At 62.3% G+C, this 112895-nt stretch carries 109 protein-coding genes (2 of these 109 cut by a window edge); 68 read left to right on the forward strand and 41 right to left on the reverse strand.

Annotated features, from left to right (window positions below; translation table 11 throughout):
• On the forward strand, window positions 1–1096 hold the 3' portion of the coding sequence (locus YU3_RS0100270) for an exopolysaccharide biosynthesis polyprenyl glycosylphosphotransferase (RefSeq protein ID WP_245273403.1). Its footprint begins 332 nt before the window's first position; only the last 1096 of its 1428 coding nucleotides appear in the window; the start codon falls outside the window, past its left edge; its stop codon occupies window positions 1094–1096.
• A gap of 28 nt (window positions 1097–1124) precedes the next feature.
• Here the strand turns inward: YU3_RS0100270 and YU3_RS0100275 are convergent, their stop codons facing one another.
• The gene (locus tag YU3_RS0100275; protein ID WP_027164345.1) at window positions 1125–1802 is read right to left on the reverse strand and encodes a polysaccharide deacetylase family protein; all 678 of its coding nucleotides are present in this window, start codon (window positions 1800–1802) and stop codon (window positions 1125–1127) included.
• 391 nt (window positions 1803–2193) lie between these two features.
• Between YU3_RS0100275 and YU3_RS35750 the strand changes: the two genes are divergently transcribed.
• Window positions 2194–3558, forward strand: coding sequence for a nucleotide sugar dehydrogenase (locus tag YU3_RS35750; protein WP_084507875.1), 1365 nt, complete (start codon window positions 2194–2196; stop codon window positions 3556–3558).
• 9 nt (window positions 3559–3567) lie between these two features.
• The gene (locus tag YU3_RS0100285) at window positions 3568–4815 is read left to right on the forward strand and encodes a glycosyltransferase family 4 protein (protein WP_051333793.1); all 1248 of its coding nucleotides are present in this window, start codon (window positions 3568–3570) and stop codon (window positions 4813–4815) included.
• Window positions 4816–4836: 21 nt separating this feature from the next.
• Here YU3_RS0100285 and YU3_RS0100290 read toward each other — a convergent pair whose 3' ends face one another.
• Window positions 4837–5739, reverse strand: a complete 903-nt coding sequence (locus YU3_RS0100290; RefSeq protein WP_027164347.1) for a glycosyltransferase family 2 protein — start codon at window positions 5737–5739, stop codon at window positions 4837–4839.
• Window positions 5740–6127: 388 nt separating this feature from the next.
• Between YU3_RS0100290 and YU3_RS0100295 the strand changes: the two genes are divergently transcribed.
• From YU3_RS0100295 to YU3_RS35765, 6 genes are all read left to right on the forward strand, one after another.
• Complete coding sequence (locus tag YU3_RS0100295) at window positions 6128–7315, forward strand: GNAT family N-acetyltransferase (RefSeq protein WP_027164348.1); 1188 nt, start codon at window positions 6128–6130, stop codon at window positions 7313–7315.
• Between the two features lie 397 nt (window positions 7316–7712).
• Entirely contained in the window at window positions 7713–8648 is a 936-nt protein-coding gene (locus tag YU3_RS0100300; protein WP_198021620.1) for a right-handed parallel beta-helix repeat-containing protein, read from the forward strand.
• A 420-nt stretch (window positions 8649–9068) separates the two neighbouring features.
• On the forward strand, window positions 9069–10091 hold the full coding sequence (locus tag YU3_RS35755) for a hypothetical protein (RefSeq protein WP_051333794.1): 1023 nt from the start codon (window positions 9069–9071) through the stop codon (window positions 10089–10091).
• A gap of 71 nt (window positions 10092–10162) precedes the next feature.
• On the forward strand, window positions 10163–11527 hold the full coding sequence (locus tag YU3_RS0100310) for an acyltransferase (RefSeq protein ID WP_084507876.1): 1365 nt from the start codon (window positions 10163–10165) through the stop codon (window positions 11525–11527).
• Window positions 11524–13020, forward strand: coding sequence for an O-antigen ligase family protein (locus tag YU3_RS35760; RefSeq protein WP_051333795.1), 1497 nt, complete (start codon window positions 11524–11526; stop codon window positions 13018–13020). Before YU3_RS0100310 ends, YU3_RS35760 begins: the two co-directional genes overlap by 4 nt.
• The gene (locus YU3_RS35765; RefSeq protein ID WP_348631160.1) at window positions 13017–13958 is read left to right on the forward strand and encodes a glycosyltransferase family 2 protein; all 942 of its coding nucleotides are present in this window, start codon (window positions 13017–13019) and stop codon (window positions 13956–13958) included. Before YU3_RS35760 ends, YU3_RS35765 begins: the two co-directional genes overlap by 4 nt.
• Before the next feature lie 32 nt (window positions 13959–13990).
• Here the strand turns inward: YU3_RS35765 and YU3_RS35770 are convergent, their stop codons facing one another.
• Entirely contained in the window at window positions 13991–15304 is a 1314-nt protein-coding gene (locus tag YU3_RS35770) for a polysaccharide biosynthesis/export family protein (RefSeq protein WP_198021621.1), read from the reverse strand.
• Between the two features lie 277 nt (window positions 15305–15581).
• On the opposite strand from YU3_RS35770, the gene YU3_RS0100330 reads away from it, so the two are divergent.
• From YU3_RS0100330 to YU3_RS0100350, 5 genes are all read left to right on the forward strand, one after another.
• Window positions 15582–17102, forward strand: a complete 1521-nt coding sequence (locus YU3_RS0100330; protein ID WP_027164351.1) for a hypothetical protein — start codon at window positions 15582–15584, stop codon at window positions 17100–17102.
• Window positions 17103–17150: 48 nt separating this feature from the next.
• Window positions 17151–17933, forward strand: coding sequence for a CpsD/CapB family tyrosine-protein kinase (locus YU3_RS0100335; protein WP_027164352.1), 783 nt, complete (start codon window positions 17151–17153; stop codon window positions 17931–17933).
• Between the two features lie 195 nt (window positions 17934–18128).
• Window positions 18129–18341, forward strand: a complete 213-nt coding sequence (locus YU3_RS40330) for a hypothetical protein (RefSeq protein ID WP_156913270.1) — start codon at window positions 18129–18131, stop codon at window positions 18339–18341.
• A 45-nt stretch (window positions 18342–18386) separates the two neighbouring features.
• Window positions 18387–19190: a hypothetical protein gene (locus tag YU3_RS0100345; protein WP_027164354.1), complete on the forward strand. Its 804-nt coding sequence runs from the start codon at window positions 18387–18389 to the stop codon at window positions 19188–19190.
• On the forward strand, window positions 19171–19650 hold the full coding sequence (locus YU3_RS0100350; RefSeq protein ID WP_027164355.1) for a hypothetical protein: 480 nt from the start codon (window positions 19171–19173) through the stop codon (window positions 19648–19650). Before YU3_RS0100345 ends, YU3_RS0100350 begins: the two co-directional genes overlap by 20 nt.
• A gap of 594 nt (window positions 19651–20244) precedes the next feature.
• On the opposite strand, the gene YU3_RS35775 is transcribed toward YU3_RS0100350, so the two are convergent.
• The 4 genes from YU3_RS35775 to YU3_RS0100375 all read right to left on the reverse strand — a co-directional run bounded on the left by YU3_RS35775 (window position 20245) and on the right by YU3_RS0100375 (window position 26152).
• Window positions 20245–20994 (reverse strand): response regulator transcription factor, encoded by a 750-nt coding sequence (locus YU3_RS35775; RefSeq protein ID WP_084507878.1) that lies wholly within the window; start codon window positions 20992–20994, stop codon window positions 20245–20247.
• Window positions 20995–21633: 639 nt separating this feature from the next.
• Window positions 21634–22566, reverse strand: a complete 933-nt coding sequence (locus tag YU3_RS0100365) for a division plane positioning ATPase MipZ (protein ID WP_027164357.1) — start codon at window positions 22564–22566, stop codon at window positions 21634–21636.
• 127 nt (window positions 22567–22693) lie between these two features.
• Complete coding sequence (locus YU3_RS35780; RefSeq protein WP_084507879.1) at window positions 22694–24994, reverse strand: mannose-1-phosphate guanylyltransferase/mannose-6-phosphate isomerase; 2301 nt, start codon at window positions 24992–24994, stop codon at window positions 22694–22696.
• 255 nt (window positions 24995–25249) lie between these two features.
• Window positions 25250–26152, reverse strand: coding sequence for a right-handed parallel beta-helix repeat-containing protein (locus tag YU3_RS0100375; protein WP_084507880.1), 903 nt, complete (start codon window positions 26150–26152; stop codon window positions 25250–25252).
• Between the two features lie 873 nt (window positions 26153–27025).
• On the opposite strand from YU3_RS0100375, the gene YU3_RS0100380 reads away from it, so the two are divergent.
• The 6 genes from YU3_RS0100380 to YU3_RS0100405 all read left to right on the forward strand — a co-directional run bounded on the left by YU3_RS0100380 (window position 27026) and on the right by YU3_RS0100405 (window position 33983).
• Complete coding sequence (locus YU3_RS0100380; RefSeq protein WP_027164359.1) at window positions 27026–27952, forward strand: helix-turn-helix domain-containing protein; 927 nt, start codon at window positions 27026–27028, stop codon at window positions 27950–27952.
• Between the two features lie 182 nt (window positions 27953–28134).
• Window positions 28135–29646 (forward strand): alpha-N-arabinofuranosidase, encoded by a 1512-nt coding sequence (locus YU3_RS0100385; protein WP_027164360.1) that lies wholly within the window; start codon window positions 28135–28137, stop codon window positions 29644–29646.
• Window positions 29647–29696: 50 nt separating this feature from the next.
• Complete coding sequence (gene ugpC / locus YU3_RS0100390) at window positions 29697–30797, forward strand: sn-glycerol-3-phosphate ABC transporter ATP-binding protein UgpC (RefSeq protein ID WP_027164361.1); 1101 nt, start codon at window positions 29697–29699, stop codon at window positions 30795–30797.
• A 10-nt stretch (window positions 30798–30807) separates the two neighbouring features.
• Window positions 30808–31725 (forward strand): sugar ABC transporter permease, encoded by a 918-nt coding sequence (locus tag YU3_RS0100395; protein WP_051333799.1) that lies wholly within the window; start codon window positions 30808–30810, stop codon window positions 31723–31725.
• Window positions 31722–32570: a carbohydrate ABC transporter permease gene (locus YU3_RS0100400; protein WP_027164363.1), complete on the forward strand. Its 849-nt coding sequence runs from the start codon at window positions 31722–31724 to the stop codon at window positions 32568–32570. Before YU3_RS0100395 ends, YU3_RS0100400 begins: the two co-directional genes overlap by 4 nt.
• Window positions 32571–32669: 99 nt before the next feature.
• Window positions 32670–33983 carry an extracellular solute-binding protein gene (locus YU3_RS0100405; protein WP_027164364.1) on the forward strand — a complete coding sequence of 438 codons (1314 nt, stop codon included), beginning with the start codon at window positions 32670–32672 and terminating at the stop codon, window positions 33981–33983.
• Between the two features lie 220 nt (window positions 33984–34203).
• Here the strand turns inward: YU3_RS0100405 and YU3_RS0100410 are convergent, their stop codons facing one another.
• From YU3_RS0100410 to YU3_RS0100445, 8 genes are read right to left on the reverse strand one after another with little or no spacing between them, the layout of a single operon-like run.
• Window positions 34204–34950 (reverse strand): SDR family NAD(P)-dependent oxidoreductase, encoded by a 747-nt coding sequence (locus YU3_RS0100410; RefSeq protein ID WP_027164365.1) that lies wholly within the window; start codon window positions 34948–34950, stop codon window positions 34204–34206.
• 5 nt (window positions 34951–34955) lie between these two features.
• Window positions 34956–35750, reverse strand: coding sequence for an SDR family oxidoreductase (locus YU3_RS35785; protein ID WP_051333800.1), 795 nt, complete (start codon window positions 35748–35750; stop codon window positions 34956–34958).
• A complete protein-coding gene (locus YU3_RS35790; protein WP_051333801.1) occupies window positions 35747–36559 on the reverse strand; it encodes an SDR family oxidoreductase in 813 nt (270 codons plus the stop codon). Before YU3_RS35790 ends, YU3_RS35785 begins: the two co-directional genes overlap by 4 nt.
• Window positions 36556–37374 carry a sugar phosphate isomerase/epimerase family protein gene (locus tag YU3_RS0100425; protein WP_027164366.1) on the reverse strand — a complete coding sequence of 273 codons (819 nt, stop codon included), beginning with the start codon at window positions 37372–37374 and terminating at the stop codon, window positions 36556–36558. Before YU3_RS0100425 ends, YU3_RS35790 begins: the two co-directional genes overlap by 4 nt.
• Window positions 37371–38420 carry a Gfo/Idh/MocA family oxidoreductase gene (locus YU3_RS0100430; RefSeq protein WP_027164367.1) on the reverse strand — a complete coding sequence of 350 codons (1050 nt, stop codon included), beginning with the start codon at window positions 38418–38420 and terminating at the stop codon, window positions 37371–37373. Before YU3_RS0100430 ends, YU3_RS0100425 begins: the two co-directional genes overlap by 4 nt.
• Window positions 38417–39397: a C-terminal binding protein gene (locus YU3_RS35795; protein ID WP_036257585.1), complete on the reverse strand. Its 981-nt coding sequence runs from the start codon at window positions 39395–39397 to the stop codon at window positions 38417–38419. Before YU3_RS35795 ends, YU3_RS0100430 begins: the two co-directional genes overlap by 4 nt.
• Entirely contained in the window at window positions 39397–40179 is a 783-nt protein-coding gene (locus YU3_RS0100440; protein ID WP_027164368.1) for an acetoacetate decarboxylase, read from the reverse strand. The genes YU3_RS35795 and YU3_RS0100440 overlap by 1 nt, the downstream gene beginning before the upstream one ends.
• Entirely contained in the window at window positions 40176–40898 is a 723-nt protein-coding gene (locus tag YU3_RS0100445) for a FadR/GntR family transcriptional regulator (RefSeq protein ID WP_027164369.1), read from the reverse strand. The genes YU3_RS0100440 and YU3_RS0100445 overlap by 4 nt, the downstream gene beginning before the upstream one ends.
• A 141-nt stretch (window positions 40899–41039) precedes the next feature.
• Here YU3_RS0100445 and YU3_RS0100450 point away from each other — a divergent pair, with 141 nt between their 5' ends.
• The 8 genes from YU3_RS0100450 to rhmD all read left to right on the forward strand — a co-directional run bounded on the left by YU3_RS0100450 (window position 41040) and on the right by rhmD (window position 49390).
• Window positions 41040–42167, forward strand: a complete 1128-nt coding sequence (locus YU3_RS0100450; RefSeq protein WP_245273381.1) for a mandelate racemase/muconate lactonizing enzyme family protein — start codon at window positions 41040–41042, stop codon at window positions 42165–42167.
• A gap of 352 nt (window positions 42168–42519) precedes the next feature.
• The gene (locus YU3_RS0100460) at window positions 42520–43701 is read left to right on the forward strand and encodes a sugar ABC transporter substrate-binding protein (RefSeq protein WP_027164371.1); all 1182 of its coding nucleotides are present in this window, start codon (window positions 42520–42522) and stop codon (window positions 43699–43701) included.
• Window positions 43702–43769: 68 nt separating this feature from the next.
• The gene (locus tag YU3_RS0100465) at window positions 43770–45278 is read left to right on the forward strand and encodes a sugar ABC transporter ATP-binding protein (protein WP_027164372.1); all 1509 of its coding nucleotides are present in this window, start codon (window positions 43770–43772) and stop codon (window positions 45276–45278) included.
• A 17-nt stretch (window positions 45279–45295) separates the two neighbouring features.
• The gene (locus YU3_RS0100470) at window positions 45296–46300 is read left to right on the forward strand and encodes an ABC transporter permease (RefSeq protein WP_027164373.1); all 1005 of its coding nucleotides are present in this window, start codon (window positions 45296–45298) and stop codon (window positions 46298–46300) included.
• A gap of 7 nt (window positions 46301–46307) precedes the next feature.
• Complete coding sequence (locus YU3_RS35800; protein WP_051333802.1) at window positions 46308–47048, forward strand: FadR/GntR family transcriptional regulator; 741 nt, start codon at window positions 46308–46310, stop codon at window positions 47046–47048.
• A gap of 11 nt (window positions 47049–47059) precedes the next feature.
• A complete protein-coding gene (locus tag YU3_RS0100480) occupies window positions 47060–47842 on the forward strand; it encodes a glucose 1-dehydrogenase (protein WP_027164374.1) in 783 nt (260 codons plus the stop codon).
• A gap of 12 nt (window positions 47843–47854) precedes the next feature.
• Window positions 47855–48172 (forward strand): L-rhamnose mutarotase, encoded by a 318-nt coding sequence (rhaM, locus tag YU3_RS0100485; protein ID WP_027164375.1) that lies wholly within the window; start codon window positions 47855–47857, stop codon window positions 48170–48172.
• A gap of 21 nt (window positions 48173–48193) precedes the next feature.
• Window positions 48194–49390: an L-rhamnonate dehydratase gene (rhmD, locus tag YU3_RS0100490; RefSeq protein WP_027164376.1), complete on the forward strand. Its 1197-nt coding sequence runs from the start codon at window positions 48194–48196 to the stop codon at window positions 49388–49390.
• Window positions 49391–49638: 248 nt separating this feature from the next.
• Here rhmD and YU3_RS0100495 read toward each other — a convergent pair whose 3' ends face one another.
• From YU3_RS0100495 to YU3_RS0100510, 4 genes are read right to left on the reverse strand one after another with little or no spacing between them, the layout of a single operon-like run.
• Window positions 49639–50340 carry an RraA family protein gene (locus YU3_RS0100495; RefSeq protein WP_036257591.1) on the reverse strand — a complete coding sequence of 234 codons (702 nt, stop codon included), beginning with the start codon at window positions 50338–50340 and terminating at the stop codon, window positions 49639–49641.
• A complete protein-coding gene (locus YU3_RS0100500; RefSeq protein ID WP_027164378.1) occupies window positions 50340–51455 on the reverse strand; it encodes a mannonate dehydratase in 1116 nt (371 codons plus the stop codon). The genes YU3_RS0100495 and YU3_RS0100500 overlap by 1 nt, the downstream gene beginning before the upstream one ends.
• Window positions 51456–51459: 4 nt before the next feature.
• Complete coding sequence (locus YU3_RS0100505; protein ID WP_027164379.1) at window positions 51460–52245, reverse strand: SDR family oxidoreductase; 786 nt, start codon at window positions 52243–52245, stop codon at window positions 51460–51462.
• 16 nt (window positions 52246–52261) lie between these two features.
• Entirely contained in the window at window positions 52262–52996 is a 735-nt protein-coding gene (locus tag YU3_RS0100510) for an FCD domain-containing protein (protein WP_051333803.1), read from the reverse strand.
• Between the two features lie 187 nt (window positions 52997–53183).
• Between YU3_RS0100510 and uxuA the strand changes: the two genes are divergently transcribed.
• The 13 genes from uxuA to YU3_RS0100575 all read left to right on the forward strand — a co-directional run bounded on the left by uxuA (window position 53184) and on the right by YU3_RS0100575 (window position 67639).
• Window positions 53184–54368 carry a mannonate dehydratase gene (gene uxuA, locus YU3_RS0100515; protein WP_027164381.1) on the forward strand — a complete coding sequence of 395 codons (1185 nt, stop codon included), beginning with the start codon at window positions 53184–53186 and terminating at the stop codon, window positions 54366–54368.
• A gap of 110 nt (window positions 54369–54478) precedes the next feature.
• Window positions 54479–55621, forward strand: coding sequence for an extracellular solute-binding protein (locus YU3_RS0100520; protein WP_027164382.1), 1143 nt, complete (start codon window positions 54479–54481; stop codon window positions 55619–55621).
• Window positions 55621–56472, forward strand: a complete 852-nt coding sequence (locus tag YU3_RS0100525; protein ID WP_027164383.1) for an IclR family transcriptional regulator — start codon at window positions 55621–55623, stop codon at window positions 56470–56472. The genes YU3_RS0100520 and YU3_RS0100525 overlap by 1 nt, the downstream gene beginning before the upstream one ends.
• Before the next feature lie 27 nt (window positions 56473–56499).
• A complete protein-coding gene (locus YU3_RS0100530) occupies window positions 56500–57531 on the forward strand; it encodes a sugar ABC transporter substrate-binding protein (protein WP_027164384.1) in 1032 nt (343 codons plus the stop codon).
• Window positions 57532–57642: 111 nt separating this feature from the next.
• The gene (locus YU3_RS0100535) at window positions 57643–58626 is read left to right on the forward strand and encodes an ABC transporter permease (RefSeq protein WP_027164385.1); all 984 of its coding nucleotides are present in this window, start codon (window positions 57643–57645) and stop codon (window positions 58624–58626) included.
• A complete protein-coding gene (locus tag YU3_RS0100540; RefSeq protein ID WP_027164386.1) occupies window positions 58616–60148 on the forward strand; it encodes a sugar ABC transporter ATP-binding protein in 1533 nt (510 codons plus the stop codon). The genes YU3_RS0100535 and YU3_RS0100540 overlap by 11 nt, the downstream gene beginning before the upstream one ends.
• A gap of 48 nt (window positions 60149–60196) precedes the next feature.
• Complete coding sequence (locus YU3_RS0100545; RefSeq protein ID WP_027164387.1) at window positions 60197–61192, forward strand: ABC transporter permease; 996 nt, start codon at window positions 60197–60199, stop codon at window positions 61190–61192.
• Window position 61193: 1 nt separating this feature from the next.
• Entirely contained in the window at window positions 61194–61979 is a 786-nt protein-coding gene (locus YU3_RS0100550; RefSeq protein ID WP_027164388.1) for an SDR family oxidoreductase, read from the forward strand.
• Window positions 61980–61998: 19 nt separating this feature from the next.
• A complete protein-coding gene (locus YU3_RS0100555) occupies window positions 61999–63204 on the forward strand; it encodes a CaiB/BaiF CoA-transferase family protein (protein ID WP_027164389.1) in 1206 nt (401 codons plus the stop codon).
• Between the two features lie 2 nt (window positions 63205–63206).
• Window positions 63207–63989 (forward strand): enoyl-CoA hydratase/isomerase family protein, encoded by a 783-nt coding sequence (locus tag YU3_RS0100560; RefSeq protein ID WP_036257593.1) that lies wholly within the window; start codon window positions 63207–63209, stop codon window positions 63987–63989.
• Window positions 63986–64996 carry a hypothetical protein gene (locus tag YU3_RS0100565; protein ID WP_027164390.1) on the forward strand — a complete coding sequence of 337 codons (1011 nt, stop codon included), beginning with the start codon at window positions 63986–63988 and terminating at the stop codon, window positions 64994–64996. Before YU3_RS0100560 ends, YU3_RS0100565 begins: the two co-directional genes overlap by 4 nt.
• 14 nt (window positions 64997–65010) lie before the next feature.
• Window positions 65011–66780 carry a CoA-transferase gene (locus YU3_RS0100570; RefSeq protein WP_036257597.1) on the forward strand — a complete coding sequence of 590 codons (1770 nt, stop codon included), beginning with the start codon at window positions 65011–65013 and terminating at the stop codon, window positions 66778–66780.
• 10 nt (window positions 66781–66790) lie between these two features.
• The gene (locus tag YU3_RS0100575; protein ID WP_027164392.1) at window positions 66791–67639 is read left to right on the forward strand and encodes an SMP-30/gluconolactonase/LRE family protein; all 849 of its coding nucleotides are present in this window, start codon (window positions 66791–66793) and stop codon (window positions 67637–67639) included.
• Between the two features lie 29 nt (window positions 67640–67668).
• Here YU3_RS0100575 and YU3_RS0100580 read toward each other — a convergent pair whose 3' ends face one another.
• The 7 genes from YU3_RS0100580 to YU3_RS0100610 form a co-directional block, all read right to left on the reverse strand.
• Window positions 67669–68481, reverse strand: a complete 813-nt coding sequence (locus tag YU3_RS0100580) for an SDR family oxidoreductase (RefSeq protein ID WP_027164393.1) — start codon at window positions 68479–68481, stop codon at window positions 67669–67671.
• A gap of 18 nt (window positions 68482–68499) precedes the next feature.
• A complete protein-coding gene (locus YU3_RS0100585) occupies window positions 68500–69477 on the reverse strand; it encodes a sugar phosphate isomerase/epimerase (protein WP_027164394.1) in 978 nt (325 codons plus the stop codon).
• Window positions 69478–69506: 29 nt separating this feature from the next.
• The gene (locus YU3_RS0100590; protein WP_027164395.1) at window positions 69507–70274 is read right to left on the reverse strand and encodes an SDR family oxidoreductase; all 768 of its coding nucleotides are present in this window, start codon (window positions 70272–70274) and stop codon (window positions 69507–69509) included.
• A gap of 14 nt (window positions 70275–70288) precedes the next feature.
• A complete protein-coding gene (ugpC, locus tag YU3_RS0100595; protein WP_027164396.1) occupies window positions 70289–71395 on the reverse strand; it encodes a sn-glycerol-3-phosphate ABC transporter ATP-binding protein UgpC in 1107 nt (368 codons plus the stop codon).
• A 67-nt stretch (window positions 71396–71462) separates the two neighbouring features.
• The gene (locus YU3_RS0100600; protein WP_027164397.1) at window positions 71463–72368 is read right to left on the reverse strand and encodes a carbohydrate ABC transporter permease; all 906 of its coding nucleotides are present in this window, start codon (window positions 72366–72368) and stop codon (window positions 71463–71465) included.
• The gene (locus YU3_RS0100605) at window positions 72361–73296 is read right to left on the reverse strand and encodes a sugar ABC transporter permease (protein WP_051333804.1); all 936 of its coding nucleotides are present in this window, start codon (window positions 73294–73296) and stop codon (window positions 72361–72363) included. The genes YU3_RS0100600 and YU3_RS0100605 overlap by 8 nt, the downstream gene beginning before the upstream one ends.
• Window positions 73297–73372: 76 nt before the next feature.
• Window positions 73373–74626, reverse strand: a complete 1254-nt coding sequence (locus tag YU3_RS0100610; RefSeq protein ID WP_245273382.1) for an ABC transporter substrate-binding protein — start codon at window positions 74624–74626, stop codon at window positions 73373–73375.
• 216 nt (window positions 74627–74842) lie between these two features.
• Here YU3_RS0100610 and YU3_RS0100620 point away from each other — a divergent pair, with 216 nt between their 5' ends.
• The gene (locus YU3_RS0100620) at window positions 74843–75988 is read left to right on the forward strand and encodes an ROK family transcriptional regulator (RefSeq protein ID WP_198021622.1); all 1146 of its coding nucleotides are present in this window, start codon (window positions 74843–74845) and stop codon (window positions 75986–75988) included.
• Window positions 75989–76233: 245 nt separating this feature from the next.
• Here YU3_RS0100620 and YU3_RS0100625 read toward each other — a convergent pair whose 3' ends face one another.
• The 4 genes from YU3_RS0100625 to YU3_RS0100640 all read right to left on the reverse strand — a co-directional run bounded on the left by YU3_RS0100625 (window position 76234) and on the right by YU3_RS0100640 (window position 79166).
• Window positions 76234–77046: an SDR family oxidoreductase gene (locus YU3_RS0100625; RefSeq protein WP_027164402.1), complete on the reverse strand. Its 813-nt coding sequence runs from the start codon at window positions 77044–77046 to the stop codon at window positions 76234–76236.
• Between the two features lie 162 nt (window positions 77047–77208).
• Complete coding sequence (locus tag YU3_RS0100630) at window positions 77209–77712, reverse strand: SRPBCC domain-containing protein (RefSeq protein ID WP_027164403.1); 504 nt, start codon at window positions 77710–77712, stop codon at window positions 77209–77211.
• Between the two features lie 3 nt (window positions 77713–77715).
• Window positions 77716–78315, reverse strand: coding sequence for an NADPH-dependent F420 reductase (locus tag YU3_RS0100635; RefSeq protein ID WP_027164404.1), 600 nt, complete (start codon window positions 78313–78315; stop codon window positions 77716–77718).
• Between the two features lie 116 nt (window positions 78316–78431).
• On the reverse strand, window positions 78432–79166 hold the full coding sequence (locus tag YU3_RS0100640) for an SDR family oxidoreductase (RefSeq protein WP_027164405.1): 735 nt from the start codon (window positions 79164–79166) through the stop codon (window positions 78432–78434).
• 257 nt (window positions 79167–79423) lie between these two features.
• Between YU3_RS0100640 and YU3_RS0100645 the strand changes: the two genes are divergently transcribed.
• Entirely contained in the window at window positions 79424–80320 is an 897-nt protein-coding gene (locus YU3_RS0100645) for a LysR family transcriptional regulator (protein ID WP_027164406.1), read from the forward strand.
• 145 nt (window positions 80321–80465) lie between these two features.
• Here YU3_RS0100645 and hutH read toward each other — a convergent pair whose 3' ends face one another.
• Window positions 80466–81962, reverse strand: a complete 1497-nt coding sequence (hutH, locus tag YU3_RS0100650; RefSeq protein ID WP_051333805.1) for a histidine ammonia-lyase — start codon at window positions 81960–81962, stop codon at window positions 80466–80468.
• A gap of 211 nt (window positions 81963–82173) precedes the next feature.
• Here hutH and YU3_RS35805 point away from each other — a divergent pair, with 211 nt between their 5' ends.
• From YU3_RS35805 to YU3_RS0100700, 10 genes are all read left to right on the forward strand, one after another.
• Window positions 82174–82689: a carboxymuconolactone decarboxylase family protein gene (locus YU3_RS35805; protein WP_051333806.1), complete on the forward strand. Its 516-nt coding sequence runs from the start codon at window positions 82174–82176 to the stop codon at window positions 82687–82689.
• Complete coding sequence (locus YU3_RS0100660; RefSeq protein ID WP_027164408.1) at window positions 82686–83546, forward strand: sigma-70 family RNA polymerase sigma factor; 861 nt, start codon at window positions 82686–82688, stop codon at window positions 83544–83546. Before YU3_RS35805 ends, YU3_RS0100660 begins: the two co-directional genes overlap by 4 nt.
• 73 nt (window positions 83547–83619) lie before the next feature.
• On the forward strand, window positions 83620–83889 hold the full coding sequence (locus tag YU3_RS0100665; protein ID WP_036257602.1) for a hypothetical protein: 270 nt from the start codon (window positions 83620–83622) through the stop codon (window positions 83887–83889).
• A 287-nt stretch (window positions 83890–84176) separates the two neighbouring features.
• Window positions 84177–85379: an ABC transporter substrate-binding protein gene (locus YU3_RS0100670; protein WP_027164410.1), complete on the forward strand. Its 1203-nt coding sequence runs from the start codon at window positions 84177–84179 to the stop codon at window positions 85377–85379.
• 82 nt (window positions 85380–85461) lie between these two features.
• On the forward strand, window positions 85462–86328 hold the full coding sequence (locus YU3_RS0100675; protein ID WP_027164411.1) for a branched-chain amino acid ABC transporter permease: 867 nt from the start codon (window positions 85462–85464) through the stop codon (window positions 86326–86328).
• Between the two features lie 7 nt (window positions 86329–86335).
• On the forward strand, window positions 86336–87316 hold the full coding sequence (locus YU3_RS0100680; RefSeq protein WP_051333807.1) for a branched-chain amino acid ABC transporter permease: 981 nt from the start codon (window positions 86336–86338) through the stop codon (window positions 87314–87316).
• A gap of 3 nt (window positions 87317–87319) precedes the next feature.
• Entirely contained in the window at window positions 87320–88099 is a 780-nt protein-coding gene (locus YU3_RS0100685; RefSeq protein ID WP_027164413.1) for an ABC transporter ATP-binding protein, read from the forward strand.
• Window positions 88096–88818, forward strand: a complete 723-nt coding sequence (locus YU3_RS0100690; protein ID WP_027164414.1) for an ABC transporter ATP-binding protein — start codon at window positions 88096–88098, stop codon at window positions 88816–88818. The genes YU3_RS0100685 and YU3_RS0100690 overlap by 4 nt, the downstream gene beginning before the upstream one ends.
• An 11-nt stretch (window positions 88819–88829) precedes the next feature.
• A complete protein-coding gene (locus YU3_RS0100695) occupies window positions 88830–89570 on the forward strand; it encodes an aspartate/glutamate racemase family protein (protein WP_027164415.1) in 741 nt (246 codons plus the stop codon).
• A 135-nt stretch (window positions 89571–89705) separates the two neighbouring features.
• Window positions 89706–90413 (forward strand): GntR family transcriptional regulator, encoded by a 708-nt coding sequence (locus tag YU3_RS0100700; RefSeq protein ID WP_027164416.1) that lies wholly within the window; start codon window positions 89706–89708, stop codon window positions 90411–90413.
• A 15-nt stretch (window positions 90414–90428) separates the two neighbouring features.
• On the opposite strand, the gene YU3_RS0100705 is transcribed toward YU3_RS0100700, so the two are convergent.
• Window positions 90429–91334, reverse strand: a complete 906-nt coding sequence (locus YU3_RS0100705; protein ID WP_027164417.1) for an SDR family oxidoreductase — start codon at window positions 91332–91334, stop codon at window positions 90429–90431.
• 99 nt (window positions 91335–91433) lie between these two features.
• Here YU3_RS0100705 and YU3_RS0100710 point away from each other — a divergent pair, with 99 nt between their 5' ends.
• Together YU3_RS0100710 and YU3_RS0100715 are read left to right on the forward strand one after the other, a co-directional pair.
• Window positions 91434–92270 carry a helix-turn-helix transcriptional regulator gene (locus YU3_RS0100710; protein ID WP_027164418.1) on the forward strand — a complete coding sequence of 279 codons (837 nt, stop codon included), beginning with the start codon at window positions 91434–91436 and terminating at the stop codon, window positions 92268–92270.
• Window positions 92271–92381: 111 nt separating this feature from the next.
• The gene (locus YU3_RS0100715; protein ID WP_027164419.1) at window positions 92382–92705 is read left to right on the forward strand and encodes a hypothetical protein; all 324 of its coding nucleotides are present in this window, start codon (window positions 92382–92384) and stop codon (window positions 92703–92705) included.
• 14 nt (window positions 92706–92719) lie between these two features.
• Here the strand turns inward: YU3_RS0100715 and YU3_RS0100720 are convergent, their stop codons facing one another.
• Entirely contained in the window at window positions 92720–93658 is a 939-nt protein-coding gene (locus YU3_RS0100720; protein WP_036257605.1) for a GlxA family transcriptional regulator, read from the reverse strand.
• 89 nt (window positions 93659–93747) lie between these two features.
• Between YU3_RS0100720 and YU3_RS0100725 the strand changes: the two genes are divergently transcribed.
• On the forward strand, window positions 93748–94896 hold the full coding sequence (locus YU3_RS0100725) for a DJ-1/PfpI family protein (RefSeq protein ID WP_027164421.1): 1149 nt from the start codon (window positions 93748–93750) through the stop codon (window positions 94894–94896).
• A gap of 4 nt (window positions 94897–94900) precedes the next feature.
• On the opposite strand, the gene YU3_RS35810 is transcribed toward YU3_RS0100725, so the two are convergent.
• Window positions 94901–95854 carry a LysR family transcriptional regulator gene (locus tag YU3_RS35810; protein ID WP_051333808.1) on the reverse strand — a complete coding sequence of 318 codons (954 nt, stop codon included), beginning with the start codon at window positions 95852–95854 and terminating at the stop codon, window positions 94901–94903.
• An 84-nt stretch (window positions 95855–95938) separates the two neighbouring features.
• Between YU3_RS35810 and YU3_RS0100735 the strand changes: the two genes are divergently transcribed.
• Both YU3_RS0100735 and YU3_RS0100740 read left to right on the forward strand, forming a co-directional pair.
• On the forward strand, window positions 95939–96766 hold the full coding sequence (locus tag YU3_RS0100735; protein WP_027164422.1) for a class I SAM-dependent methyltransferase: 828 nt from the start codon (window positions 95939–95941) through the stop codon (window positions 96764–96766).
• An 11-nt stretch (window positions 96767–96777) separates the two neighbouring features.
• The gene (locus YU3_RS0100740; RefSeq protein ID WP_027164423.1) at window positions 96778–97281 is read left to right on the forward strand and encodes a hypothetical protein; all 504 of its coding nucleotides are present in this window, start codon (window positions 96778–96780) and stop codon (window positions 97279–97281) included.
• On the opposite strand, the gene YU3_RS0100745 is transcribed toward YU3_RS0100740, so the two are convergent.
• Complete coding sequence (locus tag YU3_RS0100745; RefSeq protein WP_027164424.1) at window positions 97278–97817, reverse strand: Lrp/AsnC family transcriptional regulator; 540 nt, start codon at window positions 97815–97817, stop codon at window positions 97278–97280. The genes YU3_RS0100740 and YU3_RS0100745 overlap by 4 nt on opposite strands.
• A gap of 48 nt (window positions 97818–97865) precedes the next feature.
• On the opposite strand from YU3_RS0100745, the gene YU3_RS0100750 reads away from it, so the two are divergent.
• Complete coding sequence (locus tag YU3_RS0100750) at window positions 97866–99044, forward strand: MFS transporter (protein WP_027164425.1); 1179 nt, start codon at window positions 97866–97868, stop codon at window positions 99042–99044.
• Between the two features lie 12 nt (window positions 99045–99056).
• Here the strand turns inward: YU3_RS0100750 and YU3_RS0100755 are convergent, their stop codons facing one another.
• From YU3_RS0100755 to YU3_RS0100765, 3 genes are all read right to left on the reverse strand, one after another.
• Window positions 99057–100022 carry a sigma-70 family RNA polymerase sigma factor gene (locus YU3_RS0100755; RefSeq protein ID WP_245273383.1) on the reverse strand — a complete coding sequence of 322 codons (966 nt, stop codon included), beginning with the start codon at window positions 100020–100022 and terminating at the stop codon, window positions 99057–99059.
• Window position 100023: 1 nt separating this feature from the next.
• Window positions 100024–100443 carry a GFA family protein gene (locus tag YU3_RS0100760; RefSeq protein ID WP_027164427.1) on the reverse strand — a complete coding sequence of 140 codons (420 nt, stop codon included), beginning with the start codon at window positions 100441–100443 and terminating at the stop codon, window positions 100024–100026.
• Between the two features lie 109 nt (window positions 100444–100552).
• On the reverse strand, window positions 100553–101092 hold the full coding sequence (locus YU3_RS0100765) for a dihydrofolate reductase family protein (protein WP_027164428.1): 540 nt from the start codon (window positions 101090–101092) through the stop codon (window positions 100553–100555).
• Between the two features lie 158 nt (window positions 101093–101250).
• Between YU3_RS0100765 and YU3_RS0100770 the strand changes: the two genes are divergently transcribed.
• A complete protein-coding gene (locus YU3_RS0100770) occupies window positions 101251–101673 on the forward strand; it encodes a GNAT family N-acetyltransferase (RefSeq protein ID WP_027164429.1) in 423 nt (140 codons plus the stop codon).
• Here the strand turns inward: YU3_RS0100770 and YU3_RS0100775 are convergent.
• Window positions 101670–102785 carry an anhydro-N-acetylmuramic acid kinase gene (locus YU3_RS0100775; protein ID WP_027164430.1) on the reverse strand — a complete coding sequence of 372 codons (1116 nt, stop codon included), beginning with the start codon at window positions 102783–102785 and terminating at the stop codon, window positions 101670–101672. The two genes, YU3_RS0100770 and YU3_RS0100775, sit on opposite strands and share 4 nt — an antisense overlap.
• Before the next feature lie 227 nt (window positions 102786–103012).
• Here YU3_RS0100775 and YU3_RS0100780 point away from each other — a divergent pair, with 227 nt between their 5' ends.
• The 8 genes from YU3_RS0100780 (at window position 103013) to YU3_RS0100820 (ending at window position 111026) form a co-directional block, all read left to right on the forward strand.
• The gene (locus YU3_RS0100780; protein WP_027164431.1) at window positions 103013–103702 is read left to right on the forward strand and encodes an SDR family NAD(P)-dependent oxidoreductase; all 690 of its coding nucleotides are present in this window, start codon (window positions 103013–103015) and stop codon (window positions 103700–103702) included.
• 205 nt (window positions 103703–103907) lie between these two features.
• Window positions 103908–104744, forward strand: coding sequence for a transporter substrate-binding domain-containing protein (locus YU3_RS0100785; RefSeq protein ID WP_245273384.1), 837 nt, complete (start codon window positions 103908–103910; stop codon window positions 104742–104744).
• 29 nt (window positions 104745–104773) lie between these two features.
• Window positions 104774–106111: a cation:dicarboxylase symporter family transporter gene (locus YU3_RS0100790; protein ID WP_245273385.1), complete on the forward strand. Its 1338-nt coding sequence runs from the start codon at window positions 104774–104776 to the stop codon at window positions 106109–106111.
• Window positions 106108–106905, forward strand: coding sequence for an amino acid racemase (locus YU3_RS0100795; RefSeq protein WP_027164434.1), 798 nt, complete (start codon window positions 106108–106110; stop codon window positions 106903–106905). The genes YU3_RS0100790 and YU3_RS0100795 overlap by 4 nt, the downstream gene beginning before the upstream one ends.
• Window positions 106906–107116: 211 nt before the next feature.
• The gene (locus YU3_RS0100805) at window positions 107117–107968 is read left to right on the forward strand and encodes a MetQ/NlpA family lipoprotein (RefSeq protein ID WP_027164435.1); all 852 of its coding nucleotides are present in this window, start codon (window positions 107117–107119) and stop codon (window positions 107966–107968) included.
• 83 nt (window positions 107969–108051) lie between these two features.
• Window positions 108052–109143, forward strand: coding sequence for a methionine ABC transporter ATP-binding protein (locus tag YU3_RS0100810; protein ID WP_027164436.1), 1092 nt, complete (start codon window positions 108052–108054; stop codon window positions 109141–109143).
• Window positions 109124–109780, forward strand: coding sequence for a methionine ABC transporter permease (locus YU3_RS0100815; RefSeq protein ID WP_027164437.1), 657 nt, complete (start codon window positions 109124–109126; stop codon window positions 109778–109780). The genes YU3_RS0100810 and YU3_RS0100815 overlap by 20 nt, the downstream gene beginning before the upstream one ends.
• A gap of 226 nt (window positions 109781–110006) precedes the next feature.
• Window positions 110007–111026 (forward strand): isopenicillin N synthase family oxygenase, encoded by a 1020-nt coding sequence (locus YU3_RS0100820; protein WP_027164438.1) that lies wholly within the window; start codon window positions 110007–110009, stop codon window positions 111024–111026.
• 217 nt (window positions 111027–111243) lie between these two features.
• On the opposite strand, the gene hpaH is transcribed toward YU3_RS0100820, so the two are convergent.
• Both hpaH and YU3_RS0100830 read right to left on the reverse strand, forming a co-directional pair.
• Window positions 111244–112047, reverse strand: coding sequence for a 2-oxo-hept-4-ene-1,7-dioate hydratase (hpaH, locus tag YU3_RS0100825; protein WP_027164439.1), 804 nt, complete (start codon window positions 112045–112047; stop codon window positions 111244–111246).
• A protein-coding gene (locus YU3_RS0100830) for a fumarylacetoacetate hydrolase family protein (protein ID WP_027164440.1) crosses the window boundary here: on the reverse strand, window positions 112044–112895 show its 3' portion. It continues 24 nt past the right edge of the window; only the last 852 of its 876 coding nucleotides appear in the window; its start codon lies off the right edge, out of view; the stop codon is at window positions 112044–112046. The genes hpaH and YU3_RS0100830 overlap by 4 nt, the downstream gene beginning before the upstream one ends.

Below are 112895 nucleotides of genomic sequence, written 5' to 3' on the forward strand. Positions count from 1 at the left end.
GAGCACCTTTGCCCTGGGCAAGGAGGTTGCTCCGGAAACTGGCGTCACCTTGGCGCTCGAAGGACTGATCTGGCTTTTGGCTCATCGGGTGTGCTGGCGGCTGTTTGTCCGCAGAGATTCTGCGAAAGGAACCACGGCAGGCCGCAAAGCGCTGTTGATCCACCAAGGGGCCTCTCCCGATGCCAACGCGGCCTCTGAACTGCAGCGGCATGGAATCCACATCGAATATCGATTGAACCTCGGGGCACCGGATGACGAAGCGCTGATAAGGCAGCGGATCGAACTGGCAGTCGCGATCGCGCAGAACTCGGATGTCGATGAGATACTCATAGCGGCCGATGTTCGAGATTGGCAGCGGCTCAAACTCCATCTAACGCTTCTGCGCCAGCTTCCCTTGCCCGTCTCGCTTATTGCGCCGGACTGGTTGGCAGATTTTGTAAAGCAGCCCGCTCAGATAGTCGGCTCGTCGGCTCTCGTGGAACTGCAGCATCCACCGCTCACTATAGTCCAGCGAGCAGCGAAGAGGCTTATGGACATCGCCATCTCAATGGTCGCTTTGGCGCTGCTTTGGCCGCTCATGACACTTATTGCCGTGATGATCCAGCTCGACTCGCGCGGTCCGGTGCTGTTCAGGCAGACCCGCATAGGCTTCAACGGAAAGGCCTTCAAGATATACAAGTTCAGGACCATGAATGTCCTGGAGGACGGCCCTGGAATTCGGCAAGCGACTTCCGAGGACAAACGCACCACAACCTTTGGCCGTTGGCTTCGCCGAACCAGCATAGACGAGCTGCCGCAGTTGCTGAACGTCCTCATGGGCGACATGTCGGTCGTTGGACCGAGACCGCATGCGGCTTCGCACGATAGCGAATTCGGTCGGGCGATCGCCAACTACGCCTTTCGCCGTCAGATGAAGCCGGGCATTACAGGCTGGGCGCAGGTAAGCGGATTCCGCGGCGCAACGCCGGAAGTCGACCTGATGACGAACCGGATCCAGATGGACATGCTCTATATAGAGAGATGGAGCATCTGGCTGGACATTCGCATAATCCTGCAAACACCGTCTGCTGTTTTACGCGGGCTAAATGCTTACTAGACGCAACGATAATAGGGCGCAGCCGGAGCTACCAAACAGACTTGCGAACATGCGAGAGACTGGAGCGCAACCGCCTGAGATAAGAGTCCTGGAGCGCTAGGTCCTTTGGGATGTCCTTCCATTGCCATGAGCGGTCCAGCGTGTTGCGCGGCTTCAACCAGGCTTCCCGGGTAGCGATGCCGCGCCCCGACGTGTAGACGCGGCCGTACCCTTCAGCTTTCAGTTTTTTCAGAACGCGGCGATCATAGCGGCCGAAAGGAATACTGACCTCACCGATCTCGCAACCGCAGATGTCTTCCAGCTTGCGCTTGGCATCCACTGTTTCGATGTGCAACCGAGTATCATCGAGCTTGCTCCAGTCGAGATGGTGCATACCGTGGCTCCCGATCCGCATACCCTCCTGAAGAAGTCGCCTGATTGCCGATGCATTTAGGTACCCGCGGGTTCCCACTCGCCCTGCGCAAACAAAAAACGACGCAGTGAGGTTCCTTTCGAGAAGTGCGGGCAACGCAATGTCGAGGTCACTTTCATTGCCGTCGTCAAAGGTGATGAGGACGGGGTAGTCGCTCGAAGCTGTAGAAACTCTGTCCAAGGCGGCGAAAAATGGATCCGCGTCCCACCAGTAATCCAGTTCGGCTTTTTCGATGCCGGGCGGGGCTATGCCTATGCCGTGGAAGTTGATGAAGCGCTCTCTCGGTTCAGCCACGCCTAGTTTCCTATAACCGCCTTTTTCTTTTCGATCTCCAGCCGATAGCCTGAAATGGTGATCTCGCTGGCTCCCGGCGCATAGAATACAAATTCTATATCTTCCAGAACCCTCTCATCATGAACTCGTTGTCTCCATTCCTCAACCGACTTGGCGGCTCCCCGGCATCACACGATCGGGCAGGCTCGTTTATGCGACGGACTTTTCCGGGGTGGTCGCGATCTCAATACCGGGAACACCCCCCATTCGATCGTGCTCAAAGGGTATCTTACCCATAAAGGAGCGGTCGCTTCGCTCAACGGATAGCTCCTCAAATCGCCCGGAGTTGAAACACTTGGATTGCGAAAGGCGATCTCCGCCCAACCCAAAAATGTTGCGGGGCTAAAGCGTCATGAAAGTAGCTGTCTTCGGACTCGGCTATGTTGGATTTACCACCCTGTGTTGTTTGGCACACCAGGGCCATGAAGTACTCGGGTTCGATGTCAACGCCCGCAAGGTCGCCGGCGTCAACTCCGGTATTGCGCCGATCATCGAGCCAGGACTTGGCGAAATGCTGCTGCGCGGGCTGGCAGACCATCGCATCTCCGCTTTCGTCGACGTTGAAGACAAGCTTGAAGACTGTGACGTCGCAATTGTGTGTGTCGGCACGCCGAGCGGGCCGGACGGCGCCCACGACCTCGGGTTTGTTACCGAAGTCTCGAAGGAAATAGCGCTTCACCTAGGAAATGGTCGAACCAAGCCGCTCAGCGTGGTCTACCGCTCCACGGTAAGGCCCGGGACGATGGAAGGCCTGATTGCTCCGATCTTCGCGGGATTTCTCGCCGACAAGCCGGGCCGCGTGGAACTCTTGTACTGTCCGGAATTTCTGAGGGAATCTTCGGCCGTCAATGACTATTTCCGGCCCCCGAAAGTCGTAATCGGAACATCGGACGGTGAGCCAAATCCCGTCATCGAAGAGCTTTTTGCCGGCCTCGAAGCACCGCGCTTCGTTACACGGTTCGCGGAAGCCGAGATGACAAAGTTTGTCGACAACAGCTGGCATGCGATGAAGGTCGCGTTCGCCAACGAGATCGGCCGGATCAGCCTTCAACTCGACGTCGACCCGTCGAAGGTGCACGAGATCTTTGTTTCCGACACCAAGCTGAACATTTCCCCGTACTACCTGAGGCCTGGCGGAGCATTCGGCGGCTCGTGTCTGCCAAAGGACGTCCGTGCATTGCAGAACATCGTGGCGGACTGCGGCGTCAATGCGCCTTTGATCGACTCGCTCATACGCTCCAACGATGCCCATAAATACTGCTTGTTCCAACTCGCCACGAAAGGTCTGAAGCCGGGAGCATCGGTGCTGCTTGCAGGGCTGGCTTTCAAGGCCGGAACGGATGACCTGAGAGAAAGCCCCAATATCGACCTTGCGCGTAGCCTGCTGAGGGAACGCTACAGACTGTCGATTTTCGATCCGGCCATCGACGCCGGCAAGTTGGTCGGCGCCAATCTGGGCTACGCCTGGTCGTGGCTCCCGCAGTTTGGAACCTTGCTGGTGAGCAAAAAGCAGGCTGAAGCGCGCCGCTATGATCGGGTAATTTTCGCAAACCGCACAGCCGGCATGCTTTCCTTCTCGAAGGCGCAGAGCGTGATCGACCTCAACGCGCTGTCGGATCGCGCAAACAGGCTACTAGCCCCTTCCGCGTCCCGGGAAGAGCCTGCTCAGCCGGGTGATGCTGACCTGCCGTTCGACGTCATGCGTGCCGTGGCTTAGGGGAGAGAGATGTCCGCCATCTCGATTGGGGCCGAACAAACTCGGCCCGGCAGCCTTTCGGCCCGCAAGGTCTTGATGATTGTCGAAAACCTACCGGTGCCGTTCGACCGGCGCGTTTGGCAGGAAGCGCGTGCATTGCGTGACGCGGGCGCCGAGGTTTCCATCATTTGCCCTATCGGCAAGGGGGCGGAAGAGCGTGAAGAGACGCTGGAGGGCATCCACATCTACAGGCATGACTTGCCAGTCGAAGCGAAAGGCGCATCGGAGTTCCTCTTCGAATACGGCGCGGCGCTCTGGCACGAGACCCGCCTGGCATGGAAAATCCTGTTCAGGCATGGGTTCGAGACCATTCATGCTTGCAACCCACCGGATCTCATATTTCTCGTCGCGCTGCCGTTCAAGTTGCTTGGCAAACGCTTCATTTTCGACCATCACGACATCAACCCGGAGCTCTACGAGGCGAAATTCGGCAAGCGCGGGCGGCTCTGGCGGCTTCTGTGCATGTTCGAATGGATTACATTCAAATGCGCCGACGTGGTCATTTCGACCAATGAGAGCTACAGAAGGATTGCGCTTACCCGAGGCAGGAAGCGCGAAAGCGACGTGTTCGTGGTGCGGTCCGGTCCGGACCTGACACGCTTGAAGACCGACTGCCCCGACCCAGGCCTCAAGAAGGGGCGCAAGTTTCTTGTGGGTTATGTCGGTGTGATGGGGGAGCAAGAAGGCATCGACCTTCTTCTGCGGAGCGTCAACCATCTCGTTCACGAGCGAGGCCGGCAGGACGTCCAGTTCGTTCTTGTCGGCGGTGGCCCGCAACTAGGCAACCTCAAGGAATACTGCCAAAGCTTGGGGCTGAATGACTATGTCACTTTCACCGGCCGGGTCCCCGACGACATGCTCTTCACCGTGCTTTCGACGGCCGATGTGTGCGTCAATCCGGATCGCGTCAATCCGATGAACGACCAGTCCACCATGAACAAGATCCTGGAGTACATGGCTTTCAGCAAACCGATCGTGCAATTCGACGTCACCGAGGGCCGCTTCTCGGCGCGCACGGCCTCTCTCTACGCCCGTCCGGATGATCCGGTCGACTTTGCCGACAAGATTGAATGGCTGCTTGGCAGCCCCGAACAGCGCAAGGTTATGGGTAACTACGGCCGCGATCGTTTGCAGCGGGAACTTGCGTGGAGCTATCAAGTGCCGAACCTGATCGCCGCGTATCAACGAGCCAGGCCAACTGCTCCAAGGAAGCCGTGATTCGGTTTTCCGCCCGCGCGCTCAGGCGCGATTCCATTTGTCGACGATGCGCGAGGCGTCTGCTCCGAATGCAAGAGCCAGCATCACCTTGCATCGGTAAAGGCGAACCAGGATCACACCATACATCGCAAGCATGCGCGCCCTTGGGCCTTCGATGCGATCGGAAAAGCCGATCCGCAGCAACTCTGCCGCGGGCGAAAGCGCGACTGCGAAACTCCGCAGGATCCAGCGCGGCCGCCAGCCTCGTGTGGAGCGTACCCGATTAAAATCGTGGGCGACGTGCCGATCCCATTTTGCGGCGATCTCAGCGAGATTCCGGCGCGCGGGATGGAACACGATCATCTGCTTGCGGTAGTGCGTGCGGAAGCCTTTGCTGAGCGCGCGCTGCCCCCAGTCCCGATCCTCCGCGATCTCGATGCCTCCGAACGGTCCAACTGAAGACAGAATTCCAGCACGCATCGCCAGATTGCCCGTCCCCGTATACCCCTGCTTGGCGATGTATTCGCGCATGCGGTAGGCAAAGACGCTTTCATAGGCTTCGAGCAGCGTAAGTTTGCTTGAGTCCTGGCGCGCAATCCTGACGTCGCCGCCTATGATTCCAATATCGGCTCGTTCGGCAAAGCAGCGTTCTATTTCGTAAAGCCAGTCGGGATGGGCGATGCAGTCCGCGTCAATGAAAGCCAGCGTTTCGCCGCTCGCATGGGCTGCGCCGCGGTTGCGCGCTGGTCCCGGACCAGGTGTGTGCTCGAGAAGGAGCGTGACAGCGGGAAAGGAGGCGCAAAGGTCGGTCGGCATCTGTCTCGATCCATTGTCGACGACTATGATCTCGACTTTCTGCTGCGGCGGCCGCTGAGCCTGCAGGGATGCAAGACAGCGTCTGAGCATTTCGTGCTGGTCGAGATGTGGGATGATGACAGTGATCATTTTGCGGCCTTTGGGGGCTGTACCGGGTCTGCTGTGGCAATTCTTCCCTCGTTGAATGAAACGTGACCAGTGCACGCCATACAGCCGAATGGTCGACGAAAGAGCATATATCAGGGGACGTATGCATCGAGTCGGCCAACAGGTCAGCAACGTGCGCCTTTTGTTCAGGTATGCTTCGAACTGGCGTGGATAGATGATGATAATCCGTTGGTGAGACGGAGCGCGAAGGGCGTTGCCGGTGGTTGTTGGGGGCCGAGACGTTGTGGAGAGCCGTTCAGGGGCCCGACAATCTTTCATGGGAATGGAGGCTTGGAGCCTCACCAGAGGTAGGGTCGTCGCGCAAGTACGAGGCTAGCGTAGTCCATCACTCGATCATTGATTGCCTCGGATGATCCGCAGCGCTCCGATCGAGGGTTCTTCCCTGGTTATCGTAGCAAGCGATTTGTGCCGGGATTTTGCGGCCATATGGCCCACCATGGCCAATAGGGGCTCGGCCCGCGCGTTCGTTTTCCAGACAGCCGACTTCCTAAACGTTTGGTGTGACACAATCGGGCTGGCGCGCGGCACGCAGCCATTGTTTGTCGCGGTCGTGGACCAGGACGGTGTCCCTCACGCGCTTTTCCCGCTTGGCATCGAGAAGCGTAGATCCGGCCTGAAGGTCCTGTCGTTCTTGGACGGCGGCGTCAGCGACTACAATGCGCCGGTCCTGTTTCCGCACGTCAAAGACTGGAGCCCTTCATTCGTCGGCAAGTTGTGGGATGCGATCGCAAGCATTGCCCCACCTTTCGACATAGCGGTTGTCGAGAAGATGCCTGATCGCGTGTTCGACATCGACAATCCGTTGATGCCCTTGATCACGGCGCGCTATCCCCATAGCGGATATGTCATGCGCCTGCCCGGCAGTGTCGACGAGTTTGTCGCCAAGCGCCTTCCGCGAGCGCAGGACACGCGGCGCAAGCTTCGCAAGCTCGGTGAGCGCGGCACTGTCACCTTCAGGATCGCGAGCACATCCGCCGAGCGGGAGGAGATGCTCGACGCGATGATGAGACAGAAGTCACGGCGCTATATCGAAACGACTGGCGTCGACGGAATGGAGCGACCAGGGTATCGCGCCTTTTTTCGCCAGGCCGCGCTCGATCTTGCCCCCCAAGGCCACGTCCATATTTCGTCCTTGAATTTGGACGCCAGCGTGCTGGCGGTGCACTGGGGATATAAGGACGATAGTAGATTCTACTACATGATGCCGAGCTTCGAAGAGGGCGAATGGGTTCGCTTCTCACCCGGTCGCCACTTGCTCAATTACTTGATTGAGTGGGCGATAGGCGCAGGCATGAAAGAGTTCGATCAGGGTCTTGGCGACGAGGATTACAAGAAGGAGTATTGCGACGCGGCGATAACACTTCACCAGATCGAGACCCCAAGAACGTTGCGCGGCCAGGTCGATCTGCTGGTGCGTAAATTGAAGATGTCCCTCCGCGACACTCTCGTATGGCATTCGCTCAAGCGCCTCCGAACCGCTTGGCGAAGCGCAAATTCCGAGAAGGTAAGGACCGCGCGGCGAGGCCGGGCACCGTGACGACCTGACAATCAGCAATCGCAGCTATCGCCGACCGTGAGCGCGGTCGCAATCGCTTTGGTTGTCATTCCAGCGTGAATTGCACCCGGGAGGGCACGGTCGGTCGGAAATTGAGGCATTCGATGCTTGCTTGGCAAAAACTTGGAGTGGTTCCAGAAGCCATACTCATTGTTCATTGTGCTGAACTTGCGTTCCACAAAAGAATAAGCCGCTTGCCAGCTCGCAAGGATATGGTCGAAGGCCTTTGCCCGTCGTCGCGTATCAGCTCAAGGAGAGGTGGTCTCGTGCGGCGACAATCTCGGCGGAGTTGGCTTTGGTTTGCTTGCCCGCGTTCTTACTCGGAAAGAATGGTTCGCCACTTACGCTCGGTTCGCATGGAATGAAGGGGAGCTTTAACATGAGCCTCATCCTGCTCACCATCGCAATGGTCAGTACGGTCAGCTATGCGGCAGCGCCACCCCTAGGACGCGGCGCCGCGGTCATAGCCGCAAAGATTCCGGCAGCGGCGTGCACGGCTGACAGTGGAAAAGGCGAAGTCTTCGGATGCAGCTCGACCAGGCGGGCTTACCTTCTTGCTGTTTCTGACGGTAGCTCGCCAAAATCGTCCAACATAGGCGTCGCCACCGGAGTTCAATTGAAGCCGTCAGGCCCCGTCGAGGTCGACACCCCGGGTGCCGTCATCAGCGGGCTGGACGTTACCGGCTACATCTTGGTCAATGCCTCCAACGTCACGGTGAGAAACGTGCGCGTCAATGCGGGCACCTGGGGCGGTATTATCACGACCGCTAAGGGGTCCGATGTTTTGATCGAGGATTGCGAAGTATTCAGCACATGGATGAAAGGTAGCACCAAGGGTGTACTGTTCGACGGAAATTCTGGAGGAGTCATTCGTCGCTGCAATATTCACAATGTTGAGGATGGCATCTATCTTCAGGGTAGCCACTTCGTTATCGAAGATAATTATGTTCACGATAGCGAAGCTCACGGTGAAGACCCTCACACGGACAGTTTTCAAATCTCGGCGGGCACAAGCAATGTCGTTGTGAGAGGAAACAATTTTGTATATGGCGACAATGACAATTCTTCCTTTACAGTCGGCAACAACGAAGGGCCAGTCGACAATATCAGGCTTGAAAACAACATTTTCGCGGGCGGCGGTTACACCGTTCGTTGCGACGGACGTGGGCCGTACCCGATTACGAACATCGCCATTATCGGCAACCGCATTGCCAAGGGGGTTTACGGGTACACGTCTTTCGACGGCCTCTGCGTGCCAGCATTTGAGAAAAATTCCAATCTGGCAAACGGAGTGTTGCTGACACCCTCAAATTAAGCGCTCCGAAAAGAATCGGGGCTGCGTCGACGCACGTTGGCCGAAACCGCCGCAGTTCCTCTCGTTGGATGCCTTTGGAGAGCCTCAACTCTTGCCGCGAGACCGGCTGATCCATCCCATGCGCTTGGTGTTCGACGGATTTCGAACCAAGTTCCCAAACCCTCCTGCCCTCATCACGGAACCGCTGGCAAAGGTGGTAGCCCATGGGCTGCCGGCGGGCGTGGGCGCCCGACAAGAGCTCGGCTTTACCACTATCGAAGCCAGATCTTTCGCTTTTTTGGCTAGCGATCGGCCGCAGTCTCTTTGTGTACGATGTTCTCTCGGTGCCTCTGGACCGGCAAACGGAAGTTGGAAACGAACTTCAAGCCGCAGCGGCTCCAAGTCGATGGCGACATCATCAACTTAGAGGAATGAAGAACCATGCTCCCTCAAAAACCAGCGAACGGAGCTGCCTTGCGCCCCGGCGATGTCGTTGAGGTGCGCTCTGCGGCCGAGATTCTGGCGACGCTGGACAAGGATGGCGCCCTGCACGGGACGCTGTTCATGCCGGAGATGATGGCGCATATCGGTCAACGCCTTACGGTGTCGCGGCGCGTCGACAAAGTCTGCAACATGGTTGACGAAAGTGGCTCCCGTCGAATGCGCGGGACCGTCTATCTTGAGGATCTGCGCTGCGATGGGTCGAGCCATGGCGGGTGTCAGGCAGGTTGCCGTGTCTACTGGAAGGAGGAATGGCTCCGCAAAGTCGATGACAACCACGCCGCACGTCTTGGGGCCGCCGGGATGGCCGCTTCCGCAGAGCTCGAGCGGACTGCCGGCGCGGCTACGCACCCGGCTATCCCGGTGGATGAAAGCGGGGCGCAGGTCTGGCGATGCCAATCGACTGATGCTCTCAAGGCATCCGAGCCCGTGAGGCGGCGGGATATTGGACAGTATTGGCGCGAATTGACGAACGGCAACTTCAATCCGATCCGGTTTGTAGCCCTTTTGGTTCGAGCTATGGCAATGGACATGCTGCATCATTTCGGACTGATGAAGACGCTTCCGCTGCAAGGCCCGGGTAAGGTCGGTTCCAAGCGCGAGATGCTCGGCCTGAAGCCTGGCGAACTGGTCCGGGTACGGTCCGCGGAGGAAATCGCAGCCACTCTCGACCATCGCGGCGAGAGTAGTGGCCTCTCCTTCGACCGCGAGATGCTTCCCCATTGCGGCGGCACGTTTCGCGTAAAGACTGCCGTTCAGCGGATCGTGGATGAGAAAACGGGTCGCATGCTGAAGATCCCCAAAGACTGCATCATCCTGGACGGTGTCGCCTGCTCTGGCGAACTCAGCGTCAACGGTCGATGGTTTTGTCCGCGCGCGATTTATCCGTTCTGGCGGGAGTCCTGGCTCACCAGGGTCGGCGACACTGCCGATCAGCCGACGGAACAGTCATGCCACCGTTAGAGTGGCCTGGGGTTATTTCGCAATAGACTCAAAACGCCTTGGCGCATGCCTCTCCAACCAACGAGGCGAGGATGTGGATGAAGTTCCGGATATCAAAAGTCTCGCAGCTTGCGGGGAAAATGCGACGGCACGCCGACAGTCGCCCGTTCCCGCAACGTTCGTACTCCTTTCGTTTCTGGCAGCCAACGCAGGCCGCGCTCTTGGCCCGATTAGGTAGTTGCGCGCGCCATATCCCCGGCCGAAACTTTCTGCTGCGAAGCATCTCACCAGGCAGCCTAATGATCCCAAATGTTCTCGGTTGGAACATACGCGGCCGGACCCTGGAAAGCCGGCTGGCCGAAACGGGGTTCGTGGGACCGGGCTTCGATGAAGTTCGATTGGCTGCGGCGATCACGGTCCTTCTGCATCATGCCCACAGTTCCATTGACGATGCGAAGGCAGATCTTCTCTTCGCGTTCAGCGGAGGATTTCTGCATTTCGGCCTCCTCGCGGTTCTTGTTTTCTTCGCGATCAGCGGCTTTCTGGTGGCTCCAGGGCTGGTTCGGTCGGGCAAGGTAATCAACTATGCGACAAGCCGGGCGCTCAGGATTTTTCCAGCCCTCGCTGTCGTAGTGATCTCGTCCATGATCCTGGTTGGCCCGATCCTGACGACGCTGCCATTGCCGCGGTATTTCTCTGACGCTGGCCTGCCCCTCTACGTCAAGAACATTCTTACGCTCACATATGATTTCCTTCCCGGGGTGCAGTTGCCGGGCGGTCATCCCGCAATCGTCAACGGCGCGCTCTGGACGCTGCATTTCGAAGTCTTGTCCTATATTGCGTTGGCGCTGATGAGTGTGGTTGGCATCCTCGCCCGGCCTCGCCTGGTATTGGTCGTGTTCCTTGCGGCCTATGTCCTTTATGTCGCGAACGGAATCTTTCCCGCCTTCGCCGAACGGCTGCCTGGCCGTTTCGTTACCTTCATCAGCCTCTTCGTCTATTTTGCTTCCGGCGTCGCTCTATCCACCTTCCGTCGGACAATACCCTATTCGGCTGCTTTGGCGGGTCTCGCGTTCCTGATCCTGTTGGCTTCGCTTGCGTCTGGAGCAGGTATCGTCGCGGCGCCGCTCTGCCTGCCGTACCTGGTGGTCTTCGCTGGGCTGTCGAACCTTCCAGGGCGCTCGTTCATCAGGCGCGATCTGTCTTACGGAGTGTACTTGATCCATGCGCCGGTTCTTTGCTGCCTCAGCATCATGTATCCCGCAATACAGTCATGGCTATTTGCGGCGCTGGTGGCGATGACGGTGACGCTGCCTTTGTCGTATCTCTCTTCCATCCTTGTCGAACAGCCAGCTCTCACCAGGAAAAAGATCGTTGCCGGGTGGATTGGCGGCCGACTTAACTTAATCCGGTCGACCATGGTTCGACTGGTTCGAGTGCAGGACATCGGTACGTGAGCAGCGTTGCTGACCAACCGGGGTATTGGAGCCCCAAAGCCAAAAGTCCCGACCGCCTTGTCGGCTTTGGCGAGCGCTCCGAATCCACCAACCAGTTTGCGCGAAGCAGTCCGGCCGCGTTGTCCGGGAAGACGACCTCCTGGCCGGTTTGGGTGTTTCTGATCTCGCTTGAAATACCTTGGGTTTTCTATCTCGGGCCGCTTCGGCTCTCGGTCTATCGCCTTGTGCTTTTAGCGTTGATTGTACCCTGCGGCGTCCGATTGTTCTCAGGCAAGGCCGGTCGGATAAGGTTTGCGGATATCGCGATCCTGATGCTTGCCGTCTGGTCGGTGATTGGTCTCATTGCAAATCACGGATTGGCCACCGGGGCCCAATCCGCGGGGATCCTCTTTTTAGAAACTGCCGGCCCATACATGCTTGCGCGGTGTTGGATCCGTGACGCGGACGACTTTCACAACGCCGTTCGCCTGTTGTTCTGGATCGCCGTGATTTTGATGCCGTTTGCCATAGTCGAGTGCCTTGGCGGCGGCAACATCCTACTCAAGGCGTTCAGCGTCATCTTGCCGGTCAATGATTATCCGACCGTTCAACGACTGGGTCACACGCGGGTTATTTCCGTATTCGACCATCCAATTCTATTCGGATTGAACGTAGGAAGCGCCCTGGCTCTCACTTACCTTGTTCTTGGCTACAAGAAAGCTGCAGCTCACCGGAATTTCAAGGCGGCATTGGTCGTTGTGACAGCGGCAACCTCTCTATCGAGTGGACCAATCGCAGGCATGGCCGCACAAGCCTTTCTGCTTTTTTGGAACATTTTGCTGCGAAGAAATAGACATCGATGGAAAATTCTCATCGGCGCGGTGCTCTTGCTGTTCGTTGCGGCTGAGATCCTCTCCAATCGATCGCCAATCTCGATCGTGACACAAATGGTTGTGCTCGACCCGCAAACATATTGGTATCGACGATTGATCTGGGATTATGGGTCCACGATTGCTCTGGACCACCCCATTTTCGGGATCGGACTGAACGATTGGGATCGCCCGGGATGGATGCCCAACGGCACCATAGATAATTTCTGGCTTGTCGAGGCAATGCGTTTTGGTTTCGCTGCCCCGATCTTGTTGCTACTGGCGGGAATCTCGATCGGCATCGCTATGGCTGTCAAAAGTAATAGCGACGAAAGGCTCGATCATTTTCAAACGGCCTACCTGATCACACTGGGTTTCCTGTTCCTCATCGGATGGACGGTTCACTTCTGGAACAGCAGCTATGTTCTCGCTCTATTTCTTCTGGGAAGCGGCGTGTGGATCCTTGATGCCAAACGCGCGCAAAGCGAGCCGGCGGAGACGGATGCCTATTCCGCGGCATCGTCCCCGATGTGGATCGAGATGGGCTCCAGCAAACGTGACATATTCGCGACCCTTCCGCCGGGCGGGACGGACGAACAACCATTGCGTCAAGCGACGCGACTTTTGCCGGGATCGAAGACGTGAAAGAGATCGGGAACGAAGCCATGGCGGGAAATGGTCGCAACGAAGAGACGTCGCAGCCAGGACATGAGCGTGTGTCTGTGGTGACGGTGTCGTACAACAGTGGCCGGCATCTGAAAGCATTCCTCGATTCGCTTCAGACAGGGCTCGACGGAATCCAGGACTTTGAAGTCGTCATTGCGGACAATGCGTCCAGCGACGATAGCGTTGCCATAGCACTTTCTCATCCCGTCCGACCGAGAGTTGTCAGCGTTGGCCGGAATTCGGGTTACGCTGGCGGCATCAACGCGGCTGTCGCGACGGTTGGAAAAGACTCAACCCTGCTCGTGTTGAACCCTGACGTGCGGCTACTGCCCGGTGCGGCCCGTTTGCTTATAAATCGGCTGGTGGATCCCACCGTAGGCGTGGCCGTGCCAAAAATCCTTGATGAGGACGGCAGGCTCACGCATTCACTTCGACGCGAGCCGTCATTGAAGACGGCATGGACGGATGCAGTTCTGGGTGGAGGGAAACTTGGGGCTTGGATCGGTACCGGCGAGAAGATCAGCGATCCAGCGCGATACACGGCCGATGGATTCGCTGATTGGGCTGAAGGCTCCGCACTGGCAATCTCGGCGCGGGCGCGCAAGCTCGTGGGAGCCTGGGACGAGTCATTCTTTCTTTACAGCGAGGAAGTTGACTATATGCGAAGAGTCCGCGCTGTTGGGCTTTCAATCGCATATGTATCGGGGGCAGAAATAATCCACATCGGTGGAGAATCCGGAACCAACCCATTCCTCTCTGCGCTGTTGACGCGCAACCGGGTCCAGTACTACCGGCGCCATCACGGCTTTCTTTTGTCAGCGATGTTCCAACTGGCTGTGGTGTTAGGAGAGGGAGTTCGCACGGGCAAGGGGCCGACGCATTGGGCAGCTCTTTGGGCGGGGCTCAGCGCCCAGTAGTCCCCGCGGCCAACCTTGTCGAATTCATGCTGCTATTGTGTTTCTCCGCCGGCCTGGGGGCCGGTTCTCGGCTGGGGCGTGGCCGGATTGACCATGTCCTGCGTCGAGCTGGCTACGTAAACCTTGACCACGTCGCCGGGTGCGAGCGGCGTGGTTTCGGACGCGCTCAGCTCTTTTGGTCCCTGTCGATCTTGCCGCACGATGACCAGTTTCAGGTCGGAATTGCCGTCGGACGGGGCGCCCGGCACGACGGTGCTGTCGGCCAGCAGGAGCTGGCGGATCGTATACTCCCGCGTTCTTGCTTCGGTAAGCTCGCTCTGCGCGTCACGCAGTTGCGTGGCGGCCTCCGTTTGGCGCTGGTCGCTGATACTAAATTCCTGGCGCGTCGTCTCACTCAGACCTTGTCGCGCCCGCATCGCCTCGATGTCCCCTTGGGCATGCTCGGCCCGCATCTGGCCAAGCACACGTCTCAATTCCGCCCATCGCGACGAGGTTACAATGCCCTGCTCGACCAGCTTGGTGATCTTGGCGACTTCTGTTTCGGTCTGGGCGATTTCCTCGCCAGAGTCCTTGCTTTTGCTCGCCAACATATTCAGTTCGTTCGTGTACATATTGCGCAGGTCAGAAAGTTTCTCCACCTGTCGCGTCTTCTCGCTGGCTCGTGCCGTGAACAGGCTGCGCTCCAGCGCCATGACTTGGCCGGCGACGTCGCCGGCGTCGTTGCTGGTCAATTCAGCTGGGAAGCGGATTTCTGCGTCTCCGCTTAGTTCGGCCTGCAACCTCGCGATGCGGCCCAGCAGCCGCAACTTTTTGGTGCGGATCGTTGTAAGTTCGCCAAGTAGGCTGATCCCGCCCTGTCCTGCCTTTTCAAGCGGCGGCCGATAGCGTCCGCCGGCTAAAGCCACCGCCTGCAGTACTGTCAAGTCCGGCCTGAATTGATACGCACCAGGCGTGGTGACCGCTCCAACGACATAGATCGATGGATACTGGGCGATTTCGACCGATACCTCGGGAGGAGAAATGAGACCCATCTTGTCGTGCAGCGCTGCCGATATCTGGGCTGCGACCTCAGTGTTCGTTCTGCCGCCCACATCGAGCGAGCCGACGACCGGTAGCCCTATCGTTCCCTGGTTGGACACCAGAAAATCGCCGCTGAGAGCTTCCCAGCGCTGGTACTCGCCCTTTGAGGGGTTCCATTGGATGATCGAGATGTGGATCTTCGTTTGCGCGGCGAGCCGGTAGTCGGCGGCCTGAGCCTCGACTGCAAAGAACATATACGCGGCGCTGGCGAGCAGGGCCGCCGCAAGCCTTCCATGGCGAAGGCGGGCAATTGGATTTGAAGACACTCTTCCTCCTCGACGCGTGCGTCTCGAGCAGATCGTTGTATTGGAATTCCAATCAACCAAGAATAAGCCCTCAGCGAAATCGAGTGAACGTAAGAATAGGACCGTACCGGCCGCCGAAAGGAGAGGGTCCATCGTCAAAAGAGGCATACCTCGTGTGTCAGCTCGACCTTAGGAAGCGCTTCCGCCAAAAGGATTGCTACGCGAATCTGCAGTCACGCACCGGCGCTGTTGGTCCGCCAGCGACATATGGAGGAATCCATGACGGCGAGTCGATTTGATGGATAGCCAAGATTTCCGCTTTTACGCTTCGGTCTATGCTCAGCGGCTGCGCTACCTGGCCATCCCGATCGTGATGACCACGGTCGTCGGCTTCGCGGTCGCGCTCTTCCTTCCGCCGGTATACCGATCTGTCGCCAAGATTCTGGTCGAGTCGCCGCGTATATCAACGGAACTGGCCCGTTCATCGGTTACAGCGGATCCCATCCAGCAACTGCAAGTTCTTGAGCACGAACTCACGACAAGGGCCAGTTTGCTCGGTTTGGCCGGTAAGTTTGCGATCTTCGCCAAGGCCAACCTCTCCGACGACGATGTCGTTGCACAAATGCTTGCAAGGACCAGGATCGAGCCGGCTGTCCTGAATAATCTGGGTAGCGGTAGCGGGGCCATTGCCTTTACGGTTTCATTCGACGCGGCCGACCCCATTCTCGCCGCTGATGTCGCCAATGCCTACGCAAACGCCATGCTCGAAGCGAACGAGCGCGAACGCAAGGCGGTGGCGGACCATACACATGAATTCTTCAACCGCGAGGTGGAACGTCTGGAGGCCGCGTTGAAGGACGCCCAAGAAGCGGTCCTGAGCTTCAAACTGGAGCATAAGGAGGCTCTGCCTGACAGCCTCGAGTTTCGCCGCATGCAGCAGAGAGCCTACGAAGAAAGGCTGGGTCAAATTCAGCGCGAGATCATCTCTCTTCAGCAAAAGCGTTCGATGATTCAACAAATATCGGCTTCCGGGGGGCAGGGAGGACCGGCTGACGATCTGCAGCTGGCCGAGCTTCGGCGTTCGCTTGCCGAGCAGGAGACGATCTTCAAGGATGGCAGTACGAACCTTGTGGCGTTGCGGACACGGGTCGCCGATCTCGAGAAACGCATCTCCGAAAAGGACAAGACCGTAACGGATGTCGCACGCGCCGCCGGGATGTCCCCTGAGCTTCGCCTGCAGTTGGCCGACACTGAGGGTCAGGTGGCTTTGATTGCGCAGGAGAAGGAATCCATTGGACCGCTGCTCGACGACCTGACGCGATCAATCGCCGACACCGAAATGAACTCTACCAAACTCCGCGCGCTCGAGCAGAATTACGAGGCCGTGCAGAAGCACTATAACGAGGCAGTCGCCAGGTTGGCGGACGCATCGACCGGACAGCGTATCGAAAAGGAAGCAGTTGGCCAAAAGCTGTCGCTCATCGAGCCGGCAACCCCTCCAGACAAACGTATCTGGCCCAAGCGGCAGGTAATCGTCATTGGAAGTTTCGGGGCAGGCCTCGGATTGAGCTTCGGCATCTTCGCGCTTATGGAAATCTTCTTCCCAACCATTCGTCGTCCTGCCGATCTTGCAGCCGTGTTCCGGGGCCAGCCTTTTGTCACCATCCCCTATATTGCGACCGATAGCCAGGAACCTGCGCGTAAGATGCGTCTGAGTGTTGCAGCCATCGTATTGCTTCTGGCCGGCAGTCCGATCTTCCTGCCCATAGGTTCTCGCCCGTCCGCAAATGTCGAGGTGAACAGTGCGATCTGGAATTAGCCAACGACCCACGCTAGGCAACGCATTCGTGCCGCAGGAGACAAAAGCATGCCGACGAAGGTGAAGCTGCTCCAGCCCGCGCCGCATGCGTCCCTAGAGGTCGTCGGGCAGCAATCTGTGGTGTTGGTAGACGAGCATTGGGCCGGATTGGAACGCGTGGAACTCGATCTCGATCGAGCCCGTCAGGCCCGGCTTGTCACATTCGCTCCTGAGGAACCAGCTCAAGCAAGCTTCGATGTATTGCGCACCAAGGTCCTCAGGTGTCTCAATGTCAACAGCTGGACCACTGTGGCGATAACGTCGCCAGAGCGCGAATCCGGGAAGTCGGTCGTGGCCGTGAACCTGGCGTTCAGCCTTGCGAATCTGCAGAGTTGCAGGGTCGTTCTTCTAGATCTGAATCTTCGCCAGCCCCAGATCAGTTCGATACTGGGTCTTGATATGGCGCGGCCCACCGAGAGTTTCTTGCAAGGGCGGGCTTCGATCAAAAGCACTTTCGTGCGCTACGGTGAAAATCTTGCTGTGAGCGCCGGCCCGCATGGGATCAACTATTCGGCCGAGCTGCTCCAAAGCCAGTCCGCGCGATCGGCGATGATGCAACTCCACGACAAGCTTTGCCCCACGGTGGTTATCGTCGACCTCCCTCCAGTTCTCGGCAGCGACGACGTGCTGGCATTCCTGCCCAATATCGACTGCACCTTGCTTGTGGCAGGGGCCGGCATGACCACGATGGCAAAGATCCGCTGCTGTGAGCAGGAACTGGCAGGCGAGACCAACCTTCTGGGGATTGTCCTGAACAAATGCCGGTACGGACACGGTCGCGGCTACTACTGAACGTCAGCAGCCGGACGTCGGTTAACCAGGTTCGCCAGCCAGGTTTGCACTATCTCGGGAAAACACTGAAGCCGTCGGGCCTGCGATCAAATTCATTAGGCGGCTCTACCTCTTTCGTTCCGCAGTCCCCGGTTTTTCTGTTGGAAAATTTGGTCATTATTAGCCTGTTCTGCGGTTATGCCAAAGGGGGAAGAAATGATCAAGTTTATCGCGCCTGCTACCATAGCATTGTTTGTCACGCTCCTGGACACTCTTCCGGGCTATGCGTTGGCATCTTGGTTCCCGCCCGGCAATGGTGGCGGGGACACGAGCCGCTCTGCCCCGGGTCCTGTGATCGGCATCGGCTTCCCAGCGCTGGCTGCCTTTGGCGGCTATGTATGGTATCGCCGTCGGCATCGCGGCAAATGATCGGCATGGCCCCGACCGACGGCCGCTGAGCCTTAGCGCCCACCCATGACTGTTTATCGCGGCCAAATTTACTGCGGCGTGGTGGCCACGGGATTTGCAAACGGCGCGAGCGATCGTGTCGCGGAGTCGCTTGCCCGTGACGGTCCAATTTTGGCGCTGCTGGATATGCTCGGTGTCAGCCTTGTGGTTTGGCTGGCGCTGGGCATAACCTTCTGGCTATTTTTGCATTCCGAACCTGAGCGTGCGCGTCGATCGGATTTCTACATTGCCGGCATCGCGGCTTTTGCATTCCTGGTTCCCTTGCCTCAGCTGAGCTGGTTGGCACTGGCCTGCGTAGCCGCCTATCTGGCGCTGACGTCGCGCGAGGCAACCACGCGGAGGGCAGCGGTGGTGTTGGGAGCTATAACCGTTCCGATGTTTTGGGCCCGGTTGGCTTTTGCGGTCTTCGGAGGCCCTATCCTGGCAATCGATGCAAAAATGATCGGCTGGATCGTCGGTACGGGTGGGGTAGGCAATACGGTGCCGTTCGCGGACGGTTCCGGCGTAGTGTTCCTGCTGCCGGCCTGCTCGTCCCTCACGAACCTCTCGCTGGCGCTTCTTTGCGGCGTAATGATCGTCAAACTTTACGACCTCAAATGGTCGAAGCCAGTCATTAGCACCGTGGTCGCCGCGTGTTTTGCGACAGTGGCTGTCAACCTGGCCAGGATAAGCCTCATAGGTATTATGCCGGCCTATTACGACATCATCCATGGAAGGGTTGGCATCACGCTGGCGGAATGGATGACGAATCTCGCTGTGATGGTCATCTATGCAGGAGCCTTGCGATCCGATGAACCAATTCACGCTTAGCTTTGCTTTCGGCCTTCTCATGGTTTTGAGCGTCACCCTCAAGGTGTTCAGCGGCGGTATTGGCCAAAGCGTGACGACGGCTCATTCCGCCAACGAGGACATCGCCGCTCTGCTTCACCGCAATGGTTATGCGTTCAGCTTGTCGGATCCGAACACTGACCCACAGTGGTTTTACGCGACGAAGGACACATGCCAGCTGCAAATCGCGGATGTCTCGCCCCAGGGTTGGCACCGGTCGGCACTGGAGTGGCAGGCCAGGGGCCGGCTGCTGCTTTATTCAGTTGAGGGGAAACTCTACGAGCATCAGCCGCTTCTGGTGCCGATGGTTCACCACTACTTTGGCCGAGCGATGCGGTATATGGGCATTCAAATCCCTCCCGTGATGGCGAGGGCGATCATCGTCGGATCGCAATGTCCGACACACCCCATTGCTACCGCTGATCTCGAAGGTCTCTCCTAGCGAGTGCCGCCTTGGGCCGCCTAGGGGAGAGCCTGTTCGTCCTCCACGTCACAACTTTTGAGGTACGGCCGATACGGGGCCAGCGCACAAAAGACAGCTTCCAAACTGCCAGCCAAGCGCCAAAAATCACATTCACTTCTATGGATTTTGCGTCGAGGTGGCTCAGGTCAGTAGGGGAAAGGCAATGCAGGTCACGATTTACATTTTGGCTGGATGGTTTGGGCTTGGAGCGTTGGGGGGATTGACCCTGCTTGGGACGTCCATTGTCTTTCGAAGATCTGAACTGCCGCTAGCGCTGCACATCGCCGAGGCGCAACATCGTCCTGCCAGCGACGTGCCGGAACCCGTCCGCTCAGCTATCCTGGAGTCAACGCACCTGTAGGCGGCGATTTCGGAACGTCAGATGAATTTTTTGGCCCAACGCGCCATTGCACAGGGCTGTTGTTCGATCATCTTGCCTGTCACACGGGCTATTGCCGCGGGCGGCCGCTCATCGGATCGCGTCTCGAACGGGACGTTTAGCCCCTAGGCTGACCAGCCGATATTGCTCGGCTGGCCAGCCTCAGGCTCTTTGGCGAAAATTGCGGATCCTTGCTACATCAGATCCTTGAGTTTGTAAGCGACCTCGGTTCGGTTGGTCGCCTTGAGTTTCTTCATGATGTTGCGGATGTGGACCTTGACGGTGCTCTCGCACAGATTGAGCTCGTAGGCGATGATCTTGTTGGCCTTGCCTTTGCGCAAAGCCTGGACGACCGCAGCTTCCTTACTCGTAAACAGGCCAGTTAGTGGCTTTGGCGAACTGGCCGATGCGCGGATTGTTTCGCTAAGAGCCAGCACGGCATTGGCCGGCACGAAGATGCCGCCGGCACGAGCGAGGCTGATCGCCTCTGCCGCCACTTTGACCGAAACGCTGGTTGGAATATAACCGCGCGCGCCGGTTTCTAAGGCCGCCAGTATGTCGGCCGGAGCTTCCGAATCCGCAACGACAATGACCGGGATGTCGCCGACCGCAGTGATGAACTCTTGTAGTTCGGACCGCACGGTCGAGTCGGCGATGTTACTGCCGTTAAGGATGGCCAGGATCGCCGAGGCCTCGGCCTGCAGATCGTTCAATTCCAAGAACGAGCCGACAGCTATCACGCGGACGACCGGATCATGAGCCAGAAGGCTACTCGCCAGGCATTCACGTTCAAGGATGCGCTTATCAACGATGACGACTAGGCTGTCGCCGCGTTGGTTTTCTTCAGTTTCTCCTTTATCAATCCCGTTAAGACCCAACGCAGGATTGTTCTGCTCGACCTCTATAGACTTACCCCAATGCCCGCCAGGTAGAGGTTGATTCATCTTATCTACTCCATTTTACTTCATTCTGATACTACTCTCTTTCCAATTGTTGTCCGGGCCCAATTGCTTGAACCCACCGCACCAACATTGCTCGGCTGAAATTGTAAGGAAGGCGGATCTTTGATCCGTATCGTCCCGTAGGATGATCCCCACCACGGCTTCCGTCCACAAACCCCAACCTGCAGCTGCATCTTACGAAGTTGTGGATAACTCCGCATTAAGAATCTGTGCACCATTAGAACTAGTTAAAAAGCGGTAGACGCAGCCGGTACCCGGGGTAGCTTTGGTTTACCAAATTGCGCGGTCAAATTGCGCTGTCGATGGTCATTCAACCTATTGATATACAAGGTCTTTCTGGAGTAACTGGACCACTGGGCGGCTCGTGTCAGCGTGCCGATAAGTCGACCGAGCTTGGTTAATTCGACCGGAAGCTTGAGCGAAGAAATTTGTTCCGTGTGATCGATGTAGGCCTATCGGGACCCGCCGCAACGTCACTTTCGTCCGATAAGACGTGCTTTTTTGGGCACCAGAATTTTGTCCGACTGCGATTGTTCGGAGAGCACTGCAGATCCGAGGCCAGCCACCGTCATCACCGGCATGGGGGTGGCGGGTTACAAATGCATCGATGAGGTCGGCTGTTTACTTGGCAAAGATGTCTGGCAGTGCGATCGGGCGGCTCACGCTCGCGGTGTGTCTGCGCCGCGCATCCGCCTTCCTCTGATTGGATTCGTCCAGTGGGAAGTGGAGTGCCTTCAGGAGTCCGCGGATTTCCTGCCGGGCCATTAGGTGCGACATCGTCGGTGCGGTTCCGAGCACCTGGTTCTCGAAATCGTCCAGCGCGGTAACTCCAATGGTAAAGAACTCGCGAAATGCGACGCGCTCGGAAATGCCGTCAGCGACTCGAAAGCCGAGGTCTGTTGAAAGTTGGCGCAGCGAGTTGTCGATCTTGCGCTCGTTGCGAGACGCAAGTGGGAACATACGATTGCGAACCACGACCCAATCAAGGTTCGCGTTCTCTGAGTGCAGGCGGCTCCTGCGGGCATCGAGCACCACCGAAGCGTACTGCGAGTATCCCAGAATCTCCTGGGAGAGCGGATCGACCTTGGCTAGCACATCGAAATCGACAAACGAATCGTTCATCGGTGAAATCAGCGTGTCTGCCATGCCGTGGGCTAGTCGACTGAGGAATGTATTCGCGCCGGGCGTATCGATGACAACGAAATCGTGGCTGGCCCTGATTGACGCGATACCTTCCTTAAGTTCGCGCACCAGAAGGCTGTTGACAACCGCGGCTGTTTCGCGCGCGGCAGGCGGCACATGAAAATGGTGCGGCACAGGCAGGGCAATTCCCTTAGACTGCGCCCAGCGGCGCCGGTTCTCGACATAGCGCGTTAGTGAAAGCTGGCGTTCGTCAAGATCAACGGTCGCAACGCTGTGACCGGAATCGATCAGAGCGATCGCAATATGCATCGCGGTCGTGGTCTTGCCGGAGCCGCCTTTTTCGTTGCCGCAAACGATAACACGCCCATTAGCGCGCCGCCGACCGATCGATGTCCAGGCACCCGCCGTCATCTCCCACCCCTTAGCGCCAATTTGTCGGACGAATTGGCATGAAACCCAATGCCGCTTCTGATCGGCGGCATCCGTGCTTGACTTTGCGCAGCATCAACCGGCGCATCGCCATGACGATGACGGCACGTCAAGCGTAAACCCGTGCGAGACTGGAGTTGTCCGTTTCCGAAACCGGTTTCGCGAAGGGCTCGACCAGTCCCTCTGTCTTGTCGAGATACTGTATCAATGCCGTCACGAGGTGGTAGAAGATGCTTGCTGGGACCTCGGTCGCCGCCGATCGTCCCCGTTCATCAATCCTATCGATCCACAGGCCCATTGGCGCGGGATCGATATGCCATCTGAACAGACGAGCAACGCGGGCTTCTATCTCAGGTTTTAGGTCTGGTCCGCCGATGCCGTCCAGCGCGCTGGCCGCCTTCACCGCCTCGCATTGTGGCCAACTGCGCGAAATGCGATCGAGAGGAATTCCATTTCGCGACACAGCCGCATAAGCCAGACCAGTGGCCCGGTTCAATCCGCTGGATATTGCCGAGGAGTAGAGTTTTCTCGCAAGAGGCACCAGGTCTTTCTGACCGCTCAGCAGCGAAAAGTCGACCAGCAGGGATGCCCATTCGAAATGATGCCCGGGCTCTGTCCACTGGCCGTCGTTGCCCGGCAATGGTTGCCAATCGGGGTCGAAACGCTCCCCAAGCGTCCAGCTCTCCTCGTCGAAGAAATGACAACGGAAGAGGTCGATGACACGTGCGGCCCTACGCAAATACGTCCGCTCGCCCGTGACGCTATGCCAAGCCAGAAAGGCTTCCAGCATGTGCATATGAGGATTTGAATACCGCACACCTTTCCAGCCTGGAGTCTCGAGGAAGCCGCTCAAACTGGCGTCCTCCAGATGAGTATCAATGAAATGAAGTGTCTCTTCGGCGAGCCGCAAGGCCTCCGGGTGGCCGCATCGGTGCGCATGGGCAAGTGCCAGCAGCACGCAAGAATGGTCGTAGGTATCCTCTGCCGGGTCACTCACACTTCCGTCGGGCTGAAGGGCGCGAACCCACCCGCCGCGGTCGGTATGACCGTGTCTGGCTATGAAACTGATGCCGTGATCGATAAGTTCGTCGGCAGGTCCCGTCCAACCGCGTTCCTTGGCCACCGCGAAAGCGTAGATTTGGCGCGCCATGGTTCGCATTCGCTTGGGCTTACCAAGCGGCCTGCCATCGAAACCTAGTGCTTCATGGAAGCCGCCGTGCACATGGTCGATTCCCATTGTGGACCACAGCGGGAGGGTTTCATCAAATAGCCAGTGCTTGACGCGCTTGCGCCATGACCCGCTGATGATAACGCGATCTTCCGACGGTGTGAACTTCGTCTCGAGGCGTCCGCTCTTCTCCAACTGCTCGACAACCTTCTTGACGTTCTGGCTATGGCTGACGGGGGCAACAAACACTGCGTCGGCTGTCGCCACCACCGCCGTATCCTTCATTCCAATGACGGTCAGCAGCCTGCCTTGGCTTCTCACGTAACAATTGTTGCAATCCATCGCGACAACATCACCCATCATGACATTGCCATCGCAGTCGGTTGGGCTCGCCTCGAGCAGTGATTGCCAGGATCCGAGGTCGCTCCAGCGGAAAGTAGCTGCGACCATTGCGATCTCGCGCGCCTTCTCCACCACCGCATAGTCAATCGAGACCGAGGGAATGGCTTCATAGAAGCTCAGGGGCATATAGGTTCCCGACACATCGGTCCGTGCGGCTCGAAAAGCCCGTTCGGCGGTCTCCCAGATGTCCGGCCGAAATTCGAGCAGCGCCCGCCGCATGGTTTCGGCACGAAAAAGGAAGATACCGGCATTCCAGTAGAATCGCCCCGAAGACACGTAATGTTGAGCCGTTTCCGCGTCGGGCTTTTCGACAAAACGCGACACCGCAGCCACTCCGCCACCGTCTGCCGCCACCTCGATATAGCCGTATCCAGTTTCGGGGTGTGTCGGCTTGATGCCAAATACGACGATGTTGCCGCGCTCGGCGGCAAATCTGCCTGCCTCGACTGTCTCCCAGAATTTCCGTTCGGTCGATATCTCGTGGTCTGAAGGGACCACAAGCACAAGCGAGTCGTTGTCGTATTCGGAAATCGTCAGCAGAGTGGCTATGGCAACTGCCGCAGCGGTGTTGCGACCGGCGGGCTCGAAAATCGGTCTGCCGCCATTCAAACCGAGTGGAACAATGTCGGAAATAATTCGATCGGCGTGTCTCTCCGACGTGATCAGATAGATCGGGGTGTCGCCGTTCGGTCGCGCCTTCAGGCGCCGCACCGTTTTCACAAGCATCGACCCGTCGCCTGAAAGATTATGAAATTGCTTGGGGTTGTCTTCCCGCGAGAGAGGCCACAGCCGCGAACCCACGCCTCCGCTCATGACGAAACTTACGATCTGGTCCGACATAATGCGGCCCTCTCAATTATTCGGTTGCAGGCTCCAACGGTGAGGTGCTGAAAACAAATGGCTGGGCCCGGGCAAACATGTTTTTCCCGACCCAACAACGCGAATTCTAGTGGACTGTCGGCACGAAGCCCTTAGCGAATTCGGATAATTGCGCAGCCTGCTCCGGGCCATCACGGGATCAGACGGCCAAAAGGATGTGTTGGCCCTTGGATCGTAGGCTCATACCCTCTCACTCTCCGACGTGTGATCTCGCAATCAGATTGGCATAGCTAACAGGTCTACGTTACCGGACCCTGTTACATCGGTGACGCTGTCAATGTCGATGAAGCCATAAACGCCACGCTGGATAATGTTGTTTGTGATTGTTATCCCGGAAATTGTGCCGTTCGGCTTTGCCCCATCGACATAAACGGTGAACACAGGCAGCGAGACGTTGGGGCCAGTTCCTGATGCTTTGCCCAATAGTTGATTGTGGTTCACCTTGACGCCATTTATCGAGCCGAAGTCGTTGGTGATCCAGACGTCGGCATTGTCACGTCCGACAATGGTGTTGTCCTCAATCAAAACGTTGACCTGGACCTTTGGATGGCCGCCCAATTGGATGCCGTCATAGTGCGGGTCAGCGCCGCCTGCTTGCAGGTCGTGGATGTAATTACCTTTTATGACCGCGTTGGAACCTGGCGTGATACCGTTCTCGTAGCCAGAGATGTTGTTCCCGATCAGCGTCGAGCCAAGAGTGTCACTGGTGTCGATGCCGTAGGAGCCGCCGGTCTTACCCTGACCGGTAATCGTGCAGCGTTCTACCGTTAGGCCATCGGCGCCTTCGTACGCGTAGATCGGATGCCACCCATCGAAGTTAATTTGGCAGTTGCGGATCGTGACGTTCTTCGCCCTCACCTCGATGTAGGTGTTGATGATCTTATTCTCGATCACGGTCCCGTCGACGGTAATGACGTTCGGTCCGGTGTAGACAGTCGGAACAGTTCCTGCCGGCATGCCCGTGTTTGTAGCGTCGGGCCAATGATTTCCGTCAGAAACGGGGGGAAGGGTCCGTGCCAACACGACCCCTGTGCCGCCCCAGAGCGCAGCGACGCCGGCTTGGACAACAGTGAACGCCAACAGGAGGACAACCGGTGGAACGAACCTCGAAAAATGCATTTCGCCTCCAGTTCCTTTTTAGACGTCCCACCGCCCGAACGAAAAATTCAACGTCCACTGGCGGCATGATTCAAATGCTCGGCGGCGTCAGCCAGCCGAAGCAACAAACGCACTCAGCTGAACGGCAATAAAAGTGCCGACAGTCGAGACACTCTTACTTGTTCGTGAGAATATTGCGTCATCCGGTACGTGTAAATCAACAGCCGCGAGATTTCCTATCTTACTCCTTGGTAAGTGAGGAGACGAAAGAGCCATGTCCAAAAGACGATAGACGCCATATCGCTTGACTAGAAGGGGGTAATTCGAGATGCAACCGCTTTGCCTACCAATTGTGTCGATCCGAGCTAACCCAATTAGGTGTACGACTTGGTCGCCCGACGCAGACTCCCGACCGGGGTTGTGGAGCCTGGTCAGGTGCGTATGCGAGGGAGGTTTGGACCATCGAACCACCGGAAACGCATCGGGCCGATAGGGTAGCCTTGGAAAGTTAGGATAGGGCAGGAAGTCAACGTCAGCGTGTAGCCAATCTTCCCAAGAGAGGTCTTCCTGCAATCAGCCCTAACGCGACCTGGCTGCTTTGTGCCTGATAGCAGTGCCAGCGACGGGCAGGGCCATAGTGAAGCTCACCGTCAGCTCGATACGTTGCGAGAGCCAGGCCCGCCATGCCATGGTCAAGACTGCCGACTTCCGCGTTGAGTTTATCGATTTATGCGGACGCCCGCGATCCCCGATCGATTTCGCGTGGTCCGCACGCCGGGCACGGTGCGGTTCCCATCAATAAAGTAACTCGGGGTCAAACAACACATTGATTAAATCAGTTATCCCGATATACAAGCCAATTTCGGGTATGAATTTCATATAGACTGGCCGTTCATGAGTCGCAATTTTCTGGTGATCGAACCTGAGGAGGGCATTGCCGTGCTCAAGGGGCTTGCCTCTTTGGCGCGCATTTCAATGCTGAAACTGCTGCATGAGAAAGGGCCGATGAATGTCAACGACATCGCCGCCGTGCTGTCGCTGCCGCAATCGACGGTCTCGACCAATATCCAGGTGCTTGAGGATGCGGGCCTGATACGCACCGAGAACCAGAAGGCGAAGAAGGGCAGCCAGAAGATCTGCTATCCGACCGCCGAGGAAGTGCTCGTGGTCTTCAAGAGCGAGTATCGCGCGGTCAGGAACGACGCGATCGAAGTGTCGATGCCGATCGGGCTTTACACTGGGTTCGAGGTGACGGCGCCCTGCGGCCTGTGCTCGCCGGACGGTATCATCGGTCTGCTCGACGTGCCGAACACGTTCCTCGATCCGGACCGCATGAAGGCGGGCCTATTGTGGTTCACGCGCGGCTTTGTCGAATACCAGTTCCCCAACAATGCCAAGCTCGCCAATGCCGAAATCACTGAGCTCGAAGTGGTGGCGGAACTGTCCTCGGAGGTGCCGGGCACCAGCGCCGACTGGCCATCCGACATCACATTGGCAATCAATGGCGTCGATGTCGGCACCTGGACCTCGCCCGGTGATTTTGGCGACAAGCGCGGCGTCTTCACGCCCTCGTGGTGGAAGCTCAAGGGCTCGCAATATGGCAAGCTCAAGAACTGGCGAATTTCCACCGACGGCACCTATGTCGACGGCGTCAGGATTTCCGAAGTCAGCCTCGCCGCACTTGACCTCAAGGCCCATCATTCGATTCGTGTCCGTATTGGCGTCAAAGAAGACGCCGAGCGGCCGGGCGGGGTCAACATATTCGGCAAGGGGTTTGGAAATTACGACCAGGACATCCTGCTTCGGATCAAAACCAGATGATATCACAAAACCGGGTTTTAAAAAAGTGATGTAATTTCAGCCTGTTGCCTTCATCGACAGGCAAAGTCTTTTAGTCAATTGTCAGACTTTTGACTGTTTTGGCTTGACGAACGGCTACAGGTCGCCTTTGATATCGGATAAGATGATTTAAATCATCATTTGTGATATTGTGGGAGGAATGCATGAAGGCAGCCGTTACGGCGCATCCGCGTTATGTTGTCTCGGAAATCGACCCGAGGCTCTACGGATCCTTCATCGAGCATCTGGGACGCGCCGTTTACACCGGCATCTACGAGCCCGGCCATCCGACCGCGGATGCCAACGGTATGCGTCGGGACGTCATCGATCTCGTGAGGGAACTCAACGTTCCGATCGTCCGCTATCCGGGCGGCAATTTCGTGTCCGCTTACAATTGGGAGGACGGCGTCGGCCCCAAGGAAGAGCGCCCGGTACGCCTCGACCTCGCTTGGCACACGTCGGAAAGCAACGAAGTCGGCCTGCATGAATTTGCCGACTGGTGCGCCTTGGCCAACACCGAGATGATGCTCGCCGTCAATCTCGGCTCGCGCGGCCTCGACGAAGCCCGCAACTTTCTGGAATACACCAATCATCCAGGTGGCAGCGAGTGGAGCGACAAGCGGATCGCCAATGGCCGCAAGGAGCCCTTCGACGTCAAGCTCTGGTGCCTCGGCAACGAAATGGACGGCCCCTGGCAGATCGGCCACAAGACCGCTGATGAGTACGGCCGCCTGGCGCATGAGACCGCCAAGGCGATGCGTGCTTTTTCCAAGTCGCTCGAACTCGTCGTCTGCGGCTCTTCGAACGCCAAGATGCCGACCTATCCAGAATGGGAGGCGACCGTTCTCGACCACACCTACAACGAGATCGATTACATCTCGCTGCACATGTATTTCGACAACGAAGCCAATGACGCGCCGAACTATCTGGCGATGAGCAAGAAACTTGACGACTACATCGCCTCGGTCGCCGGCGTCATCGCCTATGTCAAGGCCAAGAAGCGCTCCAGCAAGCAGGTCTACATCTCATTCGACGAATGGAACGTCTGGTACCATTCCAAGGAAAAGGACAAGAAGATCCTCGGTGGCAATGACGGCTGGCCCTTCGCCCCGCCGTTGCTCGAAGACATCTACAATTTCGAGGATGTGCTGCAGGTCGGCTTGATCCTCAACACCTTCATTCGCCGTTCCGATGTCGTCAAGATCGCCTGCCTGGCGCAACTGGTCAACGTCATCGCGCCGATCATGACCGTTGCGAATGGCCCGGCCTGGCGCCAGACGACCTTCTACCCCTATCTCTTTGCCTCGCTCTACGGGCGCGGCAATGCGCTGGACCTCAAGGTGGAAAGCCCGACCTACAAGTCCGCTGTCGCGGGCGACGTTCCCTGTGTCGATGTCACCGGCGTGCATGACGCGAAAACCGGCCATGTCACCTTCTTTGCCGTCAACCGCCATTCGAGCGAGGCAATCGAAACCGTGATCGATATCGCCGGCTTCGGCGCGGCTGATATTGCAGATCACCGGTTGATGACGCATGCGGATCTGAAGGCCGTCAATTCGGCCGAGAATCCCGGCAATGTCGTTCCCAGGAAAGGGTCAGGCGCCTCGGTGGCTGGCGGCAAGCTGACCCTGTCGCTGCCAGCCTATTCCTACCAGATGATCCGCCTCAAGGTCTGACTTCGGGCGCGCATTATCGAAACGTGCATGCGCTGAGGAGGAGCGTCGACGTGACGGCCGATATCGAAATCAGGAATGTGAGCAAGCACTTCGGTGCCATGTCGGTGCTGGAGGACCTGTCGCTGTCCATCAAGGCACGCGAATTCATCGTGTTCCTTGGACCGTCCGGCTGCGGGAAATCGACGCTCCTGCGAATGATCGCTGGGCTCGAAACCGTCGATAGCGGCGAGATCGCCATCAACGACCAGCGCATCGATCATCTGCCGCCGGGCAAGCGCGGCATTGCCATGGTGTTCCAGTCCTATGCGCTCTATCCGCACATGACCGTGCGCGACAACATGGCCTTCGGGCTTGAGAATATCGGCGTATCACGGCAGGTCATCGACGCGCGGATCAACGAAGCCGCCCGCATCCTCGAAATGCCGCACTTGCTCGAGCGCAAGCCAGGCCAGCTCTCCGGCGGCCAGCGCCAGCGCGTCGCCATCGGCCGTGCGATCGTCAAGGAGCCGAAGGCCTTCCTGTTCGACGAACCGCTCTCCAATCTCGATGCGGCTTTGCGCACCCGCACCCGCATCGAACTTGCCCAGCTCCACCAACGCCTGCAATCGACAATGATCTTCGTCACCCACGATCAGGTCGAGGCAATGACGCTCGCCGACCGCATCGTCGTCATGAACAATCGCAAAATCGAACAGATCGGCTCTCCCATGGAGATCTACGATCGCCCGGCAACCAAATTCGTCGCGGGCTTCGTCGGTGCGCCGGCGATGAACTTTGTTGCTGCGACACTCGACAGATCGGGCGGCAACGCCAAGGTCAAGTTTGCCGACGGCATGGCGGTCCAGACCGAGATCGCGTCCAATCTGCTGACCGACGGCAAGTGCACCTTCGGCATCCGTTCGGAAGACGTTCGCATCGTTCCCGCGGGGCAGGGCGATGCCGATGGCGTGGTCGATGTGCTCGAGAGGCTCGGTGAACGCACCTTGATCTACGCAAGGCTGGGCGATGGCCTGCAGGTCGTCGGCTCGGATGCCGGCAACAGCTGCGTCACAGTCGGCGACAAGGTCGGGCTCGCCTTCGACGGCAAGAAGTCGCATCTGTTCAACGAGGCTGGCCGCGCCTGGCACGCGGGGGAGGCCTGGCATGGCTGACCAATTGGCGATGCCGCACACCGCGACGCCGGCCGCGAGCCTTAGAACCCCAAGCGCCGATATCTACGCGCCGCAATGGCGAAACGCCATTTTCGTCGCACCATTCCTGTTCTTCTTCACGACGCTGCTGCTCTTCCCGCTGCTGTGGGGGATCTGGCTGAGCTTCCACAAGGCCGACACGTTCTCGTCCGGAAATTTTGTCGGCCTCGGCAATTACGTCAGGCTCTATCACGACAAGGTCTTCCTGCAATCGATCTGGAACACCTTCTATTTCGTGCTTCTGACGGTGCCGACGCTGGCGCTGATCGGCCTTTTCCTGGCACTTTGCCTCAACCGCCGCACGCGCACCGCCGCGGTGCTGCGGACGCTGTTCTTTTCCTCTTCGGTGCTGTCGGTCACCATCGTCACGCTGATCTGGCGCATCGTCTTCATTCCGAATGTCGGCCTGCTGTCGACGATCTACGGATGGTTCGGCGCCACCGCCCCGGCTTTCATTTCCAATCCCAGCCTTGCGATGATCGGCATCGCCATCGCCACTGTCTGGTGGTGTATCGGCCTGCCGATGATGCTTTTTCTATCGGCTCTGCAGCAGATCCCGCGCGATATTTACGAAGCGGCGGCGCTCGACAATGCCAATCGCTGGCAGACGTTGCGCTCGATCACGCTGCCGTCGATCAAACGCACTTTCGTCCTGGTGGTCATCATCCAGATCGTACTGCAGTTCCAGCTGTTCGGGCAGGCCTGGCTGATGACGCGCGGCGGTCCGAACAACCTGACCAAGCCGATCGTCCTTTACATCTATGACACCGCGTTCCGTCGCTGGGATCTGGGCATGGGTGCCGCGGCATCGGAAATCCTTTTCATCCTCATCCTGGTCGCGGCCATGGCCCAGTACCTCGTCGCACGCAACAAGGGAGACCGGGTATGAGTATTCCGGCCACTTCCATCAAGGGAAAGGCTTTCGGCGATCGCGTCCTGCTGGTCCTCGTCATCCTGCTGTCGATCGTCATGATCGCGCCGGTTCTGTGGGTCATCGGACTGTCCCTCAAGGACAATGCCGAGCTGATGGCCGATCCCAATTCCGTGTTTCATGCGCCCTATACGCTGAAGAACTACGTCAACACCGTAGGCACCTCGTCGGTGTTCATCTGGGTGCGCAACAGCATCATCGTCTCGGGCGGGTTGACGCTCGGTACGCTGATCCTGTCGTCGCTCGCCGGCTACGGCTTTGCACGGCTGAACTTCCCCGGCCGACACGTCCTGTTCGTCATCGTGCTTTTCGGCTTGGCGGTCCCCGAACAGGCCGTGCTTGTCGCCCGCCACCAGATCTTCAGCGTCCTGAAGTTCCACAACACCTATCCTGGGCTCATCCTCCCGGGCCTGTCGGCTTCGTTCGGCGTCTTCCTGATGACCCAATACTTCAAGGCCATCCCGAAGGAGCTGGACGAAGCCGCCATGCTGGACAATGCGAGCCGGTTCAGGATTTTCTGGAAAGTGCTTTTGCCGCTCACGGTGCCTGCACAGGCGACCCTCGGCATCTTCACGTTCCTTGGCGCGTGGAACGACTATTTGTGGCCGCTGATCTCGGCGACAAACAAGGATATGTACACGCTGACCGTCGGCATGGCCTCGACGCAGACCAATTTCGCCCAGTCCGAAGGCATCGGCTTCCTCATGGCGCAGGCCGTGTTCGCCGGCGCGCCAATCCTGATCGTCTACCTCTTTTTCCAGAAATACATCGTCACGGCCGTCTCTGGCGCCGCGGTGAGATAACGAAGATTGCCCAGTGGCGGAGGAGCGCGCCGCAGCGATTGAAGCATAGCCAGTCCAGGGTGGAGTGGCCGAAACTCAGTAGGAGGAACTGACATGATAATGAGGAAAATGCTGTTTGCCGCAGTCTCTGCCGGCGCAATGGCGCTCGCAAGCCCAAGCCTTGCAGCGACGGAACTGACCGTACAGCGCTTTTTCGGTGCTTGCGACGCCGATTTCAGCACCAACACCGATGTCGGCAAGGCCGTCGGCGAATGCGGCATCATCACCTCGCTGATCAACAAGTTCAACGCCGACAATCCCGATGTGCATGTCAGCGTCACCACTGTGGAATGGCCGGGCTATGACCAGCTGACCGCGCAGTTCGCCTCCGGCGACGCTCCGGATATCGTTACGATCCATGAATCCGCGCTTTCGGACTACCAATCCAAGGGACTGTTGATGCCGCTCGACGATCTCTTGAAGTCCGTCGGCGTGACACCTGATGCCTTCACGGACGCGGCGCGCAACGGCGCCACCAAGGACGGCAAGATCTACGGCCTGCCGATCGACAGCTGGACGATGCTCTATCACATCAACATGGATCTCTTCAAACAAGCCGACCTCGTCAATGCCGACGGCACACCGATCCTGCCGAAGTCGCCGGAGGAACTGCTCGCCCAAGCCGAGCAGTTCAAGCAGAAGACCGGCAAGCCTTATTTCGTTCAGAATCTGGCCAATGAGACTGCGCTATACACACGCAATCTCTACACCTATCTCTTCCAGCAGAACTCCGACTTCTTCGCCGATCCGAAGCATGTGAAGCTGAATACGCCGGAAGCCAAGAAGGTCGTCGAGATGTACAAGGCGATCTTCGACAAGGACTACACCACCAAGGATCTCGACTACGGTGGCGCAATCAATGCTTTCCTTGCTGGTGAGGGCGGCGTCCAGCTTAACGGCACGTGGGTTGTCGGTGACAACAACGCCCAGTCTCAAACCAAGGGTACCGCGCTCAACAAGGGCGGCTATGCGGTCTACCCGTATCCGCAACTGTTTGGCGGAGCCCACGCGCAATATGCGGACGGCCACACCTGGGCAGTCTCGCAGAAGGACCGCACGCCCGAACAGACCGCGGCCATCGGCAAGTTCCTGAAGTTCTTCGCGGATAACGACTTCGATTGGTCGCGCACCGGTCACCTGCCGGCATACAAGGCCATCATCAGTTCGGACGCCTTCAAGGCCCTGCCGCATCGAAACACGATCGCCGCGGTCGCCGATCTCGGCAAGCCGTTGCCGTCCGCCGTACAGCGCCAGTTTGCGATCCAGGACATAATCGGCGAAGAGATGAGCGCTGCAATCACCGGCCAGAAGGACGTCGATGCCGCACTCGCCGACATGGAAAGCCGCGTCAACGAATTGCTTGCCAACATCTGACCACAGGTTCCCGGGGAGTTCTCCCATAGCCCCGCGGCTGGAAACGGTCGTGGGGCTTTTTCCGTCAGATGATGGTTTGAGACCGTCGATTGCTTCTCATTCCGAAAGAGCCGATGATTCACTCAGCGTGGCGCTCGACCCTGGCATTTAGGGTACTTCTGACGCACGGACGCCGTTAATGCGGAGTGGCATGACTCGGAATATCCAACGTCCTTCGGAGCTAATAGGTGGCGCGGCCGCCTGAGAGATCGAATACCGATGCGGTGGTGAAGCTATTCTCCTTCGAGACCAGCCAGGCGACCATGTTTGCCGCCTCGTCGACTTCCAGGAACCGCGCGCGTGGGATCTTGGACAGCATGTAGTCGATATGTTCCTGCTTCATCTGGTCGAAGATCGGCGTGCGCGCCGCGGCCGGTGTGACGCAGTTGACCGCGATGTCGTAGCCGGCAAGCTCCTTGCCCAGTGATTTGGTCAGCCCGATGACGCCTGCCTTGGATGCCGAGTAGGCCGAAGCGTTGGGATTGCCTTCCTTGCCCGCGATCGAGGCGATGTTGACGATGCGGCCGTAATTGCGCGTTTTCATGGCCGGCACGACGGCGCGGTTGACGTGAAAAGTTCCGTTGAGGTTGATATCGATGACACGCCGCCAGGCGTCCAGCGGATACGCATCGAGCGTATGATTGGGTCCGGCGATCCCCGCCGAATTGACCAGGATCGAGACGCCTCCGATTTCGCTTTCGGTACGGGCGTGTGCGGCAAGCACCGCCTCGGCATCGGTGATGTCGACCAGGACTGCCCTGGCTGCATCGCCGAGTTCGCCAACGGCTGCCTCCAGGCCTGCCTGGTTCATGTCCCACAGGCTCACCCTTGCGCCGGATGCAATCATCCGCCTGGCAAAAGCCAGGCCCAGCCCTTGCGCTCCGCCGGTCACGACAGCAACCTGTCCCTCAAGGTCGATGTTGTTCATTCCATTCAATCCCTGGCGTTGTTTGATAGATCTGCAACCGCAGATAGATCTGCAGCCACACGTTCCTGCAGCCCCGGCTGCCGCACATCGACATAGTCGCCGGCAAGGTCGTCGGCCAAACCGGTTGCAAGCCAGGCGATCATCTGCGCCGCGCGCTCCGGCGGGTCCAGGTTTTGCCGGGGAATGTCCGAGACCGCATTGATCCTGGCGTCGCGGATGGCGGCCTGCATGCCCGTGTCGACGAGTCCCGGGGCAAGGGCGAATCCCAAAATGCCGGTGGCCTCGCCTTCGAGTGCGATCGACCTGGTCAACATCAACAATGCTGCCTTGGAGGCGCAATAGGCGGCCCAGCCGGACATGGCGCGGGTTGCCGCGCCGCTGACGATATTGACGATACGACCGCCGCCGAAACGCGGCCAGAGTGCCGCGGTCAAGGCGGCCGGACCGCTGACATTGAGGGTCAGCGCGGCGTCGAAGGCCCTGGCGTCAAGTTCGACCAGGCGCGTCATCGGCGCGATGGTGGCGGCGTTGTTGACGAGGATGTCGATCTGTCCGTGCAGTTTGAGAGCCTCCGCGACACGATGCGGGATCGCGCCCAGATCCGCGACGTCGAGCATGAAATCCGACGCCAAACCGCCAGTCACTGTGACGGCATCGACAACCCCGCTGCAATCTCCGGCGTGGCGTCCGGAGGCAATGACAGTGGCGCCAAGCTTGGCCAGCGAGACTACCGTCGCGGCACCAAGTCCCGTTCGCGCGCCGGTGACCAGCGCGACTTTACCCTCCAGCAGACGCCTCATTTCGACGGCCCTCGCAAACCGGCCTCGCGCACCGCATCGGCGGTGGGGGTCGCGGCATAGGCCTGGAAGCCGCCGGTGACGTTGATCAGCTCGCCCGTCACGAAGCTGGCGTCCGGTCCCATCAGCCACGCCACCGCGCCGGCCACGTCCTCCGGTTTGCACCAGCGGTGCAGCGGAATGGTCGCGACCACATCCGCCCCGAAATCCTCCCAGCGTTTGCCGAGCTTTTCGGCCTTTTGGCGGAATAGTGCTTCCATGCCGGTGCCCGGCCCGACATGCCCCGGCGCGACCGCGTTGACGCGCACGCCGCTCGATGCCATCTCGATGGCCAGGCACTGGGTCAGCCCCCAGATGGCGTTCTTCGATGCGATATAGGCTGACGAGAACGGGTTGCCAAAGCCGAGCTTGGTGGCGATGTTGACGATCTGGCCAGCTTGTTGCGCCGCCATGATGCGCGCAGCCTCGCGGCACATCAAAAAGGTGCCGCGGCTGTTGATGCGGAAGATGCGGTCCCAATCGTCGATTGCTGTCTCGACGACCAACGCCTGCATGTGGACGCCGGCATTGTTGACCAGGCCGAAGAGCCCGCCATGCCGGTCGGCGACGGCCTTCACGCCCGCGACCACCGACGCTTCGTCGCCTATGTCAATGACTTCGAAATCGCAGCCAACGGCCTTTGCGACGGCCTCGGCGGCGGCGCCGTCACGGTCGGCGATGACGACGCGATAGCCGTCTTTGCAGAGCCGCGCCGCGACGGCACGGCCGATGCCGCCGGCCCCGCCGGTGACGATGATGGCACCCGAACTCATGCGGCACTCCAGGCGCGAAACAGATCGCGCATCTTCACGGTTTCCGTCAAGACATCGTCATGCACAGTGTCGAAATAGCCCTGGTGCACATATTCGCAAGCCAGCCAGCCACTGAAACCGGCATCGCGAAAAGTTGAGAACATCGCCGGGAAGTTGAGCGTTCCTTCGTCGAGCTTGGTCTGCAGCGCGCCGGGACGGGCCTGGCGCAGATGCGCGTGCCCGAACCACGGTGCAAGCGCGTCGATCTCCTCTTGCCGGTATCCGGAAACGGCGAAATGCGCATAGTCGATGGCAAGCTTCACACCAGCCGCCCGTTCGCACATGTCAGCTGTCATCGCCGGGCTCTCGAGATAGGAGTGAACATGCGGCTCGACGCAGACACTCACCCCGGTGGGCGCCGCGGCATCGAGCAGGGGTTTCAGCGATTCCACCGTCTCCGCGAGCGCCTGCATGCGGCTTTGCGCGCCATTGATGACGCCAGGCAGGATGAACACCGTCGGCGACCCGACCGCGACGCAGAATTTCAGCGCCTGTTGGAAGTCGGTGAGGTTTTCCCGGCGATACGCGGGACTGGCGAGGTTCCGCTCCGCAACCGAATTGCCGAAGAGATGGTAGAGGTTCGACACGGCGACCGGCGAAGCTTTGCGGATCTCTTCACCATAGGCCTCGGGTTCTCGGAGCAGCCGTGCCTTGTCGAGCGCCGAGCGATAGAAATAGCCGACATCGATGGCTTCGATGCCAAGCACCCTGGCAAGTCCGCCGACCTCGTCAAGCGTGAGCTGCGGAAACGACCAACTGGTGACGCTGAGCCTCATTCTACCTCCTCCATCCGACCGCTGCGCGCCGAACGGTACATCGCGTCGAGCAGCACGGCTGAGCGCATTCCGACGATGCCGTCGGCCGGGTTTGCTGCATCGACGCCACGACAGAGATCGACCAGAAGGGTGATCGGCGCCACCACCTCATAGTCGCCTGCGTTGGCGCCGAGTTCGGCGATGTGAGACTTGCCGTCGTGCCGTATGGCTTCGACACGGGCGCGTTCGATGTCGAACAAGAGTATGCCTTCGCTGCCGAAAATGCGGATGTCGATCTGATAGCCGCGCGATTTCGGCACCGTCGCCGCGCCGGAAAGCGCCATCGTCGCGCCGTTCGAAAACTCGACCACCGCCGCATCGTAATAGTCGACGCCAGCCGGCGACAGGCCGGTCCTGGCAAAGACCCGGACGGGATCGAGATCGACCATGCGGAACAGGGCGCCGAGCCCATGCGTCAGCTGGCCCCAGCCATAGCCGCCCGACTTCTTCGGATCGGCCCAGGTGGAGACGGGCGGGCGGAACAGATGATCCCTGGTCTCGATCATCGGCTCGCCGCCGAACAGGTCGGCCAGCGCCGAGGCCATCTGCGCCACGACGTGACGGACCTCGCCGATCCACCCGTCGGCGATGAGGCGGTGGGCCTCTTCGACGATGGGCTTGAAGTTCCAGCCGTAGGGCAAGACGATCTTGGCGCCGTTGGCCTGCGCCAGGGCGACCAGCGCCCGTGCGTCCGAGGCCGAGGTCGCCATCGGCTTTTCGATCAGCGTGTGCAGGCCTTTGGAGAGCGCGAGCCGTGCATGCTCCGCATGCAGCGTATGCGGCGACGCCACCACCACGCCGTGCAGGTTTTCCGTCGCCAGCATCTCGGCGGCATCGAAATAAGACCGCACGCCGGGAAACGTCGACACCAGCTTTTCCATGCCGTCGGCATCGGGCCGGTTGACCGCGACGATGCCGACATGCGGATTGTCGCGCAGTGCCGGAATGTGGCCGAGCGACGCCCACCAGCCGGCGCCGATGACACCGATGTTGATCTTGTCTGTCATCGGCTGCCTCCCATGGCCGCGATCGATCCGGGCACCGGCTTGCGCAGCGGCCGGCCGGCCAGATGGGCCGCGATATCGTCGGCCACCAATTGCTGCAACCGGGTGATCGCTTGCCCCGAATACCATGCCGCGTGCGGGGTCAGGATCAGATTGGGCGCGTCGCGAAGCGGCGACCCCAGCGGCAACGGCTCGGTGACGAAGACATCGAGCGCAGCGCCGGCGATACGGCCGGCCTTCAGCGCTGCGGCTAGCGCCGCTTCGTCGATGAGCGTGCCGCGTGCCGTGTTGACGATTACGGCGCTTGGCTTCATGCGCGCAAGCCGCTCGGCATTGACGAAGCCGATGGTTTGCGGCGTCGCCGGTGCGTGCAGGCTGAGCACGTCGGCCTGCTCTACCAATTCGCTCGCCGAAACACGCTCGACGCCGAGCGAGGCAGCCATATCCTGGTCCAGCATCGGATCGGTCACGATAAAGCGAAATCCGGACGGCGCCAGCCGCCTCAGCACGGCGCGGCCAATATGGCCGAGGCCGAGGAAGCCGATTGTCGTCTCGGCATAGGCGGGCAGCGGCGCCGCGACCTTGACCGCCGCCCATTCGTCGCGCCGCACGCTTGCGTCCAGCTGCCGCAGTTTGCGTAACTGCGCCAGGATGAGTGCGGTGGTGTGGTCCGCGACCTCGTCAAGGCAGTAGTCGGGCACATAGCTCGCCGGCATGGCGCGGTCGTTGGCGGCTTCGATGTCGATGTTGTCGAAGCCGATGCCATAGCGGATCACCGCGGCACCGGGCGCCAGCGCGTCGATCGCCTTGCGGCCGAGCGGCGCGAATTGCACCACGACGACATCGGCACCCCTGACCGCTTCGACCACATCGTCCGATGTCTTGCATTGAAACGCGGAAAATTCCGCACCGCCGGCCCTCGCGGCTTCCGCCTCCGCGTCGAGCGCTGGGAACGTGTAATCGGTCACCACCACGCGCATCAGGCACCCGTTTCGAGATAATCGTGCACGATTTCACCCGGCACCAATGTGAAGTCGGCGCGCCAATGGAAGGCCTCGATGGGCTCGACCACCGGCAGCCGGAACACCGGAGCCTGGGCGTTTGGCCTGAGCTCGACGGTCGCCGGCCCGCGCCAGCACTCGTGCACGATAACGTCGGTGAGCTTGCGCGAGGTGATCTGGCGGATCGCCGGCGTGCCGTCGATCTGGTCGATCGCCTTGAGGTTCAGATTGGTGCTGAAGTCGAAATGCCGGCGCATCTCGGCGGGATCGGCCTGCCTCTGCTTGTAAGGCGCGGTCACCGTGATGATGTCGATGCCGTTGCGCTCGACGCCGCCAACCACCAGGTCGCCGCGCAGATCGAAGAACGGATTGGCGAGTTTCTTGGGCTGCCCGTGCACCTCGCGTCCGTGCGCGACGCCGCCATCCGAGGCCAGGAACAGATACGGTGAATAGGCACCGCTTCTGCCGTTCGGCAGCTTGGCGCCGAACATGACATTGGCTTCGTGGTAGGGGCCGAGCCAGCTCGTATCATTCATCTTGTAGATGTGGACGCAGACGACATCGCCAACGGCTTCCACCGGCGGTGGTGCCAGAAAGCGCATTGCGCCGGGATCGGTTCGCCAGAACACCGTCAGGATTTCCGCGTTGCGGAAGGCGAACGGGAATGGTGGGATGAAGGGCGCATCCCATGGCGTGGAGAAGCCGCCTTGCCTGATGTCTGCCTCGGTGACCTTCGAAAGGCCCCAGCGCCGCTCGGTCATTGTTTTGCCCTCACCGAAGCCTGGGTGGATTGCAGCACGTGCTCCATATGCGTGACCATCGCGGCACGGGCGGCCGTTGCGTTGTGCGCTCGCAGCGCCGCCACGATCGCCTTGTGGTCGTCGATCGAGGTGGAAATGACATTGGCTGTTTCCGACGCGATCTTGCGGAATTCCTGGCCAAGCACGTTGAGGCTTTGCGCGGCGCGGGCCAGGAATTCGTTGCCGCCAAGCTCGCCAAGCCGGCGATGGAATGCAGTGTCGAGATCGCGATACGTCGCCGGATCGTCCTTGGCGCCCGCCTGCCGCTCGACCAGGGTTGCGAGTTCATCGAACGCCGCCTCGTCGCCGCGCTCGGCTGCAAGCGCTGCGATCTGGCCTTCGATCAGGCTGCGCGCCTCGTAGAGTTTTTCCACTTCGGTGGCGCGCAGCGTCAGGAAGAAGGTCAGCGGCGCAAGCAGGTCGGCAGCCTCGAGCTGCGACACAAACACGCCGCCGCCATGGCGAACCTCGATGACACCGAGAACGGCCAGCGCGCGCAGCGCTTCGCGCAGTGTCGGCCGCGACACGTTGAAGGTTTCGGCCAGCTTGCGCTCCGCCGGCAACTGGTCGCCCGGCTTCAAATTGCCGGCCATCACCATGCCCAGGATGCGGGCAACGAGCAGTTCCGTAAGGCCTGCCCGCTTCAGCGGCATCTCATGGCTGAAGTCGCTTACCGCCACATGTCCTCCTCCGCCACTCACACGATCCTTTATCAAAAATGGCCAAGTGGCCTGACCACTTCTTGACGTAACAGTCCGGCCGGTGTTAGTCAACGTCGCAACAAAGGCTACCGGCGGCGCTTTCTTGCGGAGGAAATTTCCATGCGGCTCGGCCCGATCCGAACCTATGTCATCCGTTATTCCGACACCAACGATCACGGCAATTGGCGGCAGACCGTGCTGGTGCGCGTGGAGACCACGGATGGCGCCGTTGGCTGGGGCGAAGGCATCGCCATGTGGCCGGAGGCCTGCTGGGCGACCAAGCTTTTGATCGACGGCGGCTTTGGTCCGTTGCTGCAGCAGGCCGGTGAACTCACCATCGAGGAAGCCTGGACCATGATGCGCAAGCATGCCTGGTGGTACGGCGAGGGCGGTGTCGCCTGCTTTGCCTATTCCGCGCTCGACATGGCGCTGTGGGACATCCAGGGCAAGCTCGAAGGCAAGCCGGTCTACGAACTGCTCGGCGGCAAAAAGCACGACAGCCTGCCGGCCTATGCCTGCAACCACGTCAACAAGGCGACGAACGCGTTGAACATTGCCGAAGTGGTTGGCTTCAAGGAGCACGGTTTTTCGGGCTGCAAGCTCGGTTTTGCCAAGCGCGGCCTTTCCGACATCGGCAAGGATCCGGACAACGACGTCGCCTTCGTCGCCGCCTTGCGTGCCGCTCTTGGCGATACCTTCGACATCGTCGTCGATGCTGGCAACGGCGTGGATTGGGATCGCGATACCGGCATCAGCACGGCGCGCCGCATGGCCGAGCACAATATCGGCTGGCTCGAGGAGCCGTTCTATCCAACCCGGATCGAGGACTATCGCGCCCTGAAGAACGCGCTGCCTCGGCTGCCGATCGGCACCGGCGAGCGCGAGTTCACCGTGTCGGGCTACAAGCGGCTGATCGAGACCGGGACGGTGGACATTCTTGGCGTCGATCCGGCGCGCTCGGAAGGCATTACCGGGTTCCGCAAGATCGACGATCTCTGCGGCGCGGCCGGTATCACTATCAACGCACATGCCTGGAGCACGGCAATCCTCACGGCGGCGAGCCTGCATCTGTCGATCGCCTCGCCGAATGCCCGGCTGATCGAGCTGAAGCCGTTCCGCGTCTCGGTCCAGACAGAACTGGTCGACAAGCCGATCTGGCACGAGGACGGCGTGGTGCATGCGCCCGGCGGACCAGGCCTCGGCATCGAGGTAGACGAGAAAATGGTCGAGAGGCTGGTGTTGCGTTAACACGCCGATCTCAGCTCCACATCGAACAGTTTGGCGACCAGCCGTAGCGCTTCGACCCAATGCCCTGGAGCCATGACGCCGTGACGCGTCGGACCTCGCTCGGCCCATGCATTGACGAAGCCGCGCAGCCCTGGCGGAAAGCGGACACGGCAATTGGTGTTGCGCGATGATGCCGATGCGCGGCCTTGCCGTGAGCGACAAGAACTCCTCCCTCGAATTTTTCAACGGCTACCACTTCGCAACTTGACTGACAAGTTGCGAAGTGACATTTTGCCCTCACCGTGAGAGCGCCGGCAGAGGAGCTGTCCGGCAACAACGGGCGGCGGTCGCCGCATTTGGGAGGATTATCGATATGAAAGCATTCGCCAGGGCGCTCGCGCTTGGCGTGGCAGCGAGCGTGTTGTTTGGCGCCGCTGCCTTCGCCGAAGATTTCCACGGCTTCGATTCCGCCAATTATGACGGCAAGCGCCTCAGCGCCGAGCAGTATGCGGCGATGGTCAAGGACGCCACCGCGGTGAAACCGCCGCGCAATGGCAAGAAATATGTCATCGGTTTCGCCAATCTGCAGCGCGACATCACCTTTGGTGTCGTGGTGGAGAAGTCGATCCAGGCGAATGCCGATCTCGCCGGCGTCGACCTTTTGGTCGCCGACAACCGTCTCGACGGACCGACCGCGCTCGCCAACGCCCAGAGCTTCGTCCAGCGCCAGGTCGACTACGTCATCGAATTCCAGACCGACAGCAATTTCGGCCAGACCGTGATGAACGTCTTCAACGACGACGGCGTCAAGGTCGTCGCCATCGACATTCCGATGCCGGGCTCCACCTTCTTCGGCGCCAACAATCCGAAATCGGGCTACATGTCCGGGTCTTATCTCGGCCAGGCGGCGATCGCCAAATTCGGCAAGGACAAGGCGATGCAGGGCTATTTCGTCGTCGGTGAGCTGCCGCAGTCCGGCTCCATCCCCAAAATGCGCACCGAAGGCCAGGTCAACGGCTTCCTCTCCGCGCTGCCGGAATTCGACAAGACCAAGATGCTGCGCATCGACACCAAGAACACGCAGCAGGAATCCTTCGCGCAGATGACCAATGTGCTTGGACGCATTCCCGATGGCGTGCCGATCATGATCACCGCCATCAACGACCAATCGGCGATCGGCATGCTGCGCGCCGTGCAGCAAGCGGGCCGCCAAGCCGACGTCGTGGTCGTCGGCAATGGCGCCGACGAAACCAAGGCGCTGAGCGAAGAGCCCGACCTGGTCGCCGCGACCGGCTATTTCCCGGAAAATTACGGCAACTATCTGATCCCGATCGCGCTCTCCTCGCTCGCCGGCAAGACCTTGCCGCCGGCCGTGCTGGTCAACCACGTGATGATCAACAAGGCCAATCTCTGTCAGTATTACGCCGACTATAAATGTGCCGATAAGGCCGACTTCGAGTACACTTTCCCGCAGGAGGCGTTCTCGGCCTATCTGACCGAGCTGCGCAAGGAGGATTTCCTGAAAGGTTTTGAGGACCTCGTTCCAGCCAAGTAATCGAGCGACCGGGGCGCGCCATCCGGCGTCGCCCCGGCGCATCAATCTACCCAACATCCTTGGTGGCAATGGCCAACAATCGCATCCTGGACATGAATGGCATCGGCAAGGCATTCGGCGGCGTGCCAGTGCTTGCCGACGTGCACTTCCACCTCGATGCCGGTGAAGTGGTCGCACTGCTCGGCGCCAACGGTGCCGGAAAGTCGACCTTGATGAAGATCCTGTCCGGCAATTACAGCCGCGACGCTGGAACCATTGCGGTCAACGGCCGCGATCACGATCTCAAATCGCCCGCCGATGCATTGGCGCTCGGTATCCGCATGCTGCCGCAGGAACTGTCGGTATTCCCCGACCTCACGGTCGCTGAAAACATCATGATCGGCGCGCTGCCCAAGAACGGCATGCATGTCGACCGCCGCGCCATGGAGGTGCGGGCGACAGCACTTCTCGAGCGCATGGGCCTCGACGGGTTGTCGCCGCGTACCCGCATGGGCGCGCTGTCGCATCACGTGCAGCGCATCGTCGAGATCGCCCGTGCCATGAACGGCGAGGCGCGCGTCCTGATCATGGACGAGCCGACCGCCTCGCTTGCCGCCGACGAGGTGCAGATGCTGTTCGGCATCATCCGCCGGCTGCGGGCCGACGGCATCTCGATCATCTACATCTCGCACTATCTCAAGGAGGTGTTTGCCGTTTCCGGACGCATTGCCGTGCTGCGCGACGGCCGCAACGCCGGCGATTTCACCACCGCGAACACCAATGTCGATGAAGTGCTGCATGCCATTATCGGCAACCGCGTTGGCGATCTCTATCCGGCATTCTCGGCCAATGCGGCATCCGCCGCCGATGTCGTGAGGGTCGAAGGGCTGAGCGTCGAAGGCTGGCTGCGCGGGGTCGACTTCACCGTGCGGGGCGGCTCCATCACGGGAGTGCACGGCTTGATCGGTTCCGGCGTGGAAATGATCGGACGGGCACTATTTGGCGCAGCACCCCGAACGCGCGTCAGGCGTGTCGAGATCGACGGCAAACCCTATCAGGTCTCTACCCCCGGCAAGGCGGTGGAAGCAGGGCTCGGCCTCGTTGCCGCCGAGCGCAAGCGCGAGGGCATCGTCGCTATGCTGTCCCTGCGCGAGAACATGTCGCTCGCCAACATGCCGCTGTTCACCAAGGGGGTGTCGGTCGACCGCAAGAAAGAGGCGACCACCACCGCCGAGTGGATCCGGCGGCTCTCGATCCGCGCCCGCAATGCCGAACAGCCGATCGGCACGCTTTCCGGCGGCAACCAGCAAAAGGTCTGCCTGGCGCGCTGGCTGCTTGGCGACCTCAAGGTGCTCATTCTCGAGGAGCCGACGCGCGGCGTCGATGTCGGCGCACGCCAGGAGATCTATCGCCAGATTCGCCAGCTCGCCGATGGCGGCCTTGGCATTCTGCTGATCTCTTCGGATGCCGAGGAGGTCGCCGGCCTTGCCGACCGTTCCATCGCGCTGGCGTCGGGGCGGGTCACCGAAGTTTTCGAACAGCCGACGGAAGCGTCGGCGCTGATGAGCGCGGCAAGCAAGTCCGCCGCCGCGGCCTGATTTTGCAGGAGCCTCGCATGTCCCAGACCACCGTCAGCACCGCGCCAACGCCGGCAGTCCGCAATCGGCCGAAAAACCTGCTCGGCCATGCCTGGGCCGGCGTCGCGATGCTGCTCGCCTTCTATCTCATCCTGGTGGCTATCTTCACGGTGCTGTCGCCGTTCTTCCTGACAGTCAAGAATCTGCTTTCGATCGGCTCCAATATGGCTTTCATCGGCCTGATGGCGGCGGCCGGCACGCCGTTGATCATCGCTGGCGGCCTCGATCTCTCGGTGGCGGCGGTGGCCGGCATTTCCGGCGTCATCGTCGCCATGTGCTATGCGGCCGGCATCGACATCTGGATCGCCTGCCTGGTCGCCATCCTCGCGGGCGGATTGATCGGCGCCGGCAATGGCGCGCTGACCAACGGCCTCAAGCTCAACCCCTTCATCGTCACCTTGGGCACCATGTCGATCATCACCGGTGCTTCGCTGGTGCTCACCGGCGGCCTGACACAGCCCTTGATGATCCCTGGTTTCAACTGGATCGGCTCGGGCAAGATCGGCGGTTCGGGCGGCATTCCGGTGCCGCTCATCATCATGCTGGTGGTTTACTTCCTGGCGTGGTGGGCGATGGCCTTCACGCCATTCGGCCGCTACATCTACGCCTCCGGCGGCAATCCGGAGGCCTCGCGCATGCTCGGCATTCCGGTCGACCGCACCCAGATCCTGCTCTATGTGGCCTCCGGGCTCGCCGGCGCACTGGCGGGCGTCATCGTCGCGGCGATGCTTGGCGCTGCGGCGCCGGATTCGGTCGGCAAGCATCTGCTCACCGTCATCGCGGCGATCATCCTTGGCGGCACATCGCTGTTCGGCGGTCGCGGCTCGGTGTGGGGCACGCTGCTTGCGGTGCTGATCCTCGGCACGCTGAACAACGGCCTCACCCTTCTCAATGTCTCGAGCTTCTGGCAGGACGTCACCAAGGGAGCGGTTCTGCTGCTCGCCGTGGGTCTCGACCAGTTGCGCGTCCGCTCCCAAGCTTGAGGGTAAAATGGGTCCACTCGACAAACTGCAGCCGATCGACATTACGCCTTCCGCCTCGGAGAAAGTGGCGGAGCGGCTGATGGGGCTGATCGCGTCCGGCAACATCGCCCCCGGCGACAAGCTGCCAAGTGAAAACGAGCTCGCCAAGGCCCTGCATGTCTCGCGGCCCGTGGTGCGTGAAGCGCTGCGCGGCATGACGATGATGGGGGTCGTGCAGACGCGGCAGGGCGGCGGCTCCTACGTCACCGACCTGAAGCCCAACCGGCTGATGGCGCCGCTCTCCTTCGTGCTGAGCCTCCAGGACTACAGCCTGGAAAGCCTGTTCACCGCCCGAACCGTCATCGACGGCGGCCTCGCCGCGGAGGCGGCGCGCAATGTCACGGCCGCGCAGCTCGAACGCTTCGCCGAACTGGTCGAGGTGGCCTATCGAACCGTTGGAGATGCGGTGGCGTTTCGCGTCGCCGATGTCGAGTTCCACGAGCTGATCGGCACCGCGGCCAACAACGCCTTTCTCGATCAGGTCTCGCGCTCGCTCTACAGCCTCGCCGTCGACCAGCGCAGGAAGGCGTCCGAAATACCGGGCGTGCTCGACCAGTCGGCCAGGGATCACGACGCCATCGTCAGCGCTCTCGTGGCGCGCGACTCCAAGGCAGCCGAGGCGGCGATGGCTGCACACGTCGCGCATATCCGCAAGACGACGCTCGACGTGCTCGCCGGCGCCGATCCGATCCCGTTCCGTATTCGCTAGGGCCGGCGATCATGCTGCTTGAGGGAAAACGCGCGATCGTCACTGGCGGCTCCCGAGGCATCGGCCGCGGCATCGCGGTCGAGTTCGCACGGCAGGGCGCGGACGTGGTCATCAATTATTTCGGTGGCGCGGATATCGCGTTCGCGCGCGATTCCGCGGCCGACGAGACCGTCGCCGAGATCGAGGCGCTGGGCCGCAAAGCCATCGCCATCGAAGGAAACATCGCCGAGCCCGCGGTCAGCGCGGAACTGGTGCGGGTGGCGGTGGATGCGTTCGGCGGCGTCGATATTCTTGCCTCCAATGCAGGCATCTGCCCGTTCCACACATTCCTCGACATGCCGCCCGACCTGTTGCGGCATGTGGTCGACGTCAACCTGAACGGCGCCTTCTTTGCCGTGCAGGCCGCGGCCAACCGCATGAAGGATCAAGGCAGCGGCGGCGCCATTGTCGCTACGTCGTCGATTTCGGCGCTGGTGGGCGGGGCCATGCAGTCTCATTACACGCCGACCAAGGCCGGCGTTCATTCGCTGATGCAGTCGGTGGCCATCGCGCTTGGTCCCTATGGCATCCGCTGCAATTCCGTGATGCCGGGCGCCATCGCCACCGACATCAACAAGGACGACTGGTCCGACCCGCAGAAGCGCGCTTATCTCGACAAGCGGATCCCGCTCGGCCGCTTCGGCGAAGCATCCGACGTCGCCAAGGTCGTGGCCTTCCTGGCGTCGGACATGGCGTCCTATGTCACGGGAGCCGCGTTGCTCGTCGATGGCGGGCTCTACGTCAACCTGCAATAGGGGAGAACGCGAATGGCCGAGCGCATCGCTTTTCGCATGAAGGTTCATCCGGGCCGCATCGCCGAATACAAGAAGCGGCACGACGAGATCTGGCCCGAACTGACGCAGGCTCTGCGCGATGCCGGCGTCTCCGACTATTCGATCTGGCACGATCCCGAAACCGACTTTCTGTTCGCCACGCTGATACGGGCCGAAGACCACACGATGGCCGCGCTGCCGCGCACCGAGATCAACCGGCGCTGGTGGAAATTCATGGCCGACATCATGGACTACAATGACGACGGCACGCCTCATGTCGTCGAACTCGCGCAAGTCTTCCATCAGAACTAGAAGGCGTAGCTGGACCCCGTCATGCCGAATTTCACCATCAAGGATGTGCGCGTCTTTCTCGTCGAGAGCGAGGGAGATGGCGGCGACTACTTCCAGCAGGGCAAGGGCCATTGGCTGATCGACACGCTGATCGCCAATCCGATGTCGGGTCACCAGCAATACAAGGCATCGCGTTCCTCCTGGGGGATCGGCGTGATGGGCTCGATCGTCGTCGAACTCGAAACCGAGGCCGGCGTCACCGGCGTCGCCACCGGGTTCGGTGGCTATCCCGCCGCCTGGCTGGTCAAGCATCATTTTTCGCGTTTTCTGGTCGGCGAGGACGCGCGCAACATCGCCAGGATGTGGGACCAGATGTTCCGAGCCTCGATGCCCTATGGCCGCAAGGGCCTGCCGATCGCCACCATCTCGGTAGTCGACCTGGCGCTGTGGGATTTGCTGGGCAAGCTTCGCGACGAGCCGGTGTACAATCTGATCGGTGGCAAATGCCACGACGAGATCGCCTTCTACTGCACCGGCCCGGCGCCCGACGCGATCAAGGAGCTCGGTTTCTGGGGTGCCAAGGTGCCGCTGCCGCACAGCCATTTCGACGGCGAGGGCGGCCTCCTCCAGAACGTCGCCTATCTCGCGGCCCAGCGCGAGAAGGTCGGCGCCGGTTACCCGCTGATGGTCGATTGCTACATGTCGCTCACTGTCCCTTACGCCATCCGCCTGGCCGAGGCAGCCAAGCATCTCGGTATCTTCTGGTGGGAGGAAGTGCTGCACCCCGACGATGTCGATGGGTTCCGGCTGCTGAAGCAGGCGCACCCGACGCTGAAATGGACGACCGGCGAACACGAATACACGCGCTACGGTTTCCGCGAGCTGATCAAGGAGCGAACTGTCGATATCCTGCAGCCTGATGTCATGTGGGCCGGTGGGCTGACAGCACTTTTACAGATCGCCGCGCATGCCGCGGCCTATGACATCCCCCTCATCCCGCACGGCTCCGGCCCTTATTCCTACCATTTCATCGCCAGCCAGCCGGCCGAACCGCTCTGCGAATATGTGGCGGCCAGCCCCGATGGGCGCTCGATTCGGCCGGTGTTTGGAAGGTTGTTTTCTGGCGAGGAACTGCCACAAAATGGCCGGCTGAAGATAGGCGACAAGCCTGGGTTTGGCATGGAAATCGCGGATAGGTCACTGCTGAAGCCTGTGCCCGACACCGCATTCCAACACTAGAGCGGTTCAGCGTTTCACGGAATCGCAGAACCGCTCTAAGCATTTGTTTTTACGCAATTCCGGACGGAAAACCGTTACACACTTTTCCTGGAATTGCTCTATTAGCTGCCTGACGAAACCGTTGATTTCGCCTCTCTGGTGAACAGACGGGAGACGAGCGGTGCCGCTGGCGATGCCGGCGGCATCTTGCTCACAAGTAGCCGGACGATATCAAGCAGCGGAATGCCGAGGATTTCGGCCGCGACCTGTCACATGATGCCAAATGTCCTGTAGGCGTCCACCGCGCTCATCCCCTCGCGGATCGCCTTGGCGACGCGTTTTTCTCCGCGGACTTTTTCGAGGGCCAGGCGCACCACTTCTTCCTCGGCTTGGCTGGGGATAACAAGCACACCTTCCTTGTCGCCGAACAGCAGCGTGCCCGGCTCGATGCGGACGCCGCCGATCTCGAGCGCGCAGCGGTAGTCGATGACCTTGCCGCGTACGCCCTGGTCCTGCGCGTAGTAGCCGGTGCAGAAGCAGGGAAACCCCAGCGCCTTGATGCCGTCCGTGTCGCGGGCGAAGCCGTCGACCAGCGCGCCATGCGCGCCGAGGATCTTTGCCCGCGTCGACATCAGCTCGCCCCATAGCGCATAGCGGGGCGAGGCGCCGCTGGCGACGTAGATTTCGCCGGGCTTCAAATCGTCCAGCGCCTCGAACATCAGCCCGAACGGCTTGGCCATCAGCGGATTCTGCGTCGGCCCGTCGGACGGAAAGATGTCGGTTTCCAGCACCGGCATCGCCCGACCGAGCAACCGCGTGGTTTCGTCGACCGGCTTGAACACCGGCGGCAGGAACTGGTGCTGCAGCCCCAGCGTATCCATCACGTCGCCGACCACGGCGACGAAGAGCTCGTCTTGGAACAGGCGGTACATTTTGGCGTCGTCGGCATAGAGGCGCGTCGATCTGGTCATCAGGCTTCCATCCGGATGTCGGTGGATTGAACGGTACGGGAAGGTCCCAGCGACGCGGCATTCTGGACCAGCGCGCGCATATAGCCGAGCGCAAAGGCCTTGCCCGCATGCCAGGGCGCATCGCACGACATCTCCGGCGTATGGTCGGGGATGATGACGCCGTCATAGTTTTCGTCGCGCAGGATACGGACGATCTCGGCCATGTCGATGTCGCCGTCGTCGACGAAGGTCTCGTGATAGTTCGGCACCTTGCCGCGTATGTTGCGGAAATGGATGTAGCCGATCCGCTTTCGTCGGGCGAAGCGCCGGACATGCCCGTAAATCTCGTTGGTGCCCGGCATCTCCTGCAGCGAGCCGAGGCAGAGTTCCAGGCCGTTGGACGGCGAATCGACGATACCCATCAGCCGGTCGTATTTCTCCGGCCGGTTGACGAGCCGTGCAGTGCCGCGCAATGCTTCGGCCGGCGGATCGTCGGGGTGCGCGGCGAGCACCACGCCGGCTTCTTCGGCCACCGGTACAATCTCGCGCAGGAAGACGCCGAGCCGCTGCCAAAGCTCATCGCCGCTGACCGTCACCGGTTCGGCGCCCGGCCGGCCGGCGCGGTAGCGCATGTTCCAGACGACGCCGTCGGGCAGCGGCAGGTCGGGATCGATGGCGGAGAGATCGAGCCCAACCGACATGGCCTCGCCACGCGCGAAGGGTCCGCGCGACCAGCCCCAGACGCCGGCAATGGAGAAGTTGTAGCCAATGCACGGAATGCCGGCGCGCCCGGCATCGCGGACCAGGCGCTTCAACCCTTCGATCTGCTTGGCCCTGTCGGGGCCGTCAAGCAAAACATCGGACCAGAAACGGGGCGAAAAATTCTCGATCGCGGCGATTTCCAGACCGCTGCCGCGCACGGTCTTCACCAGGTCCGCGAAATCCTCGTAACTCCACAGCGCGTCGGTGGAGCAGTCGCCCCAGCCTTCCTTCTCGCTGCCGGCGGACAGCGACGGGTCGCGCCCGCGAAAATAATTGGTGAGGTGGGCAACGATGTGGGTGGCGCCAGCCTGACGGGCAAAGCGGAAATTGTCGGGCGTCAGCGATTCCCGATAAAGGCCAAGACCGATCTTCATGGTTCTACTTCACGCCGATGCCGGCGGTCAGGCCGCCATCTATTTTGTAATCCGCGCCGGTGCAGAAACCGGCCTTGGAGGAGCACAGAAAGGCGATGAGCTCCGCCACTTCCTCCGGTTCGCCGATGCGGCCAAGCGGATGGGCCGCGCCGAAGCGCCTGTAGGCTTCCTCGACGTCGGCATCGCTGCCGTTTTCACCACGCGCGGCTTTCTCGAGGATCGGCGTACGGATCGAGCCCGGGCTGACCGAATTGACCCGGATGCCGGCCGCCGCATAGTCGAGCGCCAGCGAGCGCGTCAGCGTGTGGATGGCGCCCTTGGTGGTGGCATAGGCGGCGACATTCTGCTGGCAGGCGAAGCCCTGGACCGAGGCGACGTTGACGATGGCGCCGCCACCGCGGCGGATGATTTCGGGAATACCGAAATGCGCCGTCAGGTAGATCGAGCCGACATTGACCGACATCGCCTTGTTCCAGGTCTCGAAATCGGTACTGGTAGCGGTTCCGTACGGATGGACCGCCGCCGAATTGACGATCAAATCGAGGCCGCCGAAGCGCGCGACGCCGGCCGCGACGGCGTCGCGGACCTGGTCCGGCACGGAGACGTCGGTGTCCATGACCAGCGCCGCGGCACCGGCGCTTTCCAGTCCCGCTCTCATCGCCGCATTAGCGGCACGGTCGATACCGCAGGCGATGATCGCTGCACCTCCAGCCGCGAGGCGCATAGCGGTTGCGAGACCGATTCCGGTCGTCCCGGTAACCAGGGCGACCTTGCCGTCGAAATCCTTCATTGGGGAACTCCCTCAGTCACGTGTCGGAAGCCGGCTCTTCCGGGAGGAATCGCAGGGCGAAATCGAGATGGCGGCTCACCAGATAGGCATAGGCCAGCCGGTCGCGGGCGCGCAGCGCGGCAATGATCTCGCCATGCGCGGCGCGGGTGTCGGCCAGCACCGGACGCATTTCCTTGCCGATGGTCATGATCCGCAGGATCACGGGGGAAAGGAAGGAATACATGTCCGTCAGCACGCGATTGTTCGCCAGCCCGATCAGCGCCATGTGAAAATTGAAATCGTTCTCGGCGGCTTCCTCGATAGAGCGGCTGGTCACGATCCGGGCATTGATCTCATCGAGCGCCTCGATCTGCTCGCTTGAGGCATTGAGCACGATGTGGTCGCCGATGCCGACTTCGATAATGCGCCTGAAACCCTGGATGTCGGCGAAGGACGAACGCGAGACATCCATGTGGGCAGCGAAGAAATTCTGGATGGCGATGCTCTGCCCGTTGGCAAGCACGGCGCCGACGCGCGGCTTCGGCTCGATAAGTCCGTAGGTGCGTATGGTGCGCAGCGCCTCGCGCACCGTGTTGCGGCTGGCACCGGTGATCTCGCTCAGCTCGCGTTCGGTCGGCAGCACATCGCCTACAATCAGCTGCCGCGCGCGGATGAGGTCGAGTATCCGCCCGGCCGCTGTATCAACCGCGGACCTGCCGGGGTCGCGGCGGCCGACGGCGTTGTCGCGCACGGCCTGAGAGTCTTCCGACATCGATCCTCCTCAATTGTTGGACCAGAATATCGCAAGGTTTGGGGAAAACAACCGGTTTCGGTGTTCTCCAGCGATTTCGTGACCAGTTTATCGGAAATAAGCCACTTGCGGACGTGCCAAAATTTTATTTGACTCTCATTGTGGTCCAACAATAAGTTTGCCGCCTCTCGCAGAGGAAAACGAAAAAATGGAACAGTGTTGGCGCTGGTATGGCCCGGACGATCCGGTGACTCTCGATCACGTCAAGCAGGCGGGTGCGACCGGCGTCGTTTCGGCGCTGCACGATATCTATGACGGTCGTGCCTGGCCGCTGGAAAGCATCCTGGAGCGCAAGCGGATCATCGAGGCGGCGGGGCTGACCTGGTCAGTCGTCGAGAGCATTCCCGTCCACAACTCGATCAAGATCGGCTCGCCGGAACGGGTCCGCTATGTCGGCTTCTACAAGGACACGATTCGTGCGCTGGCGAAGGCCGGCATTGCGACGATCTGCTACAATTTCATGCCTGTGGTCGACTGGACCCGAACGGATCTGGCTTACCGCCTTCCGACGACGGGTTATGCGTTGCGCTTCGATGCGATCGATTTTGCGGCTTACGACTTGTTCGTGCTGAAGCGTCGCAATGCCGAGGCAAGCTACAGTTCCGCCCGCATCGCCGAGGCGGAATCGCGGCTGAAGGAACTAGGCGACGACAAGATCGACAGGATCGAGCGCAACCTCATTGCCGGCCTGCCGGCGACCGAGCGCAGCTACAACCGCGACAGCTTTCGCGAGGCCTTGGCCGAATACGATGCGATCGGGCCGAAGGAATTGCGCGACAACCTCGCCTGGTTCCTGCGCGAGATCATTCCAGTGGCCGAGGAAGTCGGCGCGCGCATGTGCATCCATCCCGACGATCCGCCCTTTTCGCTCTACGGCCTGCCGCGCATCGTTTCGACCGCCGAGGATGCGCGCTTCATCCTCGATGCCGTCGACAGTCCGGCCAACGGCCTGACGTTCTGCACCGGCTCCTACGGCACGCGCGCCGACAACGACATTGTCGCCATGGTCAAGGAATTCGCCGACCGCATCCATTTCGTCCATCTGCGCAACATCACCATCGAGGCTGACGGCTCGTTCCACGAGGCCGAGCATCTCGAGGGCGGCACTGACATGGCGCATGTCATCCTTGCCCTGATGCGGGAGGAGGCGCGCCGTCGCAAGGAAGGTCGCGCCGACTGGCGCATTCCGATGCGGCCCGATCACGGACATCTGCTCGCCGACGACATCGGCAAGACCAGGATCAATCCCGGCTACTCGTTGATCGGCCGGCTGAAGGGCCTCGCCGAACTGCGCGGCATCATGCGGGCCGTCGAGCGGTTTGGGCTGGCTTGAGGCCGCGGCGGGGCCTTTTGCGTATGTAAAAACTATTTGCTCAGGTAAAAATACCTGCTACTGGTTTGCGGGCCGGGTGCATGCCCGGTTCCAGGGAGGAATTGCCGGATATGACAAGACTGCGCGGTCTTGCGTGGGATCATCGACGTTGCTGGGGTCCGCTTGACGCCAGCGTCGGGCCGTATCGCGCGGCCAATCCGGGCCTGGAAATCGAATGGGACCGCCGCAGCCTCTATGAATTCGGCGAAGGCGCGCTCGGTCCGGTGCTTGGCGCTTACGATCTGGTCGTGTTCGACCATCCCTTCATCGGCGACATCGCGCAGGACGAGCTGATGGTGCCGTTCGATGCCTATCTTTCGGCGGAGCAAATCCGCCTGTTCGAACAGGATTCGGTCGGTCCGTCCTGGCGGTCCTACGAGAAGAACGGGCGCCAGTGGGCATTGCCGATCGATGCCGCCTGTCACGTCGCCTCCTATCGTCCGGACCTTCTGCAGCGCTATGGGGCGGTGCCGCGCACGCATGAAGAGGTCGTCGAGCTCGGCCGGCTCGCGCGCAAGGACGGCAAGTGGCTCGGCCTGCCTTTCGTGCCGACGGACGCCATGTGCATGCTCCTGACGCTCGGCCATCCGCAGGAAGACGGCGAGCAATTCATCGCCCGGGAAAAGGTTGAACTCGCCATCGCGCAATTGCGCGAGCTTGCGGCGCTATCGCATCCCAACTCGTCCAAATGGAATCCGATCCGCTGCTACGACCACATGGTCGCGCATGACGATGTGGTCTATGTGCCGTTCGCCTTCGGCTATGTGAACTACGCCGCGAAAACCGACAGTCCGTATCTACGCTTCGCCGACGTGCCGACACCGGGTTCGGCCGGCGCCTTGCTCGGCGGCGCCGGCATCGGCGTCAGCGCCCAGTCGAAGCATAAGCAAGCGGCCATCGACTACGCGCTGTTCCTGTGCTCGTCCGACTATCAGCGCGGCGGCTATGTGAGATCGGGCGGCCAGCCGGGATCGCTGGCGGCCTGGAAGGACGCCGAGGTCAATCGTTTCTCCGGCGACTTCTTCTCCTCGACGCTGCGCACGATCGGTTCGTCCTATCTGCGCCCGACTCATCCGGGCTTCATCGCCTTCTTCCGCGAATGCGCCCCGCGCACGGCCGCTGCCATCGCCGGCGAGATCGCGGCCGCCGAGCTGGCCGAGCACGTGAACCGCCTCTACCGCCAAAACAGGCAACCGGAACGGAGCGTCGTGTGATGGCTGCCGGCATTGCCGAAATGCTCGACGAAGGCGAAAGCGGCCGCAACGGCTATCGGGTGCCGGCTGTGGAGAAGGCGCTCGACGTCCTGGAGTTCATGGCCTCCAGCGCCGAAACGCTAACGCAAACCGAGATCGCGACCGGGCTCGGCCGGTCCATCCACGAAATCTATCGCATCCTGCTCCTGCTGGAGAAGCGCGGCTACATCTTCCGCACGCAATCGGACCGCTTCCGGCTGTCGCTGAAACTGTTCGAGCTGGCGCATATGCACCCGCCGGTGAACCGCCTGGTCGAATGCGCGCTGCCGGTGATGCGCGAATTGACCGCCAATGCCGATCAGAGCTGTCACCTGGTGGTGCGCGAGGGGCAGAACGCGCTGGTGGTGCTGCAGATCGATTCACCGCTGCCGATGCGCTACTCGGTTGCGCTGGGATCGCATTTCCCGATCCTCGAGACCAGTTCCGGTGCTGTGCTGCTCGCCCACTCGAACCGGGCCGAGCGCGACCGCATCGTCGAGCGGATCGTAGCCGCCGGCGAAGGACAGGGAACGCGCGAGGAAATCGAGGCGCGGCTGAACGAGGTGGCGCGGCTCGGCTATGAGATGCGCGCGTCTTTGGCCGTCGAGGCCTGCACCAACATCTCCATGCCGGTGCGCGATCATACCGGCGCCGTCATTGCCGCGCTCACGGTGCCGCTGCTGCCGCAGAAGGCCGCGCGCTTCGACCGCGAAACCGTCTTCGAACGTGCCCGGGCCGCCGCCGAGAAGATATCGGCAGCACTCGGCTGGGGCGAAGCCAACAGTTCTTCACGTGCCGACCCGGAACGGCGGGACTACCCGTTCAGCGACTGACATAAACGAAAAACCTGGGAGAGAAAAATGCACTGGTCCAAGTCAATCCTGCTCGCATCCGCCGCCATGCTGGCCATGGGCGCGGCAGCAGCGCGCGCCGAGAACATGCCAAAGCACATCGGCTACGTCACCAATTACGCCACCCATGAGTGGTACCAGAATGTCATCAAGGGCATGAAGGCGCACGGCAAGGACCTCGGCATCGAGGTCGAGGTGCAGGACGCCAATCTCGACATAGCCAAGCAGGTCGCAGCCGCTGAGGATTTTATCGCCAAGGGCGTCGACGTGCTGATCCTCACCCCGGTGAATGAAGAAGGCGTGGTCCCGCTGCTGCGTCAGGCCAAAGCCGCCAACATTCCGGTGGTGCTCGAGGGCAACCCGGTCAAGGGCATGACCACGATGGTCGCCATCTGCGACTACGACACCGGCTACTTCTCCGGCGTCGAGGCCGGCAAATATGCCAAGGAAAAGCTGGGCGGCGTCGCCAAGGTGATGAATGTCGGCCTGCCCTTGCTGTCGGCGACCGTGCTGCGCTCGCAAGGTTTCATGGACGGGTTGAAGACCATCATCCCCGACGCGGTTATGGTCCACGACCTTGACGGCGGCGGCAATCCGGATCGCGCGCTGGAAGTGTCCTCGGCCGCGCTCGCCAAGAATTCCGACATCAACATCATCTACGGCATAAACGATTCGTCCTCGCTGGGCGGCCTGCAGGCCTGGAAGGCTGCCGGCAAGTCGCAGGACGGCCTGTTGACGGTCGGCACCGGGGGCGAGGGGCTTGCCTTCATCAACGCCATGCAGAACGAGCCTTCCTACCGCATCGAGGCCGCTATGTTCCCGGAGAAGGAAGGCTTCACAACCATCGACGCGGCGGTCAAGCTGTTCAACAACGAGCAGGTGCCGGAGCACATCGTCAGCCCGACGGCGCCGATGACCGGCGACGATTGGAAGAAATACTACGATTATGACGGCACGGCCCGCACCATCAAATGGGATGCGGTCAATGCGCTCCAGCCGCCGGCAAAATGCATGAAGACCTCGGCCGACCTGAAGAAATAAGCCGATCGACACGGCCCTTCCCGCGTCGCGGGGAGGGCCACCGGCCAAGCGCCGATGGCGGCGAGGACACGGGCCACCGGCGCCTGACCCGAGCGACGGGAATGGACTGACATGAGCGAGCTTACACACGCCCCCGCGCAGAAGCGCTTTATCGGTGGCCAGCTTCTGGGCAGCAGCCAGCTCGTGCTGGGCGCCATCCTGGCGGTGCTTTGCATCGCCATCTCGATCGCGGCGCCGCAGTTCTATTCGGAGGCCAACATTGTCGCCATCCTGCGCCAATGCGCGCTGGTGCTGATCGTCGCCTCCGGCATGACCATGCTCATCATCACGGCGGAAGTAGACCTGTCGGTCGGCGCCTCGCTTGCCTTCGTCGGCTGCATCGGCATGGCCGTTCTCAATTCCACCCACAGCCTCACGCTCGGCATGCTGGCGGCGCTCGCCTTTGCCGGTGGCGTGGGCCTGTTCAACGGACTGGTCGTCACCAGGCTCAGGGTGAACTCGCTGATCGCCACCATCGGCACGATGATGATGCTGCAGGGCGGCGTCTATCTGTTCACGCGCGAGGCGGTGCAGAATCACAATCGGCTGGCGAGCTTCACCGATCTCGGCGCCGGCTATGTCGGTGCGGTACCGGTGCCCGTCATCCTGGCGGCACTGATCTTCGTCGTCGCTTATGTGACGCTGCGCTTCACCACGCTGGGCCGCTACCTCTACGCGGTCGGCGCCAACGAAAAAGCGGTGCGCCTGTCCGGCCTGCGTTCAGAGCGGCTCAAGCTGTTCGCCTTCGTCGTCACCGGTCTGTGCGTCGGCGTTGCCGGCATGATCCTGTCATCACTGATGAATGCCGGCCAGCCAACCGCCGGGCGCGGCTTCGAGTTGACCGTCATCGCCGCCGTCATCCTCGGCGGCACCAGCTTGCTCGGCGGCCGCGGCTCGCTGTTCGGCACCTTGCTCGGCGTGCTCGTGCTCAAGGTGATCGACAACGGCATCATCATCCTCGGCTGGAACCAGGACCTGCAGATGGTGGTGCCGGGCATCGTCATCATCCTGGCGACCTATCTCGACATCATCCGGAACAAAGCCAATGTCCGTTGATTTCCTTCATCCCGGCGAAGGCGCGGCCATCGACACCAACGTGCCGGCTCTGGAACTGCGCGGCATCGGCAAGCGGTTTCCGGGCGTGGTGGCGCTGGACAACGTCGACTTCACACTGGAGCCGGGCAAGGTCCACGCCCTGATGGGCGAGAACGGCGCCGGCAAGTCGACGCTGATCAAGATCATGGCCGGCGTCTACGGCAAGGATGCCGGCACCATCCGCATGCGCGGGCGCGAGGTCGACATCAAGTCGCCGCGCGACAGCCTCAAGGAAGGCATCAAGGTCGTATTCCAGGAGATCGCGTTGATCTCCGAGTTCACCGTAGCCGAAAACATCTTCCTCGAAGGCTATCCGACGGGCAAAGCCGGCTCGATCGACTGGAAGAAGATCCGAGCCGATTCAGCGGCGCTGTTCAACCGCATCGGCTTCAACGTCGATCCGGCGGCGCGGACGGGATCGCTGCCTGTCAGCCAGCAGCAGATGGTCGAGATCGCCCGCGCGCTAGCCCACGAGGCGCGCGTCGTTGTGATGGACGAGCCGACGTCCTCGCTGACGCCGAACGAGGTCTCGCTGCTGTTCACCGTCATCCGCCGCCTGGCGGCGCTGGGCATCGCGGTGGTCTATGTCAGCCACAAGCTCGACGAGGTGTTCGAGATCGCCGACACAGTGACCGTGCTGCGCGACGGGCGCCACATCTCGACCAAGCCGATCGGCGAGCACAGCAACGACACGCTGATCCAGGACATGATCGGCCGGCGCATCGACAATCTTTTCCCCCGCAAGCGCGGCGCGCCGGGCAGCAAGATCGCGCTATCCGTGGAGAGCCTCAGCACCGCGAAGAAGCTAAGCGACGTTTCCTTCGAGGCGCATGCCGGCGAGGTGCTCGGCTTCTTCGGATTGATGGGCGCCGGCCGCACCGAACTCGCCAAGGCGATCGTCGGCTACGATCCGATCACGTCGGGCACGATCACCGTCGATGGTCATCGACTTGCGCCGCATGACACGCGCACCGGCGTCAAGCTCGGCATCGGCCTGCTCACCGAGGACCGCAAGAGCGAAGGCCTGATGGGTGAGCTTCCCGTCTATCAGAATGCCAGCCTGGCCTCGCTTGGCGCGTTCGCCCGTCTTGGGTTCGTCGACAAGGCGAAGGAGCACAAGGCGGTGCAGGACTATGTAGACCGCTTCCGCATCAAGACCCCCAGCCTGTTCCAGCAGGTGAAGAACCTGTCGGGCGGCAACCAGCAGAAGGTGCTGATCTCGCGCTGGCTGATGCGAGGCCTGAAGGTGATCGTCGTCGATGAGCCGACGCGCGGCATCGATGTCGGCGCCAAGTCTGAGATATTCGCGCTGATCGACCGGCTCGCCGGCGAAGGCCTGGCGGTCGTCATGATGACGTCGGAGATGCCGGAGCTGCTCGGGCTCGCCGACCGCGTCGCGGTGATGTGCGAGGGCCGCCTGACCGCGATCATGTCGCGCGAGGAAGCCACGCAGGAGAAGATCCTCAATGCCGCGATCGGGTGAGACGGTGACGCTTCGCGATCAGCCCGGCCTTTTCGAAGGGAACAAGCGATGAGCCTTGCAAGCACCGCTTCCGAGAGAGCTCAGCCCTCCATGCTGGCCCGCCTTTTCGCCAGGCAGGAACTGGCTCTGCTCGTCTGCCTCGTCCTGGTGCTGGCATTCTTCTCCGTCACGATCGAGAACTTCTTCTCCGTGCGCAACATGACCAACGTGCTTGGTCAGGCCTCGCTCGCGCTCACCGCCGGTATCGGCTGCGCCATCGTCTTCATTTCCGGCGAAGTCGACATCTCGATCGGCTCGCTGCTGGCGACCATCGCGCTGCCGTTGATCATCATCATGAACGACACCAACTCGCTGCTGCTCGGCGTCGGCGCGGCGCTGCTGTTCGGCCTGATCATCGGTGTCGTGAACGGCTATCTCGTTGCCTATGCCGGCATCAACTCGCTGATCGTGACGCTCGGCACGATGTTCATCATGCGCGGCGGCGTCTATCTCTACACCGGCCAGCGCGCGATCCCCGACGATGCCAGCCTCGACAGCTTCATCGCGCTGTCGGACGGGCGCCTGTTCAACATCATCCCGTATTCGGCGGTCATCGCCATCGTGCTCCTCGCCGCCTTCGGTTACATGATGCAGCACCGGCCGTTCGGGCGGCAGATCTATGCCGTCGGCGGCAATCAGGAAGTGGCGCGGCTGGCAGGCTACGACGTGCGGCGCGTCAAGTTCATCTGCTTCATCATCAGCGCGCTGCTGGCGACGGTTGCCGGCATCATCCTTGCCGCGCGCGTCGGCTCGGCGCAGCATACCGCAGGGCTCAATTTCGAGTTCCAGGTCGTCGCCGCGACAGTGCTCGGCGGGGTCAGCCTTGCCGGCGGCATCGGCAGCCTGACCGGCATGGCGCTCGGCGTCCTGATCCTGCAATTCCTGTCCAATGGCCTGCGCGGGCTCGGCCTGCCGACCGAATGGCAGCTGGTCATCACCGGCATGATCATTATCGCCGCGGTGGCCTTCGACGAAGCGAAGCGCCGACGCGCGAATGGAGGCTGACATGGCTCGTCTTGAAGGGAAAACCGCCGTCATCACCGGTGCCGCCGACGGCATCGGCCATGCGATTGCCCAGGCGATGGCGCGCGAAGGCGCGCATGTCTTCCTCGGCGACATCGCCGACGGCGCCGGCGAGGAGTTCGCGGCGGCGTTGCGCGCGGCTGGCCACCTTGCCGACTATGTCCATTGCGACGTTTCGCAGGAAGCCGATATCGCCGGGCTCATCGGCAACGCCGTCAGGAAGGCCGGGCGTCTCGACATCCTGGTCAACAACGCCGCCATCGCCATCGGCGGCATGCCGGTGCATGAGATGACAGACGAGCAGTGGCACCGGCTGATCGCGGTCAACCTGACCAGCGTGTTCCGCGGCTGCAAATACGCGCTGCCGCATATGATCGCGCAAAAGTCGGGCTCGATCATCAATATGGCTTCGGCGCAAGGCCATATCGGCCTCGATGGCTGGACCGCCTATGCCGGCGCCAAGGGCGCGGTGATGGCGATGACGCGCCAGATGGCGGTCGAGTTCGGCCCGGCGAACGTCCGCGTCAACTCGATCTCGCCCGGCACCATCAACACGCCGATGAACGACAAGCTGATCAAGGAGATCGGCGGCAACCTCGCCAAGGCCTGGGTCAAGATGCATCCGCTCGGCCGCATCGGCGAGCCTTCCGAAGTGGCCGAAGCCGCTGTCTATCTCGCCTCTGATGCAGCCGGCTTCACCACCGGCACCGACCTGCGCGTCGACGGCGGACTGACCGCGGCACCGCGCTACGTTCCCGAACTGCTTTAAAAACGAAACGAGACGTAAAATGAACAAGGCCCTCGAAGGCGTCCGCATCCTCGATTTCAGCCATCTGCTGCAGGGGCCGTTCGCCACGCAGCTGCTCGGCGACATGGGCGCCGACGTCATCAAGATCGAGCGCGCCGGCGCCGGCGACATGTTCCGCGGCATGACCTTCTTCGCCAAATGGGTCGGCGGCTCCGAAAGCCCGAATTTTCTTGCCTGGAACCGCAACAAGCGCTCGATCGCGCTCAACCTGAAGAGCCGCAAGGTGCATGCCATCATCATGGAGATGGCAAAGAGTGCCGACGTCGTGGTGCAGAATTTCCGCCCCGGCGTGCTGGCCAAGCTCGGTTATGGCTATGAGGATTTCAGGGCCGTCAATCCGCGCATCATCTACTGTTCGGGATCCGGCTATGGCGAGGAGGGGCCTTACGTCGAGCGCCCCGGCCAGGACATGCTGATCCAGGGGCTCGCCGGGCTGATCGCCAACACCGGCCGCGGCGACCAGGCTCCGGTTCCGGCAGGCGCCGGCCTCGCCGACCAGATCGGCGCCATGAACATGGTCTACGGCATCCTGTCAGCGCTCTACTATCGCGAGAAGACCGGCAAGGGCCAGAAGATCGAGGTCAATCTGCTGGCCGGCCTGCTGGCGCATCTCAACCAGGAATATGTCGCCGTTCTCAATCTCGGCGAGGATTTCGTGCGGCCGAACTCCGGCATCGGCCATCCCGGCATGCAGGCGCCGTTCGGCATCTACGAGACGAAGGATGGCGGCTACGTGTCGATCGCCATGAGCCCGTTCAAAACGCTCTACGAGGTGCTGCAAGCGCCGCAGCTCGCCGTCTATGACGACCTGAAGACGCTGTTCGACAAGCGCGATGAGGTGTTCGAGAAGGTCAATGCCGAGACCAAGAAGTTCGCGACGCAGGATCTGCTGGCGCGGCTTCTGGCAGCTGACATCTGGTGCGCCGAGGTGAAGGATATCCGTCGCGCGGCGGAGGACCCGCAGGTCAAGCATATGGGCATGATCACCAGCTACGATCATCCGCGCGGCGGCAAGGTGCGGGTGGTGGCGCCCGCGGTCAAGATGAGCGAGACGCCCGCGACCATCGAGCGGCCGGCGCCGCTGGTCGGCCAGCATGGCCGCGAGATCCTGGCCGAGTTCGGCCTCTCCAAGGAGGAAATCGCAGCATTGGAAGCGTCCGGCGACATGACAGTGGACACGGCCTGACGATGGGCGCCTACCAGACACTTACGCTCGAAATTTCGGGCCGCGTCGCGGTCGTCACCTTCCGCCGCGCCGACCAGCTCAACGCCATGAACCGGCAGATGCAGGACGAGATCACCGAGGTCTTCGAGGCGCTGTCGGGCGACGAAGGCATCGGTGCGATCGTGGTGACCGGCGAGGGGCGCGGCTTCATGGCCGGGGCCGACATCAAGGAATACGCCGCGCAGACCACCGCCGAGTTCGACATTTTCCAGGCCGCGGGCACGCGCATGTACGCGGCGATCGAGAACAACCGCAAACCGGTGATCGCGGCGGTCAACGGCTTTGCGCTGGGCGGCGGCATGGAGCTGGTGCTGTGCTGCGACATCGTGATCGCCAACCAGTTCGCCAAGCTCGGCCTGCCGGAGATCAAGCTCGGGCTGATCCCCGGCGGCGGCGGCACGCAGCGCAGCGTCGCCAAGCTCGGCCGCAACCGCGCCAATCTTCTGCTGATGACGGGCGCTATCGTGCCGGCTTCCGAATTCGTCGTTGCCGGACTGGTCAACGAGATCGTCGATGTCGAGAGGCTGATGCCGCGCGCGCTGGAACTCGCCGAAATGATCGCCGCCGAGCCTGTCGCCGCGATCGAAGGGGTGAAGGCGCTGACGGCGCATGCGGTGTCGGGCGATCTGGCTGAAGGCCTTGCGATGGAACGCAACATTTTGGGCGGCCTCTATCGCAGCGAGATCGGCCAGCGGCGCGTCAAGGAATTCGCCGAGAGGAGCGCCGTGAAGAAGGCCAGCTCATGAGTGGCGACGACTATCGGGGTCTCGGCTGGGCGCATGGCGCGCTGACCGTGCAACGGCTCGGCGCGATGCTGGCGCCGGTCACCTTCTTGCTGGCCAACGGCCGGCAGGTCTCGCCGATGCATGTCGCGCCCTGGGCGAACGAGCCGGAGGCGGGAGCACTGCCGGGCATCCTGCGCAAGCTGCGCGGCGAATGGCCCTGCGTGCCCTTCGGCTATTCGGTGCCTGTCGAGGGATGGCCCGAGAACTGGGCGAGCGTCATGGGACCACCGGGGCCGGACGAAGAAGTCCATGGCCACAGCTCCAACCACGACTGGACCTGGCTGGACAGCAGGGGCGGGCTTTCGCTGGCGCTTGCCTATCCTGAGACAAGCCCGATCGAGCACGTCGAGCGGACGATAAGGCCTGATCCATCCGCGCCGGCCATCGACGTCGAATTCAGGGTATTCGTCCGCCGTGCCTGCCGCCTGCCGATCGGCCTGCATCCGGTGTTCAGGCTGCCTCTCGAGACGGGCGCGGCCACGCTGGAGCTTGGCGGCTTCGATGAAGGCCGCACATACCCGCATGATGTCGAGCCCGGCGCGGCGCTGTTTGCAAGGAACAAGACGTTCTTCGAACTGACATCGGTGCCGGCGCGCGCCGGGGGCACGGCCGACGCCTCGCGGTTGCCTCTGGCCGCCGACGCGGAGGAGCTCCTGCAGATCGAAGGCGCCGACGGCATGGTGGCGCTCGCCAACCATGAGGATGGGTACCGGGTGCGACTGTTCTGGCAAAAGGAGCATTTTCCCAGCCTCCTGCTCTGGTATTCCAATCGCGGCCGCAAGGCGGCGCCCTGGAACGGGCGTCATGTCGCCATCGGCATCGAGCCGATCTGTTCGCCCTTCGGGCTCGGTCCGGCGACCGCGCTGGCCGACAATCCGATCGCGCAATCCGGCATCGCGACCGCGCTGGAATTCTCGCCCGAAAGGCCGTTCGTCACCCGCTACCGCATCGAGGCATCCGCGCTGTGACGAACCGTGCCGCAATGTCTCTGGTCAAGCCGAACCGGCCTCAATTCACCGACATCGAGGGGTTGGCGGCGATGGTTGGCCATGGCGACGCTTTCGGCGTCGGCGGCCATCATTTCGCCCGGCTGCCGATTTCTCTCCTGCGCGCCATCGCCAACTCGGGCGTCAAGGACCTGCACTATGTCTGCTGGGCCGGCGGGTTGCCGCTTGAACTGCTGCTTGAGGCGAATGCGGTGGCGGAGATCGACCTCTGCTTTTCCAGTCTCGACATTTTTGGCCTTCCGCCACGCTTTCGTGCCGCCGCCGAGAGCGGCGCGATACCGGTTCGCGATTGGACCGCGCTGGCCATGATCCAGGCGTTGCGGGCGGCGCAACAGAACCTGCCGTTGATGCCGTTCCAGCTACCGCAAGGGTCCGACATGCTGGCCCGTATGCCGGGTGCGGTCGCCAGGCCCGATCCGCTTGCCGGGATCGAGACCGGATTTGTCCCGCCGCTCAGGCTCGACACCTTTGTCGTCCACGCCCAGCGCGCGGATGTAAGCGGCAACGTCCAGATCGTCGGGCCGCGCGCGCTGGACTTCGCCATGGCCGGCGCGGCGCGCAAGGTGCTGGTCACGGTCGAGGAGATCGTGCCGGTCGGAACGCTTCGCCGGGACGGCCGCCAGAGCATCCTCACCCGCAACCAGGTTTCTGCCATAGCCCTGGCGCCGGGCGGCGCTTATCCGGCCTCGTGCCTGCCATTCTACGTCACCGACTATCAGGCACTGTCCGAGGCGTTCGCGACCAAGGAGGCAGCTTTGTCGGACAAACTCCGCCTGCCTCCGAATGGCCTGCTAGAGCGGCTTCGAGACGCTGCGAAAGTCAGCGCCGAGACGGTGTTGGCGATGCCGGCGCTCGCCCATGGCGACAGGAAACCATCCATCGATGAGATCATCGCTGCCCGCATCGCCACCGAGCTCGACAATGAGAGCTTCGCCAGCGCCGGCGCGGTTTCGCCGCTGGCCAACGTCGCCTACCGGCTGGCCAAGGCGACGCACGCGCCCGACATGATCGTCGCGACGATGAGCTGCGGCCACCTCGACATCGCGCCAAGTCCGATGATCCTGTCGCTGATCGAAAGCCTGGATTGCGAAACGGCGGTGGCGCATGCCGGCGGTGACGACACCTACTCGACCTACTACCAGGCAGGTGCTGTGACGCATGAGATCGTCGGCGCCGCACAGGTCGACCGGCGTGGCCGCGTCAACACCATAGCGCTGCGCAAGCCGAGCGGCGGCCTCATCCGGCTGCCAGGGCAGGGCGGCATGGCCGACGTCGCCAACATGCACCGCGATTACCTGCTCTACATCCCGCGTCACTCGGTCCAGTCGCTGGTGGATGAAGTCGAGATCGTGAGTTCCGCCCGCGGACTGCTGACTCCGGCCGAACGCGATCCGATGGGCTATCGCACGGCCAAGGCGCTGGTCTTCACCGATCTCTGCGTCTTCCGGCTCGACGAGGCATCCAGGGAATTGATCGTCGTCGAAACCATGCCCGGCATCACGCGCCAGCAAATCCATGATGCGACCGGCTTTGCGGTGACGTTCGACGCGAAGTGCCGCGAGGTGCCGGTGCCGTCCTCAGATACGCTTGCCGTGCTGCGAAACCGCATCGATCCGCTTGGCCTGCGTCGCCTGGAATTCGTCAGCGCCAAGGAGCGTGGAGCGCTCATCGCCGAAATCCTCGCCGCTGATCGCGCGATGGTCGAGCGCTGCATCGCCGCACAGAGGTCGCCTGCCGCAAGCTGAGGAGCATTCCATGGCAAAGCCGTTGCTCGACATGTCCGCCGCCCGCGTCTTCTTCGACGGCATCTTCACCAATCCGCGCGTCGCGCATCCTGAGGGCGTGGCTGTCCATCGCGACGGATCGATCTGGTGCGGCACCGAAACCGGCGACCTTCTGAGACTGGCCGCCGATGGCGGTTCGGTCGAGCGCATCGGCGGCACCGATGGCTTCCTGCTCGGCATTGCCTTCGACAGCGCCGGCAACTGCTTTGCCTGCGATCTGAAGCATGCCGCCATCTTCCGCTGGGACTCCGCGACAGGTCGCATGGAGCGCTTCGCAGCGGCCGGCATCCGCGTGCCGAACTATCCGATCGTCGACGAGGCAAGGGGTTGGCTCTACGTGTCGGACAGCGTTGGCGAGGACAAACGCTCGGGCATCTTCCGCTACGATCTCAACACCGGCGAGGGCGGCCTGTGGTGCCGGGAAGCGATGTCCTTCGCCAACGGCATGGCCATGGCGCCGGATGGCAACGGGCTCTATGTCGTGGAGAGCGATGCGCCCTGCATCAGCTACGTGCCGATCCTTGCCGATGGTGGTGCGGGCGCGCGGCAGGTCATCGTCGAAGACGTGCGCAATGTTCCCGATGGCGTGGCCTTCGCGCCTGACGGTTCGCTATTCATCTCATGCTACGAGCCCAGCCGGATCTATCGCTGGCGAAAGGACAGAGGTCTCGAAGTGCTGATCGAAGATCCCGCGGCGACGACGCTGGCGCATCCCACCAACATCGCCTTCAAGGGCGACAGGCTCTACACCGCAAATCTTGGCCGCTGGCATATCACCGAGATCGATCTGGCAGCGATTCCGGACTTGAGCAGTGCTTGAATTCGCAAGTCGGTTCACTCGGCAGCCATTCAACCTGGAAAGATAGTGAAACCGCCATCGACGCGGATGACCTGCCCGTTGATGAAGCGCGCGCGGGGGCCGGCGAGAAAGGCCACAGCCTCGGCGATCTCTTCCGGCTCCGCATACCGGTTTAGCGATTTCTTGCTCGAGTCCATGCGCGCCGGATCGACCGCGCGGGTCGCCTGGAACCGTGCCGTTTTGGTGGCGCCTGGGCTGACCGCATTGATGCGCACGCCGTCGTCGATCAGTTCCTTGGCGAGGCAGCGCGTATAGTGCACGACCGCGGCCTTCAACGTCGAGTAGACGACCTCGGGAGAGCAGCCGAGGTGAGCCGCCGCCGACGCGATGTTGATGACGGAGCCGCCGCCGCGCTGCTTCATAGGCGCAACGAAGGCCTGGCAGACCAGCATCGTGCCGATCAGATTGTTCTCGGTCAGCACGCGGATGTCCTCGAGTTCGATGTCGAGGGCGTTGTTCGGGTTGGGCTTGCCGCCTTTGGCGCCGATGTCGCCGCCGGCACAATTGACCAGCACATGCACGTCGCCGAGATCGGCCTCGATCTTGCGCTTCATCTCGGCCACCGCCTTCTGGTCGCCGATGTTGCCGGTCACCGACGTGACCTTCGTCCCATGCCGCTTCAGGCGCTCGACCACCTCGCCGAGATCGGCAAACTCGCCGTATTTGGCCGGCGCTGTTTCGTCCATGTCGTGGATCGCGACATTGGCGCCGAGTTCCGCAAGGCGCTCGGCCATCACCCGACCGAGGCCACGGCCGGAGCCGGTCACGAAGGCGGTCAATCCATCGAGTTCACGTGTCGTCACCAGATCTTCTCCACTTCATCAAACCAAATCGCGCATGTTGGCGGCGCTGCGCCGGATCATGTCGAGCTCGTAGGAAACCAGGGAACCGTCGTCTTCGCGCTCCCAGGGGGTGCGGTAGTCGGCATCGTCGGGCAACCGATTGCGCTGCGCGGCCAGCAGGCAGGCGGCAAATTCGCGCGCCGTCTTAGGCGGATAGCCGTGCCACCAGTCGTCGCGCAGAAAGCGGACATGCCGCGCCTCCAATGCTCCCGGTTCGAGAACGGCGGTCATGCGATCGTGGTGCTGGCCAAGAATTGCAAGCAGCTCGGCAAACGGCACCGCGCCGTCGCCGATTGCACAGCGGATCAGCCGGTAGCCTTCGGCCGTGAACTGCACGCGGTAATCCTTGAGGTGGACATGGCGGACATGAGGCGCGATCCGCCGCGTAAAATCGAGCGGCGCTTCGCCGACCGGGAATGTGTTGCCGGTGTCGAAGGTGACGCCCACGCCTTCGCCGCCGAGCGCGCAAAAATCGACGAGTTCCTGGCTGGTGAAGTCCTGGTGGTTTTCGATCGCAAGGACATGGCCTTCGGCAATCGCGCGGGGACCCCATTCCTTCAATCTGTCTCGAATGATGCCGGCGAACTCGCTCCATTTCTCGCCGGCGGCGTTGCGGTCGCCGCAGAGAACCGGCGTCAGCGCCGTTCGGATGATCTTGGCCCGCAGCAGGCGTGCGGCCCGAAATGCCGCATCGAGCGGTTCGCCCACCAGAAGGCCGCCGCTGACGATCGGTGTGATGCCAAGGCCGGCGAGCCTTTCGCGCAGCGCGATCACCGCGTCGTCGGAAAGTTCGCTCAGCCATGGCACCCAGATCTCCAGCACCCGCGCGCCGAGTTCGGTCGCGAGCGCGATGAAGCCTTCCAGCCCCGCCGGTTTGGGATTGGCGCGCGGCGTGCCGCGGGCCTGGAGGCCGAGATGATAGGTCAGACCGTAGGGGTTCAGGCCGACCTCGAGCATAAAGCGATCCTTTGGTTCGGGTTTTGCGGTCATCGCAGGCCGGCGTCCACGGTGATCGACTGCTTGGTGATCATGCGGCTGTCGTCGGCGGCGAGGAACAGCACCGTGCGCGCAATCTCCTCACCGAGCAGAACCCGGCGGATCAATTGGCGCTGCACGACCTGGTCGACCGAGGCCTGCGTCTTGTACCAGAGCTGCCGTTGCCGGTCGGTGATGACGGCGCCCGGCTCGATGGCGTTGACGCGGATGTTGTCGGGGCCAAACGCCCGTGCCAGCGCGAATGTCAATCCGACCACGGCAGCCTTGGCCGTCGCATAGGGTGCCATCTCCGCCGCGCCGAAACGCCAGGCGATCGAGGAAAAATTGACGATCGAACCAAAGCCCAGCTCCTTCATGTGCGCATGCACGGCTTGGGCGGCGAAGAAGTGGTGCCTGAGGTTCACGTCCTGGGCATGATCCCAGTACTCCTGCGTCACATCGGCGACCGGGTGGCGATTGTCGTCGGCGGCATTATTGACCAGCACCGCGACCGGTCCGAGGCGGTCGCGCACGGTGGCGATCACAGCCTGGAGGGCGACAATATCGGTCACGTCGCAGCGCATGAACAGTGGCGCGTGCGGTGCCTTGGCGGCGACTTCCCTCGCGAGCTTATCACCGGCCTCCTGCTGCAGATCGAGAAACGCGACGCGTGCGCCATTGGCGGCGAAGGCGCGGACCGTGTCGGCGCCGATGCCGGTCGCGCCGCCGGTGATCAGCACGACACGGTCGGCCAGGCTCGGATAGGTGGCAAAGGACAAGTGCGGAACTCTCTTCAGATCAGGCGTTGGCTCGTCGGGTCGAACAAGCACGCACGCGCCATGTCGATGCCGAGCGTCACCGTCTCTCCCATCCGTGGCGTGCCGTCGGGGTCGAAACGACCGGTGATCTCCTTGGCGCCCAGGCGCAGGACGGCCATGGTCTCCGCACCTGTCGGCTCGACCAGTTCGACCACGGCATCGATTTGCGCGATACTTGGCTTGCGACGCTGAAGATCGGGATCGAACCGGTAGATGTGCTCCGGCCGGATGCCGAGCACCAACTGTCGCGGCGTATCCGATGGAAGCGTCTGGACGATCGGCAGGCCGACCGTCTTGCCGTCGGCGGTCTGCAAGGCGACAGTGGGGCGCCCGCCTTCCTCGCTCAGTTCGGCCGGCAGGAAGTTCATCGCCGGCGAACCCATGAAGCCGGCGACGAACATGTTGGCCGGACGATTGTAGATCGTGGCCGGCTCATCGAATTGCTGGACCTCGCCCTGATGCATCACGGCGATGCGCGAGGCGAGCGTCATCGCCTCGACCTGATCGTGGGTGACGTAGACCGTCGTCTTGCCGACGCGGTGATGCAGCTTCTTGATTTCGGTACGCATGTCGACGCGCAGCTTGGCGTCGAGATTGGAGAGCGGCTCGTCGAACAGGAACAGCTTCGGATCACGCACCAGCGCCCGGCCCATCGCGACGCGCTGGCGCTGGCCGCCCGAAAGCTGTCCGGGCTTGCGCCCAAGCAGCGGTTCGATCTGCAGGAAAGCGGCAACCCGCTTGACGGCCTCGTCCTGCTGCGGCTTCGGAACGCGGCGGCTTTCCATGCCGAAGGTGATGTTCTCGCGCACCGTCATCGTCGGGTAGAGCGCGTAGGACTGGAACACCATGGCGATGTCGCGGTCCTTCGGCGCAACCGAATTGACGAGCCGGCCGTCGATGCGGATCTCGCCGGAGGTTACGGTTTCCAGCCCGGCGATCATCGCCAGCAGGGTGGACTTGCCGCAGCCGGACGGTCCGACCAGCGCGATGAACTCGCCGTTCTGCGCCTCGAGATCGACGCCCTTCAGCACCTCGACCGCGCCGAAGTTCTTGCGCAGGGATCGAATGGTCAATGTCGACATGCGATGCCCTTCTTGGCGGACGGGACGATCGGCGACATGCTACAGGCTCCGCTCATTTGATCGCGCCTCACTTGATTGCGCCTTGGGTCAGGCCGCGGACGAAATACTTGCCGCCGAAGAGATAGATCAGCAGCGGCGGCAGCGCGCCGATCAGCACGGCGGCGCTCATGACATCGTAGGCGCGTACATTGGTACCGCTTGCCGTCAGCGCGACGAGCGCGGCCGTGATCGGCTGCTGCTGCCCGGAGGTGAAGACGACCCCGAACAGATATTCGTTCCAGATGCCGGTGAATTGCCAGATCACCGTGACGATCAGGATCGGTGAGGAGAGCGGCAGAATGATCTTGCGGAAGATGCGCCAGAAGCCTGCGCCGTCGATGCGCGCCGCCTTGATCAGGTCGTCGGGTATGCTGACGTAATAGTTGCGGCAAAACAGGGTGGTGAACGAAATGCCCTGGATGACGTGGATGAGGACGAGCCCGTAGACCGAATTGCTGAGGCCGAGATTGCCGAGGATGAACGCCCACGGCATCAACGAAATCTGGCCGGGAATGAAGACGCCGAGCAGCATGCAGGTGAACAGCGCTTCCGAGCCCCTGAAGCGCCATTTCGACAGGATGTATCCGTTCATCGCGCCGACCGCCGTCGAGATGATCGTCGCCGGGATCGTCATTTTCAGGGAGTTGTAGAAATTGCGTTGCATGCCCTCGCAGGTGCCGCCGATGCAGTAGCTGCTCCAGGCCTGGCCCCAGGCTTCGAGGCGGAAGCTGCGCGGCAGCGAGATCAGCCCGTTGCGCGCGATCTCTTGCTGATCGCGGAATGAATTCAGCACCACGACCAGCAACGGGACCAGGTAGATCGCCGCGAAGATGACCAGCAGCCCATAGATGACGAAGCGGGTGAGGAAATGCCTGCGCGCCGCAACCGTGGCGGCGCGATGATCGAGCGACTGGTCCAGCACTGCGTCAGCCATGGCCGGCTTCCTTGCGCCGGCGCCAGACCACCCAGAACGAATAGGGCACCAGCACCACGGCAACAGCGGCAAGCATCATGATGGCTGCCGCGGCACCTTCGCCGATCTGGCCGCGTTGGAACATCAGGTCATAGACGTAGATGGCGGGGAAGGTGGTCGAGATCCCCGGGCCGCCTTTGGTGAGGGCGGCCACCAGGTCGAAGGTCTTGATGGCGAACTGGATCTGGATCACGGCGACCGCCAGGAAGATTGGCGCAATCGTTGGCAGAAGCACTTTGCGATAGATGCGGAAGGTCGATGCGCCGTCGATCTGAGCGGCCTTGACGAGATCCTGATCCACCGAGCGCAGACCGGCCAGGAAGAGCGCCATGGCAAAGCCCGAGGCCTGCCAGACGCCGGTGATGATCACCGCGTAGATCGCATAATGTCGGTCGCTGGCGAGTGCGAAACTGAAGCTCGTCCAGCCCAGTCCGCGCACCAGCGCCTGGATGCCGTCGACCGGGTTGTAGAGCCAGCTCCAGACCGTGCCGGTGACGATGAAGGAAACGGCCAGCGGATAGAGGAAGATCGTGCGCCAGGCAGCTTCGCCGCGCACGCGCTGATCGATCAGGATTGCCAGCAGCAGTCCGACGGCCATCGAGCCGACGATATAGAAACCGCTGAACAAAAAGAGGTTGGTGTAGGCGATGTTCCAGCGCCGGTTCGCCCAGAGCGACGCGTAGTTGTCCAGGCCGACGAAGCCGTAGGTCGGGAGCAGCGAGGAGTTCGAGACAGAGATGTAGAGCGTCCAGCCGGTGAACACGAAGACGTAGACGAAGCTCGCCACAAGCGAGGGGCCGAGCACCAGCAAGGGCATCGCGGAGCCCAGCCGCTCCCGCCAAAGGCGGGCGGGCGCCGGGACCGGCAGGATCAGGTCGTGGTTTGACATTCAGAGCACGGGACTGGCAGGGCGCGGGATGGAGGATGGCCGGGTGCGGATAGAAATTGCGCCCGGCCGTTCCTGTCTACTTCTGTGCTTCTGCCGCGTCGGCCATCGCATTGGCGCCGGCTTCGGCTGACATGTCGGGCGTCGCCACGAACTCGGTAATGGAGTCCATGATCGCGCCGCGCATCTTCTGCGGGACGGTCATGTTGTGCGCCATCGAGCGGACCAGCGTGCCCCCCTTGATCGAAGCCTGCAGATCCTTCTGCGAAAGCTGCTGGCACGGATTGAAGCCCTTCGACAGATCGATATCCAGGCGCGCGGGGATCGAGCCCTTGGCCTGGTTGAAGACCGTCTGGAAGTCGGGCGACAGGATCAGGCTGGCCAGCAGCTTCTGGCCGTCGATGTAATCCTGGTCCTTCTGCTTGAAGAACACGACCGAGTCGGAGTTGAGGATGAAGCCGGGTTTGCCCCAATCGGTCGGCGCCTGGGCGCAGACATAGTCGGTGCCTTCCTTGAAGCCGGCGGCGGTCAGCAGGCCGATCGTCCAGTCGCCCATGATGTGGAACGCCGCGTCGCCCTTGCCGACGAGCGCCGACATCGAATCCCAGTCGCGGCCTACCATGCCCGGATCCATGTACTTGCTCGCCATCAGGCGCATCTGCTCGAAGGCCTTGACCATCCCGGGGCTGCGCATGGATTCGACGTCGCCTTCGACGAAGGCCTTGCGATAGAGGTCGATGTCCTGGCCGTAGAGCACGACCTCGAACACCGTCGAATCCGTCCAGTCGGCGGTCGAATGCGAGATGCAGATCTTGCCTGAGGCGACGATCTTGTCACAGGCTGCATTGAACTCGGCCCAGGTCTTCGGCATCTCCGCCACGCCGGCGGCCTGCATGACCTTGGGCGAGGCCCAGAGCCAGTTGATGCGGTGGATGTTCATGGGAGCGGCGACCCATTTGCCGGTCGGCTTCATCACCGGAAGCAATTCCGGCGCCACCACCTTCTCCCATCCTTCCGAGGCCGCCAGCTCGTCGAGATCGGCGGTCATACCGGTCTCGTTCCACTCGGCGATTTCCGGACCTTTGAGCTGCACGGCAGGCGGGGCATTGCCGGCGATCACGTCGGCCCGCAGCTTGGCCAGCGTATTGGCCGTGTGACCGGCGATCGAGGTCTGTTCCCATTTGCCGCCCTTGGCGGTGAACATCTCGCCGAGCTTGGCGATCGCCTGGGCGTCCGATCCTGTCGCCCATTGGTGCAGCAGGTTCGTCTTTGGCTCGGCGGAGGCTGCCCCCGCGACAAAGGTCCACGCAGCAGCGGCCGCGAGGGCGGTCATGACGCACTTCATTGTTTCACTCCCATATGGTGTTGCACGGTTCGTCTCGACCGCTTATGGCCGCGGTTTGAAGCCGCAACCGGCGAGATTGGTTATCTCGAGTTCTTTCCAAGATGACATATTGGAGCTATCAGTCAACGATGTTTATGTTGATCCATGACAAAACCTTCGCTTAGAACCTGGCTGATCGACAGACCGTCCGCGTCGCCGGAGAGCATGATCGTGCGCTGCCTGAGCGAGCGCGGCGTGCTCTCCGCGTCGCAGATCGCACGCGTCACCGGTCTGGCGCGCTCGACTGTCTCAACCGCTCTCAACGGTTTGAGAAAGTCGGGGATGGTGATCGAAGCCGCGGCCAGCAGCGATGGCATCAGAGGGATCGGCAGGCCAGCCGCGGCCGTGACGCTCAATCCGACAGCGGGCACATGCGTCGGAGTTCACCTGGCTCTTCAGCAGATACGGCTCATCGTCGCCGATGTCTCGCATTCCGTCATTGCCGAAAAAACTATCCCCATGCCTCTGGACTACCAGCCGCAACAGGCGGCCCAGATGGTCAAATCGGCAATTGCCCAATCTTACAAGGAAAACGGTCTGCCTTTGGCGGGGCTCCTGGGGGTTGGGGTTTCCGTCTCCGGCCCTGTCAGCCGCGATGGAGTGGTGCTGCGCGCGAGCATGGTTCCAACATGGGCCGGCGTCAACATACGAGATGTGTTCGGACCCGTCCTGGAACAGCCGATCTTCGCCGACAACGAGAGCAACTGTTCGGCCATTGCGGAGCTAATGTGGGGTGCGGCCATCGGCCAGGACGATTTCGTGCTGTTCAAGATCGATCTGGGTGTCGGCGGGGCCATTGTCCAACATGGCCGGCTGGTGACGGGCATCGCCGGCGGCGCCGGCGAATTCGGGCACATCAGCATAGATCCCGGCGGCGATCTTTGCCGGTGCGGCAATCGCGGATGCCTGGAACTGTACGCGAGTTTTGCCCGGCCGCTGGAACAGATTTCGCGTATCGTTGGGCGGCTAGTCACCATGGACGATGTCATCACCATGGCCGAGCAGGGCGATGTCAGGGCGTTGCGGATGATCGAGGACACTGCCGAGATCGCCGGCCGGGGTCTTGGCTTGATCGGCTCGGTGCTCAATCCGCCGCTCATCATCGTCGGCGGCCACATGGCTTTGGCGGGCGACATTCTGTTGACGCCGTTGATCGCATCCTATGAACGCCACACGCTCATCAAGTCCCGCGATATCGCTCCGGCCCTGCGCACGCGGATAATCGTTGGCAAGCACACTGAGAACGATGCATTGCTGGGCGCAGTCGGCCTCGTGCTGAGACACCAGACGAAAGAACTGTCGCTCGGCTAATGCATGTCGCCCAGAAGTGTGCAGCGGTTCTGGGACAACGACATGCATAAAAACAAAGACTTAAAGCGTGTCGCCTGAATCCGTTTCAGCGCGACACGCTTTAATCGTCAGCAGTCGCTCGTGCCAGGTCGCACGGCGGTCTGGCCGGAAAGTCGGCGCGCCAATCCCGCCGTGCGCGCCTTCCTTCACCTATTCAGCCACTGGCGCCGACCGTCCGCTGGTCGGCGCCATAATCGTCTCGGCAGCTACGCGACGAAACGGACCACGCCGCCATCCACCCGCAAAGCCGCGCCGGTTGTTGCCGAAGCCTGCTCCGAGCATGCATAGATGATCATGTTGGCCACCTCATCGGTGGTCGAGAAGCGTTGGATGAGGGTGGTTGGACGCATCGCCTTCAGGAAGCCCTGCTCGGCTTCCTGCTGCGTTATCCCGTTTGCGTCGGCCTGCTTCGCCATGAAGTCGCCCAGGATCTCAGAGCGGGTAGGTCCCGGCAAGACGGCGTTGACGGTGACGCCCGTGCCCGCGACCGCCTCGGCAAGCCCGCGCGAGATCGCGAGTTGAGCTGTCTTGGTCATGCCGTAGTCAAGCATTTCCTTGGGGATGTTGACCGCGGACTCGCTGCTTACAAACACGACACGACCCCAGCCTTTCACCACCATCCGCGGCAGGTAATGACGGGTCACGCGCACGCCACTCATTACGTTCAACTGGAAGAGGCCGAGCCAGTCCTCGTCGGGGATCTTCGCGATGTCCTCGACGCCATTGTAGCCCCGGAGGTGAGCCGTACCAACGTTGTTCACAAGGATATCGGCGTCCGGCGCCTGCGCGATCAAGGCCTCGGCACCCTCCGCTGTCGCAAGATCGGCGGCGATGCCCGAGATGTCGCTTCCGGGAAAGGCCTGCCGCATCTGCCGCACCGCCTCGTCGACCCGGCTACTCCCACGGCCGTTGACGACGACCGATGCGCCGGCGCGGGCCAGCCCCTCCGCCGTCGCGCGGCCGATACCGGCGGTCGATCCGGTGACAATCGCCTTGCGGCCCCTGAGTTCAATATTCATATCATTCATCTCCAATGGTAGGTGGTGATCATCCGCCGATCCAGGCTGGAATCGCCCGTCGCCAGTTGAGTACCGACAATATTTGGACGAAGGCTGGCCCAGCACTGTTCGGTCGAAAGCATCACGGCCCAGGCGACGCGGCGAGACCTCAGGACAAGCACGTCAATCTGCCTTGTTCGCGACTTCCGCCTCCGCAGCGCGGGCGAGGCGTTCAACCCATTCCTGGTGATAACGGTAGAGTGCACCGGGATGCTTGCGCCCGAGTTCCTCAAGGAACCAAGGGCCCTGCTGCGTTTCTTCGGTCAGCACATGGCAGCCATCGGCTGTAGGAGTGATGACCCAGCCGTGGTACGCGCTCGATCCGCTAACGTCGCCATCGACTGTTGTCGCCCATGCCAGCCTGCGGAAGGGCTCGCACTCCGTCACGACCAGGCTCATCGGAAAGCCAACCGTCACCCGGGTGTATCTGGTTTCAAGCGCCAGTTCCGGCTTGCCGGTCAGGATCCTGACCTGATCTTCGGCGGGAAAGTAGCTCGACCAATTCTCGGCATCGACCAGCAGCTTCCAGACCACTTCAGGCGGCGCCTTCACGTCAATGTCGTTGAGTGCGTAGATAGCCGACGTTTTCGGATCATATCGCTCGGGCCAAATGACGTGGTCATACATCGGTCACTGCTCCTTCTTGAACAGGTCCTGGAAGATCAGCTGGCCCCAAGTGCGGCCGCGTGCGTGCACCAGCGCGCCACCCTCGTTGAGCTTTCCCAGCTTGACGGGTGCGAACCCGAGTTGTTTGGCCAAGGCCGCCACGGGAGCGATCGCGTCCTCGTCGTCGCTTGACAGAAAGACGACCCGGTGGCCGCCCTCGACGATCGGATCGGTAGCCAGCGTGGCCGCAATCAGGTGATTGAACCCTTTGACGAGCTTGGCGCCGGTGAACGCCTTCGCGACGAAGGCGGAGGACGGGAGACCGTGCAGCTCTTCAGGCACCGGAAACGCGTTCGTCGCGTCGATGATCGTCTTGCCTTCCCAGTTCGGCAGGGCCTTCGCGACCTCGCGGTGCTCCCAGAACGGGGTTGCCAAGATGATCGTGTCGGCCTCGACCGCATCCCGCAGCGACTTGGCGACGACCGTGGGTCCGATCGCCCGGGCCTGCGGCGCCAGCGCCTCGGGCGGCCGGCGGCTCGCGACGGTCACGTCGATGTTTTTACGGGCGAAGGCGTGGGCGAGGGCCTGGCCTATCTTGCCGAATCCTACAATCGCATAGCTCATAATACTTCTCCATTCCGTGTTGATATTGATTCCCGGGCCTCGATGGCGCTGGGTTATTTGCCGAGCCCTACGGCGCTCCGAGCAGTCGAATGGAGAGCCGGGCCCGGCGTAGCTCGTCAGAGTTGCGCAAGGCCGCCGTCGACGGCGACCTCGCTGGCAGTCATGAAGCTGCTGTCCGACGACGCGAGAAAGGCAGCCACCGCCCCGATCTCCGCCGGATCGGCCATGCGCTGGAGCGGAGTCATCGAGGCGAAGACCTTCTGGCCCTCCTCGCCTAGCGCTTCCTTCGCGAGTTCGGTCGCCGTCGCCCCGGGCGACAGCACGTTTACCCGGATGCCGGTGCCCTTCAGGTCCTCCGCCCAGGTCCGCGCGAGGTTGCGCACCGCCGCCTTGCTCGCGCTGTAGGCGCTGAATGCCGGGGCACCCGTGGTGCCAGCGCTCGATCCTGTCAGGATAATCGAACCGCCCTTGCCCATCAGCGGCAGCGCCTTCTGGACCGTGAAGATCGTACCCTTCACATTGGTGTCGAAAGTTTCGTCGATGTGCTCGGCGGTGATCTCGCCGAGCGGAAGCGGGCTTCCCGCCCCGGCATTGGCGAAGACGATGTCGAGGGTTCCGCGCTCGGCTTTCACTGCTGCGTAGAGGCGGTCGAGGTCGGCCAGATCGGAGACCGAGCCCTTCACTGCGCGGGCATTAGGCCCGAGGTCGGCCACAGCGGCGTCGAGCGCTTCCTGCCGGCGGCCGAAGATGAAGACGAAAGCGCCGTCCTCGATGAAGCGCTTCGCTGCGGCGCGGCCGATGCCGGTAGCGCCACCAGTGATCACGGCGGTCTTTCCATTCAGTCTGTTCATGTCATGCATCCTTGGTCGTCCGGGGACGCCCCCGAGAACCTCGAAATGGGTCCGCCGACGCCAGTTGTTGAGTGCGGAAGCGCGCACATCGGTGGTGCAAAATCGATCCGGCCGGACGATTGACGCCAGCCGTGACGATCGATGTCCGCCGTTCGGGATTTGGGCTGTGCTCGTCGACATAAGCTATGATGACCGCCCGTGTGCGATGCGTTAGATACGGCCTTTGGAATGCGCACCGCGCGGTGCCGGATTGCACCATGATCGACTGGGATGACATTCGCTACTTTCTTGCCGTCGCCCGCGGCGGCTCGGTGCGGGCTGCGGCTGAGCGCCTCGGTGTGAACCACTCGACCGTGCTGCGACGCGTCGCCCAGCTCGAGGAGCGCCTCGGGGTGCACATGTTCGAAAAGCTGCCTTCGGGCTACCGCCTGACGGCTGCGGGCGAGGAGGTCCTCGAGTTCGCGGACCAGATGGAATCGTCGTCGCACCTGCTGGAGACGCGCGTCTTCGGTCGCGACCAGAGCGTGCGCGGACTTCTGCGGGTGACGCTGGCGCCGCCCCTCGCGACACACCTGCTCATGCCGGACTTCGCCGATTTCGCGCGTCTGCATCCGGACATCGAGATGGAAATCTTGTCGTCCGGCGAGCTGGCAAATCTGACCAACCGAGAGGCCGACGTGGCGATCCGCGTGGTCTACGACCGCAAAACCCTGCCGCTCAATCTTCACGGCCTGAAGGGACCGGAGCTGTTCGGCGGCATCTACATGTCCCGCGATCGACTAGCCGCATGGCGTGCGGGCGCGCCTGATCCCATCCGGTGGATCGTCATAAGCATTCATGGCATCCCGGACTGGGCCCACGAGGGTGAGGTTCGCACCGCCGAGGTTCCGTTCAGGGTCACGGATGCCGAGGCGCAGATCGTCGCGGTGCGGCAGGGGCTCGGGATGACGACACTGCCGTGCTTCGTCGGGGATGCCGACCCCCTGCTGGTGAGGGTGCCGGGCACCGACCTGCACATGTACGGAACGGTCTGGCTTCTCACACAAGGGGAGACGCGCAAGACGAAGCGCGTGCGGCTCTTCACGGAGTTCGTATCCCGCAGGCTCGCCGCGTACGCTCCGCTTCTCGCTGGGCTGTCCATATCGCGCGACTGACGCGCGGCCGGAGTTGTTCTTCGCCTTGGACTTGTCGGCCTTCGTGACCGGACAGGCGCTCAAGGTCGACGGCGGCATCCACTACCACTGACGATCAGCGCACGATCCCGCCGAACCGATGGGAGCGGCGTCGCTCCGCGTCCGATCAGATCCGCGGCCCCGCCACCATGCGTGCGACCCGCGCCATGTCGGCGCTCATTTCGCGATCGTCGTCGAGCGGGGCGACAAGTGCCCGCACGGCTTCATAGCTGCGCCGCGGGCCTTCGCCCATGCTGTCCAGCACGCCGCGCAACTCCACGCCGGTTGCCGCGAAGATCAGTTCCATCGCAACCAGATAGCGCAGGCGCTCGATGATCGCAGCAGTCTTGACCACGACGCGCGGCGCCATCGACGACTGGTCCTCGATACCGTCCGAGATGGCTAAAGGGCTGAGCGACATTGGATTGGCAAGATGCCGGATCTCGGCTTCGAGCGCCGCGACCGGCTTCTGCAGTTCCGCATAGCCCTGGCGGCTGCCGCCCCTGGCCGACAGGAAGCGCGGCAGCTCCGCCACGGTCGGCGACATCAGCTTCATCGAGCGGTTGGCGGTGCCGGCCGCGCAATGCGCCAGCGCCTGGCCGAGGGTTTCCCAAGTCAGCGTGAAAGCAGTGAGGTCGAAATTGCCGTTGGAGACGACCCGCTCGGCCTCGGACAGGATGACCGGATTGTCGCCGGAATGGCCAAGCTCGATCTCCGTTGCCAGCTTCGCCTGTTCGAACGCGTGGAGAAGGCCGCCCCACACCTGCGGCACGCAGCGGAAGCTCAGCGGATCCTGGAGGCGCCGCGCGGCATTGTCCTGCCAGAGCCCGCTGCCCGAAAGCTCGGCCCTCAGCCGCGCGCCGATCTCGCGCTGGCCGAAGGCTGGCCGCGCCGCGAGCGCATCCTCGTCGATGGCCTTGAGCGACGAACGGAAAGCTTCGTAGTTGAGCGCCGCCGCCGCCAGCGACCAGTCGATCAGGCAAGCGACCTCTTCAAGCGCCAGGCATGCGGTTCCGGTCGAGAGGCTATTGGCGACGATGATGGCGTGGCCGTCCTTCTCGCGCAGGTCGAGCGGTTCCAGCCCGGCGGCTCGAAGCGCTTCGGCCGACGCCATGATCCTGCCCTGATACTCCGTCTCGCCGTCGCCGCGCAGCGCCCTCGCCAGATGGCCGAGCGGCGCAAGGTCCGCGGCACCTACCGACCCCCAGGACGGTATCACCGGATGGACGCCGGCGTTGAGCGCCGCGACCAGGCCCATGACCACGCCCTCCGAGGTGCCGGTGCCGCCCGCGGCCATGCCGCAGATGCGCGCGACCATCAGCGCCCGCACCGCCTCCGTCGGCAGCGCCGGGCCGGCGCCCATGGAGTGGCTGAGCGGCACGCTGTGCTGGAAAGCGATCAGATCGGCTGCTGCAAGCGGCGTGTCGACACAGGCGCCGAGGCCGGTGGTGACGCCGTAGAGCGGCTTGCCGAGCTGGGTGAGATGCTCGATGACGGCGCGGCTGGCGCGGATGCGTCGCATGGCTTCCTCGCCGAGCACGAGGCGGGCGTTGCGCCGCGCGATCTCGGCGACATCTTCCGTGCCCAACGGCTTGGCGTCGAGGACGATCACTCTGGCTGTCATCGGGCTATTCCCCAGGCCTCCGGGACTGGTGGCCGAACGAATGCAGGATATCCGGCATCGGCGTCGGCGATTGTCGAAAATCCGCCGTCGCGATTGCCGTTATTTTCGGAGATCCGGATAAGTGGCACGGCGGCCAAAATTTTCCGCGCCGATGTCACAACTGGCCGAGGCTCGCTCGTCTTGAGGTTGGAACCAACGAAAGGAACCGACCATGACCGTCAGACTTGACCCCCTTGCCGCTGCCCCTTCGCTGATGAAGGAGTGGCACCGCGCCTCGCTCGCCATTGCCGGCAGTCTCGATCCGGCGCTTGCCGAGCTCATCGAGATCCGAGCCTCGCAGATCAATGGCTGCGCCAACTGCATCAACATGCACACCACCTATGCCCGCGAGCGCGGCGAGACCGAGCAGCGCATCTATCTGTTGTCCGCCTGGCGCGAGGCGCCATGCTATACCGACCGCGAGCGCGCCGCGCTCGGCTGGACCGAGGCGCTGACCAGGATTTGCGAAGGCCATACGCATGAGGCGGCTTATGAAGCGCTCAAGCCGCATTTCTCCGAGGAGGAGCGCGTGAAGCTCACATTGATGATCAACATGATCAATGGCTGGAACCGCATCGCGGTCGGCTTCGGCGGCTTTGTCGATCCGGCGGCCGTCAAGGCTTCCAACAAGGCGGCTGCCGCCCAGGCTGCCAACAAGGCGGCTGTCGAAAAGGCGGCGGCCGCTTGACGACGGAGCCGGCATTCACGGGCGCGGCGGCGGATTTCGAGCCGCTGCGCCCAAAGCTGATGCGGGTCGCCTACCGCATGCTGGGCTCGGTCGCCGATGCCGAGGATGTGGTGCAGGAGGCCTTCATCCGCTGGATGAGGACCGAGCGCACTGAGGTGCGCCAGCCCGAGGCGTTCCTGCGCCGCACGGTCACGCGGCTGTGCCTCGACCAGCTCAAATCCGCGCGGCATCAGCGCGAGACCTATGTCGGCCCCTGGTTGCCTGAGCCGCTGGTGGACGAAGATGAGGCCGATGACGTCACCTTGCCGCTGATGATGGCGCTGGAGCGCCTGTCGCCGCTCGAGCGCGCCGCCTTCCTGCTGCATGACGTGTTCGGCTTGCAATTCGAGGAGGTCGCGGCGGAGATCGAGCGCGATCCGGCCGCCTGCCGCCAGCTCGCGGCCCGTGCGCGTGAGCATGTCCGTGAGGCGCGGCCTCGCTTCAAGGTCGAGAGACAGCGCGGACTTGAGATCGCCGAGGCCTTCTTCAACGCTTCGCGCAGCGGCGACATGAAAGCGCTTGGCGCGATGCTGAGCGCCGACGTCACTGCCCACGCCGATGGCGGCGGCAAGCGTCCGGCGGCGATCGAGCCGGCCCTCGGGTTCGAGGCGGTCATGACGCAATACGCGGTCGTGGCGGCATGGCTCAAGGACAACCGCTCGAAGCTGGTCCGCTACGGCTTCATCAATGGCCTGCCCGGCTTCGTCACGCTGGAGGTCGACGGCGAGCTCCAGACCACCGCTCTCGACATCGAGGATGGCAAGATCACGGCGATCTATGTCATGCGCAACCCCGACAAGCTGCGGCACCTGCATTAGCTCGAATGGGAACTTTTGCTCCGCTGGCGATTTGGATATGTTGCGGATCCAAATTGCCGGAAGGTTGCCGCTTATGAAATGTTTTGCGATCTCGGTGCTTGTGCTTGCGGCGGCGGCCACGATGACGGCCCCGGCTTCCGCCGGCGAACGGTATCGCCACCCGATCACCGGGCACGAGCGCTATGTTCCGGTTGGCGACGACATCATCGACACGCTGTTCGGCGGTCCGCGCTATTACGACCAGCAGATGACCACCACGGCAGCCGACGCCTGCGCCTACCATCGCGTCGGACCGGACGCGAATGCTGTAAACGACATCAACGACCAATATTGCGGGAAGTAGTGCGCAGGCGGCATTGCATGCTGGCCACTCATCGATAAGCCTCGATCCTCTTTGTCTTCATAGTCCCCGCGAACCGATCGGAGCCGCTGGGTCGGCTGCGGTTGCTTGGATTTCGCTTCCTTTCAATGCCGATCCTGCCTTGGTGAACCATCGCACACATTCGATCGGAGCATTGTATACAAAAAATAAGAAATGCGTTGACAATCTATCGGCACCGGTTTCCCTTACGCTATCCGCGCAGCCTATGAGCAAAACACAAAGCGCGATAACCAAGGGGAACTGCAGATATGATCAACCGTCGCTCGACTCTGAAATCAATGGCGCTCGGCGCCGTCTCGGCCCTGGCGATTGCCGCTGTCGGCATTTCGTCCGCGCAGGCTGAAAACAAGGAACTGAAAATAGGCTTCGTTGGCGTCACCAGCGGCCCTGCGGCCGCCTGGGGCACCTCGAACGTACGCTCCATGCAGGCCCGCGCCGCCTGGCTCAACGAGACCGGTGGCGTCAAGATCGGCAATGACACCTACAACATCAACATTGTCACCTTCGATGATCAAAAAGACCCCAAGCGCGCCATCGCCGGCATGGAGAAGATGGCGCAGGAAGGCATCCACTATGTCGTCGGGCCGAACGTCGATGACGGCGCCGCCGCGGTACGCCCGGTCGCCGAGGCCAACGGCATCATCTATTTCCCTTACGCCTTCCCCAAGGCGCTCTACCAGAAGCCCGCCTCCAATGCCGTGCTCGGTATGATCGCCAATTACCAGTCGGGGCCGGCGATCTACAAATACCTCAAGGAAAACAAAGGTGTGAAGAAGATCGCCTTTGTCGCGGCCAATGAATCCGACCCGCTCAGCCAGCGCGACAGCGGCGTCGAGGCGGCGAAGGCTCTGGGACTGGAAATCGTCGCCCAGAACGACACCTACCAGAACGACACACGCGACTTCACGCCGGTGCTGACGCCCATCGTCGCGCTGAAGCCCGACCTGCTGGTGCTGTCGGGCGTGGCGCCGGCCAATGCGCCGCTGCTCATCCGCGCCGCCCGCGAGCTCGGCTATGAGGGCCTGATCTCGACTGAAACCGCGCAGGACGCCAAGGTTCTGGAAGAGGGCGCCGGCGAGTACGCCAACGGCTTCATCTCCGTCGGTGGCGCCTCGACGCCGGAGATCGCTTCGGATCAGATGAAGGAATTCGTCACCCGCTACACCAAGATGTTCGGCGAATACAACGACGAGTCCAATACCAAGGTCTACGCGCTGGAATACATCCTCGACACGCTGAAGGCCGATCCGGCGGCAATCAACGACGTCGCGGAATTCAAGAAGACCATGGACACCTTCGCCGCGCCCAATCCCTTCCTCAAGGGCGACGCGAAGCTGAGCTATGTCGGCGCGACGTCCTTCGGCCAGAAGCGCCAGCTCTCGGTACCGATGGTGGTCAACGAATACAAGGACGGCGCTTTCCAGACGCTGTTCGTCGGCTCCGTCGACTAGCATCACCTTCGAGCGTCACTTCCCCAGCTTGCCGCGGGGTCCGGCAATAGGGCCGGAACCCCGCGGAAGATCGAAGGTGTCCATGGAACAGGTCATCGCCAACGGATTATATCTCGGTGCCCAGTACGCTCTGATCGCGTTGGGCTTGACCCTGATCTTCGCCCTGATGAACGTGCTCAATTTCGCCCACGGCCAGATGTATGTGCTGGGCGGGTTCATCACCTATACCGTCTATGGCCAGCTCGGCTTGCCTTTCGTGCTGGCGCTGCTCGCCTCCGGCGTGACGCTTGCCGTCATCGGCGCGCTGATGGAGAAATTCCTCTTTCGAACCGTCATCAGGCGCAGTCATCGCGAGGAAAGCACCATGCTGCTTGCCGCCGCGACGGCCTTCTTCTTCGACGCCGTCATCCTGCTCATATTCGGCGAAAAGCAGCGCGGCGTTCCCAAGATCGTCAAGGGCGTCTTCAACGATGCCGGCATCATCATGCCTTACGACCGGCTGGTCGTCGGGGCTTTAGCCATCATCTTCATCGCCGCTTTCGTCTTATACATGCAGTACAGTCGGGTCGGTCGAGCCATGCGGGCCCTCGCCCAGGACCGCGTCGCCGCCCAACTGATGGGTGTCAGGGTCGATCGCTATTCGATGATCGGCTTCGCCATGGGCGCCATGCTCGCGGGCGTTGTCGGTGGGCTCTTGGTCACCATCACCGGCGTCAATTCCGGCATCGGCGGGCCGATCTCGATCAAGGCCTTCCTGATGGTGATGATCGGCGGCGCCGGCGTCGTCGGCGGTGCGATCGCCGGCGGCTTCATCCTCGGCATGATGGAGTCGGTCGGCCTCACCGTGCTGCGCGAATATGGCGACGTGACCTATCTCGTCATCTTTGCCGCCCTGATGGTTTTCCTGTCGGTCCGACCCAACGGGCTGATGGGCAAGCCGTGGGGTTGATCGCGCCATGACCTTCAATCGCAACATCAAGATCGCAGCGGGCGTCGCCTTCCTTGCGATAGTCTTTATCGCCGTGCCGGCCGCGATTTCGGCCAGCGGGCGCTTCGACCTCTATTACACACTGACCTCGGTGGCATTGCTCAGCATCGCCAGCGCCGGTGTCTGGCTCACCTTCTACATCGGCCGCATCAACATCGGCCAAGGTGCCTATGCGCTGACGGGCGGCTACGTCTCGGCCATACTGGTGGTGAACCATGGCTGGTCGTTCTGGCTGACGCTCCCCGTCGCAGGTCTGTTCTGCGCCGCGGCCAGCGTGCTGATCGGCCTGCCGATCCTGCGCCTGCGCGGCGTTTATTTCGCCATGGTCACGCTGGTGCTGACCGAAGTGGCGCGCCTGCTCGCGCTGGCGCTGCCGATCACCAATGGCGCCAAAGGCATTGTCAGCATCCCGCTGCCGGGCGCGCTGTCGGTCTTCGGCATCACGCTGATCCCCGATTTCGCAACGCTGCAGAATTCGCGGCTCGCCTTCTATCTGCTGGCGGCCACGCTGATGGTGGTCTGCTTCGCGGTCATGTACCGGCTGGTGAATTCGCGTATCGGCAAGCTTTGCCAGTCCCTGCAGCAGAATGAGGAACTCGCTTCCTCGATCGGCGTCAACATCGCGTACCTGCGCGTCATCGCCTATGCCGTCTCGTCCTTCTTCGGTGGCGTTTCCGGCGCGATCTTCGCCGCCATCTCGCAGTCGATCTATCCGTCGAGCTTCACGGTCACCGATTCCGTCAACTTCATGCTGAACTGCTTCCTCGGCGGCCTCGGCTATGTGTTCGGTCCGATGCTCGGCACGCTGGTGCTCTATTTCGGCTGGGACCTCTTGTTCCAGACCGGCCAGTTCCAGTTGCTCATCTATTCCGGCCTGATGATCGTCTTGATGCTGGTGCTGCCCAACGGCTTGCTCAGCCTTGCCGAAATGACCCGGAAGAAGGACTGAGCCATGGCCGAAATGCTCGAAGTCTCCGGCCTCACAAAACGCTTCGGCGGTCTCGTCGCGGTCAACAACGTTTCCTTTTCGGTTCGCGAAAAGGAGATACTCTCGGTGATCGGGCCGAACGGCGCCGGCAAGTCGACGCTGTTCAAGTTGATCGCGTCGTTCCTGCGGCCGACAACGGGCGAGGTGCGCCTGAAGGGCGAACGCATCTCCGGTCTCGCCCCCCACATCGCCGCCCGCAAGGGCGTGGTGCGCACCTTCCAGGAGACGACGATCTTCAAGAACATGAGCGTGCGCGACAACGTCGTCATTGCGCACCATTTGCGCTCGAAGGCGAGCCTGTTCGGCTTCTTCCTCGGCACCGGCGCGGCCAAGGCCGACGAAGCCGCCTTCGGCGCCTCGGCCGACGAGATCCTGGCGTTGCTGGGCCTCTCCTCGCTCGCCGGCGAAATCGCGCGCAACCTGCCGCACGGGCATTTGCGGGCGCTCGGCATCGCCATCGGACTTGCCACCGATCCTTCCATCCTGCTGCTCGACGAGCCCTTCGCCGGCATGAATCATGACGAGACGATGCGCATGGTCGAGATGGTGCGGCGCCTGCGCGAGCTCGGCCTCACCATCCTGCTCGTCGAGCATGACATGCCGGCCGTGATGAAGATCTCCGACCGTCTCGTCGTGCTCAATTTCGGACAGAAGATCGCCGAGGGAACGCCGTCGGAAATCCAGGCCAATGAGAAGGTGATCGAAGCCTATCTCGGCAGCGAAGACGAGGCGATCGGCCTATGAACCAGATCCTCAACTTCGCCAATGTCGAGCTCTATTACGACCACGTCTATGCGCTGAAAGGTGTCTCGCTCGAGGTCAACGAGGGCGAGACCGTCGCGCTGATCGGCGCCAACGGCGCCGGCAAGTCGTCGATCCTTCGCGCCATCACCGGCCTGCGCAAGATCAGGTCCGGCGAAATCCACTATGGCGGCAAGCGTATCGATGGCGCCGCCCCCGACGAGATCGTCAAGATGGGCATCGCCATGGTGCCGGAAGGGCGCCGCGTCTTCCCCTTCATGACGGTCAGGGACAATCTCCTGATGGGCGCCTTCACGCGCACCAGCAAATCCGAGATTGCCGCATCGATGGAGATGGTGCTGGGGCGGTTTCCCCGGCTGAAGGAGCGCTTTTCGCAGGCTGCCGGCACGATGAGCGGCGGCGAGCAGCAGATGCTGGTCATCGGCCGCGCGCTGATGGCGAAACCGAAGCTTTTGCTGCTCGACGAACCGTCGCTCGGCGTCGCGCCCAAGCTCGTCCAGGATATCGCCCGCTCGATCGTAGCCATCAATCGCGACGAGAAGGTCAGCGTCCTGTTGGTCGAGCAGAATTCCCGCATGGCGCTGCGCATTTCGCAGCGCGCTTATGCGCTGACCACCGGCAGCGTGGCGCTGAGCGGCAACTCCGCCGAATTGCTGACCGACGACAGGGTCAAGCGTCTTTATCTCGGCGGTGAGATCTGAGGCTGATTGGAATGCGCATACTCGTCATCAATCCCAACACCACCGCATCGATGACCGCCAAGATCGGCGAGGCGGCGGCGAGCGTCGCCTCCAGCGCGACCCAGATCGTCGCCGTCAATCCGGCCGACGGCCCGCCGAGCATCGAAGGTTATTTCGACGAGGTCTTCGCCATACCTGGCATCATTGCCGAGATGGGCAAGGCTCCGGCGGATGCCTATGTCATCGCATGCTTCGACGACACCGGGCTCGACGCTGCCCGCTGCGCCACCGATGCACCCGTCATCGGCATCGGCGAAGCAGCGTTTCACATGGCGAGCCTTGTCGCCGGCAAGTTCAGCGTCGTCACCACGCTTGCCCGCTCGGTCCCGGCGATCGAACACAATTTGGCGAAATACGGCCTTGCCTCACGCTGCGCCAAGGTGCGCTCATCCGAGGTCGCCGTGCTCGAACTGGAACGTCCAGGCTCCAACGCAAGACATCGGATTTCGCAGGAGATCGCGCGTGCCATCAGCGAGGACAGGGCCGAAGCGATCGTGCTCGGCTGTGCCGGCATGGCCGATCTTGCGCACAGCCTGTCGGAAGAGCACGGTGTTCCGGTGCTGGATGGGGTCGTCTGCGCCGTTACCCTGGCCGAGAGCCTGTTCAAGGTCGGCTTGAAGACATCGAAGATCGGCGGCTATGCGGCTCCGCGTGGCAAGCGGTTTGCCGGCATGTTCGCACCGCTGTCACCCACGGAGGCCGAGGTCGTTTAGGCAGCTTGATGCTGCCGGACGATCGGCCGACACCCGGACAGGTGGGATTGACCGCCACGCGAGCGATACTAGATTGGACGGGCTGCTGGCGATTTGGGGGCAGATTGGGCCATTTCGGGCCCGCGCATTGAAAGTATGTTGACGATACTCAGGCAAGAAGATCGTGACGAAAAGCCGGCGGCGCGCTGGTCGCCGATCTATTATGGGCTGAGGGACGCCATAGTCAGCCACCGCCTCGCCCCCGGCACCAAGCTCCCGGAAGACGAGCTTGCATCGATCTATTCGGTAAGCCGCACCGTCGTGCGTGCCGCCCTGCAGGCCCTTGCGCACGACCGGCTGGCGCGACTTGAGCCCAACCGCGGCGCCTTCGTCGCCCAGCCGTCGAAGATCGAGGCCCGCGAGGTATTCGAGGCGAGGGCGCTGATCGAACCCAAGGTGGCCGCGCTTGCCGCCAGGGCAGCGGTGCCGTCGGACATCGTGCAATTGCGCCAGCATCTCGAAAAGGAGCATGAGGCGCTGCATGACGGCCGCGACAGCGATGCCATCGTATTGTCGGCGCGCTTCCATGTCGGCATAGCCGAGATCGCCGCGCATTCGGTGTTCACCAACTTCGTCCGCGACCTCGTTTCGCACTCCTCGCTGATCATTGCGCTTTACTGGAAGCGCCGCGACGCGACCTGTGAGAAGCACGCCCATCACGCCCTGGTCGACGCCATCGAGGCCGGCGACAGCGCCGATGCCGCCGCCCTGATGAACAGTCATCTGGTCGACCTGCTGTCGGGGCTGGATCTCACTGACAAGGTGGAGAAGTCCGACAGTCTGGCCGATTTGCTGCGCGCCTGAAGGAGGCGTGCCCCGTTAGGCCGCCGCTGCCGCCTGCGAATAATCCATCCGCTCGAGGTCGGCGATGAGGCCGGGTCCGGTCGGCTGCCAGCCCAAATGCCCACGCGTCCATGCGCTGGACGCCGGCATGTCGAGGCCGGCGAACATGGAAAGCCATTCGAAATGGCCGGCCGCTTCTTCCTGCGAGAGCGAGGCCACCGGCACGTTGAGGCCGGCGCCGATCACTTCCGCGATTTCGCGCATGGCGATGCCTTCCTCCGCGACGGCGTTGTAACGCACGCCGGCTTCCTGCTTGTCCAGCGCTAAACGATAGAGCTTCGCGACATCCAGCACATGCGCCGCCGACCACCGGTTGCGGCCGTCGCCAATATAGGCCGACACGCCCTTGGCGCGCGTGAGCGGCACCAGCGGTGTGATGAGGCCCTGCTTCACCGTGTCATGCACCTGCGGAAGCCGCACCACCGCTACCTTGACGCCCTTCTCGGCCATCGCCGCGCCGGTAAGCTCCGACAGGATACGCGGATTGGGATGATCGGTGTTGAACACGTCCTCTTTCGCCGGCTGTCCGGGCCCAGGGCTACCCATACCGACGCCGGAGGTGATGACAAGCAGCCGGTCCGAACCGGCCAGCGTACCGCCCAGCGCCTCGATCACCCGTTTGTCCTTTTCGCAGTTCGCAACAAAGTTCGAGAAATTGTGATCGAAGGCGGTGTGGATCACCGCGTCCGATTTTGCCGCGCCGTCGCGCAGGCTGTCGAGGTCTTCGAGGTCGCCGCGATGGGCCTCGGCGCCCGCGGCCGCAAGCGACCTCGCGCCGGCGTCGGAGCGGGTCAGGCCAAGCACCTGGTGCCCGGCGGCAAGAAGCTCGGGCACGATCCTGGAACCGATGAAGCCGGTCGCGCCGGTAAGGAATACACGCATGGGAGGGTCTCCTCTTGTTGTTTCGAGGCCCTTCTTGCGCTATAACTCATTCTGTTAAAGTAGTGACTTTATCATGGTATAATAGTCAACAGGATCGCGATGCCGGTCGAGACGACCAACAAGCTTGGCACCTTTTTGCGAGATCGCCGCATGCGCCTCGATCCGGCTGCCTTCGGCTTCGCCACGGGGCGGCGGCGCACGCAAGGCTTGCGCCGCGAAGAGGTGGCGCAGCGCGCCAATATCAGCCCGACCTGGTACACCTGGTTGGAGCAGGGGCGGGGCGGCGCCCCGTCCGCCGACGTGCTCAACCGCATCGCGACCGGGCTTATGCTGACAGAGCCCGAGCGCGAGCACCTGTTCATGCTGGGTCTCGGGCGGCCTCCGGAGGTCCGCTACAAAAGCGTCGACAGCGTGACGCCACGCCTCCAGCGTGTCCTCGACGCCTTGGACCCCAGTCCGGCGATCATCAAGACCGCGACATGGGACGTGGTCGCCTGGAACCGCGCGGCGGCGGCAATGCTGACGGACTATTCCAAGCTGCCGCGCGAGCAGCGCAACATCCTGCGCCTGATGTTCGGCAATCCTCGCGTGCGCGACGCGCAGGAGGACTGGCAGAGCGTCGCCCGCTTCGTGGTTGGCTCCTTCATAGCGGATGCCACGCGGGCAGGCGCGGGCGCGGAAATCACCCAGCTCGTCGAGGAGCTTTGCCGGATCAGTCCGGAATTCGAGGCGCTGTGGCGCGACAACGACATTGTTCCGGCCCATGGCGAAGGCGTGAAGCGCCTGCGCCATCCCGAGATCGGACTGATCGAGCTGGAGTTCTCCGTCTTTGCCGTTGACGGGCGGCCCGAGCTCGGCATGATCGTCTACAACCCCGCGACGCAGGCGGATGCGGAACGCATTCAATCGCTGATCTCATCGCGCGCCGCAAAGTGATGGCCACCATGTCCGGAACTGCGCCAAAGTGCGGCGACAAAGCGGAAACAGACACAAAGGCAATCCGGTTAGGGTAATATCCGCCGTCCGACTCCTTTGTGGAAGATGTCTATGACCTCGAATGAGCCCAGTTGGTCGCCCTCCGAAAAGAAAGTTGCCCGTGCTGCCTATGACAAGGCTCTTGAGAGGGCACTGGCCAGCATCATGGCCGAATTCAAAAGACGGGCGAACGCCGCGACCACGGCCTCCGAAATGTGGGAGGTTGAGGACTATCTGAAGGAGCAACGTCGAGATTTGGACCGGACATTCGACTATCGCTATTCGCAGCTGGCGATGGTCTTCGCAATTCTCATCCGGCAGGGATATCTGGACGAGAATTTGCTCTCAGGTCTGTCTGAAGAAAAACGCAATGAGATCCGCAGAATGCTAGCATAAGGGTTTCGAGGCGGTCACCTTCGCACCGCCGCGCGCCTGAGCGCCTGCGGCGGCTGGCCGAAGCTCCTCATGAAAGCACGGCGCATGCGCCCGGCGTCGCCGAAGCCGCTAGCCTCGGCGATATGATCCAGCGGCGCGTTGCTGGTTTCCACCGCCATGCGCGCGGCCTCGAGCCGCAGCCGCTCGACGGCCTTGGCCGGTGTGGCGCCGGTCTCAGTGGTGAAAGCGCGGGCGAAATGCCTTGGGCTCATCGCAGCGCGGTCGGCGAGGCGCTCGACGGTCAAGGGCTCGGCGAGCTTGCCGCGCATCCATTCGATCAGTTCGACGAAGCGGCCTGATCGTCCGCCGAATTCCACAAGGCCGGAGAATTGCGACTGCCCGCCAGGCCGGCGCTGATGGACTACGAGCTGCTGCGCGGTCCGGCGCGCGATTGCCGGGCCGAGATCGTCCTCGATCAGCGCCAGCGCCAGGTCGATGCCGGCGGAGATCCCCGCCGACGTCCACACGCCGCCATCCTGGATGAAGATGCGCTCGGCATCGAGCTTCACCTTCGGGTAGCGGCGGGCGAAATCGTCGGTGCTCCACCAATGCGTGGTGGCGCTGCGTCCGTCGAGCAGCCCTGCCTCCGCCAGCAGATAGGCGCCGGTGCACACGCTTGCCGTCCGGCGCAGCTTTGCCAGCCGCAGCCACACCACGATCTCCTGCGCCGCGGCCATCGAACGGATGATCTCGCCGCCGGAAATGACGGCCGTGTCGAGCGTCCCGGCATCGGAAAGAGGGCGTGCCGAAAGCCGCATGCCGGACGAGCTCTCGATCTCGCCGCCGCCTGGTGCCAGCATATCCAGCCTGTAGCTGCCGGGCTGATAGTGCTCGGCCAGCTCGAAGGCCGCCGCGGGGCCGGCGACGTCCAGCAACTGGAAACCCGGATGGATGATGATGCCTATCGCCCGCATGGCAGTTTTTGCCCGATATATGTCATTTCGGCCAAAACCTAACGGAGCTAGGTTGCCGGTCAAGCGTTAAAGACTGGAAGGACCAAGCCATGAGCCTGCGTATCGCGCTGTGGAGCGCCCTGGGCATTCTCCTGATTGTCGCCGCGGTCGGCGCCGGCTGGATGCTTTCGCTGCCTTCCGCGTCGCTGGCCGCGGTGCAGCCGGCGATCGACGCCAGGGAAGCCGAGGCCACGCTCGCGGCGCTGAAGCCGAAACGGCCCCGCCCGCTGATCGCGATCATCGGCGTCAATGACGGCACCGAGACCACCGATTATCTGATGCCCTACGGCATCCTGCGCCACGCCGACGTCGCCGATGTCGTCGCGCTGGCGACCGAGCCAGGGCCTGTGCAACTGCACCCGGCCCTACGCGTCGAGCCGGATGCGACGACGGCGGCCTTCGATGCCCAGCATCCGGAAGGCGCCGACTACGTCATCGTTCCCGCCATGATGCGCGACGACGATCCGGACGTGTTGAAATGGATCAGGGCGCAGTCGGCCAAGGGGGCCATGGTGATCGGTGTCTGCGTCGGCGCCACGGTGGTTGGCGCTAGCGGCTTGCTCGATGGCAAGCGCGCGACGACGCACTGGTATTCGCTGAAGGAATTGCGCCAGAAACATCCGTCGATCCGCTATGTCGCCGACCGCCGCTACGTCGTCGACGGGAATGTCGCGACCACCACCGGCATCACCGCGTCGATGCCGATGATGCTGACCTTGATCGAGGCGATTGCGGGCCATGAGAAAGCCGAAGCCGTCGCCCGCGATCTCGGCCTCGACCATTGGGACGCGCGCCATGACAGCGGCGCCTTCAAGTTCACCCGGCCTTTCGCGCTGACCGCGATCGGCAACACGCTCGCTTTCCTCAACCACGAGCAACTCGGCATTCAGCTGACGCCGGGCATGGACGAGGTGTCGCTGGCGCTTGCCGCCGACGCATGGTCGCGGACCTTTCGCTCCAGCGCGGTCACCTTCGCCCCAAAGGGCGGCGCCGTCGTCAGCCGGGCAGGTATCCGCATCCTGCCCGACCAGGTTGCAAGCGATTGGCCGGCGGATCGGAAGGTTCCGGCCATGGCGGACATTCCGCCGGCAAAGGCGCTGGACCGGACGCTCGAGGACATCACGGCACGCTACGGCGAGCGCACCACCGATTTCGTCGCCATGCAACTCGAATATCCGCGGATACAGCCGACGCCGTGAAGCGTCAGTTTTGCTTCCGCCTGCCTGCCCGCTTCGGGGAAGTGCCGGTATCGCCCGAATGCCTGATATGGTCGATGAAGGCGCGCAGCTTGGGCAGAACCTGATGCCTTTCCGGATAATAGAGGAACACGCCGGGCGTGGTCACCGCGAAGCGGCCGAGCAGCGCCTGCAGACGCCCGTCGGCGATCGGCGCTTCGGCGATCGGACCTGGCACCTGGGCCAGCCCGACACCCTGGATCGCCGCGCCGAGCAGCGACGGATAATCGTGCGCGATGAGCGGTCCCGACACGATTGCCTCGACGGCCTTGTTGCCGTCGACAAAGGACCAGGGCGCGACCGAGCCGTTCGAGCGGCGCAGGCGCAGGCAGGCATGGTCGCGCAGGTCCTCGATGCGCTCGGGCGTCGCGCGCCGGCGCAGATAATCCGGACTGCCGACGATCACCATCGGAAAGGAGGGCGTCAGGCGAACCGCGACCATGTCGGGCGCGATCAGATCGCCCATGCGGATGCCGGCGTCGAAACCTTCCGCGGCGAGATCGGCCAGCTCGCCGCTGGCGACGATCTCCAGCTCGATCTCGGGATAGGCCTGGCAGAAGGAGGCGATCATCGGTTCCAGCAGCATCGGCACCACCGCGGGCGGCACCGAAAGGCGCAAGAGCCCGGCCGGCCGCTGGCCCATCCCGCGCGCGATCTCGCTCGCGGCGATCAATTCCTCGAAGGCGGGCCGGGCGCGTGCCAAAAAGCGCTCGCCGGCTTCGGTCAGGCCGACGCTGCGCGTGGTGCGGATGAAGAGCGCAGCACCTATGCGCGCCTCGAGCGTCCGTATCGCCTGACTGATCGCTGAAGGCGTGACGGAGAGCTCGGCCGCCGCCTTGCGGAAATTGCGGTGCTTGGCCACGCTCAAAAAAGCCTCGACGCCATCGAGCGCGCCATGCCTGACTGTGAAGTTCTGCTTCATGACCCATCGACATTATCGCGGATAGCCGCTCGCAGAAAGTGGTCGTATTCCTTCCGTGACTTGGAAGCCTGAAGGGAAGTGGCAATGACCGATGAACTCGATCGCGTGCGCGATCACTACCGCGCGACCGGCCTGACCGAACGCCTGAAGACCACCCTGGCTGTCTTCGGGCCGGACGAACAGCGGCTGATGCCCGAGCAACTGGCTACGCTCGACCAGTTCCACACGCGCGGGCTGGCCGCGACAGCCGAGCTCGCCAATCTGGCCGCCATCACCGCCGACATGTCGGTGTTGGATGTCGGATCGGGCGTTGGCGGACCGGCACGGTTTCTTGCCGCGACCTATGGCTGCGAGGTAGTGGGGATTGACCTCAGCGAGCCCTTCGTCGAGGCCGCACGCTATTTGACCGGGCGAACCGGGCAGGATGGCAAAGTGTCGTTCGAAACCGGCAGCGCTTTGTCGCTTCCCTTCGAAGCCGGCCAGTTCGATGCCGCGCTTTTGCAGCATGTGGCGATGAACATCGCCGATCGGCCGCAGCTCTACCGCGAGATCAGGCGCGTGCTGAAGCCGGGCGGAAAATTCGCGACCTTCGACGTCGTGCTCGACGGCGGCGATCCACACTATCCGGTTCCGTGGGCAAAGACGCCGGGCGAAAGCTTCCTGCTGACGGCCGAGGCGACCTGCGAGGCGATCGAAGCCGCCGGCTTCGGCACGCTAGTCCGCCGCGACGACACCGATGCCGCCAAAGCGTGGTTCGCGGAGCTCCGCGCCTCCGGCCCGCCTTCGCTCAATCTCGGCGTCGTCATGGGGCAGGGTTTCCCGGAACTCACCACCAATCTCGGGCGCAATCTCATGCAAGGCCGGTTGGGCATCCTCACAGCGGTGTTCGAAGCCGTTCCGATCAAGGCTTGAGGGAGGGGAAGATGTCACCAGCGATGATCTTCAACATCCATCTTGGTTTAGGCTATGTGCCATGGCTGCTTTGCTTCGCCGCCTACATCTGGCCAAGGCTCAAGTCGATGGACAACCTCGAGGCGCAGCGCGCGATTGCCACGCTGCACAGCTTCCGCTTCTTCGGGCTCGTCTTCCTCGTCCCGGGCGTCATCGGGCCGGACCTGCCCGGCGGCTTCGCCAGTTTTGCCGCCTATGGCGACTTCGCGACCGGTCTGCTCGCCATGTTGGCGCTGCTCGCGGTGGCGAGGCCCGTGATCTTCTGGCCGCTGGTCGTCGTCTTCAACGTCGTGGGCGTGGTCGACATTATCGGTGACTACTATCTCGGCACCACGCTCGACCTTCCCGGTCATGCCGGCCAGTTGGGCGCGACCTACGCGATCCCCGTCATCTACGTGCCGCTGCTGATGATCACGCATGTCGCGGCCTTCTACCTGCTGGCGCGTCGCGGGCTCGGCGAGCCCGTGGCTACCTAGTAGACCGGCGTCGCCATGTGCTTGGGCGCCGGCCATTCGCTCGTGATCTCCGGCTGCACTGGACGCTCGAGATAGGTCGACAGCACGACATAGCTGCGCGTCGAGGTGACGCCAGGCGTGTCGTAGAGACGGGCCAGGAGGCCTTCGAGCGCGCGCGTGTCCTCGGTGCGCACCTTGAGCAGCATGCAAGTGTCGCCGGCGACGGTGTGGATCTCCTCGACCTCCGGATATTTGGATACCGCCATCAGCTCCGGCGTCTTGCCCCAGCCCCTGGTGTCGATATGCACGAAGGCGAGCAACGGCTTCTTCACCGCTCTCGGATCGATGATGGCAGATGTGGCGCGGATCGCGCCGCTGCGCTTCAGCCGCTTGACCCGCTCATGCGCCGCCGGCGGCGACAGGCCGACGCGCTCGCCGAGCTCGGCATAGCTGATGGTCGCGTCCTCGACGAGAACGCCTAATATCTTTCGGTCGACAGGGTCGATCTCGCGGGTCGGATGCTTGTTCCGCTGAATGTCATCTGTTTCTGCGTCCATGTGGAAATTCTCCATTGATGCGGAATTCAATTCGGCCATTATGATGATATGTCGAATGGTGATCAATCAGCAATTCTGACCGCCGCGCCCCGCGCGCCGATCCCGGCCGCCGCCTATCTGCTGACGGGCTGCATCGCCGTCATCGGCTCCAACTCGCTGGTTCTCGGACCGATCGCGCCAGCCGTCGCTGCATCGTTCGGAGCCAGCGTGCCGGCGGTGATGACGGCTGCCGCCGCCTTTGGCCTCGGCACATCGGCCAGCGCGCTCTTCCTTGCCCGCTACATCGACCGGATCGGCGCACGCCGTATGCTGCAGGGCGCGTTGCTGTTGTTGGCCTTGGCGCTGGTCGCCAGTGCACTGGCGCCGACGGTAATGGCGCTGGTCGCGGCCCAGCTCGTTGCCGGCATCGCGGCCGGTATCGCCATGCCGGCGATCTATGCCAGCTCGGCGGCGATCGCGCCGCCGGGACGCGAGAGCGGCACCATCGGTGTCGTGCTGACCGGCTGGACGCTTTCCATGGTTGCCGGTGTTTCGCTGTCGGCGGTGCTTGCCGATCTCATCCACTGGCGCGCCGTCTTCGCCGCCGTGGCGCTGCTGGCGGGAACCGCCGTTGCCGGCCTGGCGATGAGTTCGCTGCACGACACGAGGAAAAGCGGCCCGGCGCCGTCGCCATTGGGCGCGCTCGCCGTGCCAGGCATCGTGCCGCTGCTCATTGCCTGCGGCGCCTTCATGACCGCCTTCTACGGCGTCTACGGCTATCTCGGCGACCATCTCCATGAGGCCCTTGGCGAGCCGGTCAGCGCCAACGGCCTGGCGGCGGTCGCCTACGGCCTCGGCTTCGGCGCGGCCGCTTTACTCGATGGCGTCATCGACCGCCTCGGCGCGCGTCGGGTCATGCCCTTCGCCTATCTGCTGGTCGCCGCCGTCTATGTCGCGATCGCCCTGGCGAGCGGCGGCTTCGGCGCATTGGTTGCAACGATCGCGATCTGGGGCCTTGCCAACCATTTCGGGCTGAACGTGCTGGTCATGCGCCTCACCGCGCTCGATCCGTCGCGCCGCGGCACCATCATGGGGCTGAACAGTGCGGTCACCTATCTCGCCGTCACCGTCGGCACCGCGGGCTTCGGCCCGCTTTATACGAGCCTGGGCTTCGCCAACTGCGCCTTGATCGCGGCCGGATTGATGCTGGTAGCGGCGGGCGCTGCGGCGTGGCGGTCGGCGGGCTGATGGTCTGCGCAGTCAGTTCGGGTTCGCAACGACAACCGTGCGCGCGGCCTTTATCAGCCATGGGCATGCGTAATAGTCGCTTATCCGATTGATGGTCCCGTCGGCTGCTTCGATCCGAACCGGATACGCTGGCTTCCAGCTGTCTTCGCTTCGGTGGAGCACGAGCAGCATGATCTCGCCATCGACCGCGCCGATCGCCATCTTCCAATTGTCCTCGCCCTTTTCATATTCGACGAAGTAGATCGATTCCGACAGGGGACCCCTGAAGCAGTCCGAGACCCGCAATTGGGCGTCCGCGCTGGTCAATGCCCGCACGCCGTCCCAGTCACGGCGGTTGAAGAGTTCGACATAGTGCGCGAGCAGTCTTGCAAGCTCGGGATCTGGCGAAGGCTCCAAGCGGACGGCTGGCTGGCACGGCAGCGCGGCCAGTTTGGCGCGGCCACGGCTCAACGCAGCCTTGACGCCGCCGACCGTCGACCCGACGAGGTCGGCAATCTCTTCCAGCGAATGGTCGAAGACGTCCTTCAACAGGACGCAAGCCCGCTCCTTCGGCGGCAGGTGGATCACCAGCCGTTCGATGGCACGATCGGCGCCCTGGCCCGCCGGTTCGGCCGGCATAACGATCTCGTCGACCGCGAAATTGGTTTCAGCGCGCCGCCGCGTTTGCCGGTTGCGCAGGAAATCGATGCAGCGGTTATGCGCGGTGCGAAACAGCCAGGAACGAAGAGCGCCCGGATCGTCGATCTTCTCGATCTTGCGATAGATCTCGAACAGCGTTTCCTGCATGACGTCCTCGCCGTCGAGTGGCGAGCCCGTCATGCGCGTGCAATAGCGGTGCAGCCGTTCCCGCAAATGCGCAACCGTTTCCAAGAATGCGGCATAGCGAATGTCGAAGAGGCCGCTTGGCTCAAGTCTTGGCTGTATCGTCATGGCAAACCGAACACCGTTATGCGCGTCCCGCGAGGCAAGGTCCGTCATCCTACATCAGCCTGATGTCGTCGGGAGTCCGATCGAAGCGATCATGCCTGCCGTCGACATGCATCACGGGCGCCGCCGCCAGCTCTTCTGGATCGATGCCGTCGAGAGCCGCTATCGGAATGGCGAAGACGATGCCGCCAAGCGACGGGATATCGCCGCGCGCCGGCATGCGCACGCCGCAGGTCGCGCAGAAGTGATACTGGATGCTGGGCGCCTCCCTGCCGGGCGGGGTCCATTGATATTCGGTCTGCGCTTCGGTGCCGGACATGAGGCGGTAGTGCCGAGGACCGACGAAGCCCACCCAGGAGCGCGTCTTGGTGCATGTCGAGCAATTGCATTTGACCGTTCCCTGGCTGAGGTCGATATCGGCCTCGAACCGAACTTTGCCGCAATGGCAGCTTCCTGCGTAGGTCTTCAGCATAGCTCCATGGTCTCCGTGCTGGCCGACCGGCACGAACGCCGGCCGACTCCAAGACGCATGGCAGCGAGAAAAGGATACGTGCCGGTGATTATTTCATTACGCGCCAGGGTCATTTCAGCACGCGATAGGTCAGCGTCACGATGCCGCTTTCGAAGCGGCGCGTGTCCATGAGCTCCAACCTGACCAGGGACGGATCGACATCCTGGAACGCGCGCTTTCCGTGGCCGACCCGAATCGGCAGGATCGACAGTTGATACTCGTCGACCAGCCCGCCGGCGAGCAGGGTCTGGTCGAGCTGGCTGATGCCGTATTTCAGTATATCGCCGCCGCCCTGCGCCTTTATCGCGGCGAGGCCCTCCGCGACGTCGCCTTCGATCAGTGAGGCGTTCCAGCCGACCTTTTTCAGGGTTCGCGACGCGACCAGCTTCTTCAGCCCGTTCATGCGGTCCATATACTTGCCCTGGATCTGCGGCCATCGGCTGGAAAACAGCTCGTAGGTCACGCGCCCGAGCAGGAAGAACTCCGCCTCGCCGGCCTTCGCGTAGGAGTGTTCCAGCGCATCTCCGACAAAGAAAGGTGGCGCCCAGTTCATCGGCGCCTCGATGACCCCGTCGAGCGAAACGAAGCTGCCTACAATCAATTTTCTCATCACAAATTCTCCTGCTGCGTGGGCGACACTCCCAGGACGTTCGAGCTGCGCTCCGGGATACGCGATGCGGGAAATTTTTTTCAAGGACCGGTTTGCCTTGCCGACACCTTGGTTCCTTCGATATGCCTTGGAGCGGTATCGGTCGGAGCTGAAGCGCGATGAAGACGACCCTTGAAGTCACGGCCGAGCCTTTGCCGCAGGACCTCGCTTTCCTGAGCGGGAGCCTTACCGCCTTCAACGACGACGACGTCGGCGGGTCAGGCCGGACGCCGCTGGCGGTTTTTGTACGCGACGAGCGTGGCGTCATCGTCGCCGGAATTTCCGGCTACACCGCCTGGGGCTGGCTTTACGTGCAGTGGCTGTGGGTCGACGAAAAGCTACGCGGCCGGCGCATGTCCGCCGGCATGCTCGACGCTGCCGAACAGGAAGCCATTGCACGCGGCTGCCACGGCGTATGGATCGACACCTTCAATCCGATCGCCGAGAAGGTCTATCAGCGCCAGGGCTATGAGCCGTTCGGCAAATTGCCTGACTTTCCCGTCGGCCGCAGCCGCATCTTCCTGCAGAAGAAACTGCCTTAACCCGCCAGCTTTCCGCCGCGCATCGGCTTTGGCGCGCCGGTGGTGCTCGGAAAGCTGATCGGCAGGCCGCGCAGCACGCGCACGGCGAGGAAAGCAAAACACTCCGCTTCCACCGCGTCGCCCTTCCATCCAAGCGTCTCGGCCTGCACGACCTCGACGCCGGCGCGGCTTTCGAGCATCGCCATCATCGTCGGGTTGTGGCGGCCACCGCCGCTGACGGCGAGCCGCTTCGGCCGGTGCGGCAACAGGTCGAGTGCCTTGCCGACGGCGGAGACGGTGAAGGCCGTCAGCGTCGCCGCGCCATCCTCCGCGCTGAGCCCCTCGGCCATCGCCGCTGTGAAGTCGAAGCGGTCGAGCGACTTCGGATAGGGTTTTGTCAGATAGGGGTGCTGCAGCAGCCTGGCGAGCCGTTCCTCATCGACCGTGCCGGCGGCAGCCAGTCTGCCGTCGCGGTCCATCTCGCCAAGGCCTTTCGACTTGATGAAATCGTTGACCGGCGCATTGGCCGGCCCGGTGTCGAAGGCGACGATATTGTCCTTGCCGTCCCACCAGGTGATGTTGCCGACGCCGCCGAGATTGAGCACGGCGGTATCGCCGCTGGCGTCCGCCTCCTTGAGCAGTGCCGCATGGTAGGCAGCAGCCAGAGGCGCGCCTTGCCCGCCGGCCGCCACATCGGCCGATCGGAAGTCGTAGGCGACCTTGATGCCGAGCAGCGAGGCCATCAGCTCGCCGTCGCCGAGCTGGCGCGTGCGACCAATCCGTCCCGGCTGCGGAGCGCGATGCAGCACGGTCTGGCCGTGAAAGCCGACGACGCCGATATCGGCCATGCTCATTTTCTGGCTCTCGACGAGATCCCTGACCGCCGCTGACTGCGCGCGCGTCAGCGCTTCCTCGGCTTCGCGGAAGATCGCCGGTTCCGGCCCCTCGAAATTCCAGGCGCGCGCCTGGCGCAACGTCTCTTCGAGCAGGGTGCGGATCGATTGCGGGTAGGGGGCCAAGATATAGGTGCCGGTGTCGGCAATGCGCTCGCCATCCGTCTTGATCAGCGCCACGTCGATGTTGCCGTCGAGCACCGTGCCGGTCATCAGGCCGACGGCCCAGATTGGTTCCATGGTCGTTCCTCGAATCGCTGTTCAAATCACGTGTCGGACGGATCGGCTCGCCAGGCAAGTGTCTCGCTACACCCATCCCGGCCGCCGCAGGGACCGACGGCTTTTTGCGTCGAATGGTGAAACGGAGCAACGCCGTTCTTGCTTCGCGGCGAAGAAGGCGCGAGGCTGCGGACAAAGAACACCAGCGGGCCGACTGCCCGGATGGATTTTCGCAAGGAGGACACCACATGGCAGCCAACGTTGCGGTGATCGCAGGCGCAGGGCAGGGGCTCAGCGCTTCATTGGCCCGGCTTCTCGGCAAGGAAGGTTTCCGCGTCGTCCTTGCCGCGCGTAATGTCGAAAAATTAGCCGCGCTGGTGAAGGAAACAGGCGCGTTAGCCGTGGAAACCGACGTGTCGGACACGGCCTCCGTCGAGCGGCTGTTCGAGGCGGCCGACAAGGTAGGCCCACTCGAAATTGCCGTCTTCAACGCCAGCGGCCGCACGCGCGGCCCGATCGCCGATCTCGATCCCGAGGCGGTCAGGCAGGCCCTGCTTGTCGGCGCCTATGGCGGCTTCCTGGTCGGCCAGCAGGCGGCGCGCCGGCTTGTTGAGCGCGGCTCCGGCTCGATTCTATTCACCGGCGCCACGGCAAGCCTCAAGGGCTTTTCAGGTTCGGGCGGTTTCGCCATGCCGAAATTCGGCCTGCGCGGGCTGGCGCAATCGATGGCGCGCGAGCTTTTCCCGAAGAACATCCACGTCGCGCATTTCATCATCGACGGCCAGATCGAGCCGGCAGGACAAGTCGCCGACGCGGACCGTCCGGATCGCCGCCTCTCGCCCGACGCAATTGCCGACACCTACCTCGCCGTGCATCGCCAGCATCGCAGCGCCTGGAGCTTCGAGGTCGAGCTCAGGCCCTGGGTCGAGACGTTCTGACCATCCACGGCGACTGCCCGGATCGAACAGCAACGCGCCGCCGTGGCGCTTTTTGTTGTTTTAGAAAGGATGCATATTCCCTGGCGCCGTTTTGGCGATCTACTATGTAAAAAAGCACAAAGCAAAAGATACCTTTGCTTAACTTCGGCATGTATTACTGCGCATCTGTCAGAATTGTTGTCCGGCGCACCTGCAGGAATTGAGAATGCGCATGCTGCTTACACGTCGTACGCTGTTTGCAGCCGGAGGCGGAGGGCTGCTGGTCGCACAGGCGGCGATCACGCCAGGGCAGGCGCAGGACGCCCCAAAACCCATTGTGGGCGACAATAAGCTGCGCATCGCTATGCCAGCCTTCGCTTCCGATCCGTTCTTCCCGGCCGACGGATCCGCGGACGGTGGCATCGACATGGACCTGGCGCGCGGCATAGCCGCGGAGCTTGGCGTCGAACCGGTGTTCGACCGATCCGCGGTAACCTTCGACGCCATGGTGCAAAAGCTCACGTCCGGTCAGGCCGATCTGGCGATCGGCAAGCTCAGCCGGACCCTCCAGCGCGGTCGCTCGATCCTCTATTCCCGGCCCTACGCCATGCTGCACCAGGGGTTGCTCGCAAACCGTCTCAACCTGGCGCGCATTACACAGGGCAAGCCGCCGGAGCAGGTCGTCCGCGATTTCTCAGGCGATCTCGGCGTGATCGAAGGCTCGTCCTTCGCCACCTATGCGGCCGCCACGTTCCCGCATGCCAGGATCCAGCGCTTCGCCGGCTGGAATACGGTTATCGACGCGATCCGCAGCGGCACGATTGATCTCGCCTATCGCGATGATTTCGAGATCAAGAAGCTGATGGTCGACGATCCGTCGATGATGGTCGTCGCGCGCTCGATCACGTTGACCGACAAGGTCGACACGATCGCGGTCGGTGTCAGTCCGAACAATCCGCATCTGGCGGCTTTTGTCGATCTCTATCTCGACCTGGCAAGGGGCCAGCAGGTCCTCAACACCGACGAGATCATCGCGCGTTATCGCCAGGGGAGCAAAGCCTGACAATGGCCGTCTCGGATGTAGCCGCACCCATGCTCTTCGATTGGCGCCTGGCGGCGAAGCGCATCCTGCGCTCGCCGGCGACGACGATCATCATGATCCTGGCCGGGATCCTGTGCGGCCTCTATTACCCGGCCTTCGCCCACGCGATCAGTCCTGTCGCGCAGGTCTATCTGAATTTCCTCAAGATGGTCGTCCTGCCCTACCTGGTCTCGTCCGTCATCTTCTCGATCACCACGATGGTCCAGGATCCGAAATCGGTCCGTTACCTCGGCAAGGTGGGCATAGCCGTGCTGGTCGTGTCGTTCGTGGCCGTGCTGGTCAGCGGCACATATTCGCTGATCCTCAAGCCCGGCCAGATCGAGAACCCGCAGTCGCGTATCGAGCTCGGCGAGTTCATCAATTCCCAGGGCAGCGTATCCACCGACCTTGCATTTCCGTTCCAGCCACCGCCGCCGACCGCCGACCCAAACGGCGCGCATTCGATCTTCCTGGACCTGGTGCCGAACAATGTCTTCAACGCGCTTGCCTCGGGCCAGACCATCCAGGTCCTGCTGTTTTGCCTGCTTTTCGGGCTGGCGATGGGCAAGATCCCCCAGCCCTCGTCGCTGAGCCTGTCCCAGGCGCTCAACGCGGTCTACAGGGCCTGCACGGTGCTGACCAACTGGTTCATCTGGGGACTGCCCTTCGCAACCTTCATCCTGATCGCGGACCAGACCGCGTCGACCGGCACCAAGCCGTTGATGCTGATGGGCGGCTACCTGCTGGTGATGGGTCTCTCCTGCCTGACATTCCTTGCCGGCGCCTTCGCCATTATCGCGATCAGGTCGCGGCGAAGCTACTGGGCCACGATCAAGACCTGCCAGCCGCTGCTGATGGTTGCCATTACCACGCGCTCCTCGGTCGCGTCGCTGCCGTGGGTCATCAACCTGTTGAGCGAGCGGCTGAGGTTCAACCTGGTGGTCGTCGAACTGCTCGTGCCGTTGCAGGCGGCACTGCTGCGAACAGGGCCGGCGCTGGTCTACACCTCGGGCGTGCTGTTCATCGCCCAGCTCTACGGCCATCCGCTGGCGATCCCTGACCTCCTGCTTGTCGGCATCGTCTCCGCGCTTCTGGCGCTCACCACGGGCGGCATGGGCAGCCTGCTCATCCTGTCCCAGATGTCCATCGTGTGCGGTTACCTGAAGCTTCCCTTCGAGGCGGCGTTCGCCCTGTTCGTGGCGGTGGATGCGGCCGTCGATACGTTCATGACGCTGTCCAGCGTCTGCACCGTCGCCGCCAGCACCGCAATGATCGCGCCCAGCCACAGGGAGGCGACGCAGTCTGATGAAACTCTGTCGGAGGAGCTCGAGGCCGAGCCCGTCCGATGATCGACGACAGCATCCGCCCCCAGCTTGGCATCATTGGTGGTCTCGGGCCGCTGGCATCGGCCGACTTCTATTTCAAGCTGACCCGGATGACGGAGGCGCTTCGCGACAACGAGCATGTGCCAGCGGTCATCCTCAGCGTGCCGCAACTGCCCGACAGGACCGAAGCGATCCTGGCCGGCCATGATGGGCCGCTGGCGCCGCTGACGGCCGCGGTCTCGACGCTCAACGCACTCGGCGTCGCCTGCATCGCCGTACCCTGCAACACCGCCCATCATTGGTACGACAGGCTGGCGGCGAACTCGCGAGCCGAGATCATCCACATCGGCGACGCGGTGGCGGCGGAAATCCGCCGCAGCCTGGGCCGGGGCGGCGTGGCGAATCTCGCCACCCGGGGCACGCTGGCCTCCGGCTTCTACCAGGACAGGATTTCGGCGGCGGGGTTCGAGCTCTGCGTTCCGGCGGATGCGGAATTCCAGGAGCGCGTCGACAGCGCGATCAGCCTCGTCAAGGCCGGCTCGATTGCCGATGCGGCGATCGAGACGGAGCGCGCACTCGACCTCGCGCAAGCGGCCGGCGCCGATGCCGCGCTTCTCGGCTGTACCGAACTTTCGGTCGTGGCAGCCAGCCTCGGCGATACGAACGGGCTGGTCGTCATCGACAGCAACGCGGCGCTGGCGCGGGCCAGCCTGCAACGGTTGGGCTATCCTGTGCAGGAAGCGCGAGGCCTGCCGACCGTCTCGTCGCTGCCAGGAGACGGCCGGCAGCCCTTGCGCGTCGCCCGGCGCGCTTCTTAGGCGCTCAGGCTTCCGTCACTCCACCTCGTCGATATCCGCTCTCCCGCGGCTGGCGTGCTCCAAGTGATAAAATCTTTGAGAGAATATTTTCCGCAGTCCCCTCGAGAGGAAAAGCGCTTCTTTGCCCAATGAGGCAGCATTGGTGATGCTGAGATCAAGGCTTCGCATCCCGCCAAGCCGAAATGATTTTCAGGATCGCAAGGAACGCATTATGTCCGAACGCGGCAACGCTTCAAATTCTCTCGTTACGTCGGTCACCAGGCGCGCCGGATTTGCCGCGCTTCTCGCCGCGACATTTGCCGTCATCGGCCTCACCGCTCCATCGCCGTCCTTCGCCGAGGACAAGAAGGCGATCAAGGTCGGCATCATCAGCGGCGAGGACGAGGATGTCTGGCGCGTCGTCACCGCCGAGGCGGCCAAGAAAGGCCTGACGATCGAGACCGTGGTCTTCAACGATTACACCCAGCCCAACGAGGCGCTGGAGCGCGGCGAGATCGACGCCAATGCCTTCCAGCACAAGCCCTATCTCGACAACCAGATCAAGACGCAAGGCTATCACATCGTGCCGGTCGGCTATACCGGCGTCTGGCCGATCGGCCTCTATTCGAAGAAGCATACGAAGGTCGCGGACCTGCCGGAAGGCGCCGTCATCGGCCTGCCGAACGATCCCTCCAACGAAGGTCGCGCGCTGCACGTCCTGGAGCATGAAGGCCTGATCAAGCTCAAGGATGGCACCGGCATCCTGGCGACGACTGCCGACATTGCCGACAACCCGAAGAAGTTCGAGATCAAGGAACTCGACGCCGGTATCGTCGGCCGCTCGGTCGACGATCTCGACGCGGCCGTCGTCAACACCGACTGGGCGCTGAAAAGCGGACTTACGCCGGAAAACCGCATCGCGCAGGAGCCGGTGGCCGACAATCCCTACCGCAACTTCATCGCCGTCAAGACCGGGGCTGAGAACGAGCCCTGGGTGAAGACGCTGATCTCCGCCTATCAGAACGACACGGTGAAGGCCGAGTTCGACAAGGTCTACAAGGGCACCGGGATCAGCGCCTATTGATCGGCGCATGGCTGGCAGAAATGGGCGGTCCGCTGTTGAGCGGGCCGCCGTCGTATTTGCGCAGCACCGAAACGGAAACAGAGATGAACCAGCATGTCGCGGCCGAACTCGCCGATCCAATCCGCATCCAGCCGGCCGGGCCCGATGACGTTGTCCGCCTCGTCGACCTGAAGCGCCGCTTCGGCGCGACGGCGGCGCTCGACGGTGTTTCGCTTACCGTGCGCAAGGGCGAAATCCTCGGCATCATCGGCCGCAGCGGCGCCGGCAAGTCGACGCTGATCCGTTGCCTGAACGGCCTGGAACGGCCGGATTCCGGCCAGGTCCTCATCGAGGGCCGTGAGATCAGCCGGCTGGGCGAACGTGACTTGCAGCCACTGCGCCGGCGCATCGGCATGGTCTTCCAGCACTTCAATCTCTTGTCGGCCAAGACTGTTGAGGACAATGTCGCGCTGCCGCTCAAGATCGAAGGCCTGCCGCGCGCCGAACGCCTGGCGCGCGCGGCGGAATTGCTGCAGCTTGTCGGCCTGTCGGAGAAGGCCAAGGCCTATCCGGCGTCGCTGTCGGGCGGGCAGAAGCAGCGCGTCGGGATCGCCAGGGCGCTCGCCGCGCGACCGGCGCTGCTTTTGTCCGACGAGGCGACCTCGGCGCTCGATCCGGAGACGACGCGCTCGATCCTGGCGCTGCTCAAGGACATCAATGCCCGGCTCGGCCTCACCATCCTGCTCATCACGCATGAGATGGAAGTCATCCGTTCCATCGCCGATCGCGTGGCGGTGATCGACGCCGGTCGGATCGTCGAGGAGGGCGCCGTATGGCAGGTTTTTGCCAATCCGAAATCGGAAATCACGCGCAGCCTGCTCGGCGGCATCCGGCCGCAACTGCCGCCCGAGATCGCCAGCCGGCTGCTCCCGGGCGAAGGCGCGGAAACGATTTTGAGAATCGATGTCGCCGGAGAGGCGGCGCGCCGCCCGCTGCTGTCGGAGCTGAGCGCCAGAGTGCCAGGTCCGTTCCGACTTGTGCATGGCGGTATCGACCATGTGCAGCAGCAGCCCGTCGGCACGCTGTTCGTGGCGATCCCGGGATCCGACGCCCTGCATCTGGCCGCCGTTATCGCTTTCCTGAAAGACCGCGGCGCGCGGACGGAGGTGCTTGGCCATGTCGCCGGTTCTGTTTGAACTCCTGCTCCGCTCGATCTGGGAGACGGTGCTGATGACCGGCGCATCCGGCCTCATCTCGCTGGTCTTCGGCCTGCCGCTCGGCCTTGCCTTGGTCGCCACCGACCGCGGCGGTATCGCCGAAAGCCTCTGGGCGAACCGCATCCTTGGCGCGATCATCAATGGCTTTCGCTCGGTGCCCTTCATCATCCTGCTGGTGGCGCTCATTCCGGTGACGCGGCTGATCGTCGGCACGTCGATCGGCACCTGGGCAGCGATTGTGCCGCTGTCGATTGCAGCGACGCCCTACTATGCGCGCATTGCCGAAGTCTCGCTGCGCGAAGTGGACCATGGGCTGATCGAGGCGGCGCTCGCCATGGGCGGCAATCGCTGGACGATCATCCGCGAGGTGCTGGTGCCGGAGGCGCTGCCTGGCATTGTCGCCGGTTTCACGGTGACGCTGGTGACGCTGGTCGGCGCCTCGGCCATGGCCGGCGCCATCGGCGCCGGCGGGCTCGGCGACCTCGCCATCCGCTACGGCTACCAGCGCTTCGAGACCAGCGTCATGGTCGCCGTGGTCGTCGTGCTGATCGTGCTGGTCTGCGGCATCCAGTGGCTCGGCGATCGGCTGGTCGCGCGGCTGGACCATCGCGGATGACGCGCGGCACACGGCGGCGGAATCGAACGCAATTTGCCGCAAAAGCCGGGAATTGAGCGGCGGCTTGCTCCGTTTGCAATGAGATTGGTCGGTGCGTTCCTTCACCCGCAATGACGCGCATGTCATCGTGCGGTGGGGTCGCTAAAGCAATTCCAGCAAAAGTGCGCAGCGGTTTTCTGGCCGGAATTGCGAAAAACAAAGAGTTGCCGCCAAGAGGAGCCTGTCCATGCCCAGAATAATCCCGGTGCTCGATCTCGATCGCCTTGAGCAGGGCGCGTCGGAACTGCGGACTTTCTTGTTTGACTTGCGCACCGCCGCCCGCGATGTCGGCTTCTTCTATCTCAGCGGCCACGGCATCACCCAGCCCGAGATCGATGCGGTGCTCGACGCGGCGCGCCGCTTCTTCGCTTTGCCAGAAGCGGATAAGCTCGCCATCGAGATGGTGAAGTCGCCGCAGTTCCGTGGCTATACACGCGCCGGCGGTGAACTGACCAGAGGCAAGGCAGATTGGCGCGAGCAACTCGACATCGGCGTCGAACGCACGACGATTTCGCAAGGGCCGGGCGTGCCGGCCTGGACGCGGCTGCAGGGCCCGAACCAGTGGCCCGCCGCACTTCCCGATCTAAAGCCCGCGTTGCTTGCCTGGCAGGCCAAGGCGACCGACGTGGCGATCCGGCTGCTCAAGGCTTTCGCGCTGTCGCTCGATCAGCCGGAGGACGCCTTCGATCCGATCTATCGCGGCGAGCCGAACCACCGCATGAAGATCGTGCGCTATCCTGGCCGAGACACGACCGGCGACGACCAGGGCGTCGGCGCGCACAAGGACGGCGGCTTCCTCACGCTCCTGCTGCAGGACGAGAACAAGGGCCTGCAGGTTGAATATGACGGCAGCTGGGTGAACGTGGACCCGATCCCGCGAACGCTCGTCGTCAACATCGGCGAATTGCTTGAACTCGCCTCGAACGGCTATCTCAGGGCAACCGTGCACCGCGTCGTCACGCCTCCGGCCGGCGTCGGGCGGATTTCGGTACCCTTCTTCTTCAGTGCTCGCCTCGACGCGACGATCCCGTTGCTCGATCTGCCCGAGGAACTGGCCGCCGAGGCCCGCGGCCTGGCGAGCGACCCTGACAATCCGCTTTTCCGCAATGTCGGAACCAATGTACTGAAAAGCCGGCTGAGGTCGCATCCCGATGTGGCGCGGCGGCATTATGCGGATTTGTTGGAAAAAGCACCGGCAGCAGGCTGACATTGCAATGTCTTGGAGCGAGATTTTTCGCATTTTCGATCTTTTTTGGAATTTCGTTCGTGGAAAATATATCGCCGAAGCCCCAAATAGATTGTGTCGCCCGGTGTTTTCCTCCCATTGCGCCGGGCGATGTTCCCCTCTGAAGGTTATGACCTTCATTCTTGGCCGGGCCGCTTTCGCGTCCCGGCCTTTTTCTTCCGTGAAACGGTGAAACGCTCTAGACGAAAGCGATGCGGATCGCACCAAACGGGCCAAAATCCGAGACGATCTGGTCGCCATGCCGGCATTCGACCGGCCGGATGAAGGAGCCCGACAGCACGACCTGTCCGGCTTCGATCCGCATGCCGTATTGATGCAGCCTGTTGGCGAGCCAGACGATGCCCTTGGCCGGATGATCGAGCACGCCCGCGCCAAGCCCAGTTTCCTCGACCTCGCCGTTGCGCGACACGATGGCGCCGATCCAGCGCAGATCCGCCTCGCGCGGGCCGGCCTTGCGTCCGCCGACGACGATGCCGGCATTGGCGGCATTGTCCGAGATCGTGTCGAAGAAGGTGCGGATCTTGCCGGTCTCGTTGTTCATCCGCTCGATGCGGGTGTCGAGAATCTCCAGCGCCGGCGCGATATGGTCGGTGGCGTCGAGCACGTCGTCGATCGACACGTCGGGGCCGGCGAGCGGCGCCTTCATGACGAAGGCGATCTCGGCCTCGATGCGCGGCTGGATGAAACGACCGGCGGGAACGGTGCCGCCATCCTCGAAGAACATGTCATCGAACAGGATGCCGGAATCCGGGATGTCGATGCTCAGCGCCGCCTGCATCGCCTTCGAGGTCAGGCCGATCTTCCAGCCCTTAATCGCGAGGCCCGATGCGGCCTTCCGCTTCACAAGTGCGGCCTGCACGCGGTAGGCGTCGTCCATCGTCGCTTGCGGAAAGTCGAGGCTGAGCAGCCTGATCTGGCGGCGGTCGCGTTCGGCTTCGAACAGCCTGCGGGCGGCGTCCTCGACTTCCATCTCCGTCATCATCGGCCGGTTCCTTCGTCGACGACGCCGTTGCGGAGCAGCCCGATGCCCTCTGCCTCGACCTCGATCACATCGCCCGGCTTCAGCCAGATCGGTGGATCGAACCGAGCGCCGGCGCCGGTCGGTGTTCCAGTGACGATGACGTCGCCCGGCACCAGCGTGGTGAAGGTCGAGATGTAGTTGATGATCCTGCGGAAGGAAAAGATCATGCGGCCGGTGCGGTCCTGCTGCCGGATTTCACCGTTGACGCGCGTCGTGAGGGCGATGTTGGCGACCTGCGCCTCGTCGGTGAACGGCACCAGCCAGGGACCGATGGAACCGGTGCGGTCGAAATTCTTGCCCTGGGTGACGTTGAACTTGGCGTGGCGCACCCAGTCGCGGATCGTGCCTTCGTTGCAGAGCGACAACGCAGCGATATGGCCGAGCGCATTGGCTTCCGCGATGCGGCGGCCAGCCTTGCCGACGACGATGACGATTTCGCCCTCATAATCGAGCTGCGGCGATTCCGGCGGCCGCACCAGGGGCGCGCCATGGCCGACAAAGGAGCGCGGGAAGCGGATGAACAGCGACGGGTTCGAGGGCGCCGCCTGCCCGTCCTTGTACTCCTCATTGCGGTCCGGATAGTTGACGCCGACGCAGATGATCTTTTCCGGGGAGGGGATCGGGATTTCATAAGCGATGTCTTCGACAGCAAAATCGGCTGCGAGGCTATCAGCCTCCTCGGCAAGTTTGCCGAGCGCCCCTGCCTCGATCACTTCGCGCAGCGTTGGCCATTCTCCGTGTCGCGCGGAAAGGTCGACGACGCCCTTATCGGTGATTGCGCCATAGCGCGTTTTGCCGCCAATGGTGAA

The organism is Mesorhizobium sp. WSM3224 (assembly GCF_000427725.1).
In the GTDB taxonomy this organism is placed as follows: Bacteria; Pseudomonadota; Alphaproteobacteria; order Rhizobiales; family Rhizobiaceae; genus Mesorhizobium.

Excerpts from the sequence above, each read along its gene's own strand:
- YU3_RS0100755 (WP_245273383.1), bottom strand. The coding sequence starts at position 100,022 with ATGACGGACCTTGCCTCGCGGGACGCGCATAACGGTGTTCGGTTTGCC.
- YU3_RS0100790 (WP_245273385.1), top strand. The coding sequence starts at position 104,774 with ATGCTCTTCGATTGGCGCCTGGCGGCGAAGCGCATCCTGCGCTCGCCG.
- YU3_RS0100760 (WP_027164427.1), bottom strand. The coding sequence starts at position 100,443 with ATGCTGAAGACCTACGCAGGAAGCTGCCATTGCGGCAAAGTTCGGTTC.
- YU3_RS0100605 (WP_051333804.1), bottom strand. The coding sequence starts at position 73,296 with ATGTCAAACCACGACCTGATCCTGCCGGTCCCGGCGCCCGCCCGCCTT.
- YU3_RS35805 (WP_051333806.1), top strand. The coding sequence starts at position 82,174 with ATGACCGTCAGACTTGACCCCCTTGCCGCTGCCCCTTCGCTGATGAAG.
- YU3_RS35755 (WP_051333794.1), top strand. The coding sequence starts at position 9,069 with ATGCTCCCTCAAAAACCAGCGAACGGAGCTGCCTTGCGCCCCGGCGAT.
- YU3_RS0100380 (WP_027164359.1), top strand. The coding sequence starts at position 27,026 with ATGAGTCGCAATTTTCTGGTGATCGAACCTGAGGAGGGCATTGCCGTG.
- YU3_RS0100395 (WP_051333799.1), top strand. The coding sequence starts at position 30,808 with ATGCCGCACACCGCGACGCCGGCCGCGAGCCTTAGAACCCCAAGCGCC.
- YU3_RS0100470 (WP_027164373.1), top strand. The coding sequence starts at position 45,296 with ATGTCCCAGACCACCGTCAGCACCGCGCCAACGCCGGCAGTCCGCAAT.
- YU3_RS0100765 (WP_027164428.1), bottom strand. The coding sequence starts at position 101,092 with ATGAGAAAATTGATTGTAGGCAGCTTCGTTTCGCTCGACGGGGTCATC.
- YU3_RS35775 (WP_084507878.1), bottom strand. The coding sequence starts at position 20,994 with ATGAATCAACCTCTACCTGGCGGGCATTGGGGTAAGTCTATAGAGGTC.
- YU3_RS0100675 (WP_027164411.1), top strand. The coding sequence starts at position 85,462 with ATGGAACAGGTCATCGCCAACGGATTATATCTCGGTGCCCAGTACGCT.
- YU3_RS35750 (WP_084507875.1), top strand. The coding sequence starts at position 2,194 with ATGAAAGTAGCTGTCTTCGGACTCGGCTATGTTGGATTTACCACCCTG.
- YU3_RS0100535 (WP_027164385.1), top strand. The coding sequence starts at position 57,643 with ATGAGCGAGCTTACACACGCCCCCGCGCAGAAGCGCTTTATCGGTGGC.
- YU3_RS0100820 (WP_027164438.1), top strand. The coding sequence starts at position 110,007 with ATGCCCAGAATAATCCCGGTGCTCGATCTCGATCGCCTTGAGCAGGGC.
- rhmD (WP_027164376.1), top strand. The coding sequence starts at position 48,194 with ATGCCGAATTTCACCATCAAGGATGTGCGCGTCTTTCTCGTCGAGAGC.
- YU3_RS0100460 (WP_027164371.1), top strand. The coding sequence starts at position 42,520 with ATGAAAGCATTCGCCAGGGCGCTCGCGCTTGGCGTGGCAGCGAGCGTG.
- YU3_RS0100300 (WP_198021620.1), top strand. The coding sequence starts at position 7,713 with ATGAGCCTCATCCTGCTCACCATCGCAATGGTCAGTACGGTCAGCTAT.
- YU3_RS0100565 (WP_027164390.1), top strand. The coding sequence starts at position 63,986 with ATGAGTGGCGACGACTATCGGGGTCTCGGCTGGGCGCATGGCGCGCTG.
- YU3_RS0100505 (WP_027164379.1), bottom strand. The coding sequence starts at position 52,245 with ATGAAGGATTTCGACGGCAAGGTCGCCCTGGTTACCGGGACGACCGGA.
- YU3_RS0100510 (WP_051333803.1), bottom strand. The coding sequence starts at position 52,996 with ATGTCGGAAGACTCTCAGGCCGTGCGCGACAACGCCGTCGGCCGCCGC.
- YU3_RS0100285 (WP_051333793.1), top strand. The coding sequence starts at position 3,568 with ATGTCCGCCATCTCGATTGGGGCCGAACAAACTCGGCCCGGCAGCCTT.
- YU3_RS0100570 (WP_036257597.1), top strand. The coding sequence starts at position 65,011 with ATGTCTCTGGTCAAGCCGAACCGGCCTCAATTCACCGACATCGAGGGG.
- YU3_RS35780 (WP_084507879.1), bottom strand. The coding sequence starts at position 24,994 with ATGTCGGACCAGATCGTAAGTTTCGTCATGAGCGGAGGCGTGGGTTCG.
- YU3_RS0100740 (WP_027164423.1), top strand. The coding sequence starts at position 96,778 with ATGTCACCAGCGATGATCTTCAACATCCATCTTGGTTTAGGCTATGTG.
- YU3_RS0100480 (WP_027164374.1), top strand. The coding sequence starts at position 47,060 with ATGCTGCTTGAGGGAAAACGCGCGATCGTCACTGGCGGCTCCCGAGGC.
- hpaH (WP_027164439.1), bottom strand. The coding sequence starts at position 112,047 with ATGATGACGGAGATGGAAGTCGAGGACGCCGCCCGCAGGCTGTTCGAA.
- YU3_RS0100495 (WP_036257591.1), bottom strand. The coding sequence starts at position 50,340 with ATGACCAGATCGACGCGCCTCTATGCCGACGACGCCAAAATGTACCGC.
- YU3_RS0100785 (WP_245273384.1), top strand. The coding sequence starts at position 103,908 with ATGCGCATGCTGCTTACACGTCGTACGCTGTTTGCAGCCGGAGGCGGA.
- YU3_RS40330 (WP_156913270.1), top strand. The coding sequence starts at position 18,129 with ATGATCAAGTTTATCGCGCCTGCTACCATAGCATTGTTTGTCACGCTC.
- YU3_RS0100690 (WP_027164414.1), top strand. The coding sequence starts at position 88,096 with ATGAACCAGATCCTCAACTTCGCCAATGTCGAGCTCTATTACGACCAC.
- YU3_RS0100530 (WP_027164384.1), top strand. The coding sequence starts at position 56,500 with ATGCACTGGTCCAAGTCAATCCTGCTCGCATCCGCCGCCATGCTGGCC.
- YU3_RS0100520 (WP_027164382.1), top strand. The coding sequence starts at position 54,479 with ATGACAAGACTGCGCGGTCTTGCGTGGGATCATCGACGTTGCTGGGGT.
- YU3_RS0100720 (WP_036257605.1), bottom strand. The coding sequence starts at position 93,658 with ATGCGGGCGATAGGCATCATCATCCATCCGGGTTTCCAGTTGCTGGAC.
- YU3_RS0100540 (WP_027164386.1), top strand. The coding sequence starts at position 58,616 with ATGTCCGTTGATTTCCTTCATCCCGGCGAAGGCGCGGCCATCGACACC.
- YU3_RS0100630 (WP_027164403.1), bottom strand. The coding sequence starts at position 77,712 with ATGTATGACCACGTCATTTGGCCCGAGCGATATGATCCGAAAACGTCG.
- YU3_RS0100745 (WP_027164424.1), bottom strand. The coding sequence starts at position 97,817 with ATGGACGCAGAAACAGATGACATTCAGCGGAACAAGCATCCGACCCGC.
- YU3_RS0100545 (WP_027164387.1), top strand. The coding sequence starts at position 60,197 with ATGAGCCTTGCAAGCACCGCTTCCGAGAGAGCTCAGCCCTCCATGCTG.
- YU3_RS0100585 (WP_027164394.1), bottom strand. The coding sequence starts at position 69,477 with ATGCTCGAGGTCGGCCTGAACCCCTACGGTCTGACCTATCATCTCGGC.
- YU3_RS35790 (WP_051333801.1), bottom strand. The coding sequence starts at position 36,559 with ATGAGTTCGGGTGCCATCATCGTCACCGGCGGGGCCGGCGGCATCGGC.
- hutH (WP_051333805.1), bottom strand. The coding sequence starts at position 81,962 with ATGACAGCCAGAGTGATCGTCCTCGACGCCAAGCCGTTGGGCACGGAA.
- YU3_RS0100440 (WP_027164368.1), bottom strand. The coding sequence starts at position 40,179 with ATGACCGAGCGGCGCTGGGGCCTTTCGAAGGTCACCGAGGCAGACATC.
- YU3_RS0100695 (WP_027164415.1), top strand. The coding sequence starts at position 88,830 with ATGCGCATACTCGTCATCAATCCCAACACCACCGCATCGATGACCGCC.
- YU3_RS0100310 (WP_084507876.1), top strand. The coding sequence starts at position 10,163 with ATGTGGATGAAGTTCCGGATATCAAAAGTCTCGCAGCTTGCGGGGAAA.
- YU3_RS0100385 (WP_027164360.1), top strand. The coding sequence starts at position 28,135 with ATGAAGGCAGCCGTTACGGCGCATCCGCGTTATGTTGTCTCGGAAATC.
- YU3_RS0100725 (WP_027164421.1), top strand. The coding sequence starts at position 93,748 with ATGAGCCTGCGTATCGCGCTGTGGAGCGCCCTGGGCATTCTCCTGATT.
- YU3_RS0100430 (WP_027164367.1), bottom strand. The coding sequence starts at position 38,420 with ATGACAGACAAGATCAACATCGGTGTCATCGGCGCCGGCTGGTGGGCG.
- YU3_RS0100640 (WP_027164405.1), bottom strand. The coding sequence starts at position 79,166 with ATGAACAGACTGAATGGAAAGACCGCCGTGATCACTGGTGGCGCTACC.
- YU3_RS0100335 (WP_027164352.1), top strand. The coding sequence starts at position 17,151 with ATGCCGACGAAGGTGAAGCTGCTCCAGCCCGCGCCGCATGCGTCCCTA.
- YU3_RS0100525 (WP_027164383.1), top strand. The coding sequence starts at position 55,621 with ATGGCTGCCGGCATTGCCGAAATGCTCGACGAAGGCGAAAGCGGCCGC.
- YU3_RS0100375 (WP_084507880.1), bottom strand. The coding sequence starts at position 26,152 with ATGCATTTTTCGAGGTTCGTTCCACCGGTTGTCCTCCTGTTGGCGTTC.
- YU3_RS0100330 (WP_027164351.1), top strand. The coding sequence starts at position 15,582 with ATGGATAGCCAAGATTTCCGCTTTTACGCTTCGGTCTATGCTCAGCGG.
- YU3_RS0100665 (WP_036257602.1), top strand. The coding sequence starts at position 83,620 with ATGAAATGTTTTGCGATCTCGGTGCTTGTGCTTGCGGCGGCGGCCACG.
- YU3_RS0100705 (WP_027164417.1), bottom strand. The coding sequence starts at position 91,334 with ATGCGTGTATTCCTTACCGGCGCGACCGGCTTCATCGGTTCCAGGATC.
- YU3_RS0100350 (WP_027164355.1), top strand. The coding sequence starts at position 19,171 with ATGAACCAATTCACGCTTAGCTTTGCTTTCGGCCTTCTCATGGTTTTG.
- YU3_RS0100365 (WP_027164357.1), bottom strand. The coding sequence starts at position 22,566 with ATGACGGCGGGTGCCTGGACATCGATCGGTCGGCGGCGCGCTAATGGG.
- YU3_RS0100425 (WP_027164366.1), bottom strand. The coding sequence starts at position 37,374 with ATGAGGCTCAGCGTCACCAGTTGGTCGTTTCCGCAGCTCACGCTTGAC.
- YU3_RS0100810 (WP_027164436.1), top strand. The coding sequence starts at position 108,052 with ATGAACCAGCATGTCGCGGCCGAACTCGCCGATCCAATCCGCATCCAG.
- YU3_RS0100715 (WP_027164419.1), top strand. The coding sequence starts at position 92,382 with ATGACCTCGAATGAGCCCAGTTGGTCGCCCTCCGAAAAGAAAGTTGCC.
- YU3_RS0100780 (WP_027164431.1), top strand. The coding sequence starts at position 103,013 with ATGGCAGCCAACGTTGCGGTGATCGCAGGCGCAGGGCAGGGGCTCAGC.
- YU3_RS0100710 (WP_027164418.1), top strand. The coding sequence starts at position 91,434 with ATGCCGGTCGAGACGACCAACAAGCTTGGCACCTTTTTGCGAGATCGC.
- YU3_RS35795 (WP_036257585.1), bottom strand. The coding sequence starts at position 39,397 with ATGCGCGTGGTGGTGACCGATTACACGTTCCCAGCGCTCGACGCGGAG.
- YU3_RS0100645 (WP_027164406.1), top strand. The coding sequence starts at position 79,424 with ATGATCGACTGGGATGACATTCGCTACTTTCTTGCCGTCGCCCGCGGC.
- YU3_RS0100465 (WP_027164372.1), top strand. The coding sequence starts at position 43,770 with ATGGCCAACAATCGCATCCTGGACATGAATGGCATCGGCAAGGCATTC.
- YU3_RS0100575 (WP_027164392.1), top strand. The coding sequence starts at position 66,791 with ATGGCAAAGCCGTTGCTCGACATGTCCGCCGCCCGCGTCTTCTTCGAC.
- YU3_RS0100635 (WP_027164404.1), bottom strand. The coding sequence starts at position 78,315 with ATGAGCTATGCGATTGTAGGATTCGGCAAGATAGGCCAGGCCCTCGCC.
- YU3_RS0100560 (WP_036257593.1), top strand. The coding sequence starts at position 63,207 with ATGGGCGCCTACCAGACACTTACGCTCGAAATTTCGGGCCGCGTCGCG.
- YU3_RS0100405 (WP_027164364.1), top strand. The coding sequence starts at position 32,670 with ATGAGGAAAATGCTGTTTGCCGCAGTCTCTGCCGGCGCAATGGCGCTC.
- YU3_RS0100680 (WP_051333807.1), top strand. The coding sequence starts at position 86,336 with ATGACCTTCAATCGCAACATCAAGATCGCAGCGGGCGTCGCCTTCCTT.
- YU3_RS0100345 (WP_027164354.1), top strand. The coding sequence starts at position 18,387 with ATGACTGTTTATCGCGGCCAAATTTACTGCGGCGTGGTGGCCACGGGA.
- YU3_RS0100735 (WP_027164422.1), top strand. The coding sequence starts at position 95,939 with ATGACCGATGAACTCGATCGCGTGCGCGATCACTACCGCGCGACCGGC.
- YU3_RS0100295 (WP_027164348.1), top strand. The coding sequence starts at position 6,128 with ATGATCCGCAGCGCTCCGATCGAGGGTTCTTCCCTGGTTATCGTAGCA.
- rhaM (WP_027164375.1), top strand. The coding sequence starts at position 47,855 with ATGGCCGAGCGCATCGCTTTTCGCATGAAGGTTCATCCGGGCCGCATC.
- YU3_RS35785 (WP_051333800.1), bottom strand. The coding sequence starts at position 35,750 with ATGAGGCGTCTGCTGGAGGGTAAAGTCGCGCTGGTCACCGGCGCGCGA.
- YU3_RS0100500 (WP_027164378.1), bottom strand. The coding sequence starts at position 51,455 with ATGAAGATCGGTCTTGGCCTTTATCGGGAATCGCTGACGCCCGACAAT.
- YU3_RS35810 (WP_051333808.1), bottom strand. The coding sequence starts at position 95,854 with ATGAAGCAGAACTTCACAGTCAGGCATGGCGCGCTCGATGGCGTCGAG.
- ugpC (WP_027164396.1), bottom strand. The coding sequence starts at position 71,395 with ATGTCGACATTGACCATTCGATCCCTGCGCAAGAACTTCGGCGCGGTC.
- YU3_RS35800 (WP_051333802.1), top strand. The coding sequence starts at position 46,308 with ATGGGTCCACTCGACAAACTGCAGCCGATCGACATTACGCCTTCCGCC.
- YU3_RS0100815 (WP_027164437.1), top strand. The coding sequence starts at position 109,124 with ATGTCGCCGGTTCTGTTTGAACTCCTGCTCCGCTCGATCTGGGAGACG.
- YU3_RS0100550 (WP_027164388.1), top strand. The coding sequence starts at position 61,194 with ATGGCTCGTCTTGAAGGGAAAACCGCCGTCATCACCGGTGCCGCCGAC.
- YU3_RS0100750 (WP_027164425.1), top strand. The coding sequence starts at position 97,866 with ATGTCGAATGGTGATCAATCAGCAATTCTGACCGCCGCGCCCCGCGCG.
- uxuA (WP_027164381.1), top strand. The coding sequence starts at position 53,184 with ATGGAACAGTGTTGGCGCTGGTATGGCCCGGACGATCCGGTGACTCTC.
- YU3_RS0100700 (WP_027164416.1), top strand. The coding sequence starts at position 89,706 with ATGTTGACGATACTCAGGCAAGAAGATCGTGACGAAAAGCCGGCGGCG.
- YU3_RS0100620 (WP_198021622.1), top strand. The coding sequence starts at position 74,843 with ATGATCGTGCGCTGCCTGAGCGAGCGCGGCGTGCTCTCCGCGTCGCAG.
- YU3_RS0100685 (WP_027164413.1), top strand. The coding sequence starts at position 87,320 with ATGGCCGAAATGCTCGAAGTCTCCGGCCTCACAAAACGCTTCGGCGGT.
- YU3_RS0100670 (WP_027164410.1), top strand. The coding sequence starts at position 84,177 with ATGATCAACCGTCGCTCGACTCTGAAATCAATGGCGCTCGGCGCCGTC.
- YU3_RS0100290 (WP_027164347.1), bottom strand. The coding sequence starts at position 5,739 with ATGATCACTGTCATCATCCCACATCTCGACCAGCACGAAATGCTCAGA.
- YU3_RS0100400 (WP_027164363.1), top strand. The coding sequence starts at position 31,722 with ATGAGTATTCCGGCCACTTCCATCAAGGGAAAGGCTTTCGGCGATCGC.
- YU3_RS0100805 (WP_027164435.1), top strand. The coding sequence starts at position 107,117 with ATGTCCGAACGCGGCAACGCTTCAAATTCTCTCGTTACGTCGGTCACC.
- YU3_RS0100410 (WP_027164365.1), bottom strand. The coding sequence starts at position 34,950 with ATGAACAACATCGACCTTGAGGGACAGGTTGCTGTCGTGACCGGCGGA.
- YU3_RS0100775 (WP_027164430.1), bottom strand. The coding sequence starts at position 102,785 with ATGGAACCAATCTGGGCCGTCGGCCTGATGACCGGCACGGTGCTCGAC.
- YU3_RS0100600 (WP_027164397.1), bottom strand. The coding sequence starts at position 72,368 with ATGGCTGACGCAGTGCTGGACCAGTCGCTCGATCATCGCGCCGCCACG.
- YU3_RS0100795 (WP_027164434.1), top strand. The coding sequence starts at position 106,108 with ATGATCGACGACAGCATCCGCCCCCAGCTTGGCATCATTGGTGGTCTC.
- YU3_RS0100610 (WP_245273382.1), bottom strand. The coding sequence starts at position 74,626 with ATGACCGCCCTCGCGGCCGCTGCTGCGTGGACCTTTGTCGCGGGGGCA.
- YU3_RS0100555 (WP_027164389.1), top strand. The coding sequence starts at position 61,999 with ATGAACAAGGCCCTCGAAGGCGTCCGCATCCTCGATTTCAGCCATCTG.
- YU3_RS0100625 (WP_027164402.1), bottom strand. The coding sequence starts at position 77,046 with ATGAATATTGAACTCAGGGGCCGCAAGGCGATTGTCACCGGATCGACC.
- YU3_RS0100450 (WP_245273381.1), top strand. The coding sequence starts at position 41,040 with ATGCGGCTCGGCCCGATCCGAACCTATGTCATCCGTTATTCCGACACC.
- YU3_RS0100770 (WP_027164429.1), top strand. The coding sequence starts at position 101,251 with ATGAAGACGACCCTTGAAGTCACGGCCGAGCCTTTGCCGCAGGACCTC.